Origin of the sequence: Muribaculum gordoncarteri (assembly GCF_004803695.1) — a bacterium.
Lineage (GTDB): Bacteria > Bacteroidota > Bacteroidia > Bacteroidales > Muribaculaceae > Muribaculum > Muribaculum gordoncarteri.
Map to the genome: position 1 here is coordinate 692,057 of NZ_CP039393.1, position 115,343 is coordinate 807,399.

Annotated in this window: 108 protein-coding genes, 2 tRNA genes, 1 other RNA gene and 1 pseudogene (1 of these 112 cut by a window edge); 53 read left to right on the forward strand and 59 right to left on the reverse strand. The window is 51.3% G+C overall.

What is annotated here, in order from left to right:
* The first annotated feature begins 13 nt into the window (after positions 1 to 13).
* The 9 genes from E7746_RS02960 (at position 14) to E7746_RS03000 (ending at position 10,855) form a co-directional block, all read left to right on the forward strand.
* Positions 14 to 2,692, forward strand: coding sequence for a 4-alpha-glucanotransferase (locus E7746_RS02960; protein ID WP_136409781.1), 2,679 nt, complete (start codon positions 14 to 16; stop codon positions 2,690 to 2,692).
* Between the two features lie 553 nt (positions 2,693 to 3,245).
* Complete coding sequence (locus tag E7746_RS02965; RefSeq protein ID WP_136409782.1) at positions 3,246 to 3,605, forward strand: hypothetical protein; 360 nt, start codon at positions 3,246 to 3,248, stop codon at positions 3,603 to 3,605.
* The gene (locus tag E7746_RS02970; protein ID WP_136409783.1) at positions 3,569 to 4,105 is read left to right on the forward strand and encodes a GLPGLI family protein; all 537 of its coding nucleotides are present in this window, start codon (positions 3,569 to 3,571) and stop codon (positions 4,103 to 4,105) included. Before E7746_RS02965 ends, E7746_RS02970 begins: the two co-directional genes overlap by 37 nt.
* Positions 4,106 to 4,168: 63 nt before the next feature.
* Positions 4,169 to 6,826 carry a carboxypeptidase-like regulatory domain-containing protein gene (locus E7746_RS02975; RefSeq protein ID WP_136409784.1) on the forward strand — a complete coding sequence of 886 codons (2,658 nt, stop codon included), beginning with the start codon at positions 4,169 to 4,171 and terminating at the stop codon, positions 6,824 to 6,826.
* 5 nt (positions 6,827 to 6,831) lie between these two features.
* Positions 6,832 to 7,425, forward strand: a complete 594-nt coding sequence (locus E7746_RS02980; protein ID WP_136409785.1) for a transposase — start codon at positions 6,832 to 6,834, stop codon at positions 7,423 to 7,425.
* Positions 7,426 to 7,433: 8 nt separating this feature from the next.
* Positions 7,434 to 8,279, forward strand: a complete 846-nt coding sequence (locus tag E7746_RS02985; RefSeq protein WP_136409786.1) for a GLPGLI family protein — start codon at positions 7,434 to 7,436, stop codon at positions 8,277 to 8,279.
* Between the two features lie 181 nt (positions 8,280 to 8,460).
* Positions 8,461 to 9,039 carry a chromate transporter gene (locus E7746_RS02990; protein ID WP_136409787.1) on the forward strand — a complete coding sequence of 193 codons (579 nt, stop codon included), beginning with the start codon at positions 8,461 to 8,463 and terminating at the stop codon, positions 9,037 to 9,039.
* Positions 9,036 to 9,563, forward strand: coding sequence for a chromate transporter (locus tag E7746_RS02995; protein WP_136409788.1), 528 nt, complete (start codon positions 9,036 to 9,038; stop codon positions 9,561 to 9,563). The genes E7746_RS02990 and E7746_RS02995 overlap by 4 nt, the downstream gene beginning before the upstream one ends.
* Before the next feature lie 5 nt (positions 9,564 to 9,568).
* Positions 9,569 to 10,855, forward strand: coding sequence for a bifunctional folylpolyglutamate synthase/dihydrofolate synthase (locus tag E7746_RS03000; RefSeq protein WP_136409789.1), 1,287 nt, complete (start codon positions 9,569 to 9,571; stop codon positions 10,853 to 10,855).
* 10 nt (positions 10,856 to 10,865) lie between these two features.
* Here E7746_RS03000 and E7746_RS03005 read toward each other — a convergent pair whose 3' ends face one another.
* The gene (locus E7746_RS03005) at positions 10,866 to 11,240 is read right to left on the reverse strand and encodes a RidA family protein (RefSeq protein WP_123396110.1); all 375 of its coding nucleotides are present in this window, start codon (positions 11,238 to 11,240) and stop codon (positions 10,866 to 10,868) included.
* A gap of 87 nt (positions 11,241 to 11,327) precedes the next feature.
* Positions 11,328 to 12,704, reverse strand: coding sequence for a YihY/virulence factor BrkB family protein (locus E7746_RS03010; RefSeq protein ID WP_136409790.1), 1,377 nt, complete (start codon positions 12,702 to 12,704; stop codon positions 11,328 to 11,330).
* Between the two features lie 130 nt (positions 12,705 to 12,834).
* Between E7746_RS03010 and E7746_RS03015 the strand changes: the two genes are divergently transcribed.
* From E7746_RS03015 to E7746_RS03065, 11 genes are all read left to right on the forward strand, one after another.
* A complete protein-coding gene (locus tag E7746_RS03015) occupies positions 12,835 to 13,302 on the forward strand; it encodes a Fur family transcriptional regulator (RefSeq protein WP_136409791.1) in 468 nt (155 codons plus the stop codon).
* 48 nt (positions 13,303 to 13,350) lie between these two features.
* A complete protein-coding gene (locus tag E7746_RS03020; RefSeq protein ID WP_123396107.1) occupies positions 13,351 to 14,619 on the forward strand; it encodes an adenylosuccinate synthase in 1,269 nt (422 codons plus the stop codon).
* 30 nt (positions 14,620 to 14,649) lie between these two features.
* The gene (locus E7746_RS03025; RefSeq protein ID WP_136409792.1) at positions 14,650 to 15,897 is read left to right on the forward strand and encodes a DUF1015 domain-containing protein; all 1,248 of its coding nucleotides are present in this window, start codon (positions 14,650 to 14,652) and stop codon (positions 15,895 to 15,897) included.
* An 18-nt stretch (positions 15,898 to 15,915) separates the two neighbouring features.
* Entirely contained in the window at positions 15,916 to 16,347 is a 432-nt protein-coding gene (locus tag E7746_RS03030; protein WP_135947419.1) for a SoxR reducing system RseC family protein, read from the forward strand.
* A gap of 69 nt (positions 16,348 to 16,416) precedes the next feature.
* Positions 16,417 to 17,280 (forward strand): RnfABCDGE type electron transport complex subunit B, encoded by an 864-nt coding sequence (locus E7746_RS03035; protein ID WP_136409793.1) that lies wholly within the window; start codon positions 16,417 to 16,419, stop codon positions 17,278 to 17,280.
* Positions 17,281 to 17,319: 39 nt separating this feature from the next.
* Positions 17,320 to 18,669: an electron transport complex subunit RsxC gene (gene rsxC, locus E7746_RS03040; RefSeq protein WP_135947421.1), complete on the forward strand. Its 1,350-nt coding sequence runs from the start codon at positions 17,320 to 17,322 to the stop codon at positions 18,667 to 18,669.
* 13 nt (positions 18,670 to 18,682) lie between these two features.
* Positions 18,683 to 19,639 (forward strand): RnfABCDGE type electron transport complex subunit D, encoded by a 957-nt coding sequence (locus E7746_RS03045; RefSeq protein WP_136409794.1) that lies wholly within the window; start codon positions 18,683 to 18,685, stop codon positions 19,637 to 19,639.
* A complete protein-coding gene (locus E7746_RS03050; protein WP_123396101.1) occupies positions 19,636 to 20,235 on the forward strand; it encodes an RnfABCDGE type electron transport complex subunit G in 600 nt (199 codons plus the stop codon). Before E7746_RS03045 ends, E7746_RS03050 begins: the two co-directional genes overlap by 4 nt.
* Entirely contained in the window at positions 20,228 to 20,815 is a 588-nt protein-coding gene (gene rsxE, locus E7746_RS03055) for an electron transport complex subunit RsxE (protein WP_123396100.1), read from the forward strand. The genes E7746_RS03050 and rsxE overlap by 8 nt, the downstream gene beginning before the upstream one ends.
* 10 nt (positions 20,816 to 20,825) lie before the next feature.
* Positions 20,826 to 21,407, forward strand: a complete 582-nt coding sequence (gene rsxA, locus E7746_RS03060) for an electron transport complex subunit RsxA (protein ID WP_123396099.1) — start codon at positions 20,826 to 20,828, stop codon at positions 21,405 to 21,407.
* Between the two features lie 198 nt (positions 21,408 to 21,605).
* The gene (locus E7746_RS03065) at positions 21,606 to 22,307 is read left to right on the forward strand and encodes a Crp/Fnr family transcriptional regulator (protein ID WP_123396098.1); all 702 of its coding nucleotides are present in this window, start codon (positions 21,606 to 21,608) and stop codon (positions 22,305 to 22,307) included.
* Here E7746_RS03065 and E7746_RS03070 read toward each other — a convergent pair.
* The 8 genes from E7746_RS03070 to E7746_RS03105 all read right to left on the reverse strand — a co-directional run bounded on the left by E7746_RS03070 (position 22,304) and on the right by E7746_RS03105 (position 30,175).
* On the reverse strand, positions 22,304 to 23,281 hold the full coding sequence (locus E7746_RS03070; protein WP_135947424.1) for an AMP-binding protein: 978 nt from the start codon (positions 23,279 to 23,281) through the stop codon (positions 22,304 to 22,306). The two genes, E7746_RS03065 and E7746_RS03070, sit on opposite strands and share 4 nt — an antisense overlap.
* Entirely contained in the window at positions 23,248 to 24,315 is a 1,068-nt protein-coding gene (gene menC / locus E7746_RS03075) for an o-succinylbenzoate synthase (protein ID WP_136409795.1), read from the reverse strand. The genes E7746_RS03070 and menC overlap by 34 nt, the downstream gene beginning before the upstream one ends.
* Complete coding sequence (gene menB / locus E7746_RS03080) at positions 24,315 to 25,133, reverse strand: 1,4-dihydroxy-2-naphthoyl-CoA synthase (RefSeq protein ID WP_369698988.1); 819 nt, start codon at positions 25,131 to 25,133, stop codon at positions 24,315 to 24,317. The genes menC and menB overlap by 1 nt, the downstream gene beginning before the upstream one ends.
* A gap of 105 nt (positions 25,134 to 25,238) precedes the next feature.
* Positions 25,239 to 27,629, reverse strand: coding sequence for a glycoside hydrolase family 2 TIM barrel-domain containing protein (locus E7746_RS03085; RefSeq protein ID WP_136409796.1), 2,391 nt, complete (start codon positions 27,627 to 27,629; stop codon positions 25,239 to 25,241).
* A 52-nt stretch (positions 27,630 to 27,681) separates the two neighbouring features.
* Complete coding sequence (locus tag E7746_RS03090) at positions 27,682 to 28,482, reverse strand: TrmH family RNA methyltransferase (protein WP_123396094.1); 801 nt, start codon at positions 28,480 to 28,482, stop codon at positions 27,682 to 27,684.
* Between the two features lie 9 nt (positions 28,483 to 28,491).
* Positions 28,492 to 29,595 (reverse strand): esterase, encoded by a 1,104-nt coding sequence (locus E7746_RS03095; protein ID WP_136409797.1) that lies wholly within the window; start codon positions 29,593 to 29,595, stop codon positions 28,492 to 28,494.
* A gap of 22 nt (positions 29,596 to 29,617) precedes the next feature.
* The gene (locus E7746_RS03100; protein ID WP_123396092.1) at positions 29,618 to 29,902 is read right to left on the reverse strand and encodes a RyR domain-containing protein; all 285 of its coding nucleotides are present in this window, start codon (positions 29,900 to 29,902) and stop codon (positions 29,618 to 29,620) included.
* 30 nt (positions 29,903 to 29,932) lie between these two features.
* Positions 29,933 to 30,175 (reverse strand): hypothetical protein, encoded by a 243-nt coding sequence (locus E7746_RS03105; RefSeq protein ID WP_136409798.1) that lies wholly within the window; start codon positions 30,173 to 30,175, stop codon positions 29,933 to 29,935.
* A gap of 343 nt (positions 30,176 to 30,518) precedes the next feature.
* On the opposite strand from E7746_RS03105, the gene E7746_RS03110 reads away from it, so the two are divergent.
* The gene (locus E7746_RS03110; protein WP_123396085.1) at positions 30,519 to 30,998 is read left to right on the forward strand and encodes a hypothetical protein; all 480 of its coding nucleotides are present in this window, start codon (positions 30,519 to 30,521) and stop codon (positions 30,996 to 30,998) included.
* On the opposite strand, the gene E7746_RS03115 is transcribed toward E7746_RS03110, so the two are convergent.
* From E7746_RS03115 to E7746_RS03155, 9 genes are all read right to left on the reverse strand, one after another.
* Positions 30,964 to 31,830: an META domain-containing protein gene (locus E7746_RS03115; RefSeq protein WP_135947438.1), complete on the reverse strand. Its 867-nt coding sequence runs from the start codon at positions 31,828 to 31,830 to the stop codon at positions 30,964 to 30,966. The genes E7746_RS03110 and E7746_RS03115 overlap by 35 nt on opposite strands.
* A gap of 86 nt (positions 31,831 to 31,916) precedes the next feature.
* On the reverse strand, positions 31,917 to 32,684 hold the full coding sequence (locus E7746_RS03120) for an MBL fold metallo-hydrolase (RefSeq protein WP_135947439.1): 768 nt from the start codon (positions 32,682 to 32,684) through the stop codon (positions 31,917 to 31,919).
* A gap of 2 nt (positions 32,685 to 32,686) precedes the next feature.
* Positions 32,687 to 33,697, reverse strand: a complete 1,011-nt coding sequence (gene murB / locus E7746_RS03125; protein ID WP_136409799.1) for a UDP-N-acetylmuramate dehydrogenase — start codon at positions 33,695 to 33,697, stop codon at positions 32,687 to 32,689.
* A 15-nt stretch (positions 33,698 to 33,712) separates the two neighbouring features.
* A complete protein-coding gene (locus E7746_RS03130; RefSeq protein ID WP_123396081.1) occupies positions 33,713 to 34,642 on the reverse strand; it encodes a hypothetical protein in 930 nt (309 codons plus the stop codon).
* Positions 34,643 to 36,760, reverse strand: coding sequence for a prolyl oligopeptidase family serine peptidase (locus E7746_RS03135; RefSeq protein WP_123396080.1), 2,118 nt, complete (start codon positions 36,758 to 36,760; stop codon positions 34,643 to 34,645).
* 30 nt (positions 36,761 to 36,790) lie between these two features.
* Positions 36,791 to 40,162, reverse strand: a complete 3,372-nt coding sequence (secA, locus tag E7746_RS03140; protein ID WP_136409800.1) for a preprotein translocase subunit SecA — start codon at positions 40,160 to 40,162, stop codon at positions 36,791 to 36,793.
* Between the two features lie 126 nt (positions 40,163 to 40,288).
* On the reverse strand, positions 40,289 to 41,902 hold the full coding sequence (locus E7746_RS03145) for an alkaline phosphatase family protein (RefSeq protein WP_136409801.1): 1,614 nt from the start codon (positions 41,900 to 41,902) through the stop codon (positions 40,289 to 40,291).
* A complete protein-coding gene (locus E7746_RS03150; RefSeq protein ID WP_136409802.1) occupies positions 41,875 to 43,098 on the reverse strand; it encodes an Lnb N-terminal periplasmic domain-containing protein in 1,224 nt (407 codons plus the stop codon). The genes E7746_RS03145 and E7746_RS03150 overlap by 28 nt, the downstream gene beginning before the upstream one ends.
* Positions 43,082 to 45,484, reverse strand: coding sequence for a glycoside hydrolase family 127 protein (locus E7746_RS03155; protein ID WP_202877167.1), 2,403 nt, complete (start codon positions 45,482 to 45,484; stop codon positions 43,082 to 43,084). Before E7746_RS03155 ends, E7746_RS03150 begins: the two co-directional genes overlap by 17 nt.
* Before the next feature lie 199 nt (positions 45,485 to 45,683).
* Here E7746_RS03155 and E7746_RS03160 point away from each other — a divergent pair, with 199 nt between their 5' ends.
* The 4 genes from E7746_RS03160 (at position 45,684) to metA (ending at position 50,329) form a co-directional block, all read left to right on the forward strand.
* Positions 45,684 to 47,054, forward strand: coding sequence for a tetratricopeptide repeat protein (locus tag E7746_RS03160; protein WP_136409803.1), 1,371 nt, complete (start codon positions 45,684 to 45,686; stop codon positions 47,052 to 47,054).
* 82 nt (positions 47,055 to 47,136) lie between these two features.
* The gene (locus tag E7746_RS03165) at positions 47,137 to 48,573 is read left to right on the forward strand and encodes a carbon starvation CstA family protein (protein WP_136409804.1); all 1,437 of its coding nucleotides are present in this window, start codon (positions 47,137 to 47,139) and stop codon (positions 48,571 to 48,573) included.
* 2 nt (positions 48,574 to 48,575) lie between these two features.
* Positions 48,576 to 49,418 (forward strand): histidinol-phosphatase, encoded by an 843-nt coding sequence (locus E7746_RS03170; protein ID WP_136409805.1) that lies wholly within the window; start codon positions 48,576 to 48,578, stop codon positions 49,416 to 49,418.
* Positions 49,409 to 50,329 (forward strand): homoserine O-acetyltransferase MetA, encoded by a 921-nt coding sequence (gene metA / locus E7746_RS03175; RefSeq protein ID WP_136409806.1) that lies wholly within the window; start codon positions 49,409 to 49,411, stop codon positions 50,327 to 50,329. Before E7746_RS03170 ends, metA begins: the two co-directional genes overlap by 10 nt.
* A gap of 65 nt (positions 50,330 to 50,394) precedes the next feature.
* On the opposite strand, the gene E7746_RS03180 is transcribed toward metA, so the two are convergent.
* Positions 50,395 to 50,898, reverse strand: coding sequence for a peroxiredoxin family protein (locus E7746_RS03180; protein WP_168184284.1), 504 nt, complete (start codon positions 50,896 to 50,898; stop codon positions 50,395 to 50,397).
* A 737-nt stretch (positions 50,899 to 51,635) separates the two neighbouring features.
* On the opposite strand from E7746_RS03180, the gene E7746_RS03185 reads away from it, so the two are divergent.
* From E7746_RS03185 to E7746_RS03195, 3 genes and pseudogenes are all read left to right on the forward strand, one after another.
* Complete coding sequence (locus tag E7746_RS03185; protein ID WP_136409808.1) at positions 51,636 to 52,706, forward strand: hypothetical protein; 1,071 nt, start codon at positions 51,636 to 51,638, stop codon at positions 52,704 to 52,706.
* 49 nt (positions 52,707 to 52,755) lie between these two features.
* Positions 52,756 to 53,164: RNase P RNA component class A (gene rnpB, locus E7746_RS03190), an RNA gene on the forward strand.
* A 62-nt stretch (positions 53,165 to 53,226) separates the two neighbouring features.
* Positions 53,227 to 54,006, forward strand: a pseudogene (locus tag E7746_RS03195) (alpha/beta hydrolase); the annotation flags it as partial.
* A gap of 16 nt (positions 54,007 to 54,022) precedes the next feature.
* Here the strand turns inward: E7746_RS03195 and E7746_RS03200 are convergent.
* Positions 54,023 to 54,586 carry an NUDIX hydrolase gene (locus E7746_RS03200; RefSeq protein ID WP_136409810.1) on the reverse strand — a complete coding sequence of 188 codons (564 nt, stop codon included), beginning with the start codon at positions 54,584 to 54,586 and terminating at the stop codon, positions 54,023 to 54,025.
* 135 nt (positions 54,587 to 54,721) lie between these two features.
* Between E7746_RS03200 and E7746_RS03205 the strand changes: the two genes are divergently transcribed.
* Both E7746_RS03205 and E7746_RS03210 read left to right on the forward strand, forming a co-directional pair.
* Positions 54,722 to 55,102, forward strand: coding sequence for an START-like domain-containing protein (locus tag E7746_RS03205; RefSeq protein ID WP_136409811.1), 381 nt, complete (start codon positions 54,722 to 54,724; stop codon positions 55,100 to 55,102).
* Positions 55,103 to 55,390: 288 nt separating this feature from the next.
* A complete protein-coding gene (locus tag E7746_RS03210; RefSeq protein WP_136409812.1) occupies positions 55,391 to 55,663 on the forward strand; it encodes a GlsB/YeaQ/YmgE family stress response membrane protein in 273 nt (90 codons plus the stop codon).
* Positions 55,664 to 55,761: 98 nt separating this feature from the next.
* Here the strand turns inward: E7746_RS03210 and rplS are convergent, their stop codons facing one another.
* From rplS to E7746_RS03280, 14 genes are all read right to left on the reverse strand, one after another.
* Positions 55,762 to 56,112 (reverse strand): 50S ribosomal protein L19, encoded by a 351-nt coding sequence (gene rplS / locus E7746_RS03215; protein WP_123396066.1) that lies wholly within the window; start codon positions 56,110 to 56,112, stop codon positions 55,762 to 55,764.
* Positions 56,113 to 56,294: 182 nt separating this feature from the next.
* Positions 56,295 to 57,413: a universal stress protein gene (locus tag E7746_RS03220; RefSeq protein ID WP_136409813.1), complete on the reverse strand. Its 1,119-nt coding sequence runs from the start codon at positions 57,411 to 57,413 to the stop codon at positions 56,295 to 56,297.
* Between the two features lie 55 nt (positions 57,414 to 57,468).
* Positions 57,469 to 57,735: a DNA-binding protein gene (locus E7746_RS03225; protein ID WP_123396064.1), complete on the reverse strand. Its 267-nt coding sequence runs from the start codon at positions 57,733 to 57,735 to the stop codon at positions 57,469 to 57,471.
* Positions 57,736 to 57,921: 186 nt separating this feature from the next.
* Positions 57,922 to 58,701, reverse strand: a complete 780-nt coding sequence (locus tag E7746_RS03230) for a tetratricopeptide repeat protein (protein ID WP_136409814.1) — start codon at positions 58,699 to 58,701, stop codon at positions 57,922 to 57,924.
* A gap of 37 nt (positions 58,702 to 58,738) precedes the next feature.
* Positions 58,739 to 60,550, reverse strand: coding sequence for a BatD family protein (locus E7746_RS03235; RefSeq protein WP_136409815.1), 1,812 nt, complete (start codon positions 60,548 to 60,550; stop codon positions 58,739 to 58,741).
* 53 nt (positions 60,551 to 60,603) lie between these two features.
* Positions 60,604 to 61,416 carry a tetratricopeptide repeat protein gene (locus tag E7746_RS03240; protein WP_168184285.1) on the reverse strand — a complete coding sequence of 271 codons (813 nt, stop codon included), beginning with the start codon at positions 61,414 to 61,416 and terminating at the stop codon, positions 60,604 to 60,606.
* A gap of 14 nt (positions 61,417 to 61,430) precedes the next feature.
* Complete coding sequence (locus tag E7746_RS03245; protein WP_135947449.1) at positions 61,431 to 62,462, reverse strand: vWA domain-containing protein; 1,032 nt, start codon at positions 62,460 to 62,462, stop codon at positions 61,431 to 61,433.
* 31 nt (positions 62,463 to 62,493) lie between these two features.
* Positions 62,494 to 63,480: a vWA domain-containing protein gene (locus E7746_RS03250; protein ID WP_136409817.1), complete on the reverse strand. Its 987-nt coding sequence runs from the start codon at positions 63,478 to 63,480 to the stop codon at positions 62,494 to 62,496.
* Positions 63,480 to 64,493 carry a cell wall anchor protein gene (locus tag E7746_RS03255; RefSeq protein ID WP_136409818.1) on the reverse strand — a complete coding sequence of 338 codons (1,014 nt, stop codon included), beginning with the start codon at positions 64,491 to 64,493 and terminating at the stop codon, positions 63,480 to 63,482. Before E7746_RS03255 ends, E7746_RS03250 begins: the two co-directional genes overlap by 1 nt.
* 61 nt (positions 64,494 to 64,554) lie before the next feature.
* The gene (locus E7746_RS03260; RefSeq protein WP_123396057.1) at positions 64,555 to 65,430 is read right to left on the reverse strand and encodes a DUF58 domain-containing protein; all 876 of its coding nucleotides are present in this window, start codon (positions 65,428 to 65,430) and stop codon (positions 64,555 to 64,557) included.
* A 16-nt stretch (positions 65,431 to 65,446) separates the two neighbouring features.
* Positions 65,447 to 66,442, reverse strand: coding sequence for an AAA family ATPase (locus E7746_RS03265; RefSeq protein WP_135947451.1), 996 nt, complete (start codon positions 66,440 to 66,442; stop codon positions 65,447 to 65,449).
* Between the two features lie 175 nt (positions 66,443 to 66,617).
* On the reverse strand, positions 66,618 to 67,718 hold the full coding sequence (locus tag E7746_RS03270) for an HU family DNA-binding protein (protein WP_136409819.1): 1,101 nt from the start codon (positions 67,716 to 67,718) through the stop codon (positions 66,618 to 66,620).
* Positions 67,715 to 67,993, reverse strand: a complete 279-nt coding sequence (locus tag E7746_RS03275; protein ID WP_136409820.1) for an HU family DNA-binding protein — start codon at positions 67,991 to 67,993, stop codon at positions 67,715 to 67,717. Before E7746_RS03275 ends, E7746_RS03270 begins: the two co-directional genes overlap by 4 nt.
* A 148-nt stretch (positions 67,994 to 68,141) precedes the next feature.
* Complete coding sequence (locus E7746_RS03280; protein ID WP_136409821.1) at positions 68,142 to 70,154, reverse strand: M13 family metallopeptidase; 2,013 nt, start codon at positions 70,152 to 70,154, stop codon at positions 68,142 to 68,144.
* A gap of 179 nt (positions 70,155 to 70,333) precedes the next feature.
* Here E7746_RS03280 and E7746_RS03285 point away from each other — a divergent pair, with 179 nt between their 5' ends.
* From E7746_RS03285 to E7746_RS03320, 8 genes are all read left to right on the forward strand, one after another.
* Positions 70,334 to 71,008: an SGNH/GDSL hydrolase family protein gene (locus E7746_RS03285; protein WP_135947455.1), complete on the forward strand. Its 675-nt coding sequence runs from the start codon at positions 70,334 to 70,336 to the stop codon at positions 71,006 to 71,008.
* Between the two features lie 74 nt (positions 71,009 to 71,082).
* Entirely contained in the window at positions 71,083 to 71,892 is an 810-nt protein-coding gene (locus tag E7746_RS03290; RefSeq protein ID WP_136409822.1) for a TonB-dependent receptor, read from the forward strand.
* A gap of 28 nt (positions 71,893 to 71,920) precedes the next feature.
* Positions 71,921 to 72,379 (forward strand): DUF4252 domain-containing protein, encoded by a 459-nt coding sequence (locus tag E7746_RS03295; RefSeq protein WP_136409823.1) that lies wholly within the window; start codon positions 71,921 to 71,923, stop codon positions 72,377 to 72,379.
* A 5-nt stretch (positions 72,380 to 72,384) separates the two neighbouring features.
* Positions 72,385 to 72,873 (forward strand): RNA polymerase sigma factor, encoded by a 489-nt coding sequence (locus tag E7746_RS03300; protein WP_136409824.1) that lies wholly within the window; start codon positions 72,385 to 72,387, stop codon positions 72,871 to 72,873.
* 10 nt (positions 72,874 to 72,883) lie between these two features.
* Positions 72,884 to 73,384, forward strand: coding sequence for a hypothetical protein (locus tag E7746_RS03305; protein ID WP_136409825.1), 501 nt, complete (start codon positions 72,884 to 72,886; stop codon positions 73,382 to 73,384).
* Between the two features lie 4 nt (positions 73,385 to 73,388).
* Positions 73,389 to 73,871 carry a DUF4252 domain-containing protein gene (locus E7746_RS03310; protein ID WP_135947460.1) on the forward strand — a complete coding sequence of 161 codons (483 nt, stop codon included), beginning with the start codon at positions 73,389 to 73,391 and terminating at the stop codon, positions 73,869 to 73,871.
* A 51-nt stretch (positions 73,872 to 73,922) separates the two neighbouring features.
* Positions 73,923 to 74,126 carry a hypothetical protein gene (locus tag E7746_RS03315; RefSeq protein WP_135947461.1) on the forward strand — a complete coding sequence of 68 codons (204 nt, stop codon included), beginning with the start codon at positions 73,923 to 73,925 and terminating at the stop codon, positions 74,124 to 74,126.
* 16 nt (positions 74,127 to 74,142) lie between these two features.
* The gene (locus tag E7746_RS03320) at positions 74,143 to 74,355 is read left to right on the forward strand and encodes a hypothetical protein (protein WP_135947462.1); all 213 of its coding nucleotides are present in this window, start codon (positions 74,143 to 74,145) and stop codon (positions 74,353 to 74,355) included.
* Positions 74,356 to 74,362: 7 nt separating this feature from the next.
* Here E7746_RS03320 and E7746_RS03325 read toward each other — a convergent pair whose 3' ends face one another.
* From E7746_RS03325 to E7746_RS03335, 3 genes are read right to left on the reverse strand one after another with little or no spacing between them, the layout of a single operon-like run.
* Entirely contained in the window at positions 74,363 to 74,947 is a 585-nt protein-coding gene (locus E7746_RS03325; protein WP_238337315.1) for an isochorismatase family protein, read from the reverse strand.
* A gap of 48 nt (positions 74,948 to 74,995) precedes the next feature.
* Complete coding sequence (locus tag E7746_RS03330) at positions 74,996 to 76,045, reverse strand: acyltransferase (protein WP_136409826.1); 1,050 nt, start codon at positions 76,043 to 76,045, stop codon at positions 74,996 to 74,998.
* 39 nt (positions 76,046 to 76,084) lie between these two features.
* Positions 76,085 to 76,909 (reverse strand): hypothetical protein, encoded by an 825-nt coding sequence (locus E7746_RS03335; protein WP_136409827.1) that lies wholly within the window; start codon positions 76,907 to 76,909, stop codon positions 76,085 to 76,087.
* Positions 76,910 to 77,163: 254 nt separating this feature from the next.
* On the opposite strand from E7746_RS03335, the gene carA reads away from it, so the two are divergent.
* The 3 genes from carA to E7746_RS03350 all read left to right on the forward strand — a co-directional run bounded on the left by carA (position 77,164) and on the right by E7746_RS03350 (position 81,642).
* The gene (carA, locus tag E7746_RS03340; protein WP_123396043.1) at positions 77,164 to 78,234 is read left to right on the forward strand and encodes a glutamine-hydrolyzing carbamoyl-phosphate synthase small subunit; all 1,071 of its coding nucleotides are present in this window, start codon (positions 77,164 to 77,166) and stop codon (positions 78,232 to 78,234) included.
* A gap of 27 nt (positions 78,235 to 78,261) precedes the next feature.
* Positions 78,262 to 81,492: a carbamoyl-phosphate synthase (glutamine-hydrolyzing) large subunit gene (gene carB / locus E7746_RS03345; protein ID WP_136409828.1), complete on the forward strand. Its 3,231-nt coding sequence runs from the start codon at positions 78,262 to 78,264 to the stop codon at positions 81,490 to 81,492.
* A gap of 75 nt (positions 81,493 to 81,567) precedes the next feature.
* A tRNA-Pro gene (locus E7746_RS03350) sits at positions 81,568 to 81,642 on the forward strand.
* A gap of 361 nt (positions 81,643 to 82,003) precedes the next feature.
* Here the strand turns inward: E7746_RS03350 and E7746_RS03355 are convergent.
* Positions 82,004 to 82,447 (reverse strand): hypothetical protein, encoded by a 444-nt coding sequence (locus E7746_RS03355; protein WP_135945986.1) that lies wholly within the window; start codon positions 82,445 to 82,447, stop codon positions 82,004 to 82,006.
* A gap of 168 nt (positions 82,448 to 82,615) precedes the next feature.
* On the opposite strand from E7746_RS03355, the gene E7746_RS03360 reads away from it, so the two are divergent.
* Positions 82,616 to 83,167 carry an RNA polymerase sigma factor gene (locus E7746_RS03360; RefSeq protein WP_136409829.1) on the forward strand — a complete coding sequence of 184 codons (552 nt, stop codon included), beginning with the start codon at positions 82,616 to 82,618 and terminating at the stop codon, positions 83,165 to 83,167.
* A complete protein-coding gene (locus E7746_RS03365; RefSeq protein WP_135945988.1) occupies positions 83,164 to 83,628 on the forward strand; it encodes a hypothetical protein in 465 nt (154 codons plus the stop codon). The genes E7746_RS03360 and E7746_RS03365 overlap by 4 nt, the downstream gene beginning before the upstream one ends.
* An 18-nt stretch (positions 83,629 to 83,646) precedes the next feature.
* Here the strand turns inward: E7746_RS03365 and E7746_RS03370 are convergent, their stop codons facing one another.
* From E7746_RS03370 to E7746_RS03460, 19 genes are all read right to left on the reverse strand, one after another.
* A complete protein-coding gene (locus tag E7746_RS03370) occupies positions 83,647 to 85,059 on the reverse strand; it encodes a DEAD/DEAH box helicase (protein WP_136409830.1) in 1,413 nt (470 codons plus the stop codon).
* Positions 85,060 to 85,139: 80 nt separating this feature from the next.
* Positions 85,140 to 86,903 carry a hypothetical protein gene (locus E7746_RS03375; RefSeq protein WP_136409831.1) on the reverse strand — a complete coding sequence of 588 codons (1,764 nt, stop codon included), beginning with the start codon at positions 86,901 to 86,903 and terminating at the stop codon, positions 85,140 to 85,142.
* Between the two features lie 110 nt (positions 86,904 to 87,013).
* Positions 87,014 to 89,539, reverse strand: coding sequence for a TonB-dependent receptor (locus E7746_RS03380; RefSeq protein ID WP_136409832.1), 2,526 nt, complete (start codon positions 89,537 to 89,539; stop codon positions 87,014 to 87,016).
* An 80-nt stretch (positions 89,540 to 89,619) separates the two neighbouring features.
* On the reverse strand, positions 89,620 to 90,507 hold the full coding sequence (locus E7746_RS03385; protein ID WP_136409833.1) for a GLPGLI family protein: 888 nt from the start codon (positions 90,505 to 90,507) through the stop codon (positions 89,620 to 89,622).
* A 165-nt stretch (positions 90,508 to 90,672) separates the two neighbouring features.
* Entirely contained in the window at positions 90,673 to 91,488 is an 816-nt protein-coding gene (locus E7746_RS03390) for a GLPGLI family protein (protein WP_135945993.1), read from the reverse strand.
* A gap of 77 nt (positions 91,489 to 91,565) precedes the next feature.
* Positions 91,566 to 91,796, reverse strand: coding sequence for a hypothetical protein (locus E7746_RS03395; RefSeq protein WP_135945994.1), 231 nt, complete (start codon positions 91,794 to 91,796; stop codon positions 91,566 to 91,568).
* Between the two features lie 93 nt (positions 91,797 to 91,889).
* On the reverse strand, positions 91,890 to 92,315 hold the full coding sequence (locus E7746_RS03400) for a DUF3244 domain-containing protein (protein ID WP_136409834.1): 426 nt from the start codon (positions 92,313 to 92,315) through the stop codon (positions 91,890 to 91,892).
* A 67-nt stretch (positions 92,316 to 92,382) separates the two neighbouring features.
* Positions 92,383 to 94,125 carry a tetratricopeptide repeat protein gene (locus tag E7746_RS03405; RefSeq protein WP_136409835.1) on the reverse strand — a complete coding sequence of 581 codons (1,743 nt, stop codon included), beginning with the start codon at positions 94,123 to 94,125 and terminating at the stop codon, positions 92,383 to 92,385.
* Between the two features lie 921 nt (positions 94,126 to 95,046).
* A tRNA-Met gene (locus E7746_RS03410) sits at positions 95,047 to 95,123 on the reverse strand.
* Positions 95,124 to 95,196: 73 nt separating this feature from the next.
* On the reverse strand, positions 95,197 to 96,678 hold the full coding sequence (locus tag E7746_RS03415; RefSeq protein WP_136409836.1) for a TrkH family potassium uptake protein: 1,482 nt from the start codon (positions 96,676 to 96,678) through the stop codon (positions 95,197 to 95,199).
* Positions 96,679 to 96,697: 19 nt separating this feature from the next.
* Complete coding sequence (trkA, locus tag E7746_RS03420) at positions 96,698 to 98,032, reverse strand: Trk system potassium transporter TrkA (protein WP_136409837.1); 1,335 nt, start codon at positions 98,030 to 98,032, stop codon at positions 96,698 to 96,700.
* Entirely contained in the window at positions 98,029 to 99,966 is a 1,938-nt protein-coding gene (gene dxs / locus E7746_RS03425) for a 1-deoxy-D-xylulose-5-phosphate synthase (RefSeq protein ID WP_136409838.1), read from the reverse strand. The genes trkA and dxs overlap by 4 nt, the downstream gene beginning before the upstream one ends.
* On the reverse strand, positions 99,953 to 100,135 hold the full coding sequence (locus E7746_RS03430; RefSeq protein WP_135945999.1) for a hypothetical protein: 183 nt from the start codon (positions 100,133 to 100,135) through the stop codon (positions 99,953 to 99,955). Before E7746_RS03430 ends, dxs begins: the two co-directional genes overlap by 14 nt.
* Before the next feature lie 149 nt (positions 100,136 to 100,284).
* On the reverse strand, positions 100,285 to 101,538 hold the full coding sequence (gene nqrF / locus E7746_RS03435) for an NADH:ubiquinone reductase (Na(+)-transporting) subunit F (RefSeq protein ID WP_369698998.1): 1,254 nt from the start codon (positions 101,536 to 101,538) through the stop codon (positions 100,285 to 100,287).
* Between the two features lie 62 nt (positions 101,539 to 101,600).
* Entirely contained in the window at positions 101,601 to 102,218 is a 618-nt protein-coding gene (nqrE, locus tag E7746_RS03440; RefSeq protein WP_123396030.1) for an NADH:ubiquinone reductase (Na(+)-transporting) subunit E, read from the reverse strand.
* Between the two features lie 32 nt (positions 102,219 to 102,250).
* Positions 102,251 to 102,874: an NADH:ubiquinone reductase (Na(+)-transporting) subunit D gene (locus E7746_RS03445; protein ID WP_136409839.1), complete on the reverse strand. Its 624-nt coding sequence runs from the start codon at positions 102,872 to 102,874 to the stop codon at positions 102,251 to 102,253.
* A gap of 5 nt (positions 102,875 to 102,879) precedes the next feature.
* Positions 102,880 to 103,590: an NADH:ubiquinone reductase (Na(+)-transporting) subunit C gene (nqrC, locus tag E7746_RS03450; RefSeq protein WP_136409840.1), complete on the reverse strand. Its 711-nt coding sequence runs from the start codon at positions 103,588 to 103,590 to the stop codon at positions 102,880 to 102,882.
* A 3-nt stretch (positions 103,591 to 103,593) separates the two neighbouring features.
* Complete coding sequence (locus tag E7746_RS03455; RefSeq protein ID WP_136409841.1) at positions 103,594 to 104,805, reverse strand: NADH:ubiquinone reductase (Na(+)-transporting) subunit B; 1,212 nt, start codon at positions 104,803 to 104,805, stop codon at positions 103,594 to 103,596.
* Positions 104,806 to 104,831: 26 nt separating this feature from the next.
* Positions 104,832 to 106,175: a Na(+)-translocating NADH-quinone reductase subunit A gene (locus E7746_RS03460; protein WP_136409842.1), complete on the reverse strand. Its 1,344-nt coding sequence runs from the start codon at positions 106,173 to 106,175 to the stop codon at positions 104,832 to 104,834.
* 524 nt (positions 106,176 to 106,699) lie between these two features.
* On the opposite strand from E7746_RS03460, the gene E7746_RS03465 reads away from it, so the two are divergent.
* The 8 genes from E7746_RS03465 (at position 106,700) to E7746_RS03495 (ending at position 112,244) form a co-directional block, all read left to right on the forward strand.
* Positions 106,700 to 107,536 carry a MotA/TolQ/ExbB proton channel family protein gene (locus E7746_RS03465; RefSeq protein ID WP_136409843.1) on the forward strand — a complete coding sequence of 279 codons (837 nt, stop codon included), beginning with the start codon at positions 106,700 to 106,702 and terminating at the stop codon, positions 107,534 to 107,536.
* Positions 107,537 to 107,588: 52 nt separating this feature from the next.
* Entirely contained in the window at positions 107,589 to 108,290 is a 702-nt protein-coding gene (locus E7746_RS03470; protein WP_136409844.1) for an ExbD/TolR family protein, read from the forward strand.
* Between the two features lie 5 nt (positions 108,291 to 108,295).
* Positions 108,296 to 109,030: an ExbD/TolR family protein gene (locus E7746_RS03475; protein WP_135946003.1), complete on the forward strand. Its 735-nt coding sequence runs from the start codon at positions 108,296 to 108,298 to the stop codon at positions 109,028 to 109,030.
* 41 nt (positions 109,031 to 109,071) lie between these two features.
* Positions 109,072 to 109,785, forward strand: coding sequence for an energy transducer TonB (locus E7746_RS03480; protein WP_238337316.1), 714 nt, complete (start codon positions 109,072 to 109,074; stop codon positions 109,783 to 109,785).
* Positions 109,707 to 109,928: an energy transducer TonB gene (locus E7746_RS15205; RefSeq protein ID WP_238337317.1), complete on the forward strand. Its 222-nt coding sequence runs from the start codon at positions 109,707 to 109,709 to the stop codon at positions 109,926 to 109,928. Before E7746_RS03480 ends, E7746_RS15205 begins: the two co-directional genes overlap by 79 nt.
* Positions 109,929 to 110,105: 177 nt before the next feature.
* The gene (locus E7746_RS03485; protein WP_123396021.1) at positions 110,106 to 110,438 is read left to right on the forward strand and encodes a hypothetical protein; all 333 of its coding nucleotides are present in this window, start codon (positions 110,106 to 110,108) and stop codon (positions 110,436 to 110,438) included.
* Positions 110,439 to 110,454: 16 nt separating this feature from the next.
* Positions 110,455 to 111,168, forward strand: coding sequence for an OmpA family protein (locus tag E7746_RS03490; RefSeq protein WP_168184287.1), 714 nt, complete (start codon positions 110,455 to 110,457; stop codon positions 111,166 to 111,168).
* 38 nt (positions 111,169 to 111,206) lie between these two features.
* On the forward strand, positions 111,207 to 112,244 hold the full coding sequence (locus E7746_RS03495) for a TlpA disulfide reductase family protein (protein WP_136409846.1): 1,038 nt from the start codon (positions 111,207 to 111,209) through the stop codon (positions 112,242 to 112,244).
* On the opposite strand, the gene E7746_RS03500 is transcribed toward E7746_RS03495, so the two are convergent.
* On the reverse strand, positions 112,219 to 112,644 hold the full coding sequence (locus tag E7746_RS03500) for a VanZ family protein (RefSeq protein ID WP_136409847.1): 426 nt from the start codon (positions 112,642 to 112,644) through the stop codon (positions 112,219 to 112,221). The two genes, E7746_RS03495 and E7746_RS03500, sit on opposite strands and share 26 nt — an antisense overlap.
* Positions 112,645 to 112,751: 107 nt before the next feature.
* On the opposite strand from E7746_RS03500, the gene E7746_RS03505 reads away from it, so the two are divergent.
* Entirely contained in the window at positions 112,752 to 114,134 is a 1,383-nt protein-coding gene (locus E7746_RS03505) for a sodium-dependent transporter (RefSeq protein ID WP_136409848.1), read from the forward strand.
* Between the two features lie 2 nt (positions 114,135 to 114,136).
* Positions 114,137 to 115,343, forward strand: the 5' portion of a protein-coding gene (locus tag E7746_RS03510) for a sodium-dependent transporter (protein WP_136409849.1). 137 nt of this gene lie beyond the right edge of the window; the window shows 1,207 of its 1,344 coding nt (coding positions 1–1,207); its start codon is at positions 114,137 to 114,139; its stop codon lies off the right edge, out of view.

The following is a 115,343-nucleotide window of genomic DNA, read 5'->3' on the forward strand; positions in this document are numbered from 1 at the left end:
AAATAATACCAACATGAAGCTTAATTTCAATATCGACTACCGCACCAATTGGGGCGAATCGGTATACATCGTCGGACATATTCCCGAACTTGGCGATGGTGATGAATCTCGTGCCGTGAAGCTTGAACTTGACGGTGTGGGATTGTGGTCGCTGTCGATTGATGTCGCCGATGAAACTTGCGACTTCGACTATCGTTACATTGTAAGACGCGACGACGGTTCGACGCGTTACGAGTGGGGACGCCCCCACAGGTTTGTTGCAGGGTGCGATGTGAAAAGTTACGAAATCTATGACCGATGGCAGGATCAGCCTTACGACAAGCCCTACTATTCATCGGTGTTTGTCGACTGTATCAACCGTCGTGACGACCGTGACGAGCCACAGTCGCTCTATCCCGGTTCGGTGACATTGCGCGTCGACGCTCCTATGGTGGGTTCCGGTGAGGTGCTTGCATTGTGCGGCGACGACGAGGCTATCGGCGAGTGGAATCCCGAAAACGCCTTGGTGATGAACGACAGCAATTTCCCTGAATGGAGCATAACGCTTCCCAATAAGGAGATTCATCTGCCGTTCCGTTACAAGTTTGTGATTCTTGACAAGACTACCCGTAAGCTGCTCGCCTGGGAGAACGGCGACAATCGAGTGATGAACATAATCCCCGAGCATAAGAGCTCGGCGCTCGTTGTGGGCGGTATGCGTTTCATCAATTCCCGTCCGGCATGGCGCGGAGCGGGTGTGGCCATTCCCGTGTTCTCGGTGCGCAGTGAGGATGACTTCGGCGTGGGCGACTTCTTCGACCTTAAGAAGATGGTTGATTGGGCTGTTGTCACAGGACAGAAGTTCCTTCAGATTCTGCCTATCAACGACACCACGATGACTCACACGTGGACCGACTCCTATCCCTACAACGCCAATTCAACATTTGCGTTGCACCCCATGTATATGCGTCTTAGCGAGCTTGGACGCCTTAACGACGAGAACCGTCAGAAGTACTACGACGACCTCGCCGTTGAACTTAACGCGCTTCCCACAGTCGACTATGAGCGTGTCAACAACGCCAAGAACGAGTTTATGCGCGAGATATTCCGCCAGGAGGGCGCAAAGACTCTTGAGTTGCCCGAGTTCAAGGCATTTGTCGAGGCTAATGCTTACTGGTTGACTCCTTATGCCGCTTTCTGCGTGCTTCGTGACATGAACGGCACCCCTGAATTTGGCAAGTGGGGCGAATATGCCGTTTATGATGAGGCCAAGGTGTCGAAATTTGTCGATGAGCATGCCGATGACATAAACTTCGTGTACTATGTACAGTATCATCTCGACAGGCAGATGCGTGCCGTCCATGAATATGCCGGTAAGCACGGCGTGGCCTTCAAGGGCGATATTCCTATCGGTATTTCGCGCGACTCGGCCGATGCATGGATTTCACCTCGCCTGTTCAACATGGATTGCCAGGCCGGTGCTCCGCCCGATGACTTCTCGGTGCTTGGACAAAACTGGGGATTCCCGACCTACAACTGGGAGGAGATGAACAAGGACGGTTTTGCCTGGTGGAAGGCACGTTTCCGCAAGATGGCCGAGTACTTCGACGCCTACCGCATCGACCATGTGCTTGGGTTCTTCCGAATATGGCAAATACCGATGGATGCTGTACACGGATTGCTGGGAATCTTCAATCCCGCATTGCCCTATACACCCGATGAGTTGCGTCACAATTACGACTTCTGGCTCGATGTCGATTTGCAGACGACTCCGTTTATAATGGATTACTTCCTCTATGACTTCTTCGGCGAATATACCGACGAGGCCAAGCGTCGCTTCCTGATTGATGTTGGTTACGGACGCTACAAGCTCCGTCCCGAGTTTGACACTCAGCGCAAGATTGCCAACTACTTCGCAACCGAAGAGAAGTGTGAGAAAAACGATAAGCTGTGCAACGCCTTGCTTGGTCTTGTCGACGAGGTGCTCTTTATCGAGGATCCCTACGAGAAAGGCAAGTATCATCCGCGCATCTCGGCACAGTTCACCTATATATATCGCTCGTTGACCGACTATGAGCGCTGGTGCTTCAACCGTCTTTACAACGACTTCTACTACCACCGTCACAATGACTTCTGGTATGGAAAAGCTATGTGGAAGCTTCCTCCCTTGATTGACTCCACTTCGATGCTCACCTGCGCCGAGGACCTTGGCATGATTCCCGATTGCGTTCCCGCTGTGATGAATGCGTTGCAGATGCTTTCGCTTGAGATTCAGCGTATGCCTAAGGACCCGAAGGCCGAATTCGGTAACACGTGGACCTATCCCTATCTGTCGGTCTGCACGACATCGACCCACGACATGGGCGGAATACGCCAGTGGTGGGAGGAGAATCGTGAAGTCACGCAGCATTTCTACAACAACATGCTCCATGAGCAAGGTCCGGCACCGCACTATGCCGAGCCGTGGATTTGCGACAAGATAGTGACGCTTAACCTTCAGTCGCCATCGATGCTTGCCATATTCCCGCTTCAGGACTGGCTGTCGATCGACGGCAATCTGCGTCGCAACGACCCGCGTGAGGAGCTGATTAATATTCCGGCTAATCCGCGTCACTATTGGCGTTACAGAATGCACATGACGGTCGAGGAGCTTCTTGATGCTCAGCTCTATAACGACTATGTGCGTTCAAAGATTAAGTCGGTAGGCCGATAATACGATACATCCATCGTGACACATAAACGTAATGGCGATTGCTTCAATGCAGTCGCCATTATTTTTTTATCTATTCGTGGGTGAGTTAAATTTCGACAAAAATCAAAGAACCAAGATGAGCCTCTTAAAAAGTATACGCAGCGAGTAGACAATGTTGCAACTTCGAGAAACCCCATCCGCTTCCGTATCTCTTTACAAGCTTATCGGTAAGATGTTTTACAACATTAGGTTGTAAAGTTACTAATTTTTCAATGATTATAACTTTTGGCTCAGATATTTTGGTTAAATTTGCGGGTGGAAAGTTTTTTGACTGCTCCATGACATTTTTGAAAAATAAGAAGCGTTATGCGTAATCTTGTGATTTGAGAACGTAGGAAATTCGACAAATAGCACAAGGATTGGCATAGTGGTTCTCACGCTCATAGTGTGGGCTGCTATTGTTACATCTGTGCTAATGGTTTCCTACGACCTTCAAATCAAGACATGGCATAGTTGGCTCACGTTTTATATTTATAACTAATTTTCCATTGAGCTGATGGAAAAACACATTGCAATGACAACAAACCGACTTATCACAATGTTGGTTCTTCTTTGCTTGGCTCTCGGAGCAAACGCTAAAAAGAAGAAGCAGGACTATCCGCGTTCTGAAATCAAGGTAAGCTACAATTACTATAATAAGTTCCTGCGTGGCAGTGATGGTATAGTAGAGAAAAACACGCCTTTCATTCTGCTTGCCAACCACAATGAGAGCAAATTCTATTGCCCGAGTACAGAATATAAGGATTCTCTGCTTTCCACACCTTCGGGGAGAGCAAAGGAAAAAAAGATGTTTGATGCTGCAGTGGCAGCATACGTGCAAAATCGTGATGAAAGTCTATGGACGGGGTGGTATATCACTCTCAGTTATACGTAACGAAAGATTATGCAAAATCTGTTTCTACAACCTACGACCAAGCCGGACTGGGTGAACTCGGATATTACGACGAGCCTTTTTCCGAAATCGACTGGCATATAGTTGAGGACAGCACCAAAACTGTATTAGGCTATGAGTGCGTGATGGCGACCGCCGATTACCACGGTCGGAAATGGACGGCGTGGTTCTCTCCCGAGATTCCGGTTCAGGATGGCCCTTGGAAATTTTGCGGATTGCCCGGGCTTATACTTGAAGCCGCCGAGGAGAATGGTCATCACCGTTTTACAGCCGACGGTATCGAGCAGTCAAGTCAGTCGATATACCCGATATATAACAAAGATTACGAAAAAATGGGGCGGCTTGACATGCTGCGCAACCTGCGAAATTTCCGTGATAACAATAATTCGATAATCAAGGCATCGACCGGCGGTATGCTTGACTTCGGTCCCGATGCCCCCGTGCAAACTGAATACGATTTCCTGGAAACTGACTATCGTTAAAATTACACTTTTGGGTATGGCTCAGAATTAGCCACTTTTGTAATTTTGCGGAAAAATAGAGTTATGTCAAAACGATTCTTCACATATATGTTGCTTATTGTCGTTGCCTTTTCGGCTATGGCGCAGATTAATGTGACAGGAAAAGTCATTGACAAGGAGAGCAATGAACCGCTGACAGGGGCGTCGGTGATTGTCAAGGGAGCCGACGGCAAAATCAAGAAATTTGCCTCGTCGAAAGCCGACGGCGCATTCGCTATGACGCTGCCGTTGGTCAATGGTTGCCGATTGGAAGTTGCCATGATGAGTTTCGCCAAGCAGTCTATTCCACTTGACAGCGTGACATTTCCTTTGACCGTCTACATGGAGCCGGGAGCTACATTGCTTAAAGAGGTGACGGTAAAAGCCGACCGCATACGTGAGCAGGGAGATACGATTACCTATAATGTCGGCAGCTTCGCCCAACAGCAGGATCGCTCCATAGGCGATGTGCTGAAGCGTATGCCCGGCATCGATGTTGCCAAAAACGGCAAAATTCAGTATCAAGGCGAGGACATCAACAAGTTCTATATCGAAGGCTCCGACCTTCTCGGCGGTAAATATGGAATCGCTACCAACGGTATCAGTCATGATGATGTAGGTGCGGTCGAGGTGATGGAAAACCATCAGCCTATGCAAGTGCTGTCAGGTATCTCATTTTCCGACAAGGCGGCTATCAATCTCAAGTTGAAAAACAAGGCCAAGGCCACATGGACTTTCCACGGTGATGCCGGCGGCGGTTACTCGTGGCAGCCCGATGGAGCGATTTGGGATGGCGAACTGTTCACAATGGCTGTGATGCCATCGTTTCAGAACATAACCACCTTCCGCACCAACAACACGGGCGAGGATCTTTCATCGTCAAGCATCGACTTCTTCGCCGGTCGTCGCAATTCGGGATTGAGCCGTTATGTGAGCGTAGGCCTGCCGGGCGTACCGTCACTTAGCGAAAAGCGTACACTGTTTAACCGCTCGTTTCTCGTGTCGACCAATAGCCTGTGGAAACTGAAAAACGGCGAGTTCAAGGTCAACATCGACTACTCCTTCAACCGCGTTACGGCCGATGCCTCCAACACCACGACATACTTCTTACCCGATGTGGGACAACGCGGACGCGAAGTATCGCGTCCCTACGATGGAAACCGCATAATTACCGAAAACCGCAGTGGCACCGAACACTCTCACTCGCTCAGCGGCAAGTTCATCTATGAGTTGAACCGGCGGACTGCTTTCATCAACAACACGTTACGTACTAATGTAGACTGGGATGATGTCGACCTCGTAACATCGGGGTCGATACCCAACGAGCAGTCGGCGAAACTGCCTGACTACTATGTCAGCAACAACTTCAAGATGATAAAACGCTTCAAAGGAAACCATCTTGTAACGCTGCAGAGCGTCAACGAATGGGAATCGCTGCCGCAGACACTTACTTTGACTATGGTCCCTGATGCTGCGGACGCGAAGTATCGCGTCCCTACCGGCAATAAATTTAGTCAGCACATCTCCGATCACGCTTTCTATACTCACGAGAGTGCGGCTTACGCATTCAATATAAAGGGTGTGACGCTGAGTCTTGAAGGCGGCATAAAGGGGTACTTCCGTTCTATGGATTCGCAGTTGCCCGACTTTCCTGAGGAGGTGCCCGGACTTACTGAAAACGTAGTCAATACCAACTACATGACGGTATATGCCGACCCGGAGTTTGAATACTGGGTACGCCGTGTCAACATTTCACTCAACCTGCCTGTAAGTTACGCGCATTACACCTTCGACAAGGCTATCGCCAATCATGATGAGGTATATTTCTCGCCGTCGTTAAGCTTCGACTGGAAGCCCAACAACCGCTTCTCGGGATCGTTTAGCGGCGGTCTTGGTCGCTCGCCTATGAACATGAATCTTATCCATCCGGGACTCATAATGACCAACTACCGCACGTTGAAAGCGGGAACTGAACAATTTTACAACTCTTCGTCGCAGAATGTGTCGGCAAGCGTCAGCTACAAGCACACCCGTCACGGACTCTTTGCCAACGGAATCGTAATGCAGTCGTGGACTCACATTCCCTACACGATGTCACAGCAGCTCTATGGCGACTATGTTGTCTACAGCTATGCCGACGCCGACAACGACAGCCGTATGCTCATGGCTATGGGAAGTGTCGGCAAGACGCTCGACTTCATGCGGGGAAGCTGCAACGTGAACGGGTCGTTCAGCCGCAACGAGTCGCAGCTGTTTTCGCAGCAACAATCGGTCAACTCGGTCAGCACCGGTTGGAGCATTGGCGGCAAAATTAACGGCAATCCATGTCGCTGGTTCAGCTTCGACTATAGCATAGATTATTCCGACAGTCGCCTGACAATGAACGGCATGAGCGAGTCATGGCTCTCGACTATGGAAAATGAGCTGAGCCTCACATTCATTCCCTACCGCAGATGGCAATGGACCGTAAGCGGCGAGCATTACCGCAACGAGATAACTGAAAACTCATTCAAGAATGTCGTTATGCTCGACACCAAGCTCATCTATCAGTTCAACAAGAGGATAGAACTTGCCGCGTCGCTCACCAACATCCTCAACAAGCGCAGTTACAACTACATAACCTATTCGCAGCTCTCATCATTTGAGAGTCAGCGACAGCTCCGCGGTCGTCAGCTCCTATTCTCGATAACCCTCCGAAAATGAGCATTATGGTTGATCGTCACATGTTTCGCGCTGAATGGCATGACTATAACGACGGGATATTCTTCGTTACCGTATGCGCCAAAGATAAAAAGCATCTCTTTGGAACGATAAGTAATGATGAAATGCACAAAACCGCATTAGGTGCAATTGTCGAAGAATGTATACAAGCCATTCCTGCACATCATCCCCAAGTCAACATACCCAACTATGTAATAATGCCCAACCACATCCATTTAATCATCGCAACAGTAGGGACGCGATATATCGCGTCCGCAACAGCAAAATTAGCAAAAGCAGAAATACCGGAAACAACAGAACCAATAAATCCACTAAAACCATCCATCGGCTGTCTAAAACCACCTGCACATGGAGAGCCAATAATTGATTATCATCACAATTCAAGGTTGGCGGTAATAATAGGTTCATTAAAAGCTGCGGTAACTCGCATTGCCCGGACGCGATGTATCGCGTCCCTACCGTGCTGGCAATCACGGTTTCATGAACATATTATAAGGAATCAACGCGCGTTTGACAATATTATGGATTATATCGACAATAATGTTGCTCGCTGGGAGCAAGATTGTTTCAATTTAAAATAAATATTTATATGATTAATAAAGTAACAGCTATGCTTATGTGCCTTGTGGCAATAGCCGCAAGTGCACAGCCGCAGGCCGACATCGAGGTCAGCTACACGGCTCATCATCCCAATCTTCGCAACGGTAAGGATGATCTTACAAGTCAGTATATTTTGCTCGCCAATGGTGATGAGTCAAAATTCTTCTCGCCGATGACCGAATATGTAGATTCGCTCAACTCTACGCCTGAAGGGAAAGCAAAACTGAATGAGATGACGAGCAATGCCTTTCTCGGAGGAAAATTGGACGATATACCTCGTTCCGACGGCTCATACTATGTCGTTAAATCGGTTGACAAATATACTTATTATGACAACTCCGGCTTTGAAAAATACGTGTATGAAGAGCCTGTTGCCGAAATGAAGTGGGAAGTTGCAGAAGATTCAACTAAGAATATCCTCGGTTATGAGTGCATAATGGCTGTTGTCGATTATCACGGCCGCCGATGGACTGCATGGTTCACGCCTGAGATTCCTATAAATGCCGGACCGTGGAAATTTGCCGGTCTTCCGGGACTGATATTGGAGGCGACTGCCGACGGCAACCAATACAGCTTTGTGGCAACGGGTCTTCAGCAAACCGACAAGCCCATAACTCCTGTATATCTTGCAAATGAATATGAGAAGACCGACCGCATTAAATTCTTAAAGGCGCGTCGCAGTTTCCTCGACAATCCGTTGGGTAAAATCAACGCCCAATTCGCCGGTGCCGGAGTCACTGTGGGCAAAGTTCAAAACGAGGACGGCAGTGACGCTACAGGCTCAATCTTCGCACCCGCTTCGGTCGTCGACCTTATCGAAACCGACTATCATTAAATATCAGTAGGAAATATAAGTAGACGACGACCGTTCGCCTTGACGGTGATTTTGCGGAGGCTCCATTGATGTGGAGCCTCCGTGCTGTAAAAAAATCGGTAACAGTGATGCCTATCAGATATAATTGTGTGTAGGAACGCGAAATTTTTATACCTTTGCAAGCTGAAATGAATAGCTTTCTATGGATAAGTTGTATTGGAAACTTTTCTTCACGTTCCTGAAGATAGGCGCATTCACCTTCGGCGGCGGATGGGCCATGATTTCATTAATAGAGCGCGAGGTGGTCGACAAGAACAAGTGGATTGACCGGGAGGAGTTTCTCGACCTTCTGGCTATATCGCAGTCGATGCCCGGCATACTTGCAGTTAACATTTCAGTGTCGATAGGCGACAAGTTACGCGGATTCCGCGGCAGCCTTACGGCGGCTCTCGGCACCATCCTCCCTTCGTTTCTCATAATATTGGCCATCGCCATATTCCTGACCCCCGACATTATCAAGAACAACCCCATAGTGTCACGCATATTCATGGGCATTCGTCCGTGTGTGGTTGCGCTCATCGTGGCTCCGGTCATCACATCGGCCCGTGCTGCCAAAATATCATGGCGCACGGTGTGGATTCCCATCGTGGTTGCAGTGCTCATCTACATCGGCTGGAATCCTATAGTGTTCATCGTCTTGGGTGGACTGGGCGGTTACCTGTGGTTTACGCGTCACCATCGCATGTTGCGTGACAAGCAAGGAAAGGAGGATGGAAAATGAGCGTCTACCTTAAACTTATATGGGCTTATCTCAAGATAGGTCTTTTCGGATTCGGCGGCGGTTACGCCATGCTTGCACTTATAGAGCGTGAGGTTGTGACACCGGGATGGATCACCGAGCAGATGTTTACCGACATAGTGGCTATTTCGCAGATGACACCCGGTCCTATCGGCATCAACAGCGCCACTTATATAGGTTACGTTGTCACCGGCAGTGTGCTTGGCTCGATAGTCACCACCGTCACCGTCATGTTGCCCTCGTTCCTGCTGGTACTCTATGCAAGTCACTTCATTCGCCGTCACAAGGAGTCGGCTATAATCAAGGGAGTGTTTGCCGGGTTGCGTCCTGTCGTCATAGGACTTATCGCATCGGCTGCGCTGTTGCTGATGAACCGTCAGAACTTCCCCGACAACACCTGGAGCATACTCATAGGTGTCGCATCATTCATTCTTGTCTATTTCACCAAGATACATCCTATATTCATAATCTGCCTTGCCGGAATAGCGGGACTTGTAATATATTGATTATTATGAACTACGACGAAGCCATCGACTATCTTTATACGCGTCTCCCCATGTTTCAGCGCATGGGTGCACCGGCCTACAAGCCCGGTCTTGACACATCGCTCAACCTTGCACGGGCATTCGGCGACCCTCACCGTCATTACCCCTCAATCCATGTTGCGGGAACCAACGGAAAGGGTTCCACGGCCCACACATTGGCGGCTATTCTGCAAAGTGCCGGATACAAGGTGGGGCTTTACACTTCGCCTCATCTTGTCGACTTTCGCGAGCGCATGAGGGTTGACGGAGCGATGATTCCCCGCGAGCGCGTAGTCGACTTTGTGGAGCGTTACAAGGCTCTCGGATTCGACGGAGCGCCGTCGTTCTTTGAGTTGACAATGGTCATGGCGTTTGAATACTTCGCAGCCGAGCATGTCGACATCGCGGTCATAGAGGTGGGACTTGGCGGACGGCTCGACAGCACCAACATCATTTCGCCCGACCTGTGTGTCATCACCAACATATCATTTGACCACACCCAGTTCCTCGGCGACACGCTGCCGCAGATTGCCGCCGAGAAGGCCGGCATAATAAAGCCCGGTGTGCCTGTGGTGATAGGGGAGTCGGAGGGTGATGTGCGTCGCGTATTTGCCGAGAAAGCCGCCACCGAAGGTGCCCCGATACGTTACGCCGACGACGAGAAGCGTTACGCATCATTCGACATGACCCCGCAGGGCATCATCTATCACGACACTCCATGCGGCGAGCTGCTCGGAGCCCTCTCGGGCGAATGTCAGCTTAAAAACACCTCGACGATACTCACCGCCGTTGATGCGTTACGTTCGCTCGGCCGTGACCTGCCCGATGAGGCTGTGCGCCGCGGATTTGCCGAGGTGTGTTCGCTCACCGGCCTTGCCGGACGATGGATGAAGATTTCGTCACACCCCATGGTCGTGTGTGACACTGGACACAATGTAGGCGGCTGGCAATACATTGCCCCTCAGCTCGATGCCGCTCCCGGTCGCAAGCATCTCGTAATCGGATTTGTCAACGACAAGGACATCGACCACATCCTCGACATGATGCCGCGTGACGCCCGCTACTATTTCACGCAGGCTTCGGTGCAGCGTGCGTTACCGAGTGCCGAACTTGCCGCCAAGGCAAAAGAAAAAGGCCTCCACGGGGAAGCCTTTGATAGTGTTGACGGCGCATTTGCCGCCGCTATGGAAGATGCATCGTCGGGTGACACGGTGTTTATCGGCGGAAGCACATTTGTCGTTGCCGATTTCCTTGCGTCGCGCGACAAAGCGTGACAACCGGCCGTTAGCGCACGGCAAGCACTTCGATTTCCACAAGCACCTGCTTGGGGAGCTCTCTTACGGCTACAGCCGAGCGGGCGGGGTAGGGAGCGCTGAATGCTTCGGCGTAAACCTCGTTCATTGCGGCGAAGTCGTTCATGTCGGCAAGGAATACGGTAGTCTTCACCACGTTGTCGAGAGTAAGACCTGCCTCATTGAGTATAGCCTTTACATTGGCGAGCGACTGACGGGTCTGTGCCTTGATGCCTTCGGCGATATTGCCTGTTGCGGGATCGATGGGAATCTGTCCCGATGCAAATACGAATGAACCTGTGTCGATGGCCTGGCTGTAGGGGCCTATTGCGCCCGGAGCCGCTGTGGTTGAAATTGGAGTCTTCATTGTAGTTCTGATTTTGGTTGGTTGTTAATCGTGATGCCAAAATTACTACTTTATTTGCATAACTCCATCTCCTGTGGCGGTGATTTTTTATTTCGGAGTACCTTTTATGTTGACTTTTAGATTCTTGAGCAGGATGTCGGATGTGTTGCTGACCATATTTTCGATACGGTCGTCTATCAGCTCGATTATTTCCTCAAATTCGTTCTTGAAATAGGGTATGAAGTCCGACGAGCCGTGAGCGTTAAGCTTTTTCAGCACGTAACCCAAGGTTATTATGTTAGGGTCGACAGCAGGCTGATAGGCGTGTTCGTCGCCGTTTGACATCACGACCGACAACAGCCCCGCACCCGTCATTTCGTCGATGAGTGCCGATATGAGTCGTGCCGGCATGTGATATAGCTCGGCAAATCCAGCTACGGTGAGCGGCGGCTCCTGATTCTCAAATCGCTTCACGATTACGGTCATTATCACCAGCGCTATCTTGCGCTTGTAGTCAAGCGATATGGCGTTGACATCGTTACGGAAGTTGAACTGGAATATGTTCTGCGACGAGTAGCACAGTACAGCTCCGGCAAGGGTTATAGTCCACACAAGCTGAAGCCATATAAGCAACAACGGAAGGAATGCGAAGCTACCGTAGATGGCATTGTACTTCGACACATACAGCTGACCGGTGAGAAACAGGAACTGAAGCACCTGGAATGCCGTGCCCCCGAGCAATCCGCACAGCAGGGCGTTCTTGAACTTGACCTTGGTGTTGGGGAAGAGCAGATACATTCCCGTGTAGGAAATCCACGTTAGGAAAAACGGCGTGCAGTCGAGTATAATCTTCAGTGCCGGAGTGATGAAGCGAATGTGGATGTTGTCGAGGATGGTAGTTGACATGAGCAGCGAAACTCCGCTCTGGCATATCATGAGTATGGGCAGAAGAAACAGTATGGCCGTATAGTCGATGATCTTGCGCCCAAGCGAGCGGTCGGAGTTGATGCCCCACACTCGGTTAAACGACATTTCGATATTGCTCATCAACGATATCATGGTCCACAACAGGAACACGAGGCCCACTCCCACGAAGATGCCCTCGGATGCCTGGGCGAGATACTGGTCGACAAATCCGAATGCCGTCGACAGCACCTCCCTCTGGGCGGGAAAGAAGTTGAACAGCTGCGACTGCATGAGGTTCTGGAAGCCGAAACCGCGGCCTATGGCAAACAACAGCGCCAATGCTGGCACTATGGCAAGCAGGGTATTGTAGGTGAGTGACGATGCACGGGTCTGCAGGTCGGTGTTGAGGAACGACCTCACCGATAGGTTGAGAATCTTTATCGTGTTGACCTGCCATGTGCGCCGCGTGTCGCTCCACACCCCTTCGGAACAATATTTCCAAAAGGCTATGGCGCGGTCGGCGGTTGCCTTTGCACGCACTGCGAGTCGGTTGCCTTGTCGTTTGTCGGTTTCTGCCATGAATCAATAAAATCGCTTTACGTTACAAAAGTAACAAAAAATGAGAGTGAAAAGTCGGCTTTTGCCGTGAAAAACATTTGAACATATAAAATTTGTTTAACCGCGTAGTTTGGTGTATCTTTGCACTGCAATGATTGACGACAAGTTACGGACAGCCGCGCGTGCCACGCTCACGGAGTATCTGAAGGCGAAGCGTCTTCGCAAGACCCCCGAGCGTTATGCAATACTTGACAAGGTGTGCGAGATGAACAAGCACTTTGACATCGAGGCGTTGTATGCGGCAATAGAGGGCGACGGTTACCATGTGAGTCGTTCCACCATCTACAACACGATGGAGCTGCTCACCGATTGCGGCATCGTGAGGCGTCATCAATTCGGAGCTCAGCCTGCTCAGTATGAGCGGGTTTCGGCGACGGTCAATCATCTGCACCTGATATGCCAGCAGTGTGGCAAAATCAAGGAGGTCAAGGACCCCGAGCTTGTGTCGTTCATGAACTCACGGCGCTATTCGGCCTTCCACGACTCCTACTTTTGCCTCTATGTCTACGGCATCTGCGCCGCGTGTACCCGTCGTAACAGGAGGGAAGCCGGTAAGTGACAGTAAAGAAAAAAGTAACTAAATAAGAAACTTTGAACATTTAAGACAATGAAAGTTGACGTTCTGCTTGGGCTCCAATGGGGCGATGAGGGAAAAGGCAAAGTCGTGGATGTGCTGACTCCGCGCTATGATGTCGTTGCACGTTTTCAGGGAGGTCCCAATGCCGGCCACACCCTTGAATTTGAGGGTAAGAAATACGTATTGCGTTCAATTCCGTCGGGAATCTTCCAGCATGGTCAGCTCAACATCATAGGCAATGGAGTTGTGCTTGACCCGGTATTGTTCCGTGAAGAGGCCGAGGCTCTTGAAGCCAGCGGAATTCCCTTGAAGCAAATCCTGAAGCTGTCAAAGAAGGTGCATCTGATTCTGCCCACCCACCGATTGCTTGACGCTGCCAACGAGCGCGCCAAGGGCGGTGCCAAAATAGGAACCACAGGAAAGGGCATCGGTCCCACCTATACCGACAAGGTGAGCCGCAACGGCTTGCGTCTTGGTGATGTTTATCACAATTTCGACGCAAAATATGAGGCGGCACGCAATCGTCACCTCTCGATGCTCAAGGCAATGGGCGAGGAGCCTGAATTTGCCGAGCTTGAGCGCAAGTGGCTCGATGCAATCGAATATATAAAGGGCTACGACATTGTCGACAGCGAGCATCTCATCAACCGCATGCTCCGCGAGGGCAAGTCGGTGCTTTGTGAGGGTGCTCAGGGCACTCTGCTCGATGTTGACTTCGGAAGCTATCCCTTTGTCACCTCAAGCAACACGGTGTGTGCCGGCGCTTGCTCGGGACTCGGTGTGGCTCCCAACCGCATCGGTGAGGTGTTTGGCATATTCAAGGCCTACTGCACCCGCGTAGGTTCGGGTCCGTTCCCCACCGAGCTTTTCGATGAAACAGGAAAGCGCATTCGCGACCTCGGTCATGAATATGGTGCCGTCACCGGCCGTGAACGCCGTTGCGGATGGATTGACCTGGTGGCATTGAAGTATGCCATAATGATAAACGGTGTGACTCAGCTCATAATGATGAAGAGCGACGTGCTCGACGACTTTGACGAAATCAAGGCCTGCGTGGCTTATGAAATCAACGGCGAGCGTGTCGAGGAGTTCCCCTTCTCGATTGAGGAAGATGAGATCAAGCCCGTCTATGTCACCATGCCCGGATGGAAGACCGACATGACAAAGTTCCATGACGAAAGCCAGTTCCCCAAGGAGTTCAGCGACTACATCGCATTCCTGGAGAAGGAGCTTGAAACACCTATAACCATCGTGTCGATCGGTCCCGACCGTGAACAGACTATAATTCGCCAACGTTAACCTAAACCCTATAATCAGGAACATAACACCATGGCTAAAGTAAAACCTTTCAAGGGCTTGCGCCCTCCTCGCGAAATGGTCACCGAAGTGGCTTCGCGTCCTTACGATGTACTTAACTCCGATGAAGCACGTGCCGAATCGGAGGGTAACGAAAAGTCGCTCTATCACATCATCAAGCCCGAAATCGACTTCGAGCCGGGAACCGACGAGCATGACCCCAAAGTGTACAGTAAGGCGTTGGCCAACTTTGAGGCGTTCCAGCGTAACGGATGGCTCGTTCAGGACAATGAGGAGCACTACTACATATATGCCCAGACAATGAACGGCCGCACCCAGTACGGATTTGTGATAGCCGCCAATGTCGACGACTATATGCAGAACCGCATCAAGAAGCACGAACTCACCCGTCGCGACAAGGAGGAGGACCGCATGAAGCATGTGCGTGTCAACAACGCCAACATTGAGCCGGTGTTTTTCGCGTTTCCCGATAATGCCGAGCTTGAAGCCATAATAAAGAGCGTCGTGTCGGGTGCTCCGGAGTATGATTTCATCGCTCCCGACGGATTTGGCCATCACTTCTGGGTGATCGACGACCGAAAGACTATCGACCGCATCACTGAACTCTTTGCCGAGATTCCCTATCTATATATCGCCGACGGACATCACCGCACAGCCGCAGCCGCTCTCGTCGGCAACGAGAAGGCGAAGCAAAATCCCGCTCACACAGGCAATGAGGAGTACAACTACTTCCTTGCCGTGGCATTCCCCGCTTCTCACCTTAACATCATCGACTACAATCGTGTGGTGCGTGACCTCAACGGCCTCTCTGAAGAGGAGTTCCTGAATGCGCTCAACAAGGACTTTGTGGTTGAGGACAAGGGAGTCGACGAGTATCGTCCGGGCCGTCTGCACGAGTTTTCGATGTATCTCGGCGGCCACTGGTACAGCCTTGTTCCGCGTGAAGGCCGATATGACGACAGCGACCCCATCGGTCAGTTGGATGTAACCATTTCGAGCGACCTCATTCTGCGTGACATCCTCGGAATCCACGACCTGCGCAGCGACAAGCGCATTGACTTCGTGGGCGGTATCCGCGGACTCGGTGAGCTGAAGCGTCGTGTCGATTCGGGTGAAATGAAGGTGGCTTTGGCTCTCTATCCCGTGTCGATGGATCAGCTGATGCGTATAGCCGACACAGGCAACATAATGCCTCCCAAGACCACGTGGTTTGAACCCAAGCTGCGCTCCGGTCTTGTGATTCATAAACTTGACGACTGAAACCGATAGATCGTAAAAATGTCCCGAGGCGTTACCCACAAGGGAGTGGTGGTCGCCGCAAGCGCACATAATGTCAAGGTGCGCATCGACGACGGCAATGCCGCAGGTTGTGCAGCCTGCAGTCTTCACTCGTTGTGCAGTCCGCTTGGGAAAAGTGACGATTCGGTTACTATACTTGCTCGCGTTCACGATTCATTGCCCGTCAATGAGGGTGAGCGTGTGATTGTGGGAATAAGCGACGGCGCTCAATGGAGGGCCGTCGCGATTGCATTCTCGCTGCCGTGTCTCTTGATGCTGATGATTGTCGTGGCAGGCCGTTTTCTCGGCTTCGGAGACGACACTTCGGCCTTGGCGGCGCTTATTGCGACAGTGCTATATTTCGGCGTGCTGTACATTTTTCGCAGCAGGCTGCGCGTCAGTTACCGGTGGAAGGTCATCGGCAAGGCGTGAAAGAGGAGAAAAAACGAGGGAAAAACAGAATATAAATTTTAGGTATTACAATATAATGTGATAATGATTATGTCTGCAATCGTTGTTGCTGTAATTGTATTAGGAGGCTTGGGTGTCGTTGGAGCGTTGGTGTTGTATTTGGTTTCCAAGCGCTTCTACGTTAAGGAGGACCCGCGCATCGAGCTCATCGAGCAGCTTCTGCCGGGAGCCAATTGCGGAAGTTGCGGGCGCTCGGGCTGTCATGACTTTGCCTGCGCATGTGCGTCGGCATCTACGCTCGACAATCTTGTGTGCCCCGGTGCCGGCGATGACGCCATGGCCAAGATAGCCGAAATCGTCAATCTTGCGCCGGTCAAGTCCAACCCTATGGTGGCTGTGCTTAAGTGCAACGGCTCGTGTGCCAACCGGCCCGTCACTTCCGTGTATGACGGGGCTGAATCATGTGCTATTCTTAATTCGCTATGTATCGGAGCTACCGGATGCGCCTACGGTTGCCTCGGCGAAGGCGATTGTGTGGATGTGTGCCGGTGGAATGCCATAAAAATGAATCCCGTGACCGGACTGCCTGTCATCGACGCCTCCCTGTGTACGGGATGCGGAGCCTGCTCGCGTGCGTGTCCGCGTGGCATCATCGAGCTTCGCGGCAAGGGCCCGCGCGGCTTGAGGGTGTGGGTGGCTTGCTCGAGCACCGACCGAGGCGCATTGGCCATGAAGGCTTGCAAGGCGGCATGTATCGGTTGTGGAAAGTGCCTGCGTGAGTGTCCTCACGGGGCGATAACGCTTAAGGACAATCTGGCCTATATCGACTGGAAGGCTTGCAAGCTTTGTCGCAAGTGTGAGCTTGTGTGTCCCACCGGAGCTATATGTGATGCCGGATTCCCCATGTCGGCGCGTGACATGAAGGTGCTTGCCGACAGTCACAGGAAATCATGATGAAGTAGAGAAAAAATATCAACGAGATATAATATAAATATGCTTACGTTTCACAAAGGCGGTGTTCATCCGCCCGAGAATAAGCTTACGGCTTCAATGCCGATAGTGCCGGTGGAGCTGCCTCGCGAGGTCACGGTGACATTCTCGCAGCACATAGGTGCCATGGCACGTTGCGTTTTAGCCAAAGGTGACACGGTAAATCGTGGCGACCTCGTGGCCGAGGCGGTGGGATTTGTGTCGGCCAATGTACACACTCCCATATCGGGCACTGTCACGCGCGTCGACAAGAGCAAGACGGCCTACGGATTTACTGCCGACACCGTGACGATTACAGCCACCTCCGAGGATCATGAGCGTGACATGAAGGTTATTGCCGCGATGAGCCCTGTGAGGAGCGACAGTCAGATTGACGCGTTGACTCCCGAAGAGATTGTCGCAATAATCGACCGTGCCGGAATCGTGGGGCTTGGCGGAGCTACATTCCCGACCAAGGTGAAGCTCGCGCCTCCGCCCGGATGCCATGCTGAAGTACTTGTGATTAACGGAGTGGAGTGTGAGCCCTATCTTACCAACGACCATGCGCTCATGCTTGCCCACAGCCGTGAGATTGTTTCAGGAATAAGACTGCTCATGCGCGCTGCCGGTGTGAATCGGGCCATAGTGGGCATCGAGAACAATAAGCCCGACGCAATTGCTGCCATGAGGGATGCCTCACGTGATGTCGACGGTGTCGAGGTGGCCGCTCTTAAGGTGAAATATCCGCAAGGAGGTGAGAAGCAGCTGATCGAGGCCCTGCTCGGCAAGGAGGTGCCTTCGGGCGCTCTGCCGGTGTCGACGGGTACCATCGTGCAGAATGTGGCCACCGCCTACTCGGTCTATGAGGCCGTGTGCTACGACAAGCCGTTGATCGACAGGATAGTGACGGTTACCGGCCCGTCGGTGACACATCCCGGAAACTATCTCGTGCCTATAGGCATGAACATCATGTCGCTTATACAGGTTGCCGGCGGTGTGCCGGCTGATACCGGAAAGATAATCCTCGGCGGTCCCATGATGGGGCGTGCCGTGGTTACCATCGACACTCCTACCGTCAAGGGGGTGTCGGGAGTGCTGATGCTGCCTGAGTCGCAGTCGCGTCGCGGGAGGGTGGAGCCTTGCATAAGGTGTGCCTCATGCGTGTCGGCCTGTCCTATGGGGCTTGAGCCCTATCTTATGTCAACGCTGTCAAGGCTCGGCCGCTGGGATGAACTTGAGCACAACAAGGTCATGAATTGCATCGAATGTGGATGCTGCAGCTATATATGCCCCGCGTCACGGCCGCTGCTTGACTACATTCGTCTTGGAAAGTCCAAGGTGGGTAATTTGATTCGTTTACGTAACAAAAAGTAATGATATATTCATTATGAGTCAGATGTTAACAATATCGGCCTCGCCTCATCTGCACACTTCGCGCAGCGTGTCGAAGTGCATGTGGCATGTTATTGTCGCATTGTTGCCGGCGGTGGCCTGTTCGCTCTACTATTTCGGACTCGGGGCGATGGTGGTTATTGCCTCGTCGATTCTGGGATGCGTCATTGTGGAGTATGCCATAAACCGATGGATGTTGCGCGCTCCGTCGACAATAGGCAACGGATGTGCTATACTCACCGGACTTCTGCTTGCACTGAACCTCCCCTCCAACATTCCGGTGTGGATTGTGTTGATAGGCTCGGTCGTTGCAATAGGCATCGGTAAGATGTCGTTTGGCGGCCTCGGATGCAACATCTGGAATCCTGCTCTGGTGGGACGAGTGTTCCTGCTCATCTCTTTCCCGGCGCAGATGACCTCATGGCCCGTTCCGCTTGAAAATCAATGGCGTTACCTTGACGCTACTACCGGTGCCACAACATTGGGTATGTTGAAGCTTGGCGAGATTTCGCCCGAGTCGGTCGACCTTTGGCACAGTGCCATGGGACTTACCGCAGGCTCGCTCGGCGAGGTCAGCGCCCTTGCACTGTTGCTCGGATTTGCCTGGCTGCTTGTGACGCGTGTCATAACATGGCACATCCCGGTGGCGATATTTGCATCGGTAGCCTTGCTTGCTTTGGCCGTGGGTGACAATGTAGGCGTTCAGCTGCTTTCGGGCGGATTGATGCTCGGTGCCATTTTCATGGCCACCGACTACGTGACATCGCCCATGTCACGCAAGGGCATGATTATATATGGCGTTATGATAGGTGCAATCACGGTGGTGATACGCAAGTGGGGTGCCTATCCCGAGGGAGTTTCATTTGCGATTCTGCTAATGAACAGTTTTGTTCCCCTGATCGACCGTTACATCAAGCCGCGTAAGTTTGGAGAAAGGAGGGCCCGGAAATGAAGAAACTTGCATCCACTCTGCCCAATATGGTGTTGTCGCTTGGTGTGATAACCATTCTGTCGGCCGTGCTGCTCGCATGGGTCGACAATGTTACCGCCGGGCCTATAGCACTTGCCGCGCAGCAGAAGAAGATTTCGGCGATACAGTCGGTCGCTCCGGTCTTTGACAATAATCCGCTTGACGACAGCTGGGAGTGGTCGCCCTCGCAGTCGGCCCGGCCCTATTCGGTCTATCCCGCATTTAAGGATGGCAAGCTGGTAGGTGCAGCTGTTGAAGCCTACTCGCTGAACGGATTTTCGGGCGAGGTGAGGGTTATGTACGGCTTTGACGCATCGGGCGATGTCACGGGCTATGAAGTGCTCTCCCATGCCGAAACGCCAGGACTTGGCGCCCGCATGAACGAATGGTTCCGCTCCGATGAGGGCAATCGCTCGGTAATAGGACACAATCCCGGCAGTGAGAACATGACCGTGGTTAAGGATGGTGGAATAATCGATGCCATAACGGCCGCCACGATAAGCTCACGCGCTTTCCTTGAAAGCACTCATGGGGCCTATGATGCATTTGTCGCTTATAAAAAATACAGAAATGAATAGACTACGCATAATATATAACGGTCTTGTAGTTGAAAATCCTACCTTCGTGCTGTTGTTGGGAATGTGTCCCACGCTCGGCACCACGGGTTCGGCAATGACCGGAATGTCGATGGGACTCGCCACCGCCGGAGTGCTCGTGTGCTCCAACATGGCCATATCGGCTATCAAGAAACTCGTTCCCGATAAGGTGCGCATTCCCGCCTACATCGTGGTGATAGCGACATTTGTCACTCTGTTGCAGATGTTCATGCAGGCCTATCTGCCGGCGCTTAACGAGAGCCTTGGCATTTTCATTCCGCTCATTGTGGTCAACTGCATACTGCTCGGCCGTGCCGAAGCCTACGCATCCAAGCACTCGGTGATTGACTCCTGCATGGACGGTGTGGGAATAGGACTTGGATTCACTGTCGCACTCACTCTGCTCGGCTCGGTAAGGGAGCTGCTCGGCAACGGCACGCTCTTTGGTCTTGAGGTTTTCCCGGCCGACTACGGTTCGCTGGTGTTTGTGCTCGCACCGGGAGCGTTCATCGTGCTCGGCTTCATGATTGCTTTGATTAATTACATTAGAAAACGCGCTTAACTGCATCGCCATGCTTACATATCTGTCAATTATCATCACCGCGATATTCGTAAACAACATTGTGTTTGCCCAGTTCCTGGGTATATGCCCCTTCCTCGGGGTGTCGAAGAAGCTTGGCTCGGCTGTAGGAATGGGGGCTGCCGTGACATTTGTCATGGCCATAGCCACCTGCGTCACATGGCTTTTGCAGTCGTGTGTGCTCAATCCGTTGTCGCTTGGCTATATGCAGACGATTGTCTTCATCCTGGTGATTGCCGCCCTGGTGCAGATGCTTGAGATTGTGCTGAAGAAGATAGCCCCCGGCTTGTATCAGGCTCTCGGTGTGTTCCTGCCGCTGATAACCACCAACTGCGCCGTGCTCGGTGTTGCCATACTGGTGGTGCAGAAGGATTTCAATCTGGCCGAGTCGCTTGTCTATGCCGTGTCGACGGCTGTAGGCTTCACGCTCGCTCTCGTGATCTTTGCCGGCATACGCGAGCAACTGACGCTTGTCGATGTTCCTCGCCCGATGCGCGGTGTGCCCATCGCTCTTATATGTGCGGGGCTGCTCGCCATGGCATTTATGGGATTTGCGGGAATCTCCATCGCTTGATTTTGTACATTTGGCGCTTATTGTAGTTCTTGCATTAGTCAAAATGTAGTTTATTGTGGCTGCTTTTGTCCTAAATCGCCTATTTTGACCTAAAGATATCATGCTGGAGCAAATTTAACTCTGTTAAATGGTCATAATAACATATTTATTTTGTAATTTTGTGTGATATGTTGCATAACATTGCTATAGGGCAAAAGAATGATTAAAAAAAGCACTTTAGAAAAAGTAATTCGTGACGATTTGGCCGAGCTTTGGTCTATACTTAACGGTGACGAAAAGCGTCGCATCGTTGAGAGCTTCACGACACATACATTTAAGAAGAACCAGATAATTTACGCCGAGAAGGAGGAGCCTGAATATCTGTGGTGTCTTCTAAAGGGAAAGGTGAAATTGTACAAGGATGGCATCGGAGGTCGTCAACAGATTCTGCGACTGATTCGCCCGGTACAATATTTCGGCTATCGCGCTTATTTTGCCGATGAGCCTTACGTTTCCACGGCGGCGGCCTTTGAGCCTTCGGTGCTCGGCTCCGTGCCGATGGAACTGGTTAAGGACCTGATTCAGCATAACATAAAGCTGGCATGGTTCTTCATACACGAGCTTTCGCGAAATCTTGGAGGCTCCGATACGAAGATTGTAAATCTCACGCAGAAGCATATACGCGGCCGACTGGCCGAGGCGCTGATCGCTCTTCAGGAAAGTTACGGATATGAGGATGACGGCGCTACGTTGAGAATATACATGGCGCGTGAGGATTTGGCCAACTTGTCAAACATGACCACCTCCAACGCCATACGCACATTGTCGGGTTTTGTCAATGAGAAGATTTTGATTGTCGACGGTCGTCGCATCAAGATTATGAACGAAGCCGCATTGCGTAAGATAAGCAAGTTCGGCTAAAGCCGTTTTATTTTTCCGGAATCGGTCCGACTGAAGTTCGGAATCGCGATAACATCTTTAGGTACGCTGTAACGGTCGAGCACCGAGCGTGCCTTTTCCATTATATAGTCACGGTCGATGTCACATCCCTCGATGTAGAGCACCGCCTCTTCGCCCCACAGTTTGCTGGGGCGTCCTGCTATATAGAAAGGGCGGTCGATGAAGCGTGACAGCTTTTTTTCAATCTCCTCGGGATGAAGCTTCACGCCTCCCGAGTTGATTACATTGTCGTAACGCCCTTTCCAGCGGAAACGGCTGTTGTCGATAAGCTCGACGGTGTCGTTGGTGGTCAGGCTCCGGAACGAGTAGTGCGGAGCCTCGATTACGAGGCATTCGCGCTCGTCGGTCTTGAAGCTTATTCCGGGGAGCGCATGGAAGTGCTCGTCGCCCGCCGTGATGTCACGCAGTGCCACGTGACTGCATGTTTCGGTCATTCCATAGGTGGCGTAGGCTTTGAGGTGGCAGGCGGCAAGCTTTTGCTCGGTTTCGGGATCGAGTGCGCCGCCGCCCACGATTAGGTTGCGCACTCCCGTTATGTAGGGCGACTGAAGCAGTTCCGTCACCTGCGACGGAACCACCGGCAGCAGGCCGACAATGCCGTAGTCACGCTTCAGCGGTGACATGGACGGCTCTTCAATCCACAGCTCGGCACCTGATATTAACGCTCTCACAATCATCATCTTTCCCGCTATGTAACCTGGCGAAAGCGGCAGCACGAGGCGTGACTCGGGGCCTATGCCGAAGTAACGGCATGTCGCTTCGGCCGACAGTCGCATATCGCTTTTGAGCAGGCGTATCTCCTTGGGCTTTCCGGTCGAGCCTGAGGTGTGGGCTATGATGTAGTCATGGCTGTTGTTCCACTCCTCGATGAATTGCCGGGCCTCGGGCGTGATGTTGTGTATCATCGCTTCCATGGAAGTTGCGGTATTTGCCATGACGCTTCGGTGTCGTAACGCAGCACGTCGCCGGTCTGTCTTAGCGGCGATGTGATGTTGTCGGTGTAAAGTGCTCCTGTGCCGAGCCCCTGCGGCATGTCACGCGTGTCGAGAGTGGCAGTCCATTGGGCTATTGCGTTAAGTCCCACGTTGGATTCAAGCGCCGATGTCACCCATCGGCCTATGCCTCGCTTGTCGGCCTCGCTTATCCACGATGACGCCATGCCGAATCCGCCGCACAGCGACGGCTTCAATATGATGTAACGCGGCATTATGGCATCAAGCATCTTCTCCATCCGGTCAAGCGTCACGATGCCTATGAGCTCCTCGTCGAGAGCTATGTCGATGGGGCTTTCACGACTGATGCGTGACATTGCATCCCACTGTCGCGGCTTTATGGGCTGTTCGATGGAGTGAATGTCGTAACGTGCCAGCCTGTCGAGATGAATCAGTGCGTTATCGGGCGTGAAGGCTCCGTTGGCGTCGAGCCGCAGCTGCAGGGTGGAGGCGGGGTAGGATTCACGGATGTAGCTTATCAGTCGCAGCTCCTCGTTGAAGTCGATGCCGCCTATCTTCAGCTTCACGCATCGGAATCCCTGTGCCAGCTTCTCGTCAATGCGTTGCAGCATGGCATCGGCATTTCCCATCCACACGAGGCCGTTGATGGAGATTGCGCTGTCGCCGTTGCTCCACGGCGACGGGAATATGACCCGTCGGCCTCCGTTGGCGAGATCGGCGAGAGCGGTTTCCAGTCCGAATACGATTGAGCTGTAGAGCGGGTCGACCGGGAGTGGCTTGCCGCGAAGCCACGATGTTATGTCACGGCAGGCGTCGGCAAGCCGTTGCTCGTAGTCGGGCAGGTCGTCGGCACCGAGCCCTTTGAAGAGTGCGCACTCACCAAGTCCGTAAACTTCGGGATTGTTGTCGTCCCATATCTTTACGAAGTAGGTAGTCTTGTCGAGCATTACCGCGCGTGATGTTATGGCCGGCTGCTTGAAGTGCAGCAGGTAGCGGCAGTAGGCGGCTTGAAGCATCAGCCCGGGAATTTGGGGAACTGGCCGAAGTCGGGATCGCGTTTCTCAAGGAATGCATTCTTGCCTTCCTGAGCCTCGGCCATGAGGTAGTACATCAATGTGGCGTCGCCGGCAAACTCCATCATGCCGCGCTGGCCGTCGAGCTCGGCGTTCATGGCGCGCTTGATCATGCGTATGGCCATCGGGCTGCGTTTGAGTATCGTTTCGCACCACTCTACGGTTTCGTCCTCAAGGCGTTCGAGGGGCACTACTTTGTTTACCATGCCCATCTCCTCGGCCTCCTTGGCGGTGTATTGGCGGCACAGAAACCATATTTCGCGGGCTTTCTTCTGTCCCACGCAGCGGGCGAGGTACGATGAGCCGAATCCGGCGTCGAAGCTTCCCACTTTTGGTCCGGTCTGGCCGAAACGTGCGTTCTCCGATGCGATTGTGAGGTCGCACACCACCTGAAGCACGTTGCCGCCGCCTATCGCGTAACCGTTGACCATGGCTATTACAGGCTTGGGAATTGAGCGGATGGCTTTGTGGAGGTCGAGCACGTTGAGGCGGGGCACTCCGTTGTTGTCGATGTAACCGCCTATGCCCTTCACCTTCTGGTCGCCTCCCGAGCAGAATGCCTTGTCGCCCGTGCCGGTGAGGACGACTACGCCTATGTCGCTGCGCTCGCGGCATATCGACATCGCGTCAAGCATCTCAAAATTGGTCTGCGGACGGAATGCGTTGTAAACTTGCGGACGGTTTATGGTTATCTTGGCAATGCCGTTGTAATACTGGAATAGAATGTCTTCATACTCCTTTATGGTGCTCCATTCTCTCATTGTGATTATCGTTTTTGTTTTGTGTAACGCAAATTTAGCCACAAATCTTCAATCTATGAAATAAAAAATCGGGCGACATCGATTGACGATGCGCCCGATTGGCCGTTATTCAGCTGTAAGTTTCACTTTGGTGCCTTTGAGCAGCGGCGAGGTGAAGTTGACCGTTATTTCGCCCGGCTCGCCTGTTGTCTGGATGTAGGCGAGCAGTCGGCCGCGATAGGCGCGGTGACGGTTGTCGGTGTAGTCGCTCATGTCGGAGTTGTTGCACCCTTCAAGTCCGAGCAGTCGGGCCGGTCCCTGGATTGTACAGGTTATTTCGTTGTCGCCAAGCGTCACTATGTTTCCGTCATCGTCGAGAATGTCGACAAACACGTGGGCCGTGGCCTTGTCGCGATTCAGTGTCGGCTTGTCGGCCGATGCCTTGAGCGCAAACGGTCTTCCCGAGGTCACGATGTCATATCCGGCCGTTACGTTGCCGTTATTGTCACACGCCTCCACGGTGAGTTTGCCGGGAGCGTAGGGAATGTCCCAATGTATTATGCCGCTCTTGGGGTCGTAGGGCTTCATGGCTCCGACCTCCTTGTCGTTAAGCAGCAGGCGTGCCTGTGGCTGGTTGGTGTAGCACACAACCCTTATGGTTTCTCCGTCGTCGTAGTTCCAGGTGTCCCACGCGTCGACCGACAGATAGTCGCGGCGAGGCTTGGGGTAGGTGCCTATATAGGCTACGGGGTTTTCACACCACAATGACGCACGGAAGTGTCCGCGAGGCTTCGGGAAGCTGCCGAAGTCAAGCAGGCCGGTATAGAAGCCGCGTGCGGGCCAGCTGCCCGACTCTCCGAGATAGTCGGTGCCTGTCCAGATGAATTGTCCGAATATGAAGTCCCTGTCGCGTGTGGCATACCAAGCGTCGATGTCCGACCTGTTTTCACTGCCGTAGATTATGCGTGACGGATAGGTGGAGTGGTCGGTGTCGTAACGGTCCTCGGTGTAGTTGTAACCCACTACATCCACCGCTTCGGGATATTCGGTTTCGTTTGACATCACCACTCCGGCAAGTGCGCCGGTCACGGGGCGTGATGTGTCGACGCTTCTTACACAGGCTGCAAGTCGCTTGGCAATCTTGCCTATGCGTTCGGCATTGGGGGCTTCGGGATTGTAGCCGCCAAACATGGGCTGGCTTATGGTCGAGCCGTCGAGCACGGGGTGGGAGTAGGGGTCGTTGGGATAGTCGACCTCGTTGCCGATGCTCCACATGAATATCGACGGATGGTTGCGGTCGCGGCGCACCATGTCGGTGACATCGCGGTCGATCCACTCTTCAAAGAAGTCGTAGGTGCCGTCAAATCCGGGAGTGCCTTTGTTCCAGCCCTCGATCCACTTGCGCTTGGGAAATTCCCACTCGTCCGAAGCTTCGTCCATAACGAGAAGACCTATTCGGTCACACACATCGTAGAGTGCCGGTGCCTGTGGATTGTGGGCGCAGCGTATGGCATTCACGCCTATTGACTTCAGATTGGCAAGACGGCGCTCCCACACCTCTTCGGGCACAGTGGCACCAAGCACTCCGGCATCGTGGTGCAGACACACTCCCTTGACCTTCATCCAGCGGCCGTTGAGTGCGAATCCCTTGTCGGGGTTAAACTCAAGCGATCGCAATCCTGCTGTGGTAGTGCTGCCGTCGATGTACTTTCCGTCGGCCCACAGTTCGGTATTGAGCTTGTAGAGATAGGGATTGTCTATGTCCCAGCGTTCGGGATTCTTTACGCGCAGAGTCAGAGTTGACTTGCCGTTGTTGACTCCGGCGGTCGATTGCGACACGACTTTTCCGTCGGCATCGGTAAGCGTTGCCTTGACCTGCAGTTTCTTTGCCTTCTCGGGATTCTCGATGTCGACCGTCACCTTGACGTCGGCACGTTTGTCGGTAAGGCGAGTGGTTTCGTAACCCACGCCCCATTGGGCTATGTGGGTTTCGGGTGCCTCGACAAGCCACACGTCACGGTATATTCCCGAGCCGGTATACCAGCGTGAGTCGGCGTAACGGCTGTGGTCGACACGCACTGCTATTACATTGTCGCCGGGAACGAGGTAGGGTGTCATGTCATACATGAACGACACGTAACCGTTGGGGCGCTTGCCGAGCAGATGACCGTTGACATAGACCTCGCTGCGGTTGTACACGCCTTCAAAGTAGATATATTGGCGGGCGGCATCGCCGGTAGGGGTGAAGTGCTTGCGATACCATGCAATGCCTCCGGGAAGGAATCCGGTGCAACTTGCAAGTGACGGCGACAGCTGTCCTTCAATCGACCAGTCGTGGGGCAGGTCGAGCTTGCGCCACTTTGAGTCGTCGTACTTGGGATTTACAGCGGTTGAATCGTCGGCGAGCTTGAAAAGCCATCCGTCATTGAATTTCGACGGCTCGCCGAACGACACCTGCGCTTGTGCCGTAACGGCGCACAGCGCAGCAATGAGTGACAATAAAAAGGTTCTTATCATAGTTGTTTACGGGTATTGATTTGGTTGTGATCAGTTTGGTAGCAATGCCTGTTCACCTCGCACGCAGTTCCCAAAATGCCACCGCTGCCGCCGCTGCCACATTCAGGGAGTCGACGCAGTGTGACATGGGTATCCTCACCACATAGTCGGCATCGGCTATTACATCGTGAGGAAGTCCGTCGCCTTCGGTGCCCATGATTATTGCAAGTCGGGGCTGCTCGGCAAGTACGGGATGGTCTATAGGCACGGAGTCGTCGGTCAATGCCATTGCCGCGGTCTTGAATCCGAGCTCGCGCAGGGCGCCTGCCGGAACAGTGAGCCTTGTCCACGGCACGAGAAACACCGAACCCATCGACACCCTCACGGCACGGCGGTTGAGCGGATCGCATGACGAAGGAGTGAGCAGCACCGCGTCGATGCCAAGAGCGGCCGCCGAGCGGAATATCGCCCCTACATTGGTCGAGTCGACAACGTTGTCGACTATCACGACACGCCTTGCGTCGGCACAGATGTCGGCGATGTCACGCAGTTGGGGTCGACGCATGGCACACAGCACACCGCGTGTGAGCGTGTAGCCCGTGAGCGACGACAGCAGTTCGCGGCTTCCGGTGTAGACGGGGATGTCGCCGCATCGGGCTATTATGTCGGCCGCATCGCCGGTTATGTGGCGATGTTCACACAGCATCGCTACCGGAACGTAGCCTGCGTTGAGCGCGACATTGATTACCTTGGGGCTTTCGGCGATGAAAATCCCCTTGTCGGGTTCAAGTCGGTTGCGCAGCTGCGCCTCGGTGAGGCTGCCGAACATCTCCACTCCGGGGTGTGACAGTGAATCGATTTCGATTACAGGCATGGGCGATGATTATTTACGGAACAATCGGCGCAGTGAGTTGGCAAGGCAGTAACGGGCATGCATCCAGGTGTGGCTGCCGCCGCGCTCCTCGGCCTGATATTTTATCGCCTTGTCGTCGAAGTAACGCTTGTTGCGCACTACATCGTTATAGAGGAAGTCGCTTGTGCCTACACACATCCACAGTGAGTTGAGGCTGTTGGCGTCCTTGACGATGTTGGGGAAGTAGGCGTCGATTACTTCGGGAGTGAGATATGCGCTGTAGGATTCGAGCCAGCCGAATTTGTCGGGGCATGAGAAGGCGGTGAACATCGATTGTCCGCCTCCGCGTGAGAATCCGGCGATGGCGCGTGAGTCGCGATTGTTGATTGTGCGGTAGTTTGACTCGACATAGGGCATGATCGACTGGGTAAGCTCCTTGACAAACACCTGATACATCTTGGCGGCTTCGGGCGACGACGGACGGGGTGTGCCGTTGTTCATGTAGCCGTAGGGCATCACTACTATCATCGGCTCGGCTTCGCCTGATGCTATGAGATTGTCAAGCAGTGTGTTGGCGCGACCTACCTTGAACCACACCTCTTCAGTGTCGGTGGTACCGCTTACCAGATAGAACACGGGATAGTTCTTGTCGGGATTGGCCTCGTACTCGGCCGGAGTGTAGACTATGAGGTTGCGGTGTTGTCCGAGCACATCCGACTTATAGGTGTTGTAGTGTATCTTTCCGTGGGGGACATCGCGAACGGTGTAGAGGGCGTTGTCGTCGGGAATCTCGAGCATGCTCGCCTTGAAGCTCTCGTTGGGGAATATGTTGATGTTGCCCGGGTCGGCCACGCTTATTCCATCGATGATGAAGTTGTAGGGGTATATGTCGGGTGTGGGGGTTGGCACGGTCACGCTCCATACGCCCTTGTCGTTGCGTGACATGGCTACGGAGCCCTGCATGAACTGTCCGGTTAGTGACACCGACGATGCGTTGGGTGCCGCTACGCGAAATACGATTGAGTCACCGAGAATGACGGGTGAGTTCATGACATCGAGAAATGCAAGTGGGTCGGCGGCGTTGGCTTGAAGCGACAACATGGCTGCGCCTAAAAGCAGAGAGCTTAGTTTCATAATTACGTGTAATTTCGGTGGGTTATTTGGTTATGTTAAATCCTAACTTGATGATGCACTTAAGGGTTTCCTGCGAAGTGGCGCGGTCATACTCCTTTTCGCTGTCGGGGAGTGAGTCGTAGTCCACAAGGCACGGATGGTGCTTGGCGGCATCGTCACGCACGGGGCCGTAGGTCCAGCCTTCGGCCATGCGGTTTTTGGCCCACACTTCATGTACGTTTCGGGCCATATCCTCGATGAGAGGCATGAGTTGAGAGGGCAGTTCAATGTCGGATGTGTCGACGGGCGACGGGATATATTGCTTCATCGCAGTAGAGTGTTATGTTGTTATTTGTAACTATTTTTTGTCATCTTCGCCGGAGTCGGTTCCCTTTTCGCAGCTGTATTGCTTCAGGTCGAAATATCGGAGGGCTTTCAGCATCATGGGTATGTTGCGTGAAAATCCGTTATCCTTATCCCGGGTTTCTTTGGGCAGGCTGTCAAAGTCCTTGATGTCGTAGTGTATCATGTTGCGGCGAAGCTCTTCGGCGCTATTGAATCGGCTGTCGCTGCTCAGTTGCGGCCTGAAGCTTTCCGACACTGAATGTGATAGGATTAGGCAGTAACACCACTCTGTAAAAAACAATAATTTACGATTAGGCAAGCATTCTCTTGCTATGAAAATACTTAATTTAAAACAAAATTATACACTAATTATGAAATATACAAGTAATTACTTTGATTTTAACATATAGGATGTTGGATAATGTTAAACTTTTGTTGGCTCGACATGGCTTTTTTATTGGGATGCGTCCTTTCCCGGGTTTAGAAATGATGTGATGCCGGGAAAATAGGTTTTAACATTGTTAATTTGGCTATTCGCGACATTATGGGGTGAAATCGGGTACTTCGGCCTATTATCTTTGCTGAAAAAATATAATATCATGGAAAACAACGGAACCAAGAAAAGCAAGAGAGTCTACAAGCTGAAGTTTGACCAACTGTGGGTCGATGCAATCAACCAGATACCGGTGTGCTATCACAGCGAGATATACTACTGGCTCGATTATTATCAGAATCATAACCACAGCGATTTGATAGGTACTATCAAGGATGATCTGGTGCGCTCGCTGTTCATGCTCATCTATCCCACAATCAGGCGTCGCCGCCTTGCACGCGAGCGTCAGCGCCGCTATCGAGCACGCAAGAAAGCCGCCCGCCTCGCCTCAATGGCTCAGCCGGCGGCTTCAATGAGTTCACAGTCGTTGAAGGATGGAAACTGCGATTCAACAACCGCTCAATCAGGCAAGTGTGACCTGAAAGCTGCTTATGCGGTTAATGTCGGTCGACAGTCACCGGTCATCGGTCGCGAATCGATTCGCGCTTCAGTCAATTACCCTGCTGACGGTTATCGATCTTCTTGAGTACAAGCACGTTCTCGCCGTCCTTGTCACGCATGATCACGGTGCCCGATTTGCCTCGCTGTGCAGTTTCAACGCGCTCAAGTGCTACGAGAAACGCCGTTTCGGTTTTGGCTTGCTCGTCGGGGCAACGCATCTTGGTAGTGGCGAGGTTGTTAAACTGGATTGAATTGGATTTCTCGGGGTCGATAATCAGCGAACCGTTGACGATGTTGCAACCGGTGTTTCCGTGAATGGTGTGTTCCGGAATGTCGATTACGAGCTCCACATCCTCGTTATTGTTGTAGGTTCCGGTTATCTCCTTCACTGTCCACGCTCCGTTGAGGTAGTCCATGTTGTGCTTTCGCATCACCATCTCGACGATGTTGTGCTCGTTGCGCAGGTCGAGATAGTATTCATGGCCTTTCTTCGTTACCGAGAAGGTGCGTGTGCGTTCGAGAGCCTTGTTGATCAATGCCTCGTATTGCGAATCCTGACAGGCCATCATGGTGGAGATGACATTGGATATACGCAGCGACGAGCCTTCGTTGACGAAATCGCCGTTGATGTAGTTGCATCCGTTGAAGCCGTAGATGCGGTGGTCGGCCATGTTGAATGTTACATAGGGGTGGGTTTCACCTGTGCCGGTGACGCGCTTGCCGTTTACCTTGTAGACAGTCCACTCTCCGTCGAGGGCCTCCTCCTTGTTAATGGTGGGCTTGGGCTTGGGGTTAGATGCGGGTTTTTCAACCGGAGCCGGAGCTTCGGGTTGCGATTGATTCTTGAATATTCCACAGCTCGACATCCCTGCTGCGAGAAGAGATATTGCTAATATTTGGCTTAAGCTTTTTTTCATACTTTTGTTCAATTTAGTGTTTGGAATAAATGCCTCGTTTAGATATATGACAATCGGCGCGCATTAAAGTTTAATGGCGCGGCTTTTCAGTCGGGTATGTCTATGATCAGGCTGTCGTAGGCTATGTGTACGTTGGGCGGTAGTTTTGCCGCCATTACTGATTGCAGTCCGAATCCGTGGCTTAGATGGGTGAGATAGGCCGCTCTCGGATTCACACGGACTATTATCTCCAGTGATTCGGGCAGGCTCATGTGGGATATGTGCGGTTTCTGTCGCAATGCGTTTATGACGAGGGTGTCGACTCCCTGCAGCAGGTCGACGGTGGTGTCGGGGATGGTCTTGGCATCGGTTATGTAGGCGAATTTTCCAATGCGGAATCCCAGGATGGGCAGATTAAGATGCATTACCGGCAGCGGAATCACTTCTATGTCGTCGACCATGAACGGACGGCTGTCGATTTCGTGGATGTCAAACGACGGAACACCGGGATAGGGGTGCTGACGGAAGCAATAGGGCACGCGTTCACGCAGGTCGCGGGCCACATCGCTCTTGCAGTAGAGAGGAAAGCTGCGGTGGTTGGCGCAATAGGGGCGCAGGTCATCGATGCCGCCCACATGGTCGTAGTGGCTGTGGGTGAGCAGCGCACAGTGCAACTGAGGGCATCCGGCGTGAAGTATCTGCGTATAGAAGTCGGGCCCGCAGTCGATGAGCAGGTTGCGCCCGTCGTTCAGTTGGATTAAGGCCGAGCTGCGCGAGCGTTTATCGTGGGTGTCGGTCGAGGTACACACCTCGCACTTGCACATCAGTTGAGGAACTCCCGAGGAGGTGCCTGTGCCTAAGAATCGCAGTCGCATGGCTAAATGACGTTTACTTCAGGTGAAAGCATTATTCCGAATCGGTCGTAAACCGTGGCCTGTACACGCCGGTAAAGCTTCACCACATCGTCGCTCGTGGCATTGCCGGTATTGACGATGACGAGGCACTGGCGCTGATAGACCATGGCTCCGCCTTCGACCGCTCCCTTGAGTCCCGAAGTTTCGATAAGCCATCCTGCGGGAACCTTGACAAGGTTGTCGTCGACATCGTAGTGCGGAGCTTCGGGATAGGATGATTGAATGTGCCGCCACATTGACTTGTCAATGACGGGATTCTTGAAGAAGGAGCCTGCGCTGCCAAGCTCCGAGGGTTCGGGAAGCTTGGATCGTCGTATCTCTATGACTCGATTGCGCACTGTGGCCGGTGTAAGATAAGTCACTTCACGCAGCTCCTTAAGAGGGCCGTAGTCGAGCGTATAGCGTGGCGTGTGCCACAGCCGGTAGTGGACGGCAGTGATGATGTAGCGTCCTGCCAGGTCGGGGCGCTTGAAGAGGCTGTCGCGATAGCCGTACCGGCACTCGTCGGCGGTGAATGTCACCATTCCGGAGGTGAAGGTGTCCAATGCTTCTACCTTGACAATCAAGTCCTTTACTTCGACACCGTAGGCACCGATGTTCTGTACGGCCGAGGCTCCCACCTCGCCTGGAATGTAGGATAGATTTTCGGCTCCGTACAGGTTGCTGTCGACGCAATGTTGCACGAAGTCGTCCCACACGATGCCTGATTCGGCACGTATTATCACGCTTTCGCCGTCGTCGGCCACCGTCGACATTCCTTTCATGGCCGAATGCAGCACAAGTCCGTCAAACGACTTGGTGAACAACAGGTTGCTTCCGGCTCCAATGTGGAGTCGCTTCATCGTGGCAAACTGTGAGTCGGCAAGAATCGAGCGCAGTTGATCGACCGAATCGTATTCGGCCATCCATCGAGCCCGTGCGGGGAGGTGGAATGTGGTTGCGGATGACAGGTCGAAGTCTTGAATCAGTAGCATTGGCAGTGTCGTTTTTTATAATCGGAAGCTTTGAAGCAGTCCGTCGTCAAATATCAGGTAAACTCCGTTTTCATAGTTCCATAGCTCGTGCATGGTGCTTATGCCCGGACGGCGGTCGACCGAAGTGGGCGGGCCGAGTGCGAGTCGGCACTCTTCGCGGGTCATGTACTTCACTATGCGTCCGTGAATTATGTTACGCCAGTTTTCGTCGGAGATTTGGGGATATTTCAAGTGTGGATCTTTGAGGAAAAAGAGTGAGGCGAAGTTGCGCGATGAGTTTCCGCTGTCGCCTACCGACATGAACACATAGGCCGGCCGGCCGTTGTCGAGCTCGGGGTTGCGGAATTTCACCATTACGGGGTAGACGGAGTTGCCGGGCAGCACATCCATCACCTCCACAGGAATGAATTTCAGTCCGTTGCGGGCTTTACCGTCCTTGTCATACCACATCGAAGTGCGGATATAAAACTTTTTCCCTTTTATGGCTTTCATTGTGCTGTCGACGACGCTCAACTCAATGGTGAAAGGAATTTCGATTTGGCTGCGTCGGGCAAGCTCTTCAGGCGAGGAGTTCAGTCGGTAGACCACCTCGCGCCCCTTGGAGTCGGCAAATAGCAACTCGGTGTCGGCTTCGCCCGTGAGCGACGGCACCGTGCGGTATTTGCTGAATGAAAGCAGGTCGCCTTGACGCGGCGACGGAGTAGACGAGGGCTCGAGGGCGAGGTTGATTTTGTCGTCGGTGACATAGAACAGCTTGCCTTCGTGCCACTTGTCGAGTGGAGCGTGACGCACATTGTCGAGGTAGCGGTCTTCCTCAGTTACCGCAACTTTTTCGCGCTTGACATCGGATGCGGTAATTTTGGGAGTGCTCTCAATGCCGGTAAAGCATCCCGACATTGAGAGCATTATTGCTGACGCCGCTATGTAAGTTGCAATGCGCGACATTTACTTAGTGACGGGTGTTATTCCCAGGTTATAGAAGATGAAAGAATATATGTCGGCATACTCGTCGAGCACCTTTGCAACGGGCTTGCCGGCTCCGTGACCCGCCTTGGAGTCGATGCGGATGAGCTTGGGAGCGTCGCCGGTGTTGCTTGCCTGAAGCTTGGCGGCATACTTGAACGAGTGTGCGGGAACTACTCGGTCGTCATGATCGGCTGTGGTGACAAGTGTTGCGGGGTAGGGTGTGCCGTCGTCCTTGATGTTGTGCAGTGGCGAGTAGGAGAGCAGGTAACCAGCCATTTCGGGAGAATCGGCGCTTGTTCCGTAGTCGGAAGCCCAGTTCCAACCGATGGTGAACAGGTGATAGCGCATCATGTCCATTACGCCTACACGGGGAATGGCCACCTTGAACAGGTCGGGGCGAAGGTTCATTGTAGCGCCCACGAGCAATCCGCCGTTGGAGCCGCCCTCGATTGTGAGGTAGTCGGGCGATGTCCAGCCTTCCTTGATCATGTACTCGGCAGCTGCGATGAAGTCATTGAACACGTTCATCTTCTGCTGCTTGGTACCGGCGAGGTGCCAGGGTTCGCCGTATTCGCCGCCTCCGCGCAGATTGGCCTCGGCGTAGATGCCGCCGTTTTCAAGCCAGAACAGACGCTGAGCCGAGAAGCCGGGATTGAGCGACACGTTGAAGCCTCCGTAACCGTAGAGGTAGACGGGGTTCTTGCCGTTGCGTTCAAGGCCTTTTTTGTAGGTGATGAACATCGGTATCTTGGTTCCGTCGGCCGAGGTGTAGAACACCTGCTCGGTAACGTAGTCGTCCATGTTGAATCCGGGGATTTCAACTGCCTTGTAGGGCTCCGACTTGCCTGAAGCGAGGTCATACTTGTAGATTTCCGACGGATAGGTGAACGATGTGAAAGTATAGAACACTTCGTCGTGCTTGCGACTTGACGACACGCCTGCCGAACCGAGAGTGGGCAGCTCGATTTCGCTGAGTTGTTTTCCGTCGAGCGAGTAGACATAGAGGCGGTTGGAGGCATCGATGTCGTAGGTGAGGATGAGTTTGTCGCCGGCAAAGTTGACACCCGACAACACGCCTTCGCCCTCAGGCACGAGCTCTTTCCAGTTCTCGCGTTGGGGAGCTTTGACCGAGGCGGTCATGAGGCGGTAACGCGGTGCGCCGTAATTGGTGTAGATGTACATCGTTCCGTCGATTATGTCGAGGATTGATATGTCGTAGTCCTGTGAAGGCTCTACAGTCACCCATTTGGCATTGGGATCCTTGAGGCTCTTCATGGTGATTGACGAGCCGAGTCCCTCGCCGCCACCGTAGATTATAAGAGCCGATTCGTCGTCGGGCACTGAAGCCGAGTGGAAGTGCAGGGGATGATCCTTGTCCTCATACACAAGCTTGTCGTCGCTCTGGGGAGTTCCTATTTTGTGATAGTAGACACGATGGTTTTCGTTGGCGTGGGAGAACTCCTTGCCGTCGACGGGTTTGTCGTAGGCGCTGTAGTAGAAGCCGTCGCCTTGCCATGCGGCATCGGTGAACTTGGCCCATTCGATGTGGTCGGGCAGCAGCTCCTTGGTTTCGGTGTCCATCACATAGATTTCGGTCCAGTCAGAGCCGCTGCGCGAAATGGTGTAGGCGGTGTACTTGCCGTCGTTGGAAGTGCTTATGCCGGTCAGGGCCACTGTACCGTCGTCGCTGAGCTTGTTGGGGTCGAGGAACACCTCGGGTTTCTCGTCAAGAGAGCGTGTGCGGTAGAGCACCGACTGATTCTGCAATCCGTCGTTCTCGTAGAAGTAGTACCATCCGTCCTTCTTTGAGGGCATTCCGGGTTTCTTGTAGTCGTAGAGCGTTTTGAGTCGCTCGCGGATGTCCTTGCGGAAGGGTATCTTCGAGAGGTAGCTTTCGGTGAGTGCGCGTTCCTCTTCCACCCACTTTAGGGTGGCTGCCGAGGTGTCGTTTTCCAACGGACGGTAGGGGTCGGCTACTTGCACACCGAAGTAATCGTCGACAGTGTTGTCGGCGGGTGCTTCAGGATACTGAAGTTTGTTGGTCGAGCATGATGCCACTATTGCCATAGTTGCTAAAGATAGAAGTATATGCTTCATAATGTGATAATTGATGATATTGATTTATTGTTAAGCATTTCGCCCGTGGCAGTTCTTGAACTTCTTGCCCGAGCCGCAGGGACAGGGGTCGTTGCGGCCCACCTTAGGCCCGTTGATAATGGGCTGGGTGCGCTGTTGCTCGCCCTGTGGTGCCGAAGCGGCCTGACGCTGTGCGCTTGAACCGGGATATTGCTCGCGGCTTGCGCGGTAGCGGCTATAGTCGTTGGGACGGTCGGGCATAGCCTCCTTCACCTCGGGCTGACGCTGTGCGGGCTGCTGGCGATCCTGTTCGGAGCTGAGGCGAGCGTCCTCGGCGCGCTGCTGCGGGATGAATATCTGTCCGCGCATGAGTGCCGACACGGCCTTCACGTTGAGCGTGTTCATTGCGTTCTCAAACAGGTGGAATGATTCAACCTTATATATTACAAGGGGATCCTTCTGCTCGTAGGATGCGTTCTGAACCGACTGACGCAACTGGTCGAGCTCGCGCAGGTGCTCTTTCCACACTTCATCGATTGTGACAAGCATGATGGCCTTGTGCCACTCCTTGAGGAGCGCCTTGCCCTTGCTGTTGTAGGTTTCGGTGATGTCGGCCGGGATGTTGAACACACGCTTGCCGTCGGTGATGGGAACGAGGATGCGGCCCTTGGCATCACGCTTCTCTACCCATTCCGAAATCACAGGCATGGCTATTTCGATGATGCGGTCGGACTTGCGGCGGAAAGCTTCGTTGACCGATGCATGGATGCGGTCAAACACTTCGTTCTTTGGCATCGAACGGAACTCCTCCTCGGTGAACGGAGTTTCGACAGCAAACACTTTCAGGAGCTCGAGCGAGAGGTCGGCATAGTCGGCCGGCGAGTCATAGGTGTTTACGATGTTCTCCACCGTGTCGTAGAGCATGTTGTTGATGTCGATTCCGATACGCTCACCCATGAGTGCGTGGTGACGGCGACCGTAGATGTACTGACGCTGCTTGTTCATCACGTCGTCGTACTCAAGAAGACGCTTACGCACGCCGAAGTTGTTTTCCTCGACACGTTTCTGAGCGTTCTCGATAGCGCGGTTAACCATCTTCGACTCAATCATCTCGCCCTCCTTGATGCCGAGTGTGTCGAGCATCTTGGTTACGCGGTCGGTTGCGAATAGACGCATCAACTGGTCCTCAAACGAGAGGTAGAACACCGAAGAACCAGGGTCGCCCTGACGGCCTGAACGGCCTCGGAGCTGACGGTCGACGCGGCGTGACTCGTGACGCTCGGTACCGATGATGGCAAGACCTCCCGCCTCCTTGACTTCGGGCGGAAGCTTGATGTCGGTACCACGACCGGCCATGTTGGTGGCTATGGTGACGGTGCCTTTCTTACCGGCCTGTGCCACGATTTCGGCCTCTCGCTGGTGCAACTTGGCATTGAGCACATTGTGGGGGATGCGGCGCAGTGTGAGCATTCGCGAGAGCAACTCCGATATTTCGACCGAGGTTGTACCCACGAGCACCGGGCGGCCCTGCTCGACGAGGTTGACGATCTCATCGATTACGGCGGCATACTTTTCCTTCTTGGTCTTGTAGACGCGGTCGTTCATGTCAATACGTGCCACCGGCTTGTTGGTGGGTATTGTCACGACATCGAGTTTGTATATGTCCCAGAACTCGCCTGCTTCGGTTTCGGCCGTACCGGTCATACCTGCAAGCTTGTGATACATACGGAAGTAGTTCTGGAGGGTGATTGTGGCGAATGTCTGTGTCGCAGCCTCGACTTTCACGCCCTCCTTGGCCTCGATGGCCTGATGGAGTCCGTCGGAGTAGCGGCGGCCTTCCATGATACGGCCTGTCTGCTCGTCGACAATCTTGATTTTGTTGTCGTCGATTACGTATTCCACATCCTTTTCAAAGAGGGTGTAGGCCTTGAGCAGCTGGGTCACGGTGTGTACGCGCTCGGCTTTCACCGCGTAGTTCTGCATCAGCTCGTCCTTGCGTTGCTGGCGTTCGGTTGTTGAAATTGACTGGTTGCCTTCGACTTCCGAGAGCTGCGAAGCAATGTCGGGCAGAACGAAGAACTGCGGATCCTCGCTTCGTCCGGTGAGCTCGTCGATACCTTTGTCGGTCAATTCTACCGAGCGGTTCTTCTCGTCGATTACGAAATAGAGGGGTTCGACAGCCTTGGGCATCTCGCGGTTGTTGTCCTGCATATAGAATGCCTCGGTTTCGAGCAGAAGCGGCTTGATGCCTTCCTGCGACAGGTATTTGATGAGCGCGTTGTTCTTGGGAAGACCCTTGTAGGCCCGGAACAGCTGAAGGGCACCTTCCTTACGCACTTCCTTGTCTTCGCTTGCGATTTTTTCCTTGGCTTCGATCAGGAGTCGGCCCACGAGCTTGCGCTGTGCCTCATATACTTTCTCTACATTATACTTGTATTCGTTGAAGAGCTGATCCTCGCCCTTAGGCACGGGACCTGAGATTATAAGCGGTGTACGGGCATCGTCGATGAGCACTGAGTCGACCTCGTCGACGATTGCGTAGTAGTGCTTGCGCTGAACCATGTCCTGAGGCGACATGGCCATGTTGTCACGCAGGTAGTCAAAGCCGAATTCGTTGTTGGTACCGAATGTTATGTCACATGCATAGGCTTTGCGACGCTGCGGCGAGTTGGGCTGATGCTTGTCGATGCAGTCGACCGTCTGTCCGTGGAACATGTAGAGCGGACCCATCCACTCGGAGTCACGTTTCGACAGGTAGTCGTTGACGGTTACCACGTGTACGCCTCGGCCGGTGAGTGAGCGGAGGAATACGGGGAGGGTTGCAACGAGTGTCTTACCTTCACCGGTTGCCATCTCGGCGATTTTGCCTTGATGCAGCACGATACCGCCAATGAGCTGTACATCGTAGTGTACCATGTCCCATTTGATTTCGTTACCGCCGGCCATCCAGTGGTTGCGGTATATGGCTTTGTCGCCTTCGATGCTCACGAAGTCTTTGCCGGCAGCGGCGAGGTCGCGGTCCATGTCGGTTGCTGTTACCTCGATTGTTTCGTTGGCTGCGAATCGGGCAGCTGTTTCGCGCATTGCTGCAAATACGGTGGGCAACACGCGGTCGAGTTCCTTCTCGTAGGTTTCGAGGATGTTTTTCTCTCGGTTGTCAATGTCGTCCCACAGAGGCTGACGCTCATCGAAGGGGAGTTCCTCGATTTTATTCTTTATCTCGGCAATTGCGGTTGTGTCGGCCGATGTTGCGTCGGCGAGTTCCTGCTTGATGCGGTTGATTGTATCACGGAGTTCATCGTTGGTCAGCTCCTTCATGCGAGGGCCGAGGGCGTTGATTTGGTCCACTATCGGTTGTATTTCCTTCAGGTCGCGCTGCGACTTGTTGCCGAATAGCTTGCTTAAAATAGAGTTTAATGACATTTATGTAGATTTTTTTAATTATCGAATTTAGTGAGGCTGACCCTGTGCGGGCTATGTAATGATTGATGCGTTACAGTGGGATTGGATAATCGGTCACCGTCGGCCGGTTGGTGGAGTTGGCCGGGATTATCGGTTGAAGCGCATCGGCGGCAGCTCGGATGCGTTGGGCGAGCGTATGCGCAGAAGTCGAGCCACTGTGGGGGCTATGGTGCGTGCGTCGATTTCCGAGGTTATGCGCTCGGCCTTGAGGTCGGGCGACAGGAAGAACACGGGCGACGACATGAAGCCAGTGCGCACTGTTGAGCGCACCTCTTTCTGGTTATTAGGATTCTGGTCGACGATTTCCCATCCGGGTGTCACCTCGATGAATACATCGCCGGCATAGTCGACCTGGGTGTTGCGCTTCAGCGCGTCGGCATTGTGTCCGGCACGGCCGGCCTCGATGTCATCGATTGTCCACACACGGCTCACTCCGCTCATGCGCAGCAGCAGGTCAGCGGCTTCGGTGCGGATGGTCTTGGGATCGATGCCGTTATCTTTTATCAACTTGTGGTTGAGGAATATCTGTCCGTTGTGGTAGCCCGAAACCCATTCTCCGTTGCCGTATTTGGGAACGAAGTAGACATTGAGCAACGACACTGCACGACGGGGGATGAACTCTCCGTTGGGGATGCCCCACCTTTCATCGTCACGCTTGGTGCTTGGCGGTGCGGGAGTGCCGGCCACCATTATGAATGTGTTCTTTAAGCCTACATTGGTGTCGATGGCGCGGAACAGGCGTGCAAGGTCGGCATCGAGTTTGAGGTAGCTGTCCATCGTTTCGATGCGGTTGTCGGCATCCTTGGCTGCTGCAAAGGGGGCGAGAGTGTAGCCGAGATTGAGCATGTCCATGGCATCGTGTGTGCCGAGGCGCAGACCCTTGATGTAGTCGGCCGCGATGTCGGTCACCTCGGTGTTGACGGGTGCCGATGTCTTGTAGTTGCGGAAGCGGTCGATGTCGTTGCGCAGGAACTGATGGCGAAACGGATAGTATTTCTTGTAGGCGGGCAGGTCGGGATAGCTTTCGGGTGAAAGCGAGGGCTTCCAAGTGAGCGTATCGAGCCTCGAGGCGAGCGACCTGGAGAAGTTGCGTGCCTGCATGGGTTGCGGCACATCCTTGTAATAGGCGGTTGTGGCCCATCGGCCGGTCACGTCGTTAATCCAGAATGCACTATTGCCTGCATGTCCTGCAAGTATTATCGATTGGGACGGGGAGGGGGCTACCGAATATACGTTGCCTATGCCTCCGCCGTCGATGCGAACTTCGTCGGAGAGGGTGCTGACCCTTATTGACTTCGGTGAGTAAGTTTCGTCGGTGTAGTTGCCTATCTGCGAGGGATCGAGCACAATCGGGTACTGTCGGCGCATCTCGGCATCGTAGACAAATGCCGCGGGGATGCCGTTGACCGAAGGTGACGCTCCGCTGTAGATCATGGCTGTGGCGGCTGTGGCATCGAGCGCCGTTCCGTAGTTTACGTTGTCGAGCATCACGCCGTCACGCATCAGCAGCTTGAATCCGTTTTCGCCGAAATAGCCTTTGAGCAGGTCGAGATAGTCCTCACGCAGCCCGTCGATGACTATGCCCACGACCAGTTTGGGACGGGGTGACGGAGCCTGTGCCGCAACGGACAGGGTGACCATTGAGGCTATGAGAGCCGTGACTAATCGCACGGTTATGCGGGGGTCTTTCTTTCGACGCATGTGATATAAATGTATCGTACCGATAGCATGGCATCGCTTATCAACAGCGGGATGAATGCGCTGTTGCCGGACTGTCCGGTGAACGGCCACGTTACTGATAACAAAAATAATGCTGCAAAGTTAATTATTTCATACCATTTTAACAACCCGGCGCACTTTTTTGTGTAGATAAAGAGCGGAACAATCAAGCAGAAGGGATTGAGCCAAACTATGAGCCAGTTGGGTGAAGTGGCTTCGTGGGATGACACAAACACAAGGAACGTGATGACGCATCCCGCTATTCCGAAGAGGGTGAAAATGATTGAGTCGAACCAGCGCGTCACTTTACGGCGAATGCAGTCGTGTATCGTCACTATTGCCGTTGCGGCGAGCAGGCATAGGGCGACAAACATGGGCGTGGAGTGCCACGGCGATGGCGGCAGCGGTCCTCCCGAAAGCTCACCCTCCCACAGGGTTTCGGTGGAGTCGACAAGAGGCACCTGATTGCCTGTAGAGTCGCGAAGGGTGGCGGTCGACATGAGCGCGAGGAGCATTTCGGGTGCGAATGACTTTTCGCGTGTCGACAGCTTATAGTCGATGCCGCTACCGAGCGCAAGGTCTATGCCGAATTGATACCACGGATAGTTGGCGTGATATTGTCGCATGGCGTTTCTGAAAGTCCAGTCGGCAGTGTGGTCGGGCGCGGTAAACGATAGGGTGTCACCTATCGCGGCCTCAAGCATTACGAGTGGCCTTGTTGCACAGTTGTCCTTTACGTAGTTGTAACGGTAGGTGCGTTTTTCGGGCCGCAGGTTTTCGCTCAGCAGCTCGGAAAGCCTGTGGGCCTGGGGTTGGGTCAGGTCGAGGTGCTGTTCGACTACACGCCGTCCGTGACGCATGTAGTCGGCCATGAAGTATTCAAAGGGATAGGCCGCCACCATGTAGTCGGTTTCGCCTTTTACAAAACGGTATATGAAGTTGGGCGAGTCGAAGTCGAATATCCCGTAATTTACGGCGAGGTCATTGTCGCCACGCTTTATGCGTAATGCGGTGTGACCTTCAAGCTCGTAGACCTGATTTCCGGGGAGGCAGGTTATCAGGCTCACACTGATCGAGTCGTCGGGCAACACCTCGTTACGGGCCTGTAGGTCGCCGAAGGTTGCTGCAGTAAGCAGCATGGCCGCCATTGCGGCCGATACTTTATTTATTATTCTCATTTCTGATTATTCTCACTCCGTAGATTTGTCCCACCTGCTTGCCTTTATGGGCTTGGAACTTCACGCGCACTTCGTTCTTTCCGTTCAGCATCGAGGCCGGTATTGCATAGTCGACAGTCTTGAACTGTGTCGTGCGCCAGCGGTGGGTGTTGTCGGCACTTGCCATCAGCTCGTCGTCGATAAGAATGTCAAATTCCGATGTGCGCCATTCGTCCTGACCCCAGAATGTAAGCCTCAGTGTAAGATCGGTTTCGCCGTTGGTCTTCATGAGGTAGCTGAAGTGGTGTCCGTTGCGTGCGTCACGATAGAACACACCTTCGGTTGAGCCTTTTTCGGAACGGCTTGTTTCCATTCGGTGGTCGGTTTCGGGCTGTTGCTCTCCTGGCATCACCTTGTCGATTGTGCGCGCCTCGAGTGCGTGACGCTCAGCCTCCTCGTCGGCGAGTTTCTGCAGATATTCTTTATATCCTTTTTCGCTAAGTGCGAGCCAGTACATCATGTAACGCGAGTCGTGTATCTCGAAGAAGGGTTGCAATTCGCCGTCGATGGGGTTCTCCATGCGGGTTGTGAGCTTGAAGTGCAGCGGCTTTCCTGCTACGGGTCGGAGGTCGCGGGTGATGTCGTTGATTTCCTTAGGCAGGAGGATGGGAGCCTTGTCGAGCGGAAGGCGTTCGCCGCCGGCATATTGTCCGAAGCGGCTGTCGTCGGCTATCAGCGATTGAAGGTCTTCAGTGCCGGTCTTCATGCCGAGCAGAATAGGCCCGTAGGTCAAGGCTACGTATTGCGGAACATTGGGCATGGGTTTTACTGCGGCGTGCATAGGCATGCTTATTTCAAGACGGTCGCCCTTCTTCCATTTGCGCTTGATGCACACAAATCCGTTTTCCTCATATTGATCGGCGTTGAATCCCACGCCTTTAACCTTGAAGTCGTCGCACCATGAGGGCTTGCGTATCTTGAGCGTGAAGTCGCCTTTGCCTTTCACGACGCTTATCTGCGATGATTCGGCATAGGGGAATGCCGTTTCCTGACGGAGCACCATTCCCTTATCACGCCAGTTCAGCTGCGAAGCCACAAAAAGGTTGAGGTAGAGAGCGTCGTCGGAACTCTTTGCTCCCTTTGAACGAGTCCACACAAACTGGCCGTACTTTCCGTGATTTTCCATTCCCGTTCCTACGCAGCACCACATGGCCATGTTGGGAGCGGAGTAGTTGCGATAGTGACGCGGACGGGCCGATGTGAAGTAGACATAACCGCCGTGCTCCGGATGCTGGGTCGAGAGAATGTGATTGAACATGGCCACTTCGTAGAAGTCGCCGTAGGCTCCGTCGGGATTTGCTCGGTTGAGGAACTCGGTGAGCTTCATCATGTTGTAGGTGTTGCACGACTCTGGGCCGTCAATGTCGTTCACGTAGTCGATGCAGGTTTCCTTGGTGGGGAAGTGTTCGCGTCGGCTGTTTCCGCCGAGGGCGAGTGAACGCTCGTGAGTTACGATGTCCCAGAAGTATTGGCTTGCATCGTGCATCTTGTTGTCGCCGTCAAGCTCGGATATGCGCTGGAATCCCACTACTTTGGGTATCTGAGTGTTGGCGTGCATGTTGTCAAGGCAATCGCGATGCTCTTCCATGGGGATGAGCAGCTGACGGTGGGCAAATCGACGGGCGCAATCGAGGTATTTTTTGTCGCCGGTCATTGCGTAGGCATCGGCTATGACCTCGTCCATGCCTCCGTGTTCGTTTCCGAGCATCCTTTCCATCTGCTCGTCGGTCAGTTCCGAAGTGATGTCGACAGCCCAATCGCAGAATTTCAGGAATAGCCGGCGTCCGGTGGCGTTGTCGCAATAGAGCCAAGTGTCACGCAATCCGGCAAACATCTTGTGCAGATTATAGAATGGAGCCCATGCGCCGAAATAGGTGCTGAAATCGCCTTCACGGAATGTCGACCACAGTTTGGCGCTGTTGGGGAATCCTCCCACATAGTTGCGGCTCCAAGGCTCGTTGCGCTTGTCGTTGGCCTCGGCGCAAAGATTAAGCTCCTCGAGCATGTATTCCATTCGTCGGCGACACTCCTCGTTGCCTGTAGCGGCATTTATTGCAAGTGCCGACAGATAGTGTCCTCCCACGTGGCCGTCGAGGCCGTCCCAGTTGGGATAGGTCGGTTTTCGGGGTTCAAGACCTGCTTCCTTGCGATAGGGAGCGAGCATTCGGTCGCAGTCATATTTCAGCAGCGTTTCGATGTTCAGGTCACGAGCTTTTTTCAGCGGCCCGTCGAGCAACTCGATGTCGCCGAGAGGAAATTCGTCGCTGTATAGTTTGTCCTGAGCTTGTGTCGTTATGTTATGTGATGAAAAGCCTAAAAAGGCTATGGCAATAAGTACTTTTTTCATTGAGGTGGTCATCATTATGAGTTTGATACTTTGCAAAGTTAGTCATTTTGTCGTAAAATCAATAAGAGTGAGTGATAAAAGATTATGAAGGATTTTTTGTGGTTATAGATAATAATGCGTAAATTTGAAGTCATTTTTGAAGGTATTTGTACAATCTGTTATTAATATGTTATTTAGACAGTTACATAGATATATATTTTTGTCGTTTTTGTGTGTTGGCGCATTTGCCGGAGCAGTGACGCTTGACGAGGCCAAGGAGATGTATCTTCAGGGCGACTTTGCCGGAGCGCTGCCGGTGTTTCAGGAAGCACTTGCGTCCAAGCCCAAGGATGCTTCGCTCAACCACTGGGTAGGGGTGTGCCTGATGCAGGAGGGGCGTGACGATGAGGCTGTGCCTCACTTGAAAATCGCCGACACCAAGGGCATTGCGGAGGCTCCGCGTTATCTTGCCGAGATCGCTTTCCGCAAATATGATTTCGAGGGAGCCGAGAGTTACATAGCAAAGTATGAGAAGGCGCTGAAGAAGTCACGCAAGACGATGCCCGAGGGCGCACAGGCGATGATTGACCGCATCGACCTTGCAAAGACGATGCTCGATCGCGTGGAGCGTATCGTGATAATCGACAGTGTGACTGTGGACAAGGAGGATTTCTTCAGGGCCTATAGGCTGACTCCTGAAAGCGGATCGCTCAACACGGCCGAAGTGCTCCCCGAGGGAGTGGAGGCCGCTTATCCCACAGTTGTGTATATGCCCGAAACCCGCACCTCGATGACCTGGGCGGCTCCCGACTCGCTTGAAAACTACGTGCTTGTGTCGTCAAATCAGCTGTTTGACGGCTCATGGGAGAAGCCGTCACCGCTTCCCGGTGCATTGAGCGACAGCGGCGACAGCAACTTCCCGTTCTTCATGTCGGACGGCGTTACGCTATACTATGCCAACGACGGAGATGAATCGATAGGAGGTTACGACATATTCATATCGCGAAAGGGCGAGGACGGATTTCTCCAGCCTCAGAACATAGGTATGCCCTATAACTCGCCTTATGACGACTATATGCTTGCCATTGACGAGGTGACGGGTGTTGGCTGGTGGGCCACCGACCGCAATCGCATCGGCGACATGATAACGATATATAAGTTCATACCTTCGGACCTGCGCAACAACTATCCGGTTGACGAGGAGGGGCTTGCCGCCAAGGCCATGATAACCGATTACCGCTCGACATGGGAGGAGGGAAAGGACTATTCCGACCTGCTTGAGGCGATAAACGAGATTGACCCCGACAAGAAGGTGAAGGTCGGCGATTTCCGCTTTGCGCTGCCCGGCGGTCGCATATACACCTCATGGGACGACTTCAAGAGCCCGCGTGCCAAGGAGCTGATGGAGCAGTATGTGGAGAGTGAAAAGAATTTTGCCGACAAGCTGTCAAAGCTTGCCCGACTGCGCGATAACTACCGTAACGGCAACACCGAGGCTTCGGCTGCTATATTGAAGCTGGAAAAACAGATAGATGCCGACCGCACAACGTTGCGCAAGCTTGCCAACGAGGTGATAAAGGCCGAGAATTGATTGCTGCGTGTCGCTTGACGACTGACGCTTGTCGGTGGATGGCGATGTGTTATTTTTACAATGGAATAAAGTAATAAACGATATGACATTATTTTTAATAGCGCTTGCCATACTTGTGGGAGGCTATTTCATTTACGGAACATTGATGGAGAGGGTCATAGGATGTGACCCCCGAAGAGAGATGCCCTGCTACACCAAGCAGGACGGTGTCGACTACATTCCCATGGCTACATGGCGAGTGTTTCTGATTCAATTTCTTAATATAGCCGGCCTCGGACCGATATTCGGAGCCATAATGGGCGTTATGTTCGGCCCCGCGGCGTTTCTGTGGATTGTTTTGGGAACAATCTTCGCCGGAGCTGTGCATGACTTCCTGTCGGGCGTTATCTCGATAAGCTCCGATGGTGCCTCGCTTCCCGAGATTGTGGGCGAGCAGCTCGGTGTGGGCGTGAAGCAGCTCATGCGTGGCTTCTCGCTGCTGTTGATGATGCTTGTAGGAGCAGTGTTTGTGCTGACACCCGCCGGACTCATCGCTGACATGACTCCCGACTGGATGAATGTCAACTTCTGGATAGGAGCCATATTCCTATATTATATACTTGCAACTCTGCTACCCATCGACAAGCTGATAGGCAATCTCTATCCGGTATTCGGATTTGCGTTACTTTTCATGGCTGCCGGAATAATGGGCGTTCTCCTATTTGGTGATGTCACGATACCCGACGGAGTGTCGGAGGGCTTTTACAACCGCTCGGCCAATGCCGACTCGATGCCCCTGTTCCCGATGATGTTTGTGTCAATAGCCTGTGGCGCGATATCGGGATTCCATGCCACACAGTCGCCCATGATGGCACGATGCCTCAAGAACGAGAAGCTTGCCCGTCCGGTGTTTTACGGAGCAATGGTGGCTGAGGGCATAGTAGCGCTGATATGGGCAGCTGCGGCGATTGCTTTCACCGGCGGATATGGCGAACTTGGCGAATACCTTGCCGAGAACGGCGGAACCGGCGGACTCGTGCATAACATATCGATAGAGTGGCTCGGTGCCTTCGGAGGAATGCTCGCCATACTCGGAGTTGTGGCCGCTCCCATCTCGACTGGCGACACCGCACTGCGTTGTGCGCGACTCATAGCCGCCGACTTCATGCACTGCAACCAGAAGAGCATCGTAAGGCGTCTTGCCGTGTCGGTGCCAATTTTCGCCGTTACATTTTTTATAATGCAGGTTAATTTCGATGTGCTTTGGCGTTACTTCGCCTGGTGCAACCAGACACTTGCCGTGTTCACGCTATGGGCCATCACCGTTTATCTTGCCCGCAACGGCAAGCTCTACTGGGTAACGCTGTTCCCGGCCATGTTCATGACCTGTGTGTGCACGACCTACATCCTTTTTGCTCCCGAGGGGCTTGGACTTGACTACATGCTGTCGCTCGGCATCGGCATCGCTGCCGCACTGCTGTGTGCCGTGACATTCGCCAAGTCGGCCTATGCAATCAAGGGGCGAATTACAGAATATTGATTATGATTGATTTCAGTGCGATAATATCGACTACCGACCGCTATAATTTCCACAGTCACACTCAGTACTGCGACGGACGAGCCACGATGGAGGAGATGGTCAAGGCTGCCGTTGCCGACGGCTTTGAGCATTGGGGCTTTTCGCCTCACTCGCCTGTGCCTATCGAATCGCCGTGCAACATGTCGCACGACTCGGTAAAGGCTTATCTCGACGAGGTGACGCGCCTTAAAGAGGTGTATGGCGACCGAATATCGCTCTACGCCTCAATGGAGATAGATTATCTCGGGGCGGAGTGGGGACCGTCAAACCCCTATTTCGACAATCTCCCGCTTGACTACCGCATAGGGTCGGTGCATTTCGTGCCGAGCGCCGACGGGTTGATCGATGTCGACGGCAGCGAGGCCACGTTCATTAAGAAGATGGAGCGTTACTTCAATAACGACATACACTATGTGGTCAATTCATTCTACGACGAATCCATAAAGATGGTCGAGGCAGGAGGATTTGACATAATAGGCCACTTCGACAAGATAGGGCGTAACGCTGCGGCCTTCAAGCCGGGAATCGAGAGCGAGTCATGGTATATCAGGCGTGTCAACGACCTGATCGATGCCATAATCGAGCGTGGCCCGGCGGTGGAGATAAACACCAAGGCGTGGAATGACGTGCGCCGACTTTTCCCCCGTGTCGATTATCTGCCGCGACTGTTTGACGCCGGAATAACCGTGATGGTGAACAGTGACGCCCATTATCCCGACAAAGTGGATGCCGGCCGAGCCACCGGACTGAAGGTGCTAAACAGATTAGAGGAAACAAGCATAAACAGCAACATATCATGCCAGTAAGAGTTCCAGTACTATTGCCTGCCGTGGAAACACTGAAGGCTGAAAACATATTCGTGATAGACGAGCAGAGGGCTTCGTCGCAGGACATAAGACCGTTACGCATAGGCATTCTCAATCTGATGCCGCTGAAAATCATGACGGAAACCGACCTGCTGCGACTTATATCCAACACTCCGCTTCAGATAGAGCTTGACCTTATAGACACCTGCACCCACGTGTCACGTAACACTCCGCGCGAACACATAGAGGAGTTCTACAAGACATTTGAGGACATAAGAAACCAGAATTACGACGGATTCATAATAACCGGTGCACCTGTCGAGAAGGTCGACTTTGAAGAGGTTGACTATTGGGACGAGCTGTGCGAGATTTTTGACTGGGCGCGCACCCACGTGACATCGACACTCTATATATGCTGGGCCGCATTTGCCGGCCTCTATCATCACTACGGGGTGCCCAAGCGGGTTCTCGACCACAAGATATCGGGAGTGTTCCGTCACAAGCTTAACGACAACCGCAATCCGATATTCCGAGGATTTGACGACGAGTTCTATGTGCCTCACAGCCGCTTCAGCGAGGTGTTGCGCGAGGATGTTGAGCGTGTCGAGGGACTTGACATCATAGCCGAGAGCGAAGAGAGCGGCATCTACATGGTTATGGCACGCGGCGGCAGGGAGTTCTTCATAACCGGCCACTCGGAGTATTCGCCCAATACGCTTGACTTTGAGTATCGCCGTGACCTCGACAAGGGGATGAATCCCGACATACCGGCCCACTACTATATCGACGACGACCCGTCTAAGGGGCCGATCGTGCGTTGGCGCTCACATGCCAACCTGCTGTTCAGCAACTGGTTGAACTACTTCGTATATCAGGAAACGCCCTACGACATACGTGACATACATCAGTGAAGTCACGCTGATTCACTATGAAATAAAAAAGCTCACTGAAGCACAGGCTTCGGTGAGCTTTTTACTTAATCGCATGTAAGTTGTGTCAAGGTTTGTTCTGTCGGGTTTTTCGCAACAATTCGGCCTGAAGGGTCGATGAGGAAAGATTGCATACCCGATTCGAGGTGATAATCATTGATTAATTGATTTGCACGATTTCCCTCGATGTGAAATTGTGTTTCCGCACTAAGACCATCTCTACGCACTATCTCACGAAAGAGGCGCTCACTACGGTCCATATTGACCGATAAGAGATGGAATCGTTCTGCCGACTGTCCATCATTAAGCTTCTGCTCAATAGCAGTGTATTGCTTTCCGGCTATACGCGACGGCGCGTCGCTTGACGACCAGAATTGCAGAAGCACCCAGTGTCCCCTCATGTCATCGAGCGAAACAACCGAATCGTTACGCTCGACCTTGAATATCGGAGCCTGGAATCCCTTCACGCCGTCGATGGCGTTGTTGGTGGCTGCCGAGCCGAGGAGAAGCAGAACGGCGAAGAACACAATAATAGACATTGTTTTCTTCATTACGTTCATTTAAAATTACTACTACGAAATCCTGAACTGTTAAAATTTTGAGTCGAATTTCGTTGCCGATTTTCGGCATCAGTTAACCTCTGTCAACCGAATGATAAACAATTTCATCGCCACAAAGTTAGTGCTTATGAACGAGAATGACAAATTTTAAGCGTTCACAGCCATGGGTTTAGCTGTCGGTGACGCTTGGAAACCCTTTGGTTATGCGGTTTTCGAGCTATTGTTAAATAGTTATAAAACTATGTTTTGCAACATGCCGAATGGCGCAAAAATGGCAAATTCCGGCTTGAAAAACGGTTGTGATTCATGCCGTCGAAAAGCGTTATTTCGATGAAAAAATCATGTTTCATGAAGCGATAACGGGGCGTCGCAGTGTTAATCATGTTAACCGCACGTAACTGAAAAATGATAAATAAGATGAAAATATGTTTAAACAAATGTGGTGAAAGCGGTGTTTTTATTTTTGTAATTCGGGTGAGTTCCCTAAAATAATATGCTTTATGAATATTAGATTATTGTCAATTTTATTGTTTTGTTCGCTTTCGTTGTCGATGATGGCTATAAGCCCTTCGGAAAAGCAGGTAAAAGAGTTGCAGAAAAGCCACCGTATAATAACTTTCGGCGACGGACTTGAAGCAGATTCTGTGACTAAATTGAATATGATCAATCAGTTTTATTATGATCAATTTAGAAACTTCCAGGACCCTCTGGCACCATATTTCATGCTTATGAGCAAGGATGCGCAGCTTGCCATGGGTATAGGTGGCGTGGTGAGAATGAGAGGATGGTATGATTGGGGCGGAGCGTTGAACAGCAGCGCTTTTGCTCCCTATGATATATCGATACCCACCAATCCTGCGCGTGACCGCTGGCTTGGAAGCACTCCTTCGGGAACGGCATTCTTTGTTAGAGTCATAGGACACGACAAGAAATACGGCAATTATCAGTTATATATCGAGGCCAATTTCAACGGATACAGTTCGCGTGACTTCCACCTGAAGAAGGCCTACGTTCAGTATAATGACTGGACGCTCGGTTATGCCAACTCGTCGTTCAGCGACCCGTCGGCACAGCCGCCTACAGTTGATGCACAGGGCCCCAACTCAGAGATAAGCGACACCAACGTGTTGTTGCGCTGGATGCGTACGTTCAAGACCAATTGGGTTGTGGCCGCCTCGATCGAGAGTCCCGACGCTCAGGTCGATGCCGACGGTACCACAACATCGACACGAAGCAACTATCTGCCTAATTTTGCAGCATTCGGTCAGTATGAATGGGGTGCGGGTCAGCACATAAGACTTTCGGGAATCATACGCGGACTTCCTTACCGTGACCTCGTAAACGGCACAAACCACACTGTAGTGGGTTGGGGCGCACACGTAAGCTCCATCTTCAGGGTGGTGGATCCGTTGACCGTATACGCATCGTTCAATGCAGGCAAGGGCTATCAGAGCCTTACCAACGACCTGCAGATGACGCCGCTCGACTTGATTGACGACCCCGACACGAAGGGCAAGATGTATGCTCCGTTCAGCCTTGGATGGTATGGCGCACTACAGTATCATTTCCGTCCCAATCTATTCTCGACGATCATGTTCAGCGAGATGCGCTTCCTTCCGAAGCAGGAGATGGCCGACATGACCTATAAATACGGATTGTATGCAACGGCCAATGTGTTCTGGAATCCCACACCACGCGTGCAGTTTGGTGCAGAGGTGAATCTGGGCAAGCGTCAAAACAACGACGGACAGCACCGCTGGGCACGCCGCGCATGCCTGATGGCCCAGTTCTCGTTCTGATTTATTTTGCAATGTGTGGAAATTAGCGTAACTTTGTCACACTACAAGCCGAGCGGGACGGTCGGTCGCTTGTCGACTACGAGAGCGACAAGAGGAAAGTCCGGGCAACATAGAGCACCATAGTTCTTAACGGGAACCTATCGGTGACGGTAGAGTAGCGTGACAGAAAATAACCGCCGCCGCCTGTTACGGATTGCAATATATCCGCAGCATGCGGCGGTAAGGGTGAAAAGGCGAGGCAAGAGCTCACCGGGACCGGCAGCGATGTCGGTCGCCGCACGCCTTATGGGTTGCAAGGTCAAGTATACCGGCATTTAAGGGTTGCTCGCCCATTGCCGGGGGGTAGACTGCTCAAGCCGCGTGGCGACATGCGGATTAGATAAATGACCGACCATGCAAAAGGCGAGAATATCGAGTCAATTGCATGACATAACCCGGCTTACAGCCCCGCTCGGCTTTTTTATTTTCAATTTAGAAAGATTTGTTGTAGATTTGTGGGGAAACCAATCAGCATTCAATTATGAAAATCAATCGATTATTCATTGCTGCAGCTTTGGCTGTAGCATCGCAGCTTAGCACTGAGGCTGCCGAAGTAAAAACAATTGAAACGCCCCGCATGAAAGTCTATCTTCCCGATGCCGACAAAGCTACCGGACGAGCAGTGCTTGCCTGCCCGGGTGGTGCCTACATCATGCTTTCAAACAGCCATGAAGGACACAAGTGGGCTCCGTTTTTCAACGATCTCGGCATAGCATACGCCGTAGTCGACTACAATTTGCCCAAAGGCAATCACAAGATTCCCATAGGAGAGGCTCAGGCCGCCATGAAGGTGCTGCGTGACAGTGCCGAGGTGTGGCATCTCAATCCGAAGGACATAGGTATCATGGGCTCGTCGGCCGGAGGTCATCTTGCATCGACTGTGGCCACTCACTACGATGCATCGACGCGCCCCGACTTCCAGATTCTGTTCTATCCCGTAATCACGATGGATAAGTCGTACACCCATATGGGAAGTCACGACAATCTACTTGGCGAGAATGCTTCGCCCGAGCTTGAGGTGGAGTTTTCAAATGAAAAGCAGGTAACGCCCGACACTCCGCGCGCATTCATTGCATTCAGCGACGATGACAATGTGGTGTCGCCGCTTAACGGCACAAGCTACTACAACAGCCTTCACAAGGCCGGTGTGCCCGCAGTGCTTCACATTTATCCTTCGGGAGGTCACGGCTGGGGTTGCCTTGACATGTTCCGCTATCACAAAGAGATGGTAGCCGACCTCACATCATGGCTGAGCAGCTTCTGATGTAACGCATAGTTCACTCATCATGGCTCCGCATCGTGGCGAAGTAACGCCACAGCGGGGCCGCCATGAGTGCCTGCTTCATCTCGTCGTTCAGGAGAAGCGAGTAGACCTCGTCGGGCGTCATTAGCACCACCTCGATGTCCTCGGTGCGGTCGAGATGCCTTGCTCCGGAATATGTCACACCTTGTGCTATGAAGCAGTAGGTGAGATTGTCGGTTGTGCTGGGATTACCCGATATTGTCATCAACCGCGTCCATGTGCCGCCAACATAGCCCGTTTCCTCCTCAAGTTCACGCCGGGCAGCCTGTTCGGGCGTTTCTCCCTCTTCCATAACCCCGGCGCATAGCTCGATACAAGTTTCGCCCAGTCCGTGACGGTACTGGTGCTCCATGACAAACCGTCCGTCGTCGGTAATCGCTATCACATTTATCCAGTCGGGATACTCAAGCACGTAAAACTCGGGATTTATGGCTCCTGTGGGCAGGAGTACTTTGTCGCGGCGCACTGTAAGCCAGGGGCGTCGCATCAGATGCTCGCTTTCGAGCACTTTCCATTTTTTAGGGTCTTCGGTTTCCATATATAAGATGAACGACCGGGCGAGGGAGATATTTTTCAGAAGCGTCGATTTTTTTAGTGAAATGTTTTTGGGAGTTCATTAATTTGTGCTTATTTCGCACATAACTTTATCAATTGGCTTTTGCTAATGTCGAAGATGGATAAATCGAAATTTCAACTTGAATTTGAGATGAGAAGCGTGCCGGTGGCACTGCTTTGGAACTATATATCGTCAATCAACGGGTTGACGGAATGGTTTGCCGACGAAGTGTCGATTTCGGGCAAAACCTATACATTTTCGTGGGACGGACAATCGCAGACGGCTCAGCTGCTGAGCATGCGCACCGAAGTGTCGATACGTTTCCGATGGAGCGACGACAACTCACGCTGCTATTTTGAGATGAAGATTTCAGTTAATGAGCTTACTGATGAAACGATATTGACCGTCACCGACTTTGCCTCGGAGGATGAAATCGAGGATGCCAAGGAGCTGTGGACGGCTCAAGTCGATACCCTGAGAAGGGCGCTCGGCTGTTGAGCAAGTCACTACTCGCAATCTTGTCGCCCTATTGGCTGCCGCATATAAGAGCTGGCTCTAAAACTATTGTAGGCTGAGATTGTTATATTGTATATTGATATAATTAATCAACTGTTTATTTTCAAGAATCATGAAAAGGGAAAGACAAGAGAAGGTAAGCCTTTGGATTAAAGTGGGAGTGACTGTGCTTATAGCGTTGTTGCTTCTGTGGCTTACGATTTTTGAGTACTGGAACTCATAAGATCGTCAGGACTAAAAATTTAATGTTTAATTAAAATTATAAAGATTATGGGAGCGACACTTTGGATTGTATGGGCGATTATAGGAGTAATCGGCGGATACATGGCCGGAAAGCTTCTTCACACGGCTCACAGCGTTGTACTCGATGTGTGTGTAGGTGTGTGCGGTGCACTGCTTGGCGGATGGCTGCTGGTGGTGTTCTTTGGCAATAACGAGAACATGCAGGTGTTTTCGCTCGTGACTTCAGCGGTTGCGTGTGCGATACTGCTGTGGGTTCTGTCATTGATACTGCCCGGCAAGCCCGATGACGATGATGACTAAGGTGATATTTACATGATAAAAAACGACGAGTCCCGCCTGCATGAGCATTGGCGGGACTCGTTGTGTAATTGTATACCGTTAATAATCGGCAGGCGTCATTACTTAACGCGACGCTCCTTGATACGAGCTTTCTTACCGGTGAGTTTACGGAGATAGTAAAGCTTGGCGCGGCGAACCTTACCATACTTGTTTACAGTGATTGAGTCGATGAAGGGTGACTCGATGGGGAAGATACGCTCAACACCGATATTGTCGCTCATCTTGCGAACTGTGAAGCGCTTCTTTTCGCCTTCGCCTGAGATGCGGATAACCACACCGCGATATTGCTGGATACGTTCCTTGTTACCCTCCTTGATGCGGTAAGCGACTGTGATAGTGTCGCCGGGACCGAAGTCGGGGTGCTGCTTGCCTGTTGCAAATGCCTCTTCAGCAATCTTGATTAAGTCCATTTTCGTTCTGATTGAATTTAAAAATGTTAATAATTACGCAATATAGCAAGCTGCATGTCTTGCCAGAGATTACGAAAAGCGGTGCAAAGTTATGGAAAATTACTGAAATAGACAAATCAAGCGTAGATAATTTGTCATTTATTCGACGGATTATGTCGTTATTGCGTGTAGTGGTTGGTGATTTATACGGGAATCACCATCATTGGTATGTCGGAATGGAACAGCAGCCTGTGGGCGAGCGACGGATTGAACAGGCGTGCAAAGATGTTCTTCTTCTTGTTGGGTACGGCGATGAGGTCGACGGGCTGTCGCTGCTGGATGGCGTTGAAGTCCTCGACGATCGAGCTGAGCGAGAGGTCGGCCACGGTAAATGTGAATCTCGGATAGTGTAGCTCGCAGTATCCCTTCAGTGCATCGGCGGCTTGTCGGCCGCTCTTGGAGTGCTTCTTGTCGGGAACGTTGACTATCGTCACGTTGAAGTGCTCGTCGGAGAAGAAGCGGTATATTGCATCGAGCGCCAGAATGTCCTCTTGGTCGAGGTTGCTGAACAGCACTACGTGCTTGATGTCGTCGGCTTTGCTCAGGTTGACCGACTCGGGCACGGTGAGCACCGGGAATCGGCAGGAGTCGAGCACTTCGGCAGTAACGCTTCCTATGAGTTCTTTCTCCTTTTTGCCTTTGCCGCGAGTGCCCATTACGATTAGCTGGGGCTTGTTTTCTTTCGCGTACTCGGTTATCGCCTCTTCGGGAACGCCTTCGGTTATTTCGGATGTTATCTTTACCGGCGGAATCTCGTTGAGCTTCATGCGGTTACGAAGCTTGCGGATAAATTCATCCATGAGGCGCCGGGCCTCGGCATCGAGTGTGCGCCGCATCTCCGACTCGGCGATGTCGTAGCTCAGCGAGTCGCTAAGCTGAATGTTGCCCGACAGATAGGGGTCGAGATAGGTGTTGAGGAGCGTAATGTGGGTTTTGTGCCTGCTTGCGAGGTGAAGAGCAATGTCGCAGGCCTTCACTGAATAATCACTAAAGTCGATGGGCACAAGAATCATGGGATTCAAGGCGCCATCGACTTCAGTAGATTTTAACGAGTCGAAAATATCGGTGTTTTCAATGATCCTCAGTGCGAGGGGGAGGTCGCTTTCGTGGATGCGCACTCTCACACCGCTTGAAACTGCCGGATGACTCAGATTGACATTCTGCAACACGGCGTTTACACCTTCGCTTTCAAGGAGATTCTTGAGCGCGACAGCATGGTCGTAGGTGTGTATCGCTACGGTAATCAATCGGTCGTCGGGCATGTCAGGATGGTTGAATTGTGATATTTTCAGTTAAATGTGTTGATAAGTCCAAGACTTAAGCATCCTTAGCGGCCTGTTGCTCTTCAAGAATGGCAATGGCCATGTCGTAGATTGTAGTGTCGTCAAGCACCACGATACCTCCGTGGGGGCCCGGCTCAATGTGAACGCCACAATTCTGACCAAACTCGTAGTTGCTGCCTCCGAAGTAGTTGCGAACTGTCTGCACGGTGCAGTTGAGCTGATCGGCGATTTTGTGCATTGAACCATCGGGCAAACTGTCCTTGATGCGGCGGAGGTCGTTGAATGAAATAGTTTTAGTCATGATACTTATAAGTTTTAGAAAGTTAATAATTCAGTTATTTGATGTCGTTAAAATTAGCCTTTTCGTATCAAAAAAGCAAATTTTGTGAGCATAAAGTTATGTGTTATAAAACATATAGTATCAATTTGTCTGTCGCACTCGCAGTTACTTGCCGATGTTGCAATGAGTTGATGCTGCCGGGGAGGGTCAGATGCGTTCTACCGCCGACGCGCGTACCCATGCACGATTGTTGTTGTCGACCTTGACATCATACCACCGAGTGGTCACGGAGTCGATGCGGGTGGTCACGGAGTCGAGGATTTCGAGCTTGGTGCCTTCGTGGAGCAGCATTGCCTCTTCGCTGCGGTCCTTGGGTGTGCGCGGCGATGTGCTCAGCAGGGTAGAGGGCTCGATGATTATCGCTTCGTTGTGGGATGTGGAGTAGCGTGTGGCAATGGATGCCATTATGTTGGCCAGTACGCAGGCTCCGAGCAGGAGGATGCCGCCGAAGAATCCGGTCTTGCGCAAGCGCACATTGGATGAGAACACATATAGAGCGATGGCGCCGAGTAGCAGGACAAATGAGCCGATGGCAATCAGCGACCAGGTGTTGGCCGGGGTCTTGCAGGCAAATCCGTTTACGGTGTTGGAGATGAACATTCCGCGGTCGCCGGGTTCGTCGGTTATCTTTGAGTTGACAAATGCGAGATTGGTGCGTGCATCTTTGTTGGAGGGGTCGAGCCGAAGCGCACGCTCATAGTTCAATATGGCGAGTCCGAGCTTTCCCTGACGGTAGTAGGCGTTGCCAAGGTTGTAGAAGAGGTTGCTTGAGGTGCCTTCATTGGCGGCAATCTCTTCGTAGAGCTTCGCTGCTTTGATGAAGTCGTCGTTCATGTAGGCAGAGTCGGCTTCCTGAGTCAGCGAAGATGCCGAGATCATGTTGAACACGGCTGTCATCAGAATTAGAGTCGATATGATGCGTTTCATTTCGTTTCTTTTTCGTGGATGTGAATGAGTGATTTAGTTATTGACGCTTGGCGCGCTTTATACCTTCCATGGCGTTCATGGCCGAGGAAGCCTGGTTGAATAGTTCCTCAATCTGCTCATCGCTCTTGGCGGGGGAGTAGCGAGCCATTTCACACTCGTCGATTATGTTGATGAAGGAGTCGGTGAGATTCTGCGGTGCGCCGTACTCGGTGAGTTCGCGGTCGATGTTGTCGCGCGTGAGCTGCGATGCCTGCAGGCCGAGCTTGTCGCTCAGATAACCCCATATAGCACGGAGCATCTCTTCGTAGAACTTGTCGTTGTCATGAGCCGACATGAATCCCTTGGCAATCTTGAGTCGCTTTTTGGCGACTTTGTTGGCGTTGGCAAGTCGACGGCCCTGAATGTCGGCGTTGAGCTTAACCTTCTTGCTGTAGATCCATATTATAGCTACAAGAATGAGGGCGAGCACGATATAGGCAGGCCAATACCATGCCGACGAGTAGAAGTAACGGTGTACTTTCTCGGGGTGCAGGTCGCCCATCTTAATGTGGAGTATGTCGGTGTTTTTGCTCGATATGCTCTGCTTGTTGACATCGGCGGCGGCCGATACGGCAGCTCCGCGTGCCACCTTTATATCATAGGTGGGCGTGGTGAGCGTGACATATTTGCGGCTTTCGGGATTGAAGTAGACAAACTTGTCGGCGCCTATGTGGAAATCGCCCACGCTTTGAGGCACGAATGTGTAGTCGATTTTCATCGTTCCGCTGACTGATGAACCGTTGACCTGTGCCGTTATCTCATTCTGGGGAGTGTATTGCTCAAATTCGGTGGGGAAGTCAATTACCGGTTCCTTGATGTACTTTATGTTGCCGGTACCGGTTATGGTGTATATGAGCGATGCAGCTTCGTTGGTCTTGAACGATGATGTGCTCAGACGGCTGTCGATGGAGAATGTACCCACGGCGCCGGTGAATCCCTCGGGCTGAGGCGAGGGCAGGGGATCGATGTTGATTGAGGCGGAGTTGGAACTTACTTTTATCTCTTTCTCCACAGGTCGCGAGCCACCCCAGAATCCTGAGAAACGCTCATGCTGCACTACCGTCACATCATATTTTCCCGAGTTGATGGTGAGCTTGCCCGACTTCTGGGGGAAGATGATGCACTGCTTCAACACGGCGGTCATGTAGTTCTGTCCGTTGTAGTGTTCCACCTCGTTAAGCTGAGGCTGGAGGTTTACTTCTTCGATGAGGAATCCGTCAAACGACGGCTGGGTGGTGGGCAGGAACGAGCTGATGCTGTACTTTGTATAGAGCTTTATCGTACACAGGATGGCCTCCTGCTCGTAGGCTCGTGAACGGTTCAGGATTATGCGCACAAACACATCGTTGGCCGACACCGATCGGTCGGATGTCTGGCTGCTTATGTCGTCTACTCTCACGCCCTGATTGGAGCCTTGGGCCGCTTGGTCGGGCGGGAGTACCTTGAACGTGGCGGGCTTGGTGGTGTAGGTCTTTCCGTCGACCGTTATGCGGGCTTCGCCAATTGTATAGGTGCCGGGATTGTCGGCGCGGTAGGTGAATGAATAGTCGACTGTCACCGAAGAGGTCGACTTGCCGTTGACCCACTGATAGTTCTGCATTGTGGATGTCGAGGGGCCGAAGACGAGGGTACAGCCTTTTATTTCGGGAGCTTTAAGTCCCGAGCCTTGTCCGTCCTTCAGCCTGAAGGTGACATTGAACTTGTTGCCGGCGATAACCGTGCGCGGCGGGATGACCGTGAACGATGTTTCGGCCGATGCCGACGCAGCGACGCCGAGCAATAATGTTAATATCAACAATATTCGTTTCATATTCACTCTGTTCGTTTTATTCTGTCAAGTTGCACAATCGATGAGGGAGTCGGTTACCACTGGTTGCCGGTGCGGCGACGTGATGACTCTTCCTCTTTCTTTTTCAGTTCCTGGACCTTTCGGCGGGTGGCATTCTCCTCGTTTTCCATTGTCTTGAGGATTTTAGCGGCATTGGCGTCGCTTATGCCGCCTTGCTGCTGTTGAGGCGGTTGCTGATCCTTGGGCTTCTCGTTTTTCTCCTTGTCGCCCTGCTGATCCTGGTCTTTTTTATCCTGATTCTGGTCCTGATTTTGCTGTTGGTCCTGATTCTGTTGATTCTGTTGCTGGTCCTGATTCTGATCCTGGTCCTTCTTGTCCTGATTCTGATCCTGATTTTGCTGCTCCTGTCGCTTCAGCTGGGCTAGGCGCAGGTTTTCGCGGGCCTTGTCGTTGTCGGGATTCTTGCGTAACGCTCCCTTATACATGTTTATAGCCTGGTCATACTGCTGCTGGTTGAATGCCATGTTGCCAAGATTGTAGAAGGAGTTTTCAACAATCTGCATGTCACGGCTGCTTTGGGTCAGCCCCTGCAGAAGCTGTTGCGCCTCGGCCATAGGGTTGTTGCCCGAGTTGGGGTCGGCGGTTCCCGACTGGCGTATGAGCGATGCCGCGAGATTGTACATGGCAATGTCGCTCATGGCATTTTCCTCAAGAGCCTTTCGATAGGCCACTTCGGCGTCGGCATATCGCTTTTCTTTATAAAGGGAGTTGCCCTCGCGTATGTAGTTGCGCTCCTTGCGTGTGGAGTTGTCGTCATCGGCGGCATAAACGGTAAAGGCCGATGTCGATGCGGCAAGCAGGAGCAATAGGGATAGAATTCGATTCATCGTCAGCATTGTTTTTATTTGCTAAAGAAGTTGATTTTTTTCAGCCAGCCCACTTTTCGGTCAAGCATGAATATGTCAAGAATCAAAAATGCAAGCGCAATCCATGCAAATACGGGGAATTGCTCGGCGCTTGCCGTGTAGTTGATTTTCTCAAGGCTGCTGGTGGCGAGAGTCTTGAGCTGCTCGTCGACATCGTTGACTACTGTCGACGCGGCTCCCGACACGTATATGCCGTCGCCTTCCTCGGCTATCTTGCGGGCCATCGTTTCATCAAGACGGGTTGTCACGGGGTTGCCCGAGTCGTCCTTCAGATATTGACCGTTACGGCCTATGGGGATGAGTGCGCCCTTTGTCGAGCCGAGTCCTATCACATCGACCTGAATGCCGCGCTTGGCTGCTTCCTGGGTCGCTGCGAGCGGGTCGTCCTCGAAGTTCTCGCCGTCGGTTATCACGATTATGGCACGCTGCATATCCTCATCGGGGGTAAACGAGTTCATAGCCATCTGTATGGCAGCGCCTATGGCCGTTCCCTGGGTGGGGACCATTTCGGTGGAGATGCTGTTGAGGAACATCTTGGCCGAAACGAAGTCGCTCGTTATGGGCAGCTGGGTGTAGGCGTCGCCTGCAAACACGATCAGGCCCACCTTGTCGTTGTCGAGCTTGTCGATGAGCTTTTCAAGCACGAGCTTGGCACGCTGAAGTCGCGACACACCGCGCGGATCGTCGGTCGACGAAGCGAGCATCGAGTTGGATACATCGAGGCATATCATCACCTCTATGCCTTGTACTTCGCTCACCTCCTCCTTGGCACCGGCACGTGGACGCGCCAGCACGATAACAAGTGCGGCTATTGCTATAAGCTGAAGAACCAGCTTAATCCCGGGCTTGTAGCGTGAAGCGTCGGGCATGAGCGGCGTCAGGGTTGCAATGCGGCCGTAACGCATGAGCTTGCGTCGCCGTGCAATCCTCGCAATGATGTATAGCCCTGCTACAACGGGAAGCAGGAACAGTAGATATAGAAGGTGTGGATTAGCGAAACTGAACATTGTTTTGGCTATATATTATTATAGTAAATTGTCATGGAATTGTGCGCAACACGGTGTGACGCAGCAAGATTTCCAGCAGGAACAGTCCGATGGCGAGCCATGCCCACATCATGTAGTTGTCCTCGGTGTGGGAGAAGTGGCGTACATCCATCTGGGTCTTTTCGAGTTGGTCGATTTCAGCGAAGATGTCCTTCAGCACGTTGTTGCCCGTAGCGCGGAAATATTTTCCGCCTGTGGTAGAGGCGATGGAGCGGAGGGTGTTCTCGTCGATAACGACCGGCATGTTGACATAGTCGATGCCGCCGAAGTAGTTTTGCTGCGGCATAGGTGCGGTGCCGTTGCGACCCACACCGATGGTGTAGACTTTTATGCCATATTTCTTGGCAATCTCGGCAGCCGTTACGGGTGCCACGTTACCGGTGTTGTTGGTTCCGTCGGTGATGAGTATGATGCTCTTCGACTTTGCCTTTCCGTCCTTGATGCGGTTTATCGATGTGGCGAGTCCGTCGCCTATTGCGGTTCCGTCCTCAAGCATTCCCATCTTTATGTCGTGGATGTAGTTGGCAAGCACCGATCGGTCGGTGGTCATGGGCACGGCAGTGAAGCTTTCGCCGGCAAAAATGACCACGCCTATGTTGTCGCTTTCGCGTCCGGCGACAAACTTGGCCGCCACATCCTTGGCCGCCTCGAAGCGGTCGGGCTTGAAGTCGCGGGCGAGCATCGAGGTCGATATGTCGAGGGCTATGATGATGTCGGTACCCTCGGTCGACGATGTGCGCCAGCTGTCGCGAGTCTGGGGTCGTGCAAGCACTATGATGACGCATGATATCGCCGCGAGCCGCAACAGAAACAGTCCGTGCAGCATGTACTCCTTTATTGAACGCGGCAACTTGTTGTAGGGTGTTGTCGTGGATATTTCGAGTGCGGGATAGGCGTTACGATATTTCCACACGTACCATGCAATCAACGGTACGAGCAGAAGAAACAACCAGAGATATTCAGGATGAGCGAGTTGCATTATTTCTTGTCTTTAGGTTGTGAAGTTTCGTCGGTCGGCTTGTCGTCGTCGGTTTCTGATGACTCTTCGGCCGAGGGTTCTACCGGTTTAGTATCCTCGACAAACTGCACGGCCATGTTGAGGGTCTTGACATTGTCGTCGGGGAGCGGACGCACCTTGGCAAACTTTACAAAGTCGGCCATTTCAAGAATCTGCTTCATGAGCTGTGTAGTAGGCTTGGTGTCGTCGCGGTGACGCAGGGAGTTGAGAATCTGTGTGGATGTCATCTCCATTGCGTTTATGCCGAAACGCTTGTCAAGGTACACACGAAGAATCTCGGTGAGGCGGGTGTAGTACTCTTTTTCCTGTCCGCGCTCGCAGAGTTTCTCCTCCTTAAGCTTGTTGAGCTGCTGCATAGCCATTTCGTAGGGCGGCACGGGTTTCTTCTTGGGAAGCACGGCTGCTATCACTTTCTTCTTGAAGAAGAGGAAGTAGGCTGCTACGGCTATGCCTATTGCAAGGATTATGGCATATATCCACCAATAGTCGGTTATGAAGTCGGGCAGATAGTCCCAGATGCGGGTGTGTGGCGCTATCGTTCCGGCGTAGTCATGGACTGTGGTCATGGTGTCGACCGGGACGGGGAGCACCTTGAGAGCCAGGTCGTTGGACGCGAATGTGTCGCCGTCGGCCACGTAGACAAACGGAGGCAGAGTATAGAGCCCCGAGTCAAATGACTGGATTATGATTTCACGCACAATCTCTTCGCGGTTGGAGCCTATGTCGGTAGTGTCGCTGCGGAGGAGGCCAATTATTTCGACTTCGCGGGTGAGCGTGTCGCCGTTGTTGGTTATGAAGTAACCCTGAGTGCCTTTGTCCTGCACAAGATTCACTTTCAAGAGCGTTTGCTTGCCCATTATCAGGTAGGTTGAGTCAAGCGACGCCTTTACGCTGACAGGAGCCGCCGCGTGGGCTGTGGCGCACGACAGTAGCAGTGCTGTCAGTAATAAGTGAATGCGATTGATAACTTTCATATTCTGCGATATTGAATTGTAGGTTGGTTGTGGAGTGTTGCCGTGAAGGCGGCGGTTGATGTCATCTCACGCCGCGTTTCTGGAACAGACCCATGAGCGATTTAACAAAATCCTCGTCGGTGGCAATAGAGGTGTAGTCGACGCGGCATCGATTGAAGCGGTCAATCATCTGCTGCTGACGCTCATACCACCACCGGTTGAATGCCTGTCGCACTTTACCCGATGAGGTGTTTACCCATCGGTCGCGTCCGGTTTCGAGGTCGATGACTCGCATGAATCCCACATCGGGCAACTGAGCGTCACGCTTGTCATAGACCTGTATGGCCGTGACATCGTGCTTGTTGTTGGCGATAGATAGCGCCTTGTAGTAGTCGTGTGAGTCGATGAAGTCAGAGATTATGAACGTTGTGCAGCGTTTCTTCAGCGCATCGGTCATGTAGCGAAGCACCTCGGCCAGGTCGGTGCCGCGTTGCTCGGGAGTGAAGTCAAGCAGTTCGCGGATTATGAACAGGATGTGGCGTCGACCCTTTTTCGGGGGAATGAATTTCTCGATTTTGTCGGAGAAGAATATCACGCCTATCTTGTCATTGTTCTGTATAGCCGAGAAGGCCAGCGTAGCGGCTATTTCGGCTATCATTTCTCGCTTGTCCTCGCCCATGGCACCGAAGTTGCGGCTACCCGACACATCGATAAGAAGCATCACGGTGAGCTCGCGCTCTTCCTCGAAGACCTTGACATAGGGATGGTTGTGACGGGCGGTCACGTTCCAGTCGATGTCGCGGATGTCGTCGCCGTACTGATATTCGCGCACCTCGCTGAACATCATGCCGCGACCCTTGAACGCCGAGTGGTACTCACCGGCGAATATGTTCTGCGACAGACCCTTGGTCTTGATCTCGATTTTTCTTACTTTCTTAAGAAGCTCGTTGGCATCCATAAGCGTGACTTTCTACTTAGGGTACTTCTACCTTGTCAAGGATTTCTGAAATTATTTCATCGGCGGTGATGGTGTTGGCTTCGGCCTCGTAGGTAAGTCCGATACGGTGACGGAGCACATCATGGGCCACTGCTCTTACATCCTCGGGCACAACGTAACCGCGTCCGCGGAGGAATGCGTAGCTGCGTGCGGCGCGTGCAAGGCTGATTGACGCACGGGGCGATGCACCGAAGGCGATGATTGTCGTGAGGTCGTTGAGGTTGTAGTCGGCCGGGAAACGGGTTGCGAATACGATGTCGACGATGTAACGCTCGATTTTCTCATCGATGTATATCTTCTCTACGACGCGCTGGGCCTCGAGAATCTCTTCGGGCTTAAGAAGCGGGCGTATCTCCTTCTTTTCGTTGGTGATGTTCTGGCGTATGATGACTTTCTCCTCTTCCTTGGAGGGATAGCCTATGACAACCTTCAAGAGGAAACGATCGACCTGTGCCTCGGGCAGGGGATAGGTACCTTCCTGCTCGATGGGGTTCTGGGTGGCCATTACGAGGAAGGGCTCGTCGAGGGGGAATGTGCTGTCGCCTATTGTCACCTGACGCTCCTGCATGGCTTCAAGCAGTGCGCTCTGTACCTTGGCCGGCGCACGGTTGATTTCGTCGGCGAGTACGAAGTTGGCGAATATTGGACCACGCTTCACCTGAAACTGTTCACTCTTGACGCTGTAGACCATAGTACCGATTACATCGGCCGGCAACAGGTCGGGAGTGAACTGGATGCGGCTGTATTTGGCATCGATGATTTGTGCCAAAGTCTTTATTGCTAATGTTTTTGCCAGACCGGGCACGCCTTCGAGCAGTACGTGGCCATTGGAAAGCAAAGCTATGAGCAGTGAGTCGATGAGATGCTTTTGACCGACAATTGTCTGGTCCATTCCTCGCTGAATGAGGGTGATGAAATCGCTCTTTGCGGCAACGAGGTCGTTGAGCTCTCTAATGTTTACCGTGTCACTCATAATTCCTTTTTTGAGTAATAACTGTTTTTTATTTAATATTTATGTTAATTCGCTTTTTGTTTACGCTTGGGCATAATTCCCCCGTGAGTGCAAATTTATATATTCCAACAACTTTATAGTTAAGACCGATTGTTAAAATTAGCTATATATCCTTTATCTTGTTAAAAGATTAAGATTATTTGTCAAAACGGGAGTAAATTTCACCGATTTTGGATGAAGCTTTCTTAACGCTCTCGGGATCGTTAACATCTATGCCGTATTTTTCGGCGGGTGGAATGACGACCACTGTGCCCGGACGTATTTTGTCGGGGTGACGGAGTTTCGGGGCATTTTCTTCATAGATGTAGACCCAGAAACGATGGTCGCCGTAGTATTTTCGCGCCATGGTGGTGAGGAATCGTGTCACCGTTATGGTGTCGGTTATTACTTCGGGCACAACGACGGCCGGCTCGACTACAGCTGCTGAATCGACAGTCACGGCCGGCAGGCTGTCGACATTGACGATAACGGAGTCGAGGGCCTTGTAGGGATCGATTATTGTATCTGATGCTTGCGGCTCGTATTGCATCGATGCGGCCCAAGGATAGTATTGCCAGCGATAACCTGCGTAGTATCCTGCCACAAGACCTATGGCCAAGCCGATGATTAGCGCAAACCATGGATTGAACCGCTGTTGTGGGGCGTACTCTTCCTGATAGTCGGGCGTTTCGTCGGCTTCAGGAGCATCGGCGGGTTGATCGTCGGCGGTTGAATCGTCTTGTTGCTGAGCGTCATCTACAGTCGATGGCTCTTCTTGTTCTTGAGGCTCTTCGGCAGATTCTTCAGCGGAAGCTTCGGGCGACTCTTTGTCGTCGCTTGTTTCGGCGGTAACCTGAGTGTCGTCGGGTTCGGGGATGGGTAGAGCCTCGTTGTCGTCGGCTTTAATCTCCGAAACATCTGCCGGTTCATCCTCTTTTTTGTCAGTGTCGGCTGACGGCGGTGTCGACAGCACCTCCTCGGTCACGCCGTCGTTCAGCTCTACCGGCTCGAAAAAGGCGAAGGGCTGGTTTACCGCTTCAGCAAGCTCGGGAGCGGGTTGCCAGAGTATCGGATTCTCGGGCGACATTCCTAACGTGAAGGCTCCTAGTCCCTTTATGCTGACGCTTCGTCCTTGCGAAAGCTCGGATGATATGTAGTCAAACAGCTGACGGATGAATGTTTCGGCTGTGGATTGGCTGCTTCCGGTGGCTTGTGCCAGTGCAGCGGCGAGTTGCGGGAATGTGATTGTGAGATTCATAGGTCGGAAATTTTACGGCGTAACAAGGCGCTTGACTTGAACTGTACGGTTATTTCAGGAGGCAGCAAGAGCCGCTTTCCGGTCGATAGGTCGTTTTGGATTCGTTCGTCCTCCTTGATTGGCTCGAAAGTGCCGAATCCGGGTATGGCTATGGAGTCCATTGCGCTAAGCTTTTCGCGCATTATGGCGGTTATTCCGTCGAGAAGAGCCGCGATGTCCTTTGCATCACGTCCCATGCTCTTGGAAAGTTCGTTAACAACAGCGTTATTGTCCATTCTCTAAAATTTTCTACAAATTTAAGAAATTTCCCCACATTGCAATAATCATTCATCCCTATTCCTTATTTATATAGATGAAACGAGATACGCCGCGGGATGGTTCTCGCGGCGTATCGTGATGTCAGCGTTACATTATAATCGGTCGTTACCAGATGATGACTCGTTGGTCGACCGGCATGTACATTTTGTCGCCTTCTTTGATGTTGAATGCCTTGAAGAACGGCTCGATGTTACGCAGGCTGCCGTTGACGCGCCAGCGGCCGAGCGAGTGGGGATCGGTCTTGGTGCGCAGCAGTATCTCCTCATCGCGGATGTTGCCGGCCCATACGTTGGCGTAGGAGAGGTAGAATCGTTGGTCGGGCGTGAAGCCGTCGATTACTTCGCCCTCGCTGTTGCCGAGTGAGTTGTGATAGGCGGTGTAGGCCACTCGCAATCCTCCCTGGTCGGCTATGTTCTCGCCGAGCGTGAATCGGCCGTTGGCGTGAGTGTCGCCGAGGACGATGATGCGGTTGAACTGCTCGGCAAGACCGTCGGTGAGCTCGTTGAAACGTTTGCGGTCGTTTTCGGTCCACCAGTTCGACAGGTTTCCGTCCTTGTCAAACTGACTGCCCTGGTCGTCAAATCCATGCGTCATCTCATGTCCTATCACTACGCCTATCGCGCCGTAGTTTTCGGCCGGGTCGGCGTCGGGGTTGAAGTAGGGAGCCTGAAGTATTCCGGCGGGGAAGCATATCTCATTTGTCGTCGGGTTATAATAGGCGTTGACCGTCTGAGGTGTCATGAACCATCGGTCGCGGTCGACGGGTTTGCCCCAGTCTGAGAGGTTGTAGGCCTGTTCATGCTTTATTGCTCCTTTTATGTTGTCCCAGTAGGATTTGCGTCGGTCGATGTCAAGTTTGCTGTAGTCACGCCACTTGTCGGGGTAGCCTATCTTCACGGAGAATGCGTCGAGCTTCTCCCTTGCGCGGGCCTTGGTGGTGTCGCTCATCCAAGTGAGTGCGTCGATGTGCTGTCGCAGTGCTGTCTTAAGGTTGGCAACAAGGTCGAGCATCTTGTCCTTGGATGTCGGCGGGAAATATTTTTCGACATAGAGCTGACCTACGGCCTCTCCGAGAAGAGAATTGGGGACGCTTACTGCGCGTTTCCATCGGGGTAGCGGCTCCTGAACACCCGACACGGCCTTGGATAGCAGGAAGTCGGCTGTCACGAAGTCATCGCTCAGGTAGGGGGCGGCCGAAGCTATGTAACCTGCCGTGAAGTAGTCATGCAGTTCCTGCTCGGTGGCGTTGGCCAGGATGCTGTCGACAGCGGCAAGCGATTTGGGTTGTCCTATGATTACCGAATTGATGTCGTTGATGCCCTGCTTGGCGAAGTAACGCTTCAGGTCGACATTGGGATAACGCTCGGCGAGCTCCTGCATGGTCATGGGGTTGTAGGATGCCGCAGGGTTGCGCAGCTCTTCGCGTGACATGGCCGCTTCGGCGAGTGCGGTTTCGATTTTCATCACGTTGTCGGCTACTCGTTGTTGTGCGGCTTCGTCATAGCCTACAAGACGGGTGAGCGTCATCACATATTTACGATAGGCGTCACGTAGGTCACGTGCGTTTTCGCTATCTTCAAGATAGTAGTCACGGTCGCCGAGTCCGAGTCCGCCTTGCGACCAATACATGGCATTGGCGTTGGAGTCCATCATGTCGGCTTCCACTCCGGTGGCGAAGAACGCCGATATTCCGGGCATCACGGCTATCAGGTCGATAAGGTCGGCCTTGGGTGTCTGATTTATGGCTACAACATCGCCCATTATGGGTTGCGCTCCGTCGAGGTTCAGCTTAATGCTGTCGAGCCCCAGCGCATAGAGGTCGCCTATCTTTTGTGTCATTGAGCCTTGGGGGGCATTCTTTGTGTCGAGGCCGGTTATGAGGTCACGCACCTGTGTGCGGTTGTTCTCACGGAGTTGGTCGAATGTGCCGTAACGTGAAAATTCGGGCTTGAGCGGATTGGCTTTCATCCATCCGCCGCAGGCATACTCGTAAAAGTCCTCTTGTGGCGTCACCGACGGGTCGAGATTGTTACGGTCGACGCCTTTGGGTTGTTCTGCATTCATGATTATCGTTGATGTAAAAGCGATAGAAAGAACTGCATACTTGATTTTACTCATGATTTAGTGCTTGAATTATATAATTTGGTATAAAGTTCTTGTCTATGTATGTAGTGCAAAAGTACAAAACTTTATCGAGCCGACAAAGCTTGTGAGGTCAAGTGACAAATTAAGGGGTAAATAATAGGGCGGCATATTAAAAAGTTTTTTAACTTTAGGGCGTAAATATAGAAATCAATATGAATACCTTGATTAAAGCTATTGCAGCCTTAGCGGCTGTCATTTCGTTAAATGTTTCAGCATTTGCGGCCGATGACGATTTTTCGGGAAAGACAATGTGTGTGTTCGGCGACAGTTATGTGGCCAATCATCTGCGCCCCTACACCGAGGCCTGGCATTCAAAGGTGGCCGAGCGAATGGGCATGAAATACATCAATTTCGGACGAAACGGCAGCTCGATAGCTTTTGACCGCAGCAAGGAGGGCTTTGGCCGGGAGATGACCGAGCGTTACAAGGAATTGCCCGACAGCATCGACATACTGCTTGTGATCGCCGGACATAACGATGCCGACTGGGTGGCCAAGTACGGCGGCTGGGACAAGTTTACCAAGAGCCTCGACACGTTGTGTCGTAGCCTTAAGGAGCGTTACCCCGATACCGCCATCGGTTTTGTGACACCGTGGAATGTCGATCGTCCCTATTTCAAGGAGGTAATCGAGGAGATAATCTCGACTTGCGGTCGTTACGGTATTCCTGTGCTCGACGCAGCTCACACAAGTGGCATTGATGTCAACAATCCCGAGTTCCGTGCCAAATACTTTCAAGGCGGCGGTGTCAACGACACGGCCCATCTGAATGCGGCCGGACATGATCTGCTTCTCGACTATGGCGAGAAGTTTATACGCTCGCTCTAAATCGTATTTGTCTTTGTAACATAATCGGGTGGACAGGGGTCTAAAAGGTAATCATTCAAAAATGGATTACCAAAATGAGATTCTTGTTCACTTCATTAATTACATTATTAGGAGGCACTGTGGCGATTGCTCACAATGAAGTGCCCGATTCGATTGCAACCCATGAGCTTGACGAGATAGTTGTTCAGGCTCCAAGGATTATACGAAAGGCCGACATGGATGTGTTTTATCCATCGCAAACGGCTGTGGAATATTCTAAAAACGGCATGCAGATGCTCCGTAATCTAATGATTCCAACACTTAACGTGGATGACTTTTCCGGCACAGTCAAGTCATCGGGGCAAAGTGTGCAGTTGCGTATTAACGGTCGAGTAGCCACGACTGAACAAGTCCAATCACTATTGCCTGAAACAATCAAGAGAGTTGAGTGGATTGATAACCCGGGATTGCGTTACAATGGAGCTAACGCGGTGGTGAATTTCATTGTCGCAAATCCCGATGCCGGAGGTGCGTTTATGTTGTCGGGAGATCAGGCGCTGAACTGTGCATGGGCTCCATGGTATGCATCGCTTAAATTCAACGACGGCAAGTCGCAATGGGGGCTAAGCATGAATTATAAGCTGACAAATAAAATAGGTTGTACACGTGAATACTATGAAACATTCATCTATCCCGACGGACAATCGCTTACCCGTAAGGAAACCCCTGTGGGCGGATATATGGATGAGAACAGAGGGAACCTTCAGCTGGACTATAGTTACATCAATCCTGACACTACCGTGGTGTGGGTGGCATTAAGTGGATTTGAACGGGCGCTTAAAAAAATCAAATATTTTTGTAACAAAAAATCAGTTTTAGGGTCTATTGATTGTAAGCCCCGATAAACGGGGCGATTGATAAAAAATAGAGATTATGAAACAAAGATTGTCAATTATTATCATCGCGTTGCTGCTGGCGGTTCAGGCCGGTTATAGTCGTGGATTTGACAGCGTTTTTAATGAGTTCAAAAAGAAAGAGGATGTCACGTATATCAGCATGCCTCCTTTTGTAACATGGCTTGGTAAAAACTTGGGAGGTGTAAACGATGTTCCCATGGCCGACAAAGTCAAAAGCATGAAAATGCTCGTTTCCGAAAGTCGGTGTGAACCGCTTATAAACATGATTAACGACACCGACAGTGGATGCGAGGAGCTTTTGCGCATGAATGATGACGGTGATGTCGTAAAAATTTGGATGGACTCCAAGGGCGACAAGATAAAAAGGCTTTATCTGCTTAACTACTCCGATTCGGAATGTACGTTCATGGAGTTGAAAGGCGATTTCAAAAAGAGCGATATTCTCAAATTTGTAAATGAATCCAATAATAAGTGATTGCAATGAACGCCGACACGTTTAAACGACTTATGATGCCGAGCCACCGACGCATGTATGTGCTGGCATTCAGGCTGACGGGTAATGCCGTCGATGCCGAGGATGTGGTGCAGAATGTGTTCATGAAGCTCTGGGAGAAGCGTGACAAGCTGTCGGCTCTTGAAAGTCCTGAAGCTTATGCTATGACACTTGTGCGCAATGAGAGCATGGACCTCGTCAACAATCGCCGGCATGATGAAGTGATTGACGATGTGAGAGCCGGTGAACCCGACTACGACATGGCTTCACGACTTGAGAACCACGATCGTGCGACTAAGGTGCTGTCGATTATCGACACACTGCCCGAAATGCAAAGGCGGGTCGTGACATTAAGGGATGTTGAAGGATGCGAAATGGAAGAGATAGAGGCGGCCACGGGGCAATCGCCCGGCAACGTGAGGGTGCTGCTTAGCCGTGGACGCATGGCGATACGAAAACATTTTTCAAACTTTTAAACTTCATTAAATGATGACTGTAAACGATATAAAATCAATGCTCGACCGCTACTACGGCGGTTACACAACCGAGGCCGAGGAGAAGGCGTTGCTTGACTATTTCAGTCAAAACGAGGTTGAAGAGGAGCTGTTGCCCGACAAGGAGATGTTCATGCAGCTTGCCGATGTAAAGGTGCCCGATGGACTGGAGCAGCGGCTGTGTGACATGATCGACGAGCAGGCTGCCAAGTCAAGGGGCGATGTCATAGGCCGTCGTTTGCGCAAGTCGCTTACCTGGGTATCGGCTGCGGCAGCATGTGCCTTGATCGTATTCGGTGCCACGACCTATAATAACACGGTTCCGGCAGAGCCTCAATCGGAGATGACGCCTGAAGAGGCTTATGCCCACACTAAAATGGCTTTGACCTTGTTGTCAACAAATTTGCAAAAGGGTATGGCCGGAATTGAAACCGCTGAAAAGACAACTTGTGACGCTACAGAATTATTATACGAAGAACTTAATAAAATATAGAATTATGAAACGACAAATTATTTTCATGCTCCTTACGGTGTTTTGCGCCATGGGAACGTTTGCTCAAAGCAAGTTTTTTGAGAAATGTGAGAAGATAAAGGGTGTAACTACCGTTTATGTGTCAAAGGCCATGCTTCAGATGGCAGGCGACGCGAATGTGACCGACGATATGAACCTGTCGGCTGTTATAAAGAAGCTTAATAGCCTTGAGCTTATTAACGCCGAGTCGCCCGCTTCGGTAGTCGAGCTTAATAAGCTGATAAAAGAGCTTAACATAAACCAGAAGAACGGTTACGAAATTATGATGAGTGTCAATGACGACGAGCAGAATGTGAAGATCTACATGAAAAAGATGGCAAACAATACAAACGAGTATGTCATTTTGGTTGAAGAGAGTGATGAGGTTCTGGTCGTTCTAATGAACGGTACATTGACTCTTGACGAGGCGGCAAAGGCTGTTAAAGTCGGCGACAAAAAGGGAAAATAACGACTTTTTAGTCGATGACAACCATCGCGGCTCCTCACTTGTTATATGCTTATGATATGGACTATTATAAGCATATTTATAGCCGCCGTTGCCTGCATGGCCGGCAGCCGAATGTGGGGAGCCGCGTTGAAGATAAAGGCGCAGCACGGGAGTGATGCATGGGTGAGATATAACCGACTCCTTTATGCCATACGCTATGCCGGCTATGGCTTGTTTGCTTTGGGTGTGATAGCTTATATTACTTATGGGGGATAACTAAATCGTAACGGTTATGAGTGTGTACAAAATATTGGGGCTTGTGTTGTTGTTTTCAGGATTGGGGCTGCGCCTCTATGTGAGGCTGAAGAAGCTCTACCGTCTTCAGCGCATAAAAATCCATCCGCTTGTCCCTCAAGCTGAAGTGGCCAACTATCGGTTCTACCTGTGGATAGGTTTCATCATGTTGGTAACAGGTCTGTCGCTATTCATCTACAGCATGCGCTGACAATTACTTAGGGGCGGTTGAGGATGTTGTTGAGGGCGGTGCCTCCGTCGAGTGAAGGGGAGAAGCGCAGCAGCACGTTGAACATGTCACGGCCGAATAGGTCGATGCCGTCGCAAAGTGTGTTGAGAACGCACACATCGCCGGCAAGTCCGCAAATGTCTATCTGATCGATGCCCTCGTTATTGATTATGCGCACTATGCGCTCCTTGGCCTCCTGATTCTGAAATATCGAATACTCCTCGATGTCGGCCGACTGACCTTTGTAGAAAAATCTTACATCTCCGGCAGTGAGGTATAACGGATTTACAAGTGACTGCCATATAGCCGCGCCAACAGTATCGTGAATGCAATGTGACGGCCAACGCCCTCCGAAATTCTTGAATGAGAAATGGTTGAACGGATGTCGGTCGGCGGTTACTATCTTAAGCGTGTAGTCACCGTTGGTTTGCGTTATGTATTCGGCAAGGTCGTTCATTGCGGCTTCGGCACCCGGTACAGGAAGTGTGCCGGTAATGAAATCGACCTGTGGGTCGACGATCATCAACAGCCTGCGTGACGGCAGCGATTCTGACATATAAGTTGGGCGTGTCATAGTGAGTGATTGTTTTTAACAAGATAATGGCTGAAGACGCGGCAATGTTCACTCGGCATGCTCACGCCTGAACGACTTCGTGACGGTTGAGATGAAAATGTCGGACAACATCCTGCGCAGCGGGTCGATAAGCATAGCCACAATGTAGACAACAATCATCAAGCCTGTCATCATCAATGAAAATTCCCACAACGAGTGCTCCTGCCACCATTGGTAAACGGTGGGTTTTATCAGTTGTGTCCATATAATCGGCGACTTGTGAAGAAGATAGACCGCAAATGCCGAGCGTGCGATGTAGTTTATGGCCCTTGATTGCATGTGGAGATTCATGAATGTGATGAACAGGGCTACCGATGCGCAAAGAACAAAGGGAGCGTTGTAGGCAAATGCTTTCAGCGAAGGCATATAGAGCGATGTCACGAATATTCCGGCAGTGGCGGCGACATAGCCTGTCGATGCCATAGTGAGGTTGCGCCCGCAGCCTGTGGCGAGGGTGGGGAACAGGCTAAGCGTGCGGCCCGTCATATACATCATTATAAGCTGGACTATGGTGTAGCCGGTGGGGTTGAATTTGCCTCCCCACCACCAGCCGGCCCAGATGTTAAACAGGATGAACAGCAACGTGACGCCTACAGCGCTCTTGCGTGACATGACCGAGAATCCGGCATTAAGGAACGGGCTTAAGAGCATAAGGGCGAAATAGGCAGGTACATACCAAAGGTCGGTGTGGGTCAGCACAAGCCAGCTTTCAAGCCACCGGTCGTAATCCATCAGATTGGGAGCCGCAATGGCTGTAACTGTCGCGATGCCTACAGCGTAGAATATACATTGAAACAAGTAGGCTGCAACCGACTTTACCCTGAGCTTTATGCCGAAATATCCCGAAAGGAGCGTGAAGCAGTTCACGCCTATTATTGTTATGGATTCGGTGGCAAGCTGCCATGCCTGACGCCCGGTCATCCTGTCGACATCGCCCGACAGCTGAGGCAATCCCAACGAAGCACCGTCGAAGTGTACAGCAAGCACCATCAGCATGCTGATGATGCGCAGCAGTTCCATGTTGGATAATCTTTGTGAGGCGTGATTGGCTGGTTGCATTTTGGTCAGAGGCGTTATAAATCGGAGTGATTGATTGCATTATCGGCGTGGAGCCACGGGAGGCGGTCCGCCTACGGGAGGTGGAATTGTGGGGTTGCCCACGTTTTGGAATGACTTTCCCCGCGATGACCTGATGATGTTGTAGAGGATGCCTCCCACATCCACTCCTATTTCAGCCTTTTCCGAGAGTCGATAGTAGGGAATAACCATGGGCTGTGTGTGCCAGCGGCCGGTGTCGGATGCGCGATAGCTTTGTACTCCTGCCTTTACTCCCCAACGTTCGCTGAAACGATAGTCGACATAACCTCCGAATGACGGCAGCGACAGATAGCCGGCCATGGCGGGATTGACATTGCCCGCCGGAGTGTAGTAGCTGCCAAACATTGTCACGCTCAGTCGGTCGTTGATGCGATAGGATAGCGACCCTCCTATCCCGTAGGATGTGGTCAGGCCGTTGAAATAGCCGTATTTCACGGCATCGGCATGGGTTGTGAACGTAAATCGTCCCAATTGCTGAATGAACGTTATGCTTCCGCTCTCGATGCCCATCATTCCCGGCATCTCGTCGACAGCTATCGCTCCGAACACACCACCGTTATGCCACATTGCGATGCGCCCGTCGGTAGGGATGCTTATGTGCAGGGGTTGTATGCGATGATACTTGAAGTTCTCGACATCGTTCATGCGTGACATCACCGGCGACATTGTTACCGGAGTTTCAATGTATTCGGGCTTGTCGGTCATGCCGGGAAGTTCCCGGGAGTCAATGTCGGGAAGCAGGGAGTCGGTCACTTCGGTTTGCGCCGTGGCGGTGAGCGACGACAGCACACAAAGAACCGATAAGATGACATTGCGGAGCTTCATTCAGGTCATGCTATAATCATTACTGCAAAAATAGTCGAAAAAAGCATACGGGCAATAGACGGAGGCTTATTTAGTCTTAATTTCATTTTTCGGTAACGCAAATCGACGCAATTTAAGATATTTGTCATAAAAACATTATTTTTAATGGCAAAAGGTTAAGTGTGTAGCGAAAATTTCTTACCTTTGCATGGTTTTCACGATAGAAAGCCTGTGAATTGTGACACTTATTTTTCCTACATATTATTTTCTATCGTATGCGCGAAACAAAAAAAGCAGTCCTTGTTCTTGAGGACGGGACCACTTTCGAGGGAAAATCCTTCGGTTATGAGGCCTCAACTTCGGGCGAGGTCGTGTTCAACACCGCGATGACGGGTTATCCCGAAAGTCTTACCGACCCTTCCTATGAGGGGCAGATATTAGTTACCACCTATCCCATACTTGGAAATTACGGCGTTCCTCCCCGGCGTGAAAAGAATGATGTGAGCGAATACTATGAGAGCGACCACATCCATTGCAAGGCAATCGTGGCTCAGGATTATTCGTGGGAGCACAGCCACTGGCAGGCCGACCGCAGTCTTGCCGACTGGCTCAAGGAGGAGCACATCCCCGGAATCTACGGAATAGACACCCGAGAGCTGACGAAGCATCTGCGTGAACACGGTTCGATGTTGGGAAAAATAATAGTCGAGGGGAGTGAGGATGTTCCGTTCTACGACCCTAACGCCGAGAATCTTGTAGCCAAAGTGAGCTGCGATAAGGTGGAGGTGCACGGCGAAGGCGAGAAGACAGTAGTGCTCGTCGATTGCGGAGTGAAGCACAACATCATACGCTGCCTTACGCGCCGAGGCGTAAAAGTGATCCGCGTTCCCTGGAATTATGATTTTACATCAATACCCTATAACGGACTGTTCATATCCAACGGCCCGGGCAATCCCGACATGGCCGCTGAAACAGTCGACAATCTGCGCAAGGCCATGGCGATAGGGAAGCCTATATGCGGTATATGCATGGGCAACCAGCTGCTTGCCAAGGCTGCCGGAGCGAAGACCTACAAGCTTGCCTACGGACACCGCAGCCACAACCAGCCAGTGCGTCAAGCGGGAACCGACCGCTGCTTCATCACGTCGCAGAATCACGGGTTTGCGGTCGACAACTCCACGCTGCCCGATGACTGGGAGCCGCTCTTCATCAACATGAACGACGGAACCAATGAAGGCATACGCCACAAGAGCAAGCCTTTCTTCTCGGCTCAGTTCCATCCCGAAGCTTCGTCGGGCCCCAAGGACACGGAATTTCTCTTTGATGAATTTGTAAATATGCTTTAACGACACGCACTTAATATATAAATGACGATGAATCCACATTCGATAAAAAAAGTGCTGCTTCTTGGCAGTGGCGCATTGAAGATTGGCGAAGCGGGCGAGTTTGACTACTCAGGTTCGCAGGCTCTGAAGGCAATGAAGGAGGAGGGTATAACAACCGTGCTGATAAATCCTAACATTGCTACCGTACAGACATCCGACGGCTTTGCCGACAAGATATACTTCCTTCCCGTGACGCCCTACTTTGTGGAGAAGGTTATCGAGAAGGAGCGCCCCGACGGCATTCTGCTGGCGTTTGGCGGACAGACCGCGCTCAACTGCGGTGTCGCGCTGCATGAGAGCGGAGTGCTCGACCGCTACAACGTGAAGGTGCTCGGAACTCCGGTGCGTGCCATCATGGAAACCGAGGACCGTGAGCTGTTTGTGAAGAAGCTCGACGAGATAAATGTAAAGACCATCAAGAGCGAGGCTGTCAACACCACAGCCGATGCCATAAAGGCCGCCAACGATTTGGGCTATCCCGTAATCGTGCGTGCCGCTTATGCGCTCGGCGGACTCGGCAGCGGATTCTGCGACAACGAGGAGCAGCTTATAGCCCTTGTCGAGAAGGCGTTGTCGTTCTCGCCGCAGGTGCTCGTGGAGAAGTCGCTGAAGGGTTGGAAAGAGGTTGAATATGAAGTGGTGCGTGACCGTTTTGACAACTGCATAACGGTGTGCAACATGGAGAACTTCGACCCGCTCGGCATACACACCGGCGAGTCAATCGTCGTGGCTCCGTCGCAGACCCTTTCCAATGAGGACTACCACTATCTGCGCAAGCTTGCTATAAAAATCATACGACACATAGGCATTGTGGGCGAATGTAACGTGCAGTATGCCTTTGACCCCGCTTCGATGGAGTACAGGGTCATCGAGGTCAATGCCCGCCTGTCGCGTTCATCGGCTCTTGCATCGAAAGCTACGGGCTATCCGCTTGCTTTCGTGGCTGCAAAGCTCGGACTCGGTTACGGACTTTTCGACTTGAAGAATTCGGTGACCAAGGTGACATCGGCATTCTTTGAGCCGGCCCTTGACTATGTGGTGGTGAAGATTCCACGTTGGGACCTTGGTAAATTCCATGGCGTTAAGCGTGAGATTGGTTCCTCGATGAAGTCGGTGGGCGAGGTCATGGCCATAGGCCGCACATTTGAGGAGGCGATTCAGAAGGGCCTCCGCATGATAGGACAGGGCATGCACGGATTTGTCGAAAACAAGGAAATCAAGATTCCCGACATCGACCATGCCCTTAAGGAACCTACCGACAAGCGCATATTCGTCATCTCGAAAGCCATGCGCCAAGGCTACAGCCTGGAGCGCATACATGAACTGACCAAGATTGACCGCTGGTTCCTCTATAAGCTGCACAACATCGTGATGACTGCCGATGAACTTGAAACATTTGACTCGGTCGACAAGCTGCCCGAGGCGTTGTTGCGTCAGGCCAAGGAGCAGGGGTTCAGCGACTTCCAGATAGCAAGAGCTGTCATGAAGGATGTGTGGAGCTCATCGCACGAGGCATCGGATGTGGTGCGTGGAATGCGCAAGAGTCTTGGTATTGTTCCGGTGGTGAAGCAGATTGACACGCTGGGTGCCGAATATCCGGCCAAGACCAACTATCTGTATATGACCTACAATGCATCGGCCAATGATGTCAAGTATCTGCATGACCACAAGTCGATTGTGGTGCTCGGCTCGGGTGCCTACCGCATCGGTAGCTCGGTTGAGTTTGACTGGTGTTCGGTCAATGCGTTGATGACTGTTAAGCGCGAGGGCTGGCGTTCGGTAATGATTAACTACAATCCCGAAACGGTGTCGACCGACTATGACATGTGCGACAGGCTCTACTTCGACGAGCTCACCTACGAGCGAGTTATGGATATTCTCGATCTTGAGCAGCCTCACGGAGTGATATTGTCGGTGGGCGGTCAGATTCCCAACAACCTTGCCACCCGTCTTGATGCCGCCGAAGTGCCCATACTCGGCACATCGGCCACCTCGATTGACAATGCCGAGGATCGTCACAAGTTCTCGGCCATGCTCGACCGCATCGGAGTCGACCAGCCTCGATGGAGGGAATTGACCTCGTTTGACGACATTCACAAGTTTATTGATGAGGTGGGATTCCCTGTCCTGGTGCGTCCGAGCTACGTGCTGTCGGGTGCTGCGATGAACGTATGCTCCAATAACGAGGAGCTTGAACGCTTCCTGCGACTTGCAGCCAATGTGTCAAAGGAGCATCCGGTCGTTGTCACCGAGTTCATTCAGTTTGCCAAGGAAATAGAGATGGATGCCGTGGCCCAGAACGGTGAGATAAAGGTCTATGCCATATCGGAGCACATCGAGTTTGCCGGCGTGCATTCGGGCGATGCCACAATCCAGTTCCCGCCTCAGAAACTTTATGTCGAAACTATTCGCCGCATAAAGAAGGTGAGTCAGAAGATAGCCAAGGCTCTCAACATATCGGGTCCGTTTAACATTCAGTTCCTTGCCAAGAACAACGACATAAAGGTGATAGAGTGCAACCTGCGCGCATCGCGTTCGTTCCCGTTTGTGAGCAAGGTGCTTAAGCTCAACTTCATCGACATTGCCACTCGCGTTATGCTCGGTCATGATGTCGAGAAGCCTCACAAGAATGCCTTCGATCTCGATTACGTGGGCATCAAGGCCTCGCAGTTCTCATTCTCGCGTCTTCAAGGTGCCGACCCTGTGCTTGGCGTTGATATGTCATCGACCGGTGAGGTGGGCTGTATAGGCGCCGACACCAATGAGGCCATACTTAAGGCAATGCTTTCGGTGGGTATGAGGATTCCGTCAAAGGGCAACGGCGTGCTGCTGTCGACCGGAACACCCAAGCAGAAGGCCGATATGCTCGATGCCGCCCATGCGCTCTACAATAGCGGCTACACACTCTATGCCACCGGCGGTACTCACCAGTTCCTAACCGACAACGGCATCCCCGCGATAAAGGTTTATTGGCCGAGTCAGCCCGACATGGAGCCGCAGGCACTGTCGTTGTTGCATGACAAGAAGGTGGACCTTGTGGTCAATATTCCCAAGAACCTCTCGGAAACCGAGTTGACCAACGGCTATCGCATACGCCGCGCAGCTATCGACCTGAATGTGCCGCTGTTGACTAATGCTCGATTGGCTTCGGCCTTTATCGACTCGTTCACTCAAATGACCGTCGATGACATCGAGATTCGCTCGTGGGATGAATACTAAAAATAAGTAAAAATAGGCTTAAAGGTTTGCAAAGGTAGGATAATATTCTTACCTTTGCACTCGCTTAAAGGCATTCGGGGCGTAGCGCAGTCCGGTTAGCGCACCTGCTTTGGGAGCAGGGGGTCGCGAGTTCGAATCCCGCCACCCCGACAACCTTGTAACGGGCTGAAATACATTGTATTTCAGCCCGTTTTTTTATGTCCGTTCGCAAATCATTGCGTGACATTTTTATTGGGCAGCTAACGCAGCCCGTGGGGGTTGGGGGAGGGCGCGATGTGACCTCACGCTGCACGCACCTAAAGGCGCATTTGCATGAGGCTAACTCTATTGAGCAGCTACGCAGCTCTTGCGCTAACGCGGGGATTTGCTCGTGGAGAGCGTAGGATGACGACTGGATGGCGGATTGCATAAACCTGCTCCTTCATTGACAAGCACAAGAAGGGCTGCGACGCAATTAACGTTGCGGCGCAGCCCGTTTTACTTCACAATTCAGTAGCTCGATGCTGTCGGCTTAATGTTGGCCTGATTCTTCGTTGCCTTTTTTGAGGCCGAGTTTGTATTCGATGATGAATGATATTATCAATGATGCTCCACCGAAGATGAACAAGCAGCAGGAATAGATTACGCTTGTGTAGGTTGAAAGCCACCATTTGTCGGCATTAAAATAGTCGGGAATTGTGTAGATGCACATTATGTAACCAACCAATATTCCTAATCCGCATCCAAACAGGAGGCATCCCCATCTTAGTGCATTGAATTTTATAGGAGTCGAGCCGTAGTTGATTATCGGAAGGTTGACGATAGGCTGCCCTTCGGATTTACATTCTGCTAATCGGGCCATGTTCTCGACGAGGATTAGTCGCTCTTTGCGACATACAAATAGTTGAATGATTTTAAAGATTCCGTAGAATACAATTGCTGTGATAGCCTGTGGAATGATGAAATTGAAATCCATAACTGTAATTATTTTTTGAGTTGTTAAAAATTATTTGTTTTCGTTGTTGTATTCGGTTAGACGCAGCTTGTATTGAAAGGTTACACTTTCTGTCAAAAAATTTCATGATGAAAAAAAATTTTGCGATTTTTGTAACCTAAGTTTCAACCATGCGTCTAAAGGGATGTAATGCGCGATAATGAGTCACATATAATAGATGAGATACTTAACGGACGCACGTTTCGCTACGAATATTTCGTGGGAACTTATAGCCGTCAAGTGTTTGCTACTATTGTACGCATCATCGACAAGCCTGAGGATGCCGAGGAGCTTACTCAAGATGTGTTCATGAAGGCATTTGAGAATTTGTCGAGCTTTAACGGCAAGAGCACTTTTGCCACATGGTTGTACCGCATTGCCTACAATACGGCCATTTCGGCTGCACGCAGGTCGGTGCCTGTTGAGTCGCTTATCGACGACCGGCAGTTGACGCTTATTTCCGATAATGCTGTCGACGAGGCTCTCGATGACGACAGTGAGGAGCAAATTGAAAAGTTGAACGATGCAATTGCGCGGCTTTCGGCCGATGAACGTGCGTTGGTCAATATGTTTTACATGGAGGAGCAGTCGGTCAGCGACATTGCCTACATAACCGGACTTTCGGTGCCGAATGCCAAGACCAAGCTCCACCGGGTAAGAAAGAAATTGTATTTGTTAATGACTGAAACGAAGAAGTTATGACAGGAAAGACACATGACAACCCGGCTAAAGCCGGTGGCCTTAAGCAAGGCGACAAGGCTATTCGCAAGGCATTGAGCGGCAAAACGCTTGAGGCTAAGCTGCCTACAAACTTTACATACACTACGATGAATCGTGTGCAGGAGTTGTCGCGACGCATGGAGCGCAGGAGCGACCGCCGTACATTCATCGTATCTATAATAATAGCAGTGGCATTCCTGGCTTTAGGGGTCCTGACTATACTCCGATTCTATGGAGCGTCGCTTAAAAGTGAGTTTTTAGGAGTTTTCAGCAATGTTACCGTAGATATGCCGTCGATGTCGGATAATTTCCGTGAGTTCGGTGAAAGTCTTAGCCGAATACCGGTGATTTTCATCATGGCATTCGGCGTCATGGCTGTTTTGCTTATACTTGACAAGGTGATGCGCAATGTCATTGCGCGTAAATACGGTACTCGCCGATAGGGGGGCCTTGGATGCCGCTTATTCGGGATTTTTTGGCCCGCGACGACGATGGTAGTAGCGTCGTTTCTTAGGCTTTGGCTGGGTTGCGGCGGCCTCGGCAGACTTGTCGGTCGCTGCCGGTTTTACGGGATTCTGCGGCTGTGAGTCGCTCTTGGGATGATTGTTTTCAGTCGGACGGTTGTTTTGAGGCTGTCGCGGCTTTCTGTCACGTGAATGACCTGAGCGTGACTTGCCTTTATTGCCCGGCTTGCCTTTACGGACACCGCCTTTTTTCTTTTCGGGATGATATTCGGGCGCTTCGCCTAATTGGCTTGGCATAGGCTCCTTGCGTACTTCGTAGCCGAGGAATCGCTCTATGTAGCCGAATTTCGACTGCTCGCGCTCGCTGATGAATGTCACCGCCTTGCCCTCGGAGTTGGCGCGTGCCGTGCGACCCACGCGATGCACGTAGTCCTCGGCTTCGTGTGGTACATCGTAATTTACCACCATTGTGATTTCGTCGATGTCGATGCCTCGTGCCACGATGTCGGTGGCAACGAGTATGTCGATGCGCCCGGCGCGGAAGTCGAGCATTACCGATTCGCGGGCCTGCTGGTCGAGGTCGGAGTGCATTTCGCCGGTTTTCCAATGCGATTGGCGTAGGGCGCGTGACAGCTCCTTTACTTTCAGCTTTGATGAGGCAAACACGATTACGCGGCGTGAGTGACAGGTTTTGAAGAGATGCTTTAGAAGATCGGTCTTCTGGCCTTCGTAGCACACGAATGCCGATTGGTCGATTTTTTCAGTGGGCTTCGACACCGCAATTTTCACCTCGGCGGGATCGTTGAGTATTGTCGATGCAAGTTGCTGGATCTTGGGAGGCATTGTGGCCGAAAACATCAGCGTCTGACGGTCGGCGGGGAGTTGCTTTACAATCTGTAGGATGTCGTCGTAGAATCCCATGTCGAGCATTCGGTCGGCCTCGTCGAGCACGAAGCATGACACTCTCGACAGGTCGACATAGCCCATCTTCATGTGGGCGAGAAGTCGTCCCGGGGTTGCGATTACCACATCGGCTCCAAGCTTAAGGCTCTGCTGCTGACGGGCAAACTCCTTGCCGTCGGTGCCGCCGTGTATTGCCACGCTGCTTATCGAGAGGTAGTAGGAGAATCCTTCGAGTTGACGGTCGATCTGCTGTGCGAGCTCGTGGGTAGGCACCATGATTATGCAGTTTATGGCATCGTCGGGGAAGTCGCCTTCGGCCAATCGGTTTATTATAGGCAGCAGGTAGGCGGCGGTTTTTCCGGTTCCTGTCTGGGCAACGGCTATAAGGTCGCGTCCTTCAAGGACTACGCCTATGGCTTTTTCCTGGATTGGAGTACACTCCTCAAATTGCATTGCATCAAGCGCATCGAGCACGTCGTCGCTTAGGTCAAGCTCGTCAAATCTCATCGTTAATTGTGTCAACTTACATTATTTCTGCAAATTTACACATTTTTGGCGAGCTTATTGTAGTTATTTGATACATAGTGTCACCTGATTGCAATTTTCACGGGCGATATTCCGCGTCCGGTGAGTATGTATATGTCGGGCGACAATCCGTCAATCGACAGCGATGAAGCGTGACTTGCTCCCCTGACTTTGCGTCCCGAGAGGGTGTAGAGGTCGGCGCGTTCGAGTTGTCGGCTGAAAGTAAGCGTCGTTCCGTCGATGCGGTAGGAAAATTCCTCAGCTTCGACATCGTCTATTCCCAGCGGGTCGGGCTTTACCTTGAGGCGATATACGGCCATGCCGCCGTTGGCAACATAGATTACAAGATGCCCGTCGAGGCTTTCCCCTCCGTCGGGAATGAACTGCACTTCACAACCCTGCTTCATGTCCGATGAAAATCCCACCGGATTTATCTCCCACAGCGACTTGTGGCCCGAGAAATTGTCGGTAAACGACGGAGTTTCAACTATTCTCACCGCCGATGCTCCGCTCATCGGAATGCCGTAGGCGATAAGTGACGCTCCGTTGACATCGAGCATCGACATCCCCGACGAGAAGGAGTAGTCGCTAAGCGCGAGTTTCGGGTTGTTGCTCACCGAGCCTACTAAGGTGCATTGTCCGTTGGGGGTAAATCGGTAGAGAGTGGGGTAGAAGAAGTCGTGGTTACGCTGTTCGCGGTTGTTGTGCAGATAGAAGTAATCATTGTCGACAGGATAGACCTTGGCCAGCGCGCCCATAAACGATGACTTGTTGTTGAGCACGAGTGCCGCATCGCTTATCGTTGCTTTCTCCTCCAGCACTTTGCGTCCGTCGACGCTCCACCGGTATATGTCAAACTTCATTTCGTCCCATGTCATCAATGAAGTGATGCCGGGCGACATCCACATTTGGTACTGACGGTTCTTTATGCTCCCTTTCACCGAGAAGAACATCGCGCCTTTTACGTTGCCGTTGAGCGAAAATTTCAGCTGTTCGGAGGCATAGGCCACCTCGTCGTCTTCGCCGAGCAGATTGTCGATATCGACTGTGTAGAGGGCGTAGGCGGTCGATGCGGTGGTGAAGTATTTGGCCGATGTGAAGTAGACTGTGCCGTCATCATCCTCCCTTATCCAAGGCATTACATCATCGCCGGTGAAATCGGCGTCACCTTGAAGCTTTATTCTGAGGAATGGAAGTTCCTCACCTGTCGCGAGGTCGTAACGGTCGAGCCACAACAGGCTTTTGTCATGATCCCATGAGCTGACATTGAGCGATCCGCGACTTACATATATGACACCGTCACGCACCACAAATCCATGATTGAAGCAGTGTACCGATGTCATGCTGAGATGCTTGTCATGGCATTTGTAGAGTCCGTTACCTATATTCTGCGACCTTATCCACAGCGATTCGAGCGTCAGCTCACTCTTGTTTTCAAGTTTGGCTTTGGGGTATTTGACCGCATCCTTTACGGGGGTGTATTCATCAGGGTCGTTACCTTTGGTCACGTAGAACGAGTTGCCTTCGTCGTAGCATTCATCCCCGGCAATAACGCGCCAGTAGCAGAATCCGTTGGTGAGTTCCGAGAATTTGACGGTCCACACATAGGTTTTGCTCGACAGTACGCCGGCATCGCTTGAGTACATGATGCGGCTGAAGTCAGAGTGCGACGACAGTTCAAGAATCGGGGTGGACTGGGATGTGACATCCTTTATGGCGAATTTCACTTCATCGTCGCCAACAATCAACTGGCCGGTTATGGCCGAATGGCAGATAAAAGGCAGCAGCACACACAGCAATGTGACATTACGTAATTTTCCAAGCATATAATTTACGATTATTGATTTGAAATCGGACAAATATAACGAATATAATCGTACGCTTTCAAATAAATGATATGTTATACAACATAATGTGCGTAATATCAGCTTGATATTCAGAATTTATATCGGCATTGGAGCAGAAATTCTATGGGACGGAGTGTAAAGGAGTAACGATATGTGTCATACTCATTAAAGACGGTGTAGGCATACTCCCTCTCGTCGGTAAGGTTCTTGGCGGTCAATTCCAGTTCAAAGGCTCCGGCCATGTAACGCGCTCCACCGTCGATGTACATTGCCTGCCGATATTGCCCCTCGGTAAGTTTCACCCGGCTGTAATAGCAGCGGGTAAATAGTTCAAGGCTCCTAACAGGGAATACCGACAGGTCGAAAGTGCCGTTAAGGCCGTCGATTATGTTGTCATCTCCGTCACCTATGCGGCGGTTTGACAACGAGTAATGCACACCGAGCCCGAATGACACGATGTCGTTCAGTATGTTGCTCTTGGAGCTCAACGACACCTCATAGTGGTCGGTGCCTACGCGTGATAAATTGCCTTGCCGCTTCATGTCACGCCACATCAGGTTGACTATGCCACGAAGTGTGAAGGTTGTGTGCAGTCGCCGCACATTCTTGCTTATCTGTCCGTAAGCGTCACATACATCGATGTGATTGCGTGAAGCTTCGGGTGTGGTCACAGTTTCATCGGCACTTACATCGCTGGAGGAAATGCGGTGAGAGGTCGTGCGCCTGTAGCTCGCGCGTGCATTCCAGAAAAGTCCCTTGACTATGTTGCGGAAACTGAACGAGGTGGAGGCCGACAGGGTGGTGCGCACGTTGAGCGATCCGGTGCCGAGCACGGTGCTGTTGCGATAGGAGGTGAAGATGGGATTGACGATGAAATCGGTCAATGTGCCTACACGGCATTTGCGACCCAATGTCACGCCCCATCTCACGCCGTTGGAAAATCGGAAATTGAACGAAGAGCTTGCGCCTAAATACAACCGGTTGTGTCGGTAGCGGCTGTCGGCGATTAAGTCGGTATAGCGGATGTTGTGTAGCGACACGGGAATCTCGGTGCGCCACACCCAACGGCCTTTTTGCAGCTTGTAGTAGGGCGATAGGGTTGTGACAAGCGCGTAGCCCGAATTGTCATTGGCCGATGAGCTGTCGCCGTCACGTGCAAGACGCGTGACGATGCTGTTGTAGTCCGACTCAAACGCTATGTCGACACCCGTCATCGACTCGCTCGAAAACGCATAACCGAACGATGTGCTGTGACGCGTGGCAAACGCTTGTCCTGTAGCTGTTTGGTCGATTGTCGTAATGCCTTGCGGTGTCGTCACTTTCATTGCGTTAAGCGGAGTGGTTGAATAGACTATCTCGGAGTTCAGTTGCCACAGGTTGTCGCCGTGACGCACTGTGGTGTTGAATGTATTGGATAGCGTGACATCGTTGCTTCGCAGTGACTGGCCGAGCGTCGATGTACCCGACAAGCCGTAACGGTTGCGATTGAATGTGCCTTTAATGCTGAGTGACTCGGCGAAATAGTTGCCTGCCGAGTTGTTTTCAAGCCGCAGCGTCACGTTGCCGGTGTTGTTGTGCAGCATGGAGGTGCTGTGCTCGTCGACCGACAGATTTTCGTCATCGTCCACAAAGTAGGTCGTTACATTGGATGCGCTGAATCGGCTGTGGTCACGCTTGTAGTCGGCGTTGACCGTCAGCGTGAGGTCGGTGCGTAACTTTGTCAGCGCATTTACCGATGCGGCGGTCGATTGGTTGTCGTTGTAACGCGTCGATGGCAGGTCGGGAACTCCGAATGGAGTCGACGGGAAAATGCCGCTCGCTATTGTGGAGCGGTCAAACATGCCGACGGTGAGCACCTGCATTTCACCCGAATAGCTTGTGCCGAAGTTGTTGCCTTTTCCCGTCACGAGCGACTGATTGGAGGGTGAAATAAACATCGAATATAGCTCGCCCGACCACTTCACATCATCGCCGTAACCGGCTCCTGCGCTCACGTAGCCTATGGGCTTGAGCATGCGCTTCTTTTTCAGTGTGAGGTTGAGTGCTGCCTTCTCGGAAAATTCAATGCCCTTGAGTACTCGCTTGGGCTGATGATTCTCGTAGACATCAACCGACGATATGTCGTCGGCCGATATGTTCTTTGTAGCGAGAGCATAACGACCTGAAAGCATGTCGAGCCCCTCGATATAGAACTTGTTGATATTCTCGCCTTGATATGATATTGTGCCCGAAGCGTCGACCGACAATCCGGGCAGTCGCTTTATGACATCTTCTATCGTGCGGTCGGATGCGCTGCGAAATGCCGCAACGTTATATTTTAACGTGTCGCCCGACTCCCTTATGGGAACAACCTTCACCGTCACCTCCTTCAGCTCAAGCGGAGCCGAAACCATGACTACGCTTTTTAGTGAAGCCAATCGCTCAAGCGTCAACGACTGTTGCCGGTAGCCGATGAGAGCGAAGTCGACACGTTTCACCACTGCCCTTTCAGGAATATTCAGCGCATAACGACCCTGTGAATCGGAGGTCCCGAAAGCAATCGGACGACCTCCGCTGCTGTCGTAAGCCTTTATTACTACTCCAGGCAACGGTTCTCCGGCATCGTCGGTCACCAACCCAGTGAGCCGGTCCCGGCTTTGCATCACCTCCGGCACCAATAGACATAACAATATGACCCACAACAGCCTCGTCATGGTTAATCAAGTTCCATGGGGTTGAAAAATAACTTGCGTTTAGGCAGCTTCTTCTCCGAGCCGTCGGCGTTACGGGGAGCAAGATCTGAGCCGCTTATTGTTCCTGCCGGGTTGTTCATGTATTCGGCAAGACTGCGGTTATACTCTTTGCGCTCTATTGTGAACGGGTCCTTTACATCACGATAAATCGGTCGGTCGCTGTGGCGTACCGTTATCGCCGAAAATTTGTGGTCGCCGGTTGCGTCTTCTATCTTCAGTATCAGGCCGGGCAACCCGTTGAATTTCCACGGGCCATTGCTCAACGCTATGTCGTCGGTATACCATGCCGTCCATCGCCGTCCCCGGAAATCGCACACCGCTTCATGGCACACATAACCGCACACCGTGTCGACACCTTCAGCCATAACCCATTCAATCTCGGGAATCTCTTCATTATAGATGTAATTGTCTATGAACACGCGACCGTGAAACGTTATGTTGCGTTCGGCCAGATTAGTGAACATATACTCCTTTACAGCATTGGGCCCGCGCCAGCGTGCATACAATCTTCCGAAATCGTTGTTGGTTATCTTTGTTGAGTCAATTGTGCTTATCACTGAGTCCAACCGATAATTGCTGTAGCCGCCATACTTTATGATATTCTTTCCCACTTCCATTATTTCGTATATCGACCTGGGCTCGGAATAGGTGGGAGCTTTGATGATGTGCTGATACACAACATCGAGCGCACTGTGATCGATGACTTCCGATTTCCCCAATTTGGTGATGCGGTTGCCGGCCTCGCCATCATACTCAATGCGTCCGTCGGGATGAACTGTTACCCGGTTTTGACAATCGGCGGCAACGGCAAGACTCATAAATGCCATTAAAAGAAACAATACCTTTTCCATGCAAATAAACTATATTTTTAAGTTGATGTGCAAATAAAGCAACAATTGCTGATATATGCAAGGATTTACCCTAAAAACTTTAGTTGGTAGTTTTTTTGCTCCGGTTTCTACTTAATACAAAATTGGCCCTATAAAACATCGATTAATAGTGTTTTATCTACTTCTCTACTCCTTTTCTAAAGGATTATGAAACAGCCTGCGTTTAGGTAATTGTTTTTCTGTTCCATCAGCATTGCGTGGAGCGAGTTCAGTCCCTTGTATAGAGCCGCTCGGATTCATTTTGTACTCAGTCAGGCTTTTATTATATTCTTCCCTATTTGTTTCAAAACGATTGTTGCTCTGGGTCAATAATATAGGAAATTTTAAACCATTTATTGTTATTGCCTCAAATTCATGTTCTTCGGTTGAATCTACAAGTCGTAAGATAACACCCGGTAAGCCATTAAATTTCCACGGCCCGGCATTGATGGGTATGTCCTCGGAATACCACGCAGTCCAGTCCCTTCCACGAAAACGACCCATGGCCTTATGGCATAAAAAGCCACAAACAGTATCAGATTCAGATGTCAATGTCCAATCAATTTTGGGAAGATTTTCCGTATAAATATAGTAATCAATAAAAACTTTCCCATAAAAATTGATATCATTACTTTTCACATCTCTAATCAAGAACTCTGATTTAGGAAGAAAACGATTGTATATTTCACCATGTTCCATGAATGTAATAGAAGTTGAATCAACACTTAACATTACAGAATCAACACGAAAACGATTGTAATCATCATATTTAATATATTTATCGCCAATCTGCATGATTTCATATTCTTCCCGCTCTGTTGATAATACTGGATCCACAATGGAATGTGAATATATGATGTTCATTTTGCTTATGTCAATACGCTCTGATTTCGGGAATCTCAGCTGAGCATTAAGCATTACAACAAAAAATAAACATATAACAATATTAAGAAACCTAATCATACTATATAAAATTATTGTTCGTAATCAATTCAGCCAGGATTTTTCAATCCCGACTGAATTTTCATTGTTTATTCTAATTAAAAACGGAACTCCATTGGAGTATCAGACTTGAACTTCACAGGACCAGGAACTCCACATTCAATTTCATTTAATTCGAGCAAATAATTCCAAAATTCATTTGGATTATCGACAAAATAACTTTGATTGACTGTATATCCTTGTTTCCCACAAGTAGTCGTATATTCAATAGTTGCAAACGCTGATAAGCATATTGTTATAAACCCAAGTGACATTAAAAATTTTTTCATATTTACAGATGTTAAATTATTGTTAAATTATCGAATATCGCATCGAAATCGCGCTTAATGGCCAATAAGATTTTTATTTATATCAAAAATATTTCAAAAACAAAATTCACCTATATAGCTTATATCATCAATAGACAAATACAAGTAGTAGCATTGATTGGATTCAAGTGCCGTGAGATTGAATGTCACAATCATCTCATCGCCTTGGTAAGTATTGTTGGCGACCGGATTTTGACAATCATCGTACACTTCAATCGATACCTCCTCAGCTTCTCCGAGCAGATAGATTGTTAACTTGTTTCCTTCAATTGTAACTTGAGGCAATCGCGCAGGCGATCGCTTACCTTTCCAAATTGTGGATTCATCATTTTCGCTAGTTCTTATTTTTACTTCATCAGCATAACATGAAAATCCAATAGTCAAAAACAGTAGTAGCAATAACTTTTTTATAATAGTTGAAATTTTGTTATCGCAAAGAGAGTAAAATAAATTTGTTAATCCAAATTTTTCATTGCGCAAATATTTTACAAGGGAATTTTGTTAAAGACCACATTTTACAAAAATTTTACAGCAGGAATTAATTAGCTTATAATAAGCGAATAAACTCATCCCAGTTTTTTGGTGCGTTTTCAATTTCGGAGAATGTTCTTTTCATCAGTCTTTTTCGTATGGATGATATGGCACTTGGGGATAAGCCTAAGAATTCGGCGATTTCTATAGGAAAAAATTCGATTTTAAGTAGCAATGAAATCTGCATTTCCCTATCAGATAGCCGACAGACACTTACTAACTTCTCAATGAATCCGGGATTGTATTCATCCACAATCTGGGACAATTCATTCCATTCAGGAGAGGATGGTAATATCCTTTTCCCGGTTCTTAACCTATCATGGAATTCAATGACAATAGGAGAACTCATTAGCTTTAAGTGATTTTCGGCGCGCTCCTCGGCATTTGACATCGCTTCCGACAAAAGAGTTCTGGACTTTTTCAATTTTATTATTACCGCTGACGAATTTACCTCTTCTATTTTGTTCAACAATTCTTCAAGTTCATCAATCTTAGCTTGCAATTTGGAGCAATGTTCTTGTGAGTTTTTCCTTGTAGATTCAATAATTTCCTGTAGTGTGAAATTTCGGCATTTAAGGTCAAGCCGCTTGCGCTGTATGTCCCTGACAATGAATAAGAAAATTGAAACAATAAGCAAGATGGAACCAACTAATATTACAATAAGCAGATTCTTCTTTGAATCCTTTTTTAATAGAGCGTTATTTTCTTTCTCTCTGATTGAATAGTTATAGTAACCTTGAATTTTAGTTACTGCGTCTATTTTAAGTAAATTAGTGGAGCTGTCGAATAATTCGATGTATTTATTTAAATATTTTACAGATGTCTTATAATCGTCATCTTGTTTAGAGTAGTAATTTGCCAATTCTGCATTGGCGTAACATTTACCATGAATATTTCCGCTATCAACGAGCCATTTTAAATATGGCAGTGCTGCGTTATAATTATCATTAGCAATTTTTACTTTTGAAATTATGGAATACAATTGTTCTTTGTCTTGCAGAATATATTCCATATTTAATTTTGAAATTATTGAGTCTGCCTTTTTGAAATCGCCTATTTTATAATAATATTCAATAAATTGGTGCTGAACGCGATATATCAAACTTGAGTCACCTCGCATTGATGCCAATTCATAAGCTTTTTTGTAAAATAAATATGTGCTATCGTGAACATTCAATAATGAATAAGATTTCCCAATGGATAAATAATCAATAGGCAGTGTCAATTCGTTGCTGAAATCCACCGCCTTTTCTGCCGATTCAAGAGCATAACGATATAATCGTTGATACATAAACAGTTCGGACATCTGTGAAAGACAAACCTTGTAGATGTTATAGTGCGCTATTGTGTCATCACCGATTGTAGTAAGTGCTTGCTGGTAGTAGTCGAGGGCGCGGGGGGCGTCGCCGAGGTCGCTGTAGACTCGTCCGGCGTAGTAGAGGGCAAGCGGAGTGAGGTCGGGGTCGGTGTGGTCGGTGAAGTATTCGACGACGGGGGCTATCATTGAGTCGTTGCGGTGCTCGATGTAGGCCTTGTCGCGTGATTTTATGAGCATCAGGTCGTAACGCATCCGCGTTGCCTTGTCGGCTTGCTTGATGGCGGGTGACAGTGAGTCGAGGAGCGCGATTGTGCTGTCGGGACGGGTGTCGGCGAGCTGTCCGGCGCGGTCGATGTCGTCGCGCAGACGCGAGTTGTCGGCACATCCGGCGACGACGGCGAAGCACACGACGGTGATGAATATGTGTAACAAATGCTTCATAGCTTCCGCGAATATACGAATAATCCGCGAAATTCGCCCAATAAAAGTGGCGGGGGGCCTGCTGGTGCGGGTGGTGCGTATGCGATATATGTCTGGATGCGAAGATAGTATGCCGAAGGCATTCCATGTGTTTAACCGCGGGTGAGCGAAGCGTCACCCGTGGACTGATGGCATATATCGATATGCTACCCCTTGCGGGTTGCATGTGCTCCGTATGGCTTCCGCTACACTATCAAATCCTCGCGTTAGCGTGAGAGCTGCGTAGCTGCTCAATAGTGTTAGCCTCATGCAAACGCGCCTTTGGGTGCGTGCAGCGTGAGGTCATAGCGTGTCCCACCATCCCCGAGGGCTGCGTTAGCTGCCCAATAAAATGTTATCCAATGGGTATTGGCGTTAGCGGGTGGAGCGTTTTATTGGGCAACTACGTAGCCCTTTTCTTATAATATTCCTATACCCTATACCCGTGCTGCGGACGCCTAACGGCGGCCTTGCGCGGGCCTAACATTATTAAGCTGCTCTGCAGCTTTGGCGCTAACGCGGGGATTTGCCGGTGGAGTGCGCCCTGCGCTGCGCGGGGCGAATGCGAGGACATATGCGGACGCGTGGGTTGTGCAACCCGCAAGGGGTTGTGGTTTGTGGGTGCGGGACTGGTCCACGGGTAGGCCTACGGCCAACCCGCGGTTAAAGACATGTAATGCCTTCGGCATATAGCGGGTTGTGGGACGAGGGTGCGGGGCCGGTCCACGGGTAGGCCTGCGGCCAATCCGCGGTTAAAGACATGTAATGCCTATCGGCATATACCGGGTGGGTATTTTCGCTGATGCGGTGTCCACGGGTGCAGCTTTTGCGCTAACGCGGTGGGCTGGGTGGCAGGGGGGGATAAAAGGAGGGCGCTGTGTCGATGACACAGCGCCCTTGCAGTGGTAGCGGGATCGAGAATTGAACTCGAGACCTCCGGGTTATGAATCCGACGCTCTAACCAACTGAGCTATCCCGCCATTACCGTTTTGCGAGTGCAAAGTTAGGACTTATATTTTAATTTTGCAATATTTTCCGAGAAAAAATCTGAAATTATTTTGACCAGAACGCGGGTGTGAAGAGCACGAGTACTGTGAATATTTCAAGACGGCCTGTGAGCATGAGCATTGACAAAATCCACTTTCCCGCAGGCGGAATCACCTCAAATGAACCGCCGTAGCCGGTGACTCCCGCGCCAAGACCAATATTGGAAACGCATGAGAATGAGCTGAAAAAGGCATCGACGAGGGGAATGTTGAGGGCAGTGAGCACCATGCCTCCCAAGGCGATAATCATCACGTAGATGCACAGGAATGCAATTACCTTGTCGACTGTTTCGGGCGGGATTATTGAGTCGTTGATGCGCACCGAACGAATCGAGTTGGGGTGAATCGAGCGGTAGAGCTCATTGTTGGTGTTCTTGAGGAGGTAGAGCAGTCGGTCAACCTTGGCTCCACCGCTTGTCGAACCTGCGCAGGCTCCGAAGAACATCAGGATAAAGAGGAGCGCGATTATGAACGATCCCCAGTTCTCGAAGTTGCTTACGGTCAATCCCGTGGATGATATGGTGGTGATAATCTGGAAGAGCGGGTCGATCGTGACCGATGAAATGGAGTCGGCTTGTCCGTTGATGGCTATAGTTACGGCGAAGGCGATGTACATAAAAAGGATTATGCGCAGATAGGCCTTCAGGGTATCGTTGTGCAGCAGTCCCTTGAAGTTGCCGGTGCCGGCTTTGTAGATCAAGGCGAAGTTCACACCGCCGAGGAACATGAATATCGTAAGTACAATCTTTATGTAGGTTGAGTCCCAGGCGGCCACGCTGTCATCGCGTGTAGAGAATCCGCCGGTTGACATGGAACTTAATGCGTGACACACACTGTCGAAGAAGTCCATAGGGCCTATCCACAGCAGGAGGCACAGTGCGGCTGACAGAACGAAGTAGACAGCCCACAACCCCTTGGCGGTCTGGCTTATGCGCGGGCGCAGTTTTTCGTGGGTGATGCCGGTAACTTCGGCATTGAACATCTGCATTCCTCCCGAATGGTTGAGCATGGGCAGAACCGCCAGCGTAAAGAGTATAATTCCCATGCCGCCAATCCATTGGGTGAGGCATCGCCACATGTTTATGCCGTGGGAGAGCGACTCGACCGACTCGAATACGGTGGCTCCCGTTGTGGTGAATCCCGACATGGTTTCAAAGAAGGCGTCGCTTAATGTAAGTGGTGTGGAGCACATGAGAAACGGCAGCATCCCGAAGCAGGAGAATAGAATCCACACGAGGGCCGTGAGCAGAAATCCCTCGCGTTTGGCCATCGAGGAGTAGGAGGGGCGGATGCAGAATGTCATCAAGGCTCCGGCGGCGAAAGTGACGGCCACCGTGATGAGGAATGCCATGTAATCGCTTTCGCCGTAAATGAGGCAGGTGACCAGCGGCACGAGCATGAATGCGCTCTCAATCATGAGAAGCCATCCCATTACACGCAGGAGCATGGGAAAGTTGACTCGATGATGTGTTGCGAAGTATTTTGACATTTCAAAAAATCGGATTCCGTTAGTTGAAGAGTTTCTCGACCTTGTGGATTGCTCCCGAGAGGCAGAACACCACTACGTGGTCGCCGGGTTGGATAACCGTGTTACCGTGAACGAGCATTCCCTGTCCGTCGCGTATAAGTCCGGCTATGGTCATGTCACGTGTCAGCGACAGATCCTTTACGGGGCCGCGTGTAATCTTGCTCTTGGGCTTGGCCTCGATTTCGGCCACCTCGGCATCGGCAAGTGCGAGGCACTTCGACGACGACACATCGGTGTCGAGCAGAATCTGGAATATCTTGCTTGACGCGAGCAACTTCTTGTTGATGATTGTGCCGATGTTAAGCCCCTCGGCCTCCGAGATGAACTGGATGTCCTCGACTTCGGCGATGGTCTTGCTCGCTCCGAGTTCCTTGGCGGTGAGGCAGGCGAGTATATTGGTTTCAGAGCTGTCGCTCAGTGCAATGAATGCGTCCATGTCGGATATGCCATCCTCGCGCAGCACATCGATGTCACGTGCGTCACCGTAGATAATGTCGCAGTCGGGACACTTCTCGGGCAGTCGTCGGCACTTTTCGAGATTGCTCTCGATGATTTTTATCTTGTAGGTGTCGCCGGCGAGAGCTGCCAGACGAACGGCAATGCGGCTTCCACCCATAATGAGCACCTTGCGTATGCGCTTGTGTACCTTGCCGCATATCTCAAGCAGCTCGTCGACATGGTCGCGCGTGGTGGTGAAATATAGGATGTCGTTTTCGCATATACGGTCGTCACCTCGCGGGATGATGGTTTCGTGGTGACGCTTTATCGCCGACACGTGGAAGTTGTGCTCGACCATGGCAAACTCCTTGAGCTGCATGCCCACTATGCGGGCATTTTCGCGCAGCTTGACGCCTACGAGGATAATCTCCCCGTCGTGGAGTTCAAACCAGTGACGCACCCATGAGCGGTTGAGCGCCGTGATAATCTCCTGTGCAGCAAGATATTCGGGATAAATCAGCGCGTTTACACCGATTCGCGTGAAGAACTCGCGGTTGTGCATGTCGAGAAACTCGTAATTGTCGATGCGCGCTACGGTGCGTTGCGCTCCGATGCTCTTGGCCATTGAACAGGCGATGACATTGCGAGTTTCATCGGGCGTTACGGCTATGAAGAGGTCGCATGATTCCACGCCGGCACTTTTCAGAACGTTGAACGATGTTGGGCTGCCGCGCAGAGTCATGAGGTTGTAGTTGGCGTCGATCGTTGAAAGACGCCCCTGGTCGTCATCGACGAGGATAATGTCCTGCTCTTCGCGTGACAGTAATTTGGCGAGATGTGAGCCTACTTCACCGGCTCCTACGATGACGATTTTCATAGCTTATGAGTATTGTTGGCTTGGACAATTGCGTTGTAGATTGCGTTTTCATCCATCTCACACAGGTTCATCAGCTGCGGGACTTTGCCGTGGGGGACAAACATGTCGGGAACGCCTATACGCGTTATGTGGGGATGGTAACCGTGATCGTTCATCCACTCGGTCACGGCCGAGCCGAGTCCACCGTCACGCACACCATCCTCGACCGTTATCACGGGACATCCCTTGCGGCCCACTTCGTCAAGCAGCTGCTCGTCGATAGGCTTAAGGAATATCATGTCGTAGTGGGCGGCCTCAATGCCGTTTTCGCGGCGGGCGCGTTCGATTGCGGCAGCTGCCTTATTGGCCATGGGGCCTATCGTCAGCACCGCTACATCGTTGCCGTCGACAAGTCGCTGTCCGCGGCCTATGGCTATTTCGTGCATGGGCGTGCGCCAGTCAGGATTGGAACCCTTGCCTCGCGGATAGCGGATGGCAAACGGGCCACGGTCAGCACTCTGTGCCGTGTAGAGCAGATTGCGCAGCGATGCCTCGTCGCGTGGTGAGGCGATGGTGAGATTGGGGATTGCCCGCAGGTAGCTGAGGTCGAACACTCCGTGATGGGTCACTCCGTCCTCGCCGACGATTCCGGCGCGGTCGATGCAGAATGTCACTGGTAGATTCTGTATTGCGACATCGTGGATTATGTGGTCGTAGGCTCGCTGAAGGAACGATGAATAGATGGCGCAGAAGGGGCGCATTCCATCCTTGGCAAGGCCTCCGGCAAATGTCACGGCGTGACCTTCGGAGATTCCTACATCGAATACTCTTGAGGGCAACTGCTCCTGCATGATGCTCATCGATGTGCCCGACGGCATTGCGGCCGTTATGCCCACGATTTTGTCGTTGGCGCGTGCGAGCTCGAGCAGGGTGTGTCCGAACACATCCTGATACTTGGCCGGAGAGTCGCTGTCGTGCTTGCGTTCGCCCGACTTGGGGTCAAAGAGTCCGGGCGCATGCCATGAGGCCGGGTCGTCCTCGGCCGGCTTGTAGCCCTTGCCTTTGGTGGTGCGCAGATGCAGCAACCGAGGCCCTTCCATGTCCTTGATGTCGCTCAACACTCTCACCACGCGGTCGATGTCGTGACCGTCGATAGGGCCGAAATAACGGATATTGAGCCCCTCGAATATGTTCTGCTGATGGCTGAGCAGCGACTTGACGCTGTTGTTGAAGCGCATGATGAAGCCTTTCTGCTTGTCGGTGACGAGGTGCAGCTTCTTCAGCAGCCTGAACAGTCGATAGCGGAACCTGTTGTAGGCCCGGGTGGTGTTGAGGTGGGCAAGATAGGAGTTAAGCGCTCCTACGTTGCGGTCAATCGACATGTCGTTGTCGTTGAGTATGATGAGGAGATTGTTCTTGTTGATTGATGCGTTGTTGAGTCCCTCAAATGCAAGTCCGCCGCTTATCGAGGCGTCGCCTATTACGGCTACGACATTGCGTCGCGGCTTGTCGTTGTTCAGCTCCGAGGCCATTGCCATTCCGAGGGCGGCCGAGATGGAGTTGGAGGCGTGACCGGCGGTGAAGGTGTCGTAGGGGCTCTCCTCGGGGTTGGGAAATCCGCTAAGACCGCCAAACTTGCGATTGGTGTCAAACTTGTCGCGGCGACCAGTGAGCAGCTTGTGCCCGTAGGCCTGATGTCCTACATCCCACACAATGCGGTCGTAGGGGGTGTTGAACACATAGTGCAGTGCCACGGTGAGCTCCACCGCTCCCATGCTCGATGCAAAGTGTCCGGGATTGGTCGACAGGGAGTTTATGAGGAAGTCGCGTATTTCGGCGCAGACTGCAGGGAGCTTTTCCGTCGACATTCGGCGAAGGTCGGCGGGAGAATCAATCGTTTCGAGCAGAGGGTAGCGCTTGGATTCAACGCTTTCATTATTATCAGGATTTTCCATTACTATCGCGTATATACTTTTTATAGATAGGTACAAATACGACTATTCCCGACACAATGATGATGAACATCGTCCATGCCGTGAATCCCCGCGCCGAAATCATGAGATAGCACAGGAAGAGCCACAGCAGAGCGAGGCACGTGAAACGGAATATCATATAACCTTTCATTACGAGAGCATTAATCATCGGCCGCGTGTGCGGTCGAGCGTTAATATGCAAAATCTATGATGCAAATATACCAAAGTTTTGTGTTATAACCTAATAAAAAACGCCCTGCCTCAACGAGGCAGGGCGTAAATGGTTGTATAAGATGGCTGTTATCCGCCAAAATTGTCGTACATGAGATTTTCCGAAGGAACTCCGAGGTCCCAAAGCATCTTCTCGACAGCCTTGCTCATGGGGCCGGGGCCGCACATGTAGTACTCGATGTCCTCGGGTGCGGGGTGGTTCTTCAGATAGGTTTCGTAGATTACCTGATGAACAAATCCCGGGGTGTACTTGACGCCTGCGGCATCGGCTGCGGGGTCGGGACGGTCGAGGGCGAGGTGGAACTTGAAGTTGGGGAAGTCCTTCTCAAGCTGCAGGAAGTCCTCAAGGTAGAACACTTCGTTAAGCGCACGTGCGCCGTAGAAGTAGTTCATGACGCGGTCGGTAGTGTTGAGCGTGCGTGTCATGTGCATGATCTGTGCGCGCAGAGGAGCCATACCGGCGCCACCGCCTACCCACATCATCTCGTTCTTTGAGTCGAAGATGGGGTGGAAGTCGCCGTAAGGGCCGCTCATGATTACCTTGTCGCCGGGTTTCAGGGTGAAGATGTAGGACGATGCGATACCGGGCATTACATCCTGGAATCCCACCTGGGGTTTCGGCTTGAAGGGCGGTGTCGCGATGCGCACGGTGAGCATTATGCGGTCGCCTTCGGCAGGATAGTTGGCCATAGAGTAGGCGCGCACTGTGGGCACGGTGTTCTTGCACTTGAGCGTAAACAGTCCGAATTTCTCCCATGAAGGCATGTACTCTTCGCCGATCAGCGACTTGTCGATGTCGACATTGTAGTCCATCTCGTAGGTGGGAATCTTAATCTGTGCATAGGAGCCGGGGATGAAGTTCATGTGCTCGCCCGGAGGAAGTGCCACGATGAACTCCTTGATGAATGTTGCGACATTCTTGTTGGAGATCACCTCGCATTCCCACTCCTTTACATCGAGCACCGATGCGGGTACGCCTATCTTCATGTCCTCCTTCACCTTTACCTGACAGCCGAGTCGCCAGTGGTCCTTGAGCTGCTTGCGGGTAAAGTGTACGGTTTCGGTGGGAAGCACGTCGCCACCGCCGTTAAACACCTGCACCTTGCACTGTCCGCAGCTTCCCTTTCCGCCGCAGGCCGACGACAGGAAGATGTTTTCATCGGAGAGTGTCGAGAGCAGCGACTTGCCCGAATTGGCGAAAACATCCTTGTCATCGTTGATGACAATGTGCACTTCGCCCGAATGAACGAGAAATTTCTTGGCCACCAGAAGTACGGTCACCAGGATGAGCGTGATTATAAGGAATATTATCACGCCCGACATTATGGTCAGGGTGCCTATGTTGGCCCCAAGCGTTATCATTGCAGTCATATCCATATTGCTCATTAGATTTTAATGCCGAGGAAACTCATGAACGCAATGCCCATAAGACCCGTGATGATGAATGTTATGCCCACACCGCGCAGAGGCTTGGGAATGTTGCTGTACTCCTGCAGGCGCTCGCGTATTGCGGCTATGGCCACGATGGCGATGAGCCAGCCGAGTCCCCAACCGGCACCGGCGCAGCAAGCTGTCCACACACTCGGGAAGTCACGCTGCTGCATGAAGAGCGAGCCACCGAGGATAGCGCAGTTAACCGCGATGAGCGGAAGGAATATACCGAGCGACGAGTAGAGCGCGGGGCTGAACTTCTCGACGGCCATCTCGACGAGCTGGGTGAGTGACGCAATCACGGCTATGAACATGATGAGCGAGAGGAAGCTGAGGTCGACATCGGCATATTCGGGGCCGAGCCATTTCAGCGCTCCGGCACGCAGCACGTAGTTTTCGAGCAGGTAGTTGATGGGCAGCGATATCACAAGCATGAACGTTACTGCGGCACCGAGGCCGAGAGCGGTCTTGACATTCTTGGATACGGCAAGGAATGAACACATGCCTAAGAAGTAGGCAAATATCATGTTGTCGACAAATATCGACCGGATAAAGATATTGAAATTTTCCATTGTTGTCTATCTTTAAGCTATTGACATTACCATTATTCCTGCAGGTCCTTGTTATAGATTCGGTGAACCCAGATGATGCAAGCCACGACGATGAGGGCCATCGGAGGAAGAATCATGAGGCCGTTGTTGGCATAACCGTGGTCATACCAGCTCTGAGGAATCACCTGAAGTCCCCATATAGTGCCGCTTCCGAGGAGTTCGCGGAAAAATGCCACGATTATAAGGATTATGGCGTAACCGATGCCGTTGCCGATACCGTCGAGAAACGAAGGCCAGGGCTTGTTGCCCATCGCAAACGCTTCAAGGCGTCCCATCAGGATACAGTTGGTGATTATAAGGCCGATGAACACCGACAGCTGCTTGCTGACATCGTATTGATAGGCTTTGAGCAGCTGGTCTACGATTACCACAAGTCCGGCCACGACTACAAGCTGCACGATGATGCGGATGTTGGTGGGGATGGTCTTGCGGAGCAGCGAAATGATGACATTGGAGAATGCCAGCACGGCGATCACCGATATACCCATGACAAATGCCGGCTCGAGCTTTGCCGTTACGGCAAGGCATGAGCAGATACCGAGAATCTGGACAATGACAGGATTGTCCTTTGAGAGCGGATTGATGAGTGCGCTCAGGTTTTTATTGTTGGTTGCCATTGTCGTTACTGTTGATTGTTGTTAAGACTTTGTAGGAATTTAGTGTATCCGCCAAGGCAGTTGTCGATCATCGAGGCTACACCTTTGGAGGTGATTGTTCCGCCCGATATGGCATCGACCTTGTCTTCGCCGTTCAGGGGAGCTTGTCCGGCCTTTACCACGGCTATGGGCAGAAATCGTCCTTCCTTGAATAGGTGCAGGTTGTTGAACTGGTTGCTGAACGCGGGCTTTTCGATTTCGGCTCCAAGTCCGGGAGTTTCACCCTGGTGTGCGAAGTAGGCTCCGTATATGGTCGATCCGTCGCTGTTGACCGAGATGTAGCCCCAGATGGGACCCCATAGTCCGGCACCGTACACGGGCAAAATGTACTTCACGTCGTTAGGTGATAAAGAGCACACGTAAACCGGCATCTCACGCTGGTCGACAGGACGCTTGCTCTGTTCGGCCACGTTGACATCAAAGGCGTTTCCCTCGATGCGTTCACCCTGTGAGTTTACGATGTACTGTTCGGTGACATACTTGTTGAAGTCGGATATGACATCGGCCTTGTCGGGCGTGATGTGTACCGACGCAAGTATCTGCTTCATCTTGTCGGCATTTGCATTGTCGACCTGAAGCGGCTTCAATGACAGTGCGGCGAATGCCAAGGCGGCTCCCACGACCACTGCCAATACTACTATATATATTATAGTATAGATATTGCTTTGCTTATTCATAGGTTATTCGGCATTAGCATTCAGACGACGCAGGCGGCGACGAATGTTGGATTGAACAACAAAATAGTCTATAGCGGGTGCGAGCGAGTTCATCAACAGTACTGCAAGCATGGCGCCTTCGGGGTAGCCGTTGTTGTAGGTGCGGATGAGTATCGCAATTGCTCCGAGGAAGAAACCGTAGATGTACTTACCGGTATCGGTGCGGGCTGCGGTTACAGGGTCGGTGGCCATGAACACTGCGGCGAAAGCAAATCCGCCAAGCATCAGCTGGTCAACCGGCGACAGGAGTGAAACGGGATAGGTGGGCGTTGCAAATGCATTGGCGATGGCTGCCATTACGAATCCGCCGACGAATACCGACAGGATTATGCGCCAGCTTGCGATGCCGGTAAGCAGAAGTATCGCCGCACCGATGAGGATGCAGAGTGTCGATGTTTCACCCACCGAGCCGGGGATGAGGCCGAGGAACATGTCCCATGACGAGATGTCCTGTCCCACGACATTGGTTATCTTCAGGGTGTCGCCAACATTGGTGGCAATCTGTCCGAGCGGGGTGGCTCCAGAGAATCCGTCGACCGGAGTTCCGTTGCCGAGTCCGCATATCGGGTTGACGGGCACGAATACGTTGTCGCCGCTCATCTTTGACGGATATCCGAAGAAGAGCACGGCGCGGGTTACAAGCGCTACGTTGAATATGTTGTAGCCTGTGCCTCCGAATACCTCCTTGACGAAGATTACCGAGAATGCCGTTGCTACGGCTATCATCCAAAGCGGAGTTTCAATGGGGCAGATGAGGGGAATGAGCATTCCCGACACGAGGAATCCTTCCTGAATCTCCTCTTTGCGCCACTGGGCTACCATAAACTCGATTCCAAGTCCCACGGCGTAGGACACGATTATGCGTGGAAGCATTGCAAGAAATCCGTAGGCCATTAGCTGCCAGAAGGGGAAGTCGGTTTCACCTATAGCGAGCCAGTGCTGGTAGCCTACGTTGTACATGCCGAATAACAGACACGGCATAAGCGCCAGTACCACGATTATCATCACGCGCTTGGAGTCGATGCTGTCATGAATGTTGACTCCCGATGTAGAAGTGGTGTTGGGCGTGAACAAGAATGTCTCAAAGCCGTCAAAGACCGAGTGGAATGCATGCAGCTTTCCTCCTGGTTCAAAGTTGGGCTTGATACGATTTAGAAAATTTCTAAGCGATTTCACTGTTTATGAGATTATTGCTGTTTATATCAACTGAGTTCTTTGCGCAGGTAGTCGAGGCCTTCCTGCACGATTTTCTGCAATTCGAGCTTTGAAGGGTCGACATATTCGCACAGCGCGAAGTCCTCGGGTGCCACTTCGTAGATTCCGAGTTGCTCCATGCGGTCGATGTTGCGTGAGATTATTGCCTTTATAAGGTATTCGGGCATGATGTCCATCGGCATTACCTTTTCGTAGACTCCCGACATGATCATGGCTCGGCGTCCGCCCTGCAGTCGTGCGTCGGGGCAGAACAGCTTGTTGAGGAAGTGTCCCGGGAACGAGTGGCTGAAGCTCATCTTGCGGGGCGAGAGTGAAGCCCATCCCATGAATTCGTGGAAGTCGTCGCCTTCGGCTATCACCGTCACTTGATAATAGGGGTAGCGCAGATAGCCTTCGGGGCTTTCGTGAGTACCCGTGAGCACGTTACCTGATATGATGCGGTGATGGATGGCATCGTCGTTTATGTTGCCTTTAAGTATCGAAGCAAGATCGGCACCCATTTTTGTGATGACATATCGCGGTGTAGTGACTTCGCATCCGGTCACTGCCACGAGTGTGTCGGTGTCGAGTCGTCCGGTCGACAGGAGCTTGCCTATGCGCAACAGGGTAGTTGCGTCGAGAGTCCACACAATGTCGCCTTTGTTGACCGGCTTTACATTGCAAATCTGGACTCCTGCGTTGCCGGCGGGGTGGGGGCCTTCAAATACCACGTGTTCAACGCTCTCGACCGATGCGAGGCAGCTGCCCTGACGTATGCCCAGATATATCTTTCCGTCGGTAAGCTTTTGCAGAAGCTTTACGGCTTTGTTAAGCTCGTTGATGCGGGGGCTGAGCATGCTCTCGAAGTCGGGAGCGAGCGGAGCCGAGTCGAAACCGGTGATGAATATGTCGCGGGGAGCCGCTCCGGGAGCCGGAACTATGTTGTAAGGACGTTGACGCAATAGTGCCCATAATCCGGAGTCAAGCAGGAGCTGTTGAGCCCGTGTGCGGTCGTTGATGCCTTCGGTTTCAAAAGTGATTGATTTCCCGGCATCCTCGGCCGGAGTGATTACAATGCGCTCGAGTTTGCGACGCTCTCCCCTGATGACGCCTGTCACGGTGCCTGCTACGGGTGATGTCACAACGATGTCGGTAAACTGCTTGTCATGGAACAGCTTGGAGCCTACCTCCACCGAGTCACCCTCCTTAACATCTACTTTCGGCACAATGCCGCTGTAATCGTCGGGGACTATGGCGCATGTCGCGGGCTTGACAGTAATCGGGGCCACATCGGCTGCAGCACCCCTGATTTTGATGTCAAGGCCTTTCTTTAACGTAACGATTTTAGCCATTTTTAGTGTATAGGGTAATATGTATTATTATATTATTGTGCAAAGTTATCTAATAATTTTATATTGGCTTAACTTTGCTTGAGAAAAATTCGTAGTAAAATTTATTTTGTGTCAATTGACGGATGTTTTATTAAATTATGTTGTTAAACATGGTTGTTTGCTTACGTAAGTCGTGCGTTTGATAAATTAATAAAAATCGACAAGCAAAATTTGGTTTGTAAGAAACAAAATAATAAATTTGCATATCCAATTAACGAAATGTTGTGAATTGGAGGATAGCTAATAAACAAAAATCAATACCGGAATCGGGGGAGATTGAATTCAAAAGCAGTGCGAAAGCTTAATTTCAAGTCGGAAAATTTACTTGATTCTTAAATCATGTAGTATAAGCCTTGCCGCATTACTCGCCGAACCAAATCACAGTCGTTTTTCGGTTCATGAACATAAAACAAAGAAACGAAAATCAATAATTAAAAGAATTAATCCATTAATAACAAATTTAAAAATTTATTCTTATCACAATTATGGAAGCTCAAAAGCCCAACTCAGGAGCCGCTCCGGCTCAGAAGAAGAACGTTCAACCCGAAGGTTCTAAAGTACGCGGTATCAAGAACGCATTCTTGGTAATCGTTGCTTGCTTTATCGTAGCAGTTTGCTTATTCGCATTTTGGTTCGGTCATGACTCACACTTCGACGAAGCCGGTCATCCTCAGGACATTTGGGGTACCATCTACATGGGTGGTGTAATCGTGCCTGTTCTTCAGACCCTGTTCCTCACTGTAATCGTTCTCTCAGTAGAGCGTTGGATCGCCCTCTCAAGCGCAAAGGGTAAAGGTAACATCTCTAAGTTTGTCGCTAACGTTAAGAAGTGCCTCCAGAACAACGACATCGCCGGCGCACAGGAACTCTGCAAGAAGCAGAAAGGTAGTGTTGCCGCTGTGGTATCAGCCGCTCTCGTTCGCTACAAAGAAATGGATGCCAACACCGTTCTCAGCAAGGAGCAGAAGATTGCAACTCTCCAGAAGGAAGTAGAAGAGGCTACCGCTCTCGAAATGCCCGCTCTTCAGCAGAACCTCCCCATCGTTGCAACTCTTACCACTCTCGGTACACTTGTCGGACTTCTCGGTACTGTAATCGGTATGATCAAGTCATTCCAGGCTCTTGCCGCATCAGGTGCTCCTGACTCAACTGAACTTTCAACCGGTATCTCTGAGGCACTTATCAACACTGCCTTCGGTATCGCAACCGGTGCATTTGCAGTTATCTCTTATAACTTCTACACCAACAAGATTGACAACCTCACCTACGCTATTGATGAGATTGGCTTCTCAATCGTGCAAACATTTGCAGCTACTCACTAATCCCGTTGTCTTTCCGAATAAACAATAATAACCTGTTAATTAACGAAAAACAATGGGAAAAGTAAAAATTAAAAGAAAGAGTACCCTCATCGACATGACCGCGATGAGTGACGTGACTGTTCTTTTGCTTACTTTCTTCATGTTGACCTCTACCTTCCTTCAGAAGGAGCCGGTAACGGTGCTCACTCCGTCGTCAGTGTCGGAAATCAAGGTGCCTGTTACCAACTACTCGACGATTCTCATATCGCCTGAGGGTAAGGTATTCCTATCGGTAGCCGGTGACGCCGACTCTACTTACTCCACTGAAAAGGTGAGAGCTGAGTTGATTCGCAACGCTGTTTCCGAATATAACAAGACCCATAGTAACAAAATACAGCTCACAAACGAACAGGTTGCCAAGTTCTCGAAGATGAATATGTTCGGGGTTAAGCTTTCCTACCTGCCGGAATTCCTCGACCTGCCGCAAATCAAGCAGGATGAGATTATCTCCGACATGAACAATGACATGGTTGGAATCCCCGTCGACGACAACAAGGATCTTGGTAAACCTAATGAGTTTCAAATCTGGATGCGCGCCATCTACAATTCATCCAATCCCAACCTCGAACAGTCGATCAAGAGTGGTGAGGGTATAGCCGTTAAGGCTGACAAGGATACGCCCTACGATGTCGTTCACAATGTGCTCGACAATCTGCAGACGCTAAAGATGAATAAGTTCAGCTTGATGACCGCATTAAAAACCGAGAACGATTAATCATTATGGCACAGATAGAACAATCCGATAAGGGCGGCAAAAAGAAAAAAGGCGCCCAGAAAAAGATGCAAATCCACGTGGACTTCACTCCCATGGTGGACATGAATATGCTTCTTATCACGTTCTTCATGCTTTGTACCACGATGATTAAGTCGCAGACACTGCAAATCTCACTCCCCTCTAATGAGAAGGTTGAGCAGGAGCAGCAGAACAAGACAAAGCAGTCAGAAGCCGTGACACTCATTCTTGACACCGAACGTGACAGTGAGGGTAATGTGAAGGTTGATCCCGATTCGGGTAAGCCCGCCCACATCATCTACTATTACGAAGGTAAGGCGGAAGTCGCTGATGAAAACCATGACGGACTGATCGACAACTCCAACCTCAAGGTTGAGAAGTTTGTCGGTAACGAGAATGGTGAGGTTCAGGGTATCCGTAAGATTCTCCACAACCGCAACAAGCAGGTACTTGAGAAAATCGATGTTCTCAAGACTCAATGGAAGAATAAGGAGTTGACCGATGAGGAATATCAGGCAAAGGCCAAGCAGATTCGTAACGACTCTACGCTTACCCGCCCGGTTGTCATCATCAAGGCAGGCCCCAACGCTTCTTGGGAAAGCTTGATCAGCGCTCTTGACGAAATGCAGATTAACCAGATTTCTCGATACCAGATTGATAATATCAACGGAGTTGACTCTGCTTTGATATTTGACTATCAGGCTAAGAATCCGCGTAAATAATGATGAATGGCTATATGTTTAACTATTAAAACTGAAAAGAAATGGCAAAAGATGTAGATCTTTCATCAAAAGAATGGCGCGATATAGTCTTTGAAGGTAAAAACAAAGAATTTGGTGCATACGAGCTCCGTAAGGAATCGGACGCTCGTCACAATAAGGCGATGATTGTTGTTGTAATCATCATTGCAATAGCATTCTTGCTTCCCCTTGTAATCAACACTGTGCTTCCCAAGGCCGAAGAGCGTCCCGAGGACCTCACTGAGCAGGCTATGGTGAATCTTGCCAACGACGCTGTCGAAGAGGAAGAGGAGCCCGAAGAGGAGCAGCAGCGTTACGAAGAGGAGCAGCCCGAAGTCCTTCCCGAGGAAGTGCTCAACACCGTTAAGGTTACTGAGCTCGCCATCGTAGAGGACGAGAAGGTTAGCGCCGAGGATGAAATCAAGACTCAGGACGAATTGAAGGAAACTACGACCGCTTTCGGTCAGAGCGACTTCGACCAGGGTACTGATGACCGTAACGTAGTGCGTGAACACAAGGACGAAATCGTCGTTGAAGAGAAGAAGCCCGAAGAAGAGAACAAGGTGTTTACCGCAGTTGAGCAGATGCCCCAGTTCCCCGGTGGTGAAGCTGAACTCATGAAGTATATTCAGAGCCACCTTAAATATCCCCCGTGGCAATGGAAAACAACATCCAGGGTCGTGTTACGATTCAGTTCGTTGTTACCAAGACCGGTAAGGTGGGTGAAGTTAAGGTAGCCCGTGGTAGGGACCCCGACCTCGACAAGGAGGCAATGCGCGTGGTTAAGTCGCTTCCCGACTTTATCCCCGGCAAGATGAACGGACAGGCAGTTAACGTGTGGTACACCGTGCCTATCACATTCAAGCTTCAGGGTATCTAATCGGTATACAAACATCATTCCCGATATATAAGAGGCATGGCCATTGGCCATGCCTCTTTGTTTTTATGTGCTAAAATCAAATATTTATGAACAACATCTAAAATTTATGAAAAATCGGTGTGCGGTACATCTTTTTTCACTATCTTAGCATATTGTTAAATAACCAAATGAAAGCTTATGGCAACAGATAATAACATGGAATATGACGAAGCGCAGGCAGTGAAGTTCATCCGCGACTACATGCCGGCCGATAAGCGTGACCTGTATGACGATGACGAGATAATCAATATCATCGACATGATATGGGATTACTATGAGGACAACGGTCTGCTTGAAATCTCGGCCGACTACGATGACGACGATCAATCGCCCGAACTTCCCGACATAATAAAGTATGTGAAGAAGATGCTTGCCAAGGACAAGCTGGCGGTGGTCGATGTCGACGATGTGCATTATATCGTTGAAGGCGAGTTGGCCTATGAGAAATCGATAGGTGCATTGGAGGATTAACGTGAGGTAAATGCTTATGAAATCGTTAAGCCGTTATTTCATTGCTCTGTTTATCGCGATATTCATCGCGTCGATTGCTCCTGCCGAGTGTGAAGCACAGGGATTCTTGAAGACATTGAAGGAAAAGGTGTCGGGAACAAAAAACGAAGACTCCAAGCAGAAAGGAAAGAAGTCAAAGAAGGACGACAATGTCGACATAATGGACCTCTCGCTCGACGAGAATCTGATGCGCCCCATTGTTCCGGTTAAGGAGCATGACAAAGTGGCTGCCTACATGAAGAGGCTCGCCCGTAATCTTGCATCGCGCAAGCGCGAGCGCATCGAGATGCTTCGTGACGGGGAGGTGATCGTGGCAACCATCGGTACCGACGCGCTGTTTGCTCCCAATGACTCGGTGCTCCGTCAGTCGGCGGGTGAATTGCTGGAACCCTATAAGCACCTGTTAAAGTCGATGGGCATGTATAAGATACTTGTTGTGGCCCACACCGACGACACCGGTTCTGAAAAGTACACCAATCATTTAAGTGAATTGAGAGTCGAAGCTGTATATAAGTGGTTGCGGCACGGTGTTGCCGGCAATGTGGAGATTGTGCCTTACGCTCTCGGCTCTTCCGACCCGCTGTTACCTAACAACAGCACCGCCAACCGTCGGTCCAACCGTCGCATTGAGATTTTCATTGTCCCCAACAAGCTGATGCTTGAAATGGCCAAATCCAATAAATTGCAATAAATTCAAGTTATATTTTTTAATATTTTATATAAGGAAAAATGAGGAGTAAACTACTTGCTTGCGGAGCAGTGCTTTTGGCTATCTCTTGTTCTCAGAACAAGCCTGCCGGAGGCGATTACAGTGTTAGTGCTAATGTTGGTGACGAAGCCAATGGAAAAATGGCCTACATCGTCAACTACGACAATGGCGACCTACTTGACAGTGCGGTTGTAGCCGATGGAAAAGTATTTTTGAAGGGAACTATTGACAGTCCCGTGCTTGCTCGTCTTATTGTAGGCGGACAGCGCAGCAGAACTCTTGTTGTGGAGCAGGGCGACATCGTGCTCGATGACGAAGCCATGCCTTCGGGAACACCGCTTAACCAGCTGTTTGCCGATTTCCGTCACAATGAGGACTCGGTGGGAATCGCTTATGGCGATGCCGACAGCGACTCGTTGCGTGCCGCTATATACAATGATTTCCAGGTGATGAGCGACAAGTTTGTTGCCGATAACAACGACAACCCCGTAGGCTACTATGTCCTTTTGTCACGTGCCTACGATTTCAGCTCCGAGGAGCTTGACAGCGTGCTTGCACTCTATCCGTCATTTGGCGAGTATAAGCGCATCTCCGACCTTGTCGATATGAAGAAGCGTGCTGCAGCTACTGCTGCAGGCAACCGTTATGTTGACTTTACTATCGAAGGCGATTCGGCTCAGAGTCTTAGCGACTATGTAGGTAACGGTAAGTACACTCTTGTCGACTTCTGGGCAAGCTGGTGTGGTCCCTGCCGTCGTGAAATGCCTGTAATCAAGGAGCTTTACGAGGAATTCGGTTCTAAGGGCCTTCAGGTTCTCGGCGTTGCCGTGTGGGACGAGAAGGACGCTTCAGTCAAGGCTATCGAGCAGCTTGAACTTCCCTGGCCGCAGATTCTGAATGCTCAGACAGTGCCTACCGACATATACGGTATCTCGGGTATACCCCACATTATGCTCATCGACCCCGAAGGCGTGATCGTGGCTCGCGGAATGCAGGGCGATTCACTTCGCAAGGTTGTGCGCGAAACAATGGCTAATTACACTCCTGTAGCCAAATAAGTGTGCGACGCCATGCGACGACCGTTATGATAAAGCCGATTATTGCACCTGCTGCATCGGCAATGAAATCATAGACATCTTCGCCGCGTCCCATTGCCATTAAGCCTTGGAGCAGCTCTATAGCTCCGCCGAAGGCTATTGTGGCGATAAGAAACAACAATAATATAACGAGCGGAGCCTTCTTTTGAGGGTTCCGCTTTTTGCGCATATAATCGAATGACAGACACAGCATTATGCCCATCATCATTATGGCGTGTACAACCTTGTCGGCCCCCGGAAAGAGCGGAATATCCATGTCGGGAAGCGGGCGGGGAACGAGTGTGAGATAAAGGACGGCCAGAATGCAAACGACCGAGAATATGCAGGGAGGAAGTGAGGTCAAAAATTTGGTTAATTTCATTTTTACTAAATTTTTATGCAAAATTAATGACAAATTATATATTTCAGTCGTTGTAGTGTGGCATATTGTAACTTTTTAGCTAATTTTATACCTCAAAAATTGAAAATATGGCCGGAAAAGCGCAATTTGGCAGTAAAATAGGACTAATAGCAGCAACGGTGGGCTCGGCCGTGGGGCTCGGAAACGTGTGGCGTTTCCCTGCCGAAACTCAGAGCAATGGTGGAGCGGCGTTTTTGCTACTCTATATAGCGTGTGTATTTTTACTCGGTATACCGGTCATGCTGGCCGAGTTTTCATTAGGCCGTGGCAAGCGAAGCGATGCCGTCGGGGTATTTCGCAAGCTGTCGCCTCACAGTGGCTGGTGGATTGTAGGAGCTGTGGCCATCCTCGCCTCCTATCTGATTCTCTCTTTCTACATGGTTGTTGCCGGATGGACGCTTGAGTATCTGTGGCAGTCGGTGACCGGTTACCTGTATGAGCCTATCAATGCCGTAGCGGCCAATGCAGGAGTCGAAGGTCTTGAGCAGCAGTTTAAGCTGCGTATGCAGGAGTTTATCGTTCAGGACAGCCGTCCGGTGATAATGACCTATATAATGTTGCTCATCAATGCCGGAATATTGATGATGGGAGTTCAGAAAGGTATTGAGAAGATGTCAAATATCCTCATGCCGCTTCTTTTCCTGTTGTTGCTGATATTTTCCGGCGTGTCACTCACATTCCCCAAGGCAATGGAAGGATTGGAATTTTTCCTCAATCCCGACTTTTCAAAGATAACGCCGTCGGTAGTGGTGAATGCACTCGGACAGGCATTTTTCTCGCTATCGCTCGGTATGGGTATTCTAATCACCTATTCAAGTTACTTCCCCAAGAACACCAAGCTTACCCGCACGGCTGTAACGGTGTCGATGCTCGACCTGCTTGTGGCAATCATGATGGGTGTCATCATCTTCCCGGCGGTAAAGTCGTTCGGACTCGATGAGGGAGGTCTTGAAGGTGCTACATTGGTATTTGTCACGCTGCCCGAAGTGTTTGCACAGATGCCCGTCACGCAGTTGTGGTCGATTCTGTTCTTCCTGCTTCTGCTTGTGGCCGCGCTCACATCCACAATCTCGCTTGCCGAGGTGTCGATAGCCTTTATGCAGGATCGTTTTAAGCTGCATCGTACTACGGCATGTATAGCGGTGATAGCTCCATTGTTTGTACTCAGCACGCTTTGCTCTTTGTCGCAGGGTTCGCTGTCCGATTTCAGGATTGCTGGATTCACGCTGTTTGACTTCCTTGACAACACGGCCACCAACTATATGCTACCGCTCGTTGCAATATTCACGTGCATCTATCTCGGATGGTTTGCACCGAAGGGATATTTCTATAATGAACTCACCAATCACGGCTCGATATCGACACGCATCTATACGACATTGCTCTTTGTGGTTCGTTTTGTAGCTCCCATATTGATTGCCGTTATCTTGTTTGCAAAAATCTTTGAATAGACATGGCTGAATCACGTGCTCAATTTGTAACCCGCCTCGGGGTGATTGCCACTACCGTTGGTTCGGCTGTAGGACTTGGCAATATATGGCGTTTCCCCTATGAAGCCGGTGTTCACGGCGGCGGAGCGTTCCTTCTGTTCTACATCGTGTTTATATTCTTGATCGGCGTCCCCGTCATCTGTGCCGAATTCATCATGGGACGCGGTGCGCGCAGCAACATTTTCGGTGCATTCCGCAAGCTACATTCAACCCGACAGTGGGCGTGGATAGGCTACATGGGCATCTTGTCGTCGATACTCATTCTGTCGTTCTACTCGGTCGTTGCCGGATGGACGGTGGAATACTTCGTGCAATCGGTTACAGGTGCCATCGACACTATTGCCGAGGGCGAGCGTCACTCTTCGTTTGACACATTCTCCACCGGTCTTAAGCCTGTGATGTGGACTCTTATTTTCCTGCTTGCCAATGCCGTGATACTGTTGCGTGGCGTTCAGAGTGGAATCGAGAAGGTTTCCAACATCCTTATGCCCGTTTTGTTCCTTATTCTGATTGTATTCTGCATCAACTCGTTGTTGATGCCCGGAGTGGGCGAGGGAATGCGATTCCTCTTCAACCCCGACTTTTCAAAGGTCGACTCCTCGGTGCTTATTGGTGCATTGGGACAGGCATTCTTCTCGCTGTCGCTCGGTCTTGGCACCATGATGACCTATGCGAGTTATTTTTCCGACCGCACTCCGCTCGTGAAGAGCGCGTCGATTATAGCTGTGCTTGACACTGTTGTAGCTGTGTTGGCCGGTATCATCATTTTCCCGGCAGTGTTTACCTACGGCTCCGAACCGGCAGCCGGCCCCAAACTGGTGTTTGAGGTTCTCCCCGCCATCTTCCATCAGATGCCCGGCGGCGTATTCTGGTCGGCACTGTTCTTCTTCCTGCTCATGGTAGCATCATTGACCTCGACTATCTCAATGAGTGAAATATGCATTGCATTCTTTACCGAGCAATTCGGCATTGGCCGACGCAAGGCGACGCTGCTTAATGCTGGCATAGCCATGGTGCTTGGCACATTGTGCGCTCTTTCATTCGGCCCGTTGAGCAATGTGTTGATATTCGGACAGTCGTTCTTCGGATTGTTTGATTACGTTACGAGCAACATATTCCTTCCGCTCGGCGGTATGCTCATATCGATATTTGTCGGTTGGTTTCTTGACC

What these genes read in the sequence shown, in the direction of transcription:
- E7746_RS03480 (WP_238337316.1), top strand. Translation starts at nt 109,072, where the DNA reads ATGGCAAAAGATGTAGATCTTTCATCAAAAGAATGGCGCGATATAGTC.
- E7746_RS02960 (WP_136409781.1), top strand. Translation starts at nt 14, where the DNA reads ATGAAGCTTAATTTCAATATCGACTACCGCACCAATTGGGGCGAATCG.
- E7746_RS03360 (WP_136409829.1), top strand. Translation starts at nt 82,616, where the DNA reads ATGCGCGATAATGAGTCACATATAATAGATGAGATACTTAACGGACGC.
- E7746_RS03270 (WP_136409819.1), bottom strand. Translation starts at nt 67,718, where the DNA reads ATGAATCTCACAATCACATTCCCGCAACTCGCCGCTGCACTGGCACAA.
- E7746_RS03475 (WP_135946003.1), top strand. Translation starts at nt 108,296, where the DNA reads ATGGCACAGATAGAACAATCCGATAAGGGCGGCAAAAAGAAAAAAGGC.
- E7746_RS03395 (WP_135945994.1), bottom strand. Translation starts at nt 91,796, where the DNA reads ATGAAAAAATTTTTAATGTCACTTGGGTTTATAACAATATGCTTATCA.
- E7746_RS03045 (WP_136409794.1), top strand. Translation starts at nt 18,683, where the DNA reads ATGAGTCAGATGTTAACAATATCGGCCTCGCCTCATCTGCACACTTCG.
- nqrE (WP_123396030.1), bottom strand. Translation starts at nt 102,218, where the DNA reads ATGGAAAATTTCAATATCTTTATCCGGTCGATATTTGTCGACAACATG.
- E7746_RS03185 (WP_136409808.1), top strand. Translation starts at nt 51,636, where the DNA reads ATGAGCAAGGATGCGCAGCTTGCCATGGGTATAGGTGGCGTGGTGAGA.
- E7746_RS03235 (WP_136409815.1), bottom strand. Translation starts at nt 60,550, where the DNA reads ATGAAACGAATATTGTTGATATTAACATTATTGCTCGGCGTCGCTGCG.
- E7746_RS03390 (WP_135945993.1), bottom strand. Translation starts at nt 91,488, where the DNA reads ATGATTAGGTTTCTTAATATTGTTATATGTTTATTTTTTGTTGTAATG.
- E7746_RS03130 (WP_123396081.1), bottom strand. Translation starts at nt 34,642, where the DNA reads ATGTCGCGCATTGCAACTTACATAGCGGCGTCAGCAATAATGCTCTCA.
- E7746_RS03100 (WP_123396092.1), bottom strand. Translation starts at nt 29,902, where the DNA reads ATGAAGCAATATATCCCGTCGCCCGTCGACACATCCGACATTGAACTG.
- E7746_RS03120 (WP_135947439.1), bottom strand. Translation starts at nt 32,684, where the DNA reads ATGCGACTGCGATTCTTAGGCACAGGCACCTCCTCGGGAGTTCCTCAA.
- E7746_RS03375 (WP_136409831.1), bottom strand. Translation starts at nt 86,903, where the DNA reads ATGCTTGGAAAATTACGTAATGTCACATTGCTGTGTGTGCTGCTGCCT.
- nqrC (WP_136409840.1), bottom strand. Translation starts at nt 103,590, where the DNA reads ATGAATAAGCAAAGCAATATCTATACTATAATATATATAGTAGTATTG.
- E7746_RS03200 (WP_136409810.1), bottom strand. Translation starts at nt 54,586, where the DNA reads ATGGAAACCGAAGACCCTAAAAAATGGAAAGTGCTCGAAAGCGAGCAT.
- E7746_RS03295 (WP_136409823.1), top strand. Translation starts at nt 71,921, where the DNA reads ATGAAACAAAGATTGTCAATTATTATCATCGCGTTGCTGCTGGCGGTT.
- E7746_RS03285 (WP_135947455.1), top strand. Translation starts at nt 70,334, where the DNA reads ATGAATACCTTGATTAAAGCTATTGCAGCCTTAGCGGCTGTCATTTCG.
- E7746_RS03050 (WP_123396101.1), top strand. Translation starts at nt 19,636, where the DNA reads ATGAAGAAACTTGCATCCACTCTGCCCAATATGGTGTTGTCGCTTGGT.
- rplS (WP_123396066.1), bottom strand. Translation starts at nt 56,112, where the DNA reads ATGGACTTAATCAAGATTGCTGAAGAGGCATTTGCAACAGGCAAGCAG.
- carB (WP_136409828.1), top strand. Translation starts at nt 78,262, where the DNA reads ATGAATCCACATTCGATAAAAAAAGTGCTGCTTCTTGGCAGTGGCGCA.
- E7746_RS03310 (WP_135947460.1), top strand. Translation starts at nt 73,389, where the DNA reads ATGAAACGACAAATTATTTTCATGCTCCTTACGGTGTTTTGCGCCATG.
- E7746_RS03225 (WP_123396064.1), bottom strand. Translation starts at nt 57,735, where the DNA reads ATGACTAAAACTATTTCATTCAACGACCTCCGCCGCATCAAGGACAGT.
- E7746_RS03005 (WP_123396110.1), bottom strand. Translation starts at nt 11,240, where the DNA reads ATGAAGACTCCAATTTCAACCACAGCGGCTCCGGGCGCAATAGGCCCC.
- E7746_RS03115 (WP_135947438.1), bottom strand. Translation starts at nt 31,830, where the DNA reads ATGAAAAAAAGCTTAAGCCAAATATTAGCAATATCTCTTCTCGCAGCA.
- E7746_RS03030 (WP_135947419.1), top strand. Translation starts at nt 15,916, where the DNA reads ATGTCCCGAGGCGTTACCCACAAGGGAGTGGTGGTCGCCGCAAGCGCA.
- E7746_RS02995 (WP_136409788.1), top strand. Translation starts at nt 9,036, where the DNA reads ATGAGCGTCTACCTTAAACTTATATGGGCTTATCTCAAGATAGGTCTT.
- E7746_RS03015 (WP_136409791.1), top strand. Translation starts at nt 12,835, where the DNA reads ATGATTGACGACAAGTTACGGACAGCCGCGCGTGCCACGCTCACGGAG.
- carA (WP_123396043.1), top strand. Translation starts at nt 77,164, where the DNA reads ATGCGCGAAACAAAAAAAGCAGTCCTTGTTCTTGAGGACGGGACCACT.
- E7746_RS03470 (WP_136409844.1), top strand. Translation starts at nt 107,589, where the DNA reads ATGGGAAAAGTAAAAATTAAAAGAAAGAGTACCCTCATCGACATGACC.
- E7746_RS03025 (WP_136409792.1), top strand. Translation starts at nt 14,650, where the DNA reads ATGGCTAAAGTAAAACCTTTCAAGGGCTTGCGCCCTCCTCGCGAAATG.
- E7746_RS03505 (WP_136409848.1), top strand. Translation starts at nt 112,752, where the DNA reads ATGGCCGGAAAAGCGCAATTTGGCAGTAAAATAGGACTAATAGCAGCA.
- E7746_RS03385 (WP_136409833.1), bottom strand. Translation starts at nt 90,507, where the DNA reads ATGGAAAAGGTATTGTTTCTTTTAATGGCATTTATGAGTCTTGCCGTT.
- E7746_RS03145 (WP_136409801.1), bottom strand. Translation starts at nt 41,902, where the DNA reads ATGCGTCGAAAGAAAGACCCCCGCATAACCGTGCGATTAGTCACGGCT.
- E7746_RS03010 (WP_136409790.1), bottom strand. Translation starts at nt 12,704, where the DNA reads ATGGCAGAAACCGACAAACGACAAGGCAACCGACTCGCAGTGCGTGCA.
- E7746_RS03150 (WP_136409802.1), bottom strand. Translation starts at nt 43,098, where the DNA reads ATGAGAATAATAAATAAAGTATCGGCCGCAATGGCGGCCATGCTGCTT.
- E7746_RS03370 (WP_136409830.1), bottom strand. Translation starts at nt 85,059, where the DNA reads ATGAGATTTGACGAGCTTGACCTAAGCGACGACGTGCTCGATGCGCTT.
- dxs (WP_136409838.1), bottom strand. Translation starts at nt 99,966, where the DNA reads ATGGAAAATCCTGATAATAATGAAAGCGTTGAATCCAAGCGCTACCCT.
- E7746_RS03085 (WP_136409796.1), bottom strand. Translation starts at nt 27,629, where the DNA reads ATGATAAGAACCTTTTTATTGTCACTCATTGCTGCGCTGTGCGCCGTT.
- E7746_RS03165 (WP_136409804.1), top strand. Translation starts at nt 47,137, where the DNA reads ATGACATTATTTTTAATAGCGCTTGCCATACTTGTGGGAGGCTATTTC.
- E7746_RS03065 (WP_123396098.1), top strand. Translation starts at nt 21,606, where the DNA reads ATGATTAAAAAAAGCACTTTAGAAAAAGTAATTCGTGACGATTTGGCC.
- nqrF (WP_369698998.1), bottom strand. Translation starts at nt 101,538, where the DNA reads ATGTCGGGCGTGATAATATTCCTTATAATCACGCTCATCCTGGTGACC.
- E7746_RS03365 (WP_135945988.1), top strand. Translation starts at nt 83,164, where the DNA reads ATGACAGGAAAGACACATGACAACCCGGCTAAAGCCGGTGGCCTTAAG.
- E7746_RS03220 (WP_136409813.1), bottom strand. Translation starts at nt 57,413, where the DNA reads ATGCCCGACGACCGATTGATTACCGTAGCGATACACACCTACGACCAT.
- E7746_RS03315 (WP_135947461.1), top strand. Translation starts at nt 73,923, where the DNA reads ATGATATGGACTATTATAAGCATATTTATAGCCGCCGTTGCCTGCATG.
- metA (WP_136409806.1), top strand. Translation starts at nt 49,409, where the DNA reads ATGCCAGTAAGAGTTCCAGTACTATTGCCTGCCGTGGAAACACTGAAG.
- E7746_RS03490 (WP_168184287.1), top strand. Translation starts at nt 110,455, where the DNA reads ATGAAATCGTTAAGCCGTTATTTCATTGCTCTGTTTATCGCGATATTC.
- E7746_RS03465 (WP_136409843.1), top strand. Translation starts at nt 106,700, where the DNA reads ATGGAAGCTCAAAAGCCCAACTCAGGAGCCGCTCCGGCTCAGAAGAAG.
- E7746_RS03095 (WP_136409797.1), bottom strand. Translation starts at nt 29,595, where the DNA reads ATGAAACTAAGCTCTCTGCTTTTAGGCGCAGCCATGTTGTCGCTTCAA.
- E7746_RS03280 (WP_136409821.1), bottom strand. Translation starts at nt 70,154, where the DNA reads ATGAGTAAAATCAAGTATGCAGTTCTTTCTATCGCTTTTACATCAACG.
- E7746_RS03250 (WP_136409817.1), bottom strand. Translation starts at nt 63,480, where the DNA reads ATGCAACTCGCTCATCCTGAATATCTCTGGTTGTTTCTTCTGCTCGTA.
- E7746_RS03485 (WP_123396021.1), top strand. Translation starts at nt 110,106, where the DNA reads ATGGCAACAGATAATAACATGGAATATGACGAAGCGCAGGCAGTGAAG.
- E7746_RS03445 (WP_136409839.1), bottom strand. Translation starts at nt 102,874, where the DNA reads ATGGCAACCAACAATAAAAACCTGAGCGCACTCATCAATCCGCTCTCA.
- E7746_RS03330 (WP_136409826.1), bottom strand. Translation starts at nt 76,045, where the DNA reads ATGCAACCAGCCAATCACGCCTCACAAAGATTATCCAACATGGAACTG.
- rsxA (WP_123396099.1), top strand. Translation starts at nt 20,826, where the DNA reads ATGCTTACATATCTGTCAATTATCATCACCGCGATATTCGTAAACAAC.
- E7746_RS03265 (WP_135947451.1), bottom strand. Translation starts at nt 66,442, where the DNA reads ATGAGTGACACGGTAAACATTAGAGAGCTCAACGACCTCGTTGCCGCA.
- E7746_RS02965 (WP_136409782.1), top strand. Translation starts at nt 3,246, where the DNA reads ATGACAACAAACCGACTTATCACAATGTTGGTTCTTCTTTGCTTGGCT.
- E7746_RS03320 (WP_135947462.1), top strand. Translation starts at nt 74,143, where the DNA reads ATGAGTGTGTACAAAATATTGGGGCTTGTGTTGTTGTTTTCAGGATTG.
- E7746_RS03415 (WP_136409836.1), bottom strand. Translation starts at nt 96,678, where the DNA reads ATGTCAAAATACTTCGCAACACATCATCGAGTCAACTTTCCCATGCTC.
- E7746_RS02975 (WP_136409784.1), top strand. Translation starts at nt 4,169, where the DNA reads ATGTCAAAACGATTCTTCACATATATGTTGCTTATTGTCGTTGCCTTT.
- E7746_RS03110 (WP_123396085.1), top strand. Translation starts at nt 30,519, where the DNA reads ATGGAAAACAACGGAACCAAGAAAAGCAAGAGAGTCTACAAGCTGAAG.
- E7746_RS03500 (WP_136409847.1), bottom strand. Translation starts at nt 112,644, where the DNA reads ATGAAATTAACCAAATTTTTGACCTCACTTCCTCCCTGCATATTCTCG.
- E7746_RS03460 (WP_136409842.1), bottom strand. Translation starts at nt 106,175, where the DNA reads ATGGCTAAAATCGTTACGTTAAAGAAAGGCCTTGACATCAAAATCAGG.
- E7746_RS15205 (WP_238337317.1), top strand. Translation starts at nt 109,707, where the DNA reads ATGGAAAACAACATCCAGGGTCGTGTTACGATTCAGTTCGTTGTTACC.
- E7746_RS03210 (WP_136409812.1), top strand. Translation starts at nt 55,391, where the DNA reads ATGGGAGCGACACTTTGGATTGTATGGGCGATTATAGGAGTAATCGGC.
- E7746_RS03335 (WP_136409827.1), bottom strand. Translation starts at nt 76,909, where the DNA reads ATGAAGCTCCGCAATGTCATCTTATCGGTTCTTTGTGTGCTGTCGTCG.
- E7746_RS03155 (WP_202877167.1), bottom strand. Translation starts at nt 45,484, where the DNA reads ATGAAAAAAGTACTTATTGCCATAGCCTTTTTAGGCTTTTCATCACAT.
- E7746_RS03205 (WP_136409811.1), top strand. Translation starts at nt 54,722, where the DNA reads ATGGATAAATCGAAATTTCAACTTGAATTTGAGATGAGAAGCGTGCCG.
- E7746_RS03290 (WP_136409822.1), top strand. Translation starts at nt 71,083, where the DNA reads ATGAGATTCTTGTTCACTTCATTAATTACATTATTAGGAGGCACTGTG.
- E7746_RS03170 (WP_136409805.1), top strand. Translation starts at nt 48,576, where the DNA reads ATGATTGATTTCAGTGCGATAATATCGACTACCGACCGCTATAATTTC.
- rsxE (WP_123396100.1), top strand. Translation starts at nt 20,228, where the DNA reads ATGAATAGACTACGCATAATATATAACGGTCTTGTAGTTGAAAATCCT.
- E7746_RS03135 (WP_123396080.1), bottom strand. Translation starts at nt 36,760, where the DNA reads ATGAAGCATATACTTCTATCTTTAGCAACTATGGCAATAGTGGCATCA.
- E7746_RS03230 (WP_136409814.1), bottom strand. Translation starts at nt 58,701, where the DNA reads ATGAAACGCATCATATCGACTCTAATTCTGATGACAGCCGTGTTCAAC.
- murB (WP_136409799.1), bottom strand. Translation starts at nt 33,697, where the DNA reads ATGCTACTGATTCAAGACTTCGACCTGTCATCCGCAACCACATTCCAC.
- E7746_RS03255 (WP_136409818.1), bottom strand. Translation starts at nt 64,493, where the DNA reads ATGAAAGTTATCAATCGCATTCACTTATTACTGACAGCACTGCTACTG.
- E7746_RS03325 (WP_238337315.1), bottom strand. Translation starts at nt 74,947, where the DNA reads ATGACACGCCCAACTTATATGTCAGAATCGCTGCCGTCACGCAGGCTG.
- E7746_RS03035 (WP_136409793.1), top strand. Translation starts at nt 16,417, where the DNA reads ATGTCTGCAATCGTTGTTGCTGTAATTGTATTAGGAGGCTTGGGTGTC.
- E7746_RS03430 (WP_135945999.1), bottom strand. Translation starts at nt 100,135, where the DNA reads ATGAAAGGTTATATGATATTCCGTTTCACGTGCCTCGCTCTGCTGTGG.
- E7746_RS03405 (WP_136409835.1), bottom strand. Translation starts at nt 94,125, where the DNA reads ATGAAGCATTTGTTACACATATTCATCACCGTCGTGTGCTTCGCCGTC.
- E7746_RS03090 (WP_123396094.1), bottom strand. Translation starts at nt 28,482, where the DNA reads ATGCCTGTAATCGAAATCGATTCACTGTCACACCCCGGAGTGGAGATG.
- E7746_RS03070 (WP_135947424.1), bottom strand. Translation starts at nt 23,281, where the DNA reads ATGGCAAATACCGCAACTTCCATGGAAGCGATGATACACAACATCACG.
- E7746_RS03300 (WP_136409824.1), top strand. Translation starts at nt 72,385, where the DNA reads ATGAACGCCGACACGTTTAAACGACTTATGATGCCGAGCCACCGACGC.
- E7746_RS02990 (WP_136409787.1), top strand. Translation starts at nt 8,461, where the DNA reads ATGGATAAGTTGTATTGGAAACTTTTCTTCACGTTCCTGAAGATAGGC.
- E7746_RS02980 (WP_136409785.1), top strand. Translation starts at nt 6,832, where the DNA reads ATGGTTGATCGTCACATGTTTCGCGCTGAATGGCATGACTATAACGAC.
- E7746_RS02985 (WP_136409786.1), top strand. Translation starts at nt 7,434, where the DNA reads ATGATTAATAAAGTAACAGCTATGCTTATGTGCCTTGTGGCAATAGCC.
- E7746_RS03305 (WP_136409825.1), top strand. Translation starts at nt 72,884, where the DNA reads ATGATGACTGTAAACGATATAAAATCAATGCTCGACCGCTACTACGGC.
- trkA (WP_136409837.1), bottom strand. Translation starts at nt 98,032, where the DNA reads ATGAAAATCGTCATCGTAGGAGCCGGTGAAGTAGGCTCACATCTCGCC.
- secA (WP_136409800.1), bottom strand. Translation starts at nt 40,162, where the DNA reads ATGTCATTAAACTCTATTTTAAGCAAGCTATTCGGCAACAAGTCGCAG.
- rsxC (WP_135947421.1), top strand. Translation starts at nt 17,320, where the DNA reads ATGCTTACGTTTCACAAAGGCGGTGTTCATCCGCCCGAGAATAAGCTT.
- E7746_RS03240 (WP_168184285.1), bottom strand. Translation starts at nt 61,416, where the DNA reads ATGAATCGAATTCTATCCCTATTGCTCCTGCTTGCCGCATCGACATCG.
- E7746_RS03245 (WP_135947449.1), bottom strand. Translation starts at nt 62,462, where the DNA reads ATGTTCAGTTTCGCTAATCCACACCTTCTATATCTACTGTTCCTGCTT.
- E7746_RS03495 (WP_136409846.1), top strand. Translation starts at nt 111,207, where the DNA reads ATGAGGAGTAAACTACTTGCTTGCGGAGCAGTGCTTTTGGCTATCTCT.
- menC (WP_136409795.1), bottom strand. Translation starts at nt 24,315, where the DNA reads ATGCTTCAAGCCGCCTACTGCCGCTACCTGCTGCACTTCAAGCAGCCG.
- E7746_RS03180 (WP_168184284.1), bottom strand. Translation starts at nt 50,898, where the DNA reads ATGAAGAAAACAATGTCTATTATTGTGTTCTTCGCCGTTCTGCTTCTC.
- E7746_RS03355 (WP_135945986.1), bottom strand. Translation starts at nt 82,447, where the DNA reads ATGGATTTCAATTTCATCATTCCACAGGCTATCACAGCAATTGTATTC.
- E7746_RS02970 (WP_136409783.1), top strand. Translation starts at nt 3,569, where the DNA reads ATGGACGGGGTGGTATATCACTCTCAGTTATACGTAACGAAAGATTAT.
- menB (WP_369698988.1), bottom strand. Translation starts at nt 25,133, where the DNA reads ATGAGAGAATGGAGCACCATAAAGGAGTATGAAGACATTCTATTCCAG.
- E7746_RS03000 (WP_136409789.1), top strand. Translation starts at nt 9,569, where the DNA reads ATGAACTACGACGAAGCCATCGACTATCTTTATACGCGTCTCCCCATG.
- E7746_RS03275 (WP_136409820.1), bottom strand. Translation starts at nt 67,993, where the DNA reads ATGGACAATAACGCTGTTGTTAACGAACTTTCCAAGAGCATGGGACGT.
- E7746_RS03020 (WP_123396107.1), top strand. Translation starts at nt 13,351, where the DNA reads ATGAAAGTTGACGTTCTGCTTGGGCTCCAATGGGGCGATGAGGGAAAA.
- E7746_RS03260 (WP_123396057.1), bottom strand. Translation starts at nt 65,430, where the DNA reads ATGGATGCCAACGAGCTTCTTAAGAAAGTAAGAAAAATCGAGATCAAG.